Annotated in this window: 113 protein-coding genes, 3 tRNA genes, 1 other RNA gene and 1 riboswitch (2 of these 118 only partly in view); of the genes, 54 read left to right on the top strand and 63 right to left on the bottom strand. The window is 41.7% G+C overall.

From position 1 onward, the window contains the following. Window positions 1-466, top strand: partial view of a LysR family transcriptional regulator gene (locus VOI46_RS13825; RefSeq protein ID WP_004589125.1) — the 3' portion only. 425 nt of this gene lie to the left of the window's left edge; the window shows 466 of its 891 coding nt (coding positions 426-891); its start codon lies off the left edge, out of view; the stop codon is at window positions 464-466. On the opposite strand, the gene VOI46_RS13830 is transcribed toward VOI46_RS13825, so the two are convergent. Next, window positions 463-1,425 carry a YihY/virulence factor BrkB family protein gene (locus VOI46_RS13830; protein ID WP_004589124.1) on the bottom strand — a complete coding sequence of 321 codons (963 nt, stop codon included), beginning with the start codon at window positions 1,423-1,425 and terminating at the stop codon, window positions 463-465. The two genes, VOI46_RS13825 and VOI46_RS13830, sit on opposite strands and share 4 nt — an antisense overlap. 131 nt (window positions 1,426-1,556) lie before the next feature. On the opposite strand from VOI46_RS13830, the gene VOI46_RS13835 reads away from it, so the two are divergent. The 6 genes from VOI46_RS13835 to VOI46_RS13860 all read left to right on the top strand — a co-directional run bounded on the left by VOI46_RS13835 (window position 1,557) and on the right by VOI46_RS13860 (window position 9,124). Then, the gene (locus tag VOI46_RS13835; RefSeq protein WP_051063449.1) at window positions 1,557-2,627 is read left to right on the top strand and encodes a mechanosensitive ion channel domain-containing protein; all 1,071 of its coding nucleotides are present in this window, start codon (window positions 1,557-1,559) and stop codon (window positions 2,625-2,627) included. 521 nt (window positions 2,628-3,148) lie between these two features. Beyond that, complete coding sequence (locus VOI46_RS13840) at window positions 3,149-4,420, top strand: dicarboxylate/amino acid:cation symporter (protein ID WP_004589122.1); 1,272 nt, start codon at window positions 3,149-3,151, stop codon at window positions 4,418-4,420. Between the two features lie 33 nt (window positions 4,421-4,453). Then, a complete protein-coding gene (locus VOI46_RS13845; protein WP_004589121.1) occupies window positions 4,454-5,515 on the top strand; it encodes a putative porin in 1,062 nt (353 codons plus the stop codon). A 493-nt stretch (window positions 5,516-6,008) separates the two neighbouring features. Next, entirely contained in the window at window positions 6,009-6,650 is a 642-nt protein-coding gene (locus VOI46_RS13850) for a transporter substrate-binding domain-containing protein (protein WP_004589120.1), read from the top strand. Between the two features lie 204 nt (window positions 6,651-6,854). Further along, the gene (locus tag VOI46_RS13855) at window positions 6,855-7,715 is read left to right on the top strand and encodes an ATP-binding protein (RefSeq protein WP_138724993.1); all 861 of its coding nucleotides are present in this window, start codon (window positions 6,855-6,857) and stop codon (window positions 7,713-7,715) included. Next, entirely contained in the window at window positions 7,712-9,124 is a 1,413-nt protein-coding gene (locus VOI46_RS13860) for a sigma-54 dependent transcriptional regulator (RefSeq protein ID WP_004589118.1), read from the top strand. The genes VOI46_RS13855 and VOI46_RS13860 overlap by 4 nt, the downstream gene beginning before the upstream one ends. Before the next feature lie 507 nt (window positions 9,125-9,631). Here VOI46_RS13860 and VOI46_RS13865 read toward each other — a convergent pair. The 5 genes from VOI46_RS13865 to rsmI all read right to left on the bottom strand — a co-directional run bounded on the left by VOI46_RS13865 (window position 9,632) and on the right by rsmI (window position 14,006). Next, window positions 9,632-10,267: a hypothetical protein gene (locus VOI46_RS13865; protein WP_198288830.1), complete on the bottom strand. Its 636-nt coding sequence runs from the start codon at window positions 10,265-10,267 to the stop codon at window positions 9,632-9,634. A gap of 22 nt (window positions 10,268-10,289) precedes the next feature. After that, complete coding sequence (gene dgt, locus VOI46_RS13870) at window positions 10,290-11,819, bottom strand: dGTPase (protein WP_004589116.1); 1,530 nt, start codon at window positions 11,817-11,819, stop codon at window positions 10,290-10,292. Between the two features lie 91 nt (window positions 11,820-11,910). After that, window positions 11,911-12,597, bottom strand: coding sequence for an ATP-binding protein (locus tag VOI46_RS13875; protein WP_083901824.1), 687 nt, complete (start codon window positions 12,595-12,597; stop codon window positions 11,911-11,913). Between the two features lie 143 nt (window positions 12,598-12,740). Then, an RNA gene (rnpB, locus tag VOI46_RS13880) (RNase P RNA component class A) lies at window positions 12,741-13,105 on the bottom strand. Between the two features lie 43 nt (window positions 13,106-13,148). Further along, a complete protein-coding gene (gene rsmI / locus VOI46_RS13885; RefSeq protein ID WP_004589114.1) occupies window positions 13,149-14,006 on the bottom strand; it encodes a 16S rRNA (cytidine(1402)-2'-O)-methyltransferase in 858 nt (285 codons plus the stop codon). Between the two features lie 61 nt (window positions 14,007-14,067). Between rsmI and VOI46_RS13890 the strand changes: the two genes are divergently transcribed. From VOI46_RS13890 to dolP, 4 genes are all read left to right on the top strand, one after another. Beyond that, window positions 14,068-15,951, top strand: coding sequence for a penicillin-binding protein activator (locus VOI46_RS13890; RefSeq protein ID WP_324738070.1), 1,884 nt, complete (start codon window positions 14,068-14,070; stop codon window positions 15,949-15,951). 12 nt (window positions 15,952-15,963) lie between these two features. Continuing rightward, complete coding sequence (locus VOI46_RS13895; protein WP_004589112.1) at window positions 15,964-16,335, top strand: YraN family protein; 372 nt, start codon at window positions 15,964-15,966, stop codon at window positions 16,333-16,335. 68 nt (window positions 16,336-16,403) lie between these two features. Then, window positions 16,404-16,997: an SIS domain-containing protein gene (locus VOI46_RS13900; RefSeq protein WP_004589111.1), complete on the top strand. Its 594-nt coding sequence runs from the start codon at window positions 16,404-16,406 to the stop codon at window positions 16,995-16,997. Continuing rightward, window positions 16,990-17,556, top strand: a complete 567-nt coding sequence (gene dolP, locus VOI46_RS13905) for a division/outer membrane stress-associated lipid-binding lipoprotein (RefSeq protein ID WP_004589110.1) — start codon at window positions 16,990-16,992, stop codon at window positions 17,554-17,556. The genes VOI46_RS13900 and dolP overlap by 8 nt, the downstream gene beginning before the upstream one ends. 70 nt (window positions 17,557-17,626) lie before the next feature. Here the strand turns inward: dolP and VOI46_RS13910 are convergent, their stop codons facing one another. From VOI46_RS13910 to zapE (VOI46_RS13945), 8 genes are all read right to left on the bottom strand, one after another. Continuing rightward, on the bottom strand, window positions 17,627-18,064 hold the full coding sequence (locus VOI46_RS13910; protein ID WP_004589109.1) for a ClpXP protease specificity-enhancing factor: 438 nt from the start codon (window positions 18,062-18,064) through the stop codon (window positions 17,627-17,629). Continuing rightward, window positions 18,064-18,690 carry a stringent starvation protein SspA gene (gene sspA, locus VOI46_RS13915; RefSeq protein ID WP_004589108.1) on the bottom strand — a complete coding sequence of 209 codons (627 nt, stop codon included), beginning with the start codon at window positions 18,688-18,690 and terminating at the stop codon, window positions 18,064-18,066. The genes VOI46_RS13910 and sspA overlap by 1 nt, the downstream gene beginning before the upstream one ends. Window positions 18,691-18,770: 80 nt before the next feature. Then, on the bottom strand, window positions 18,771-19,520 hold the full coding sequence (locus VOI46_RS13920; protein WP_024033324.1) for a cytochrome c1: 750 nt from the start codon (window positions 19,518-19,520) through the stop codon (window positions 18,771-18,773). Further along, complete coding sequence (locus VOI46_RS13925; RefSeq protein ID WP_004589106.1) at window positions 19,517-20,782, bottom strand: cytochrome b N-terminal domain-containing protein; 1,266 nt, start codon at window positions 20,780-20,782, stop codon at window positions 19,517-19,519. The genes VOI46_RS13920 and VOI46_RS13925 overlap by 4 nt, the downstream gene beginning before the upstream one ends. Then, window positions 20,782-21,372 (bottom strand): ubiquinol-cytochrome c reductase iron-sulfur subunit, encoded by a 591-nt coding sequence (petA, locus tag VOI46_RS13930; protein WP_004589105.1) that lies wholly within the window; start codon window positions 21,370-21,372, stop codon window positions 20,782-20,784. Before petA ends, VOI46_RS13925 begins: the two co-directional genes overlap by 1 nt. A gap of 555 nt (window positions 21,373-21,927) precedes the next feature. Further along, on the bottom strand, window positions 21,928-22,320 hold the full coding sequence (gene rpsI / locus VOI46_RS13935; RefSeq protein ID WP_024600778.1) for a 30S ribosomal protein S9: 393 nt from the start codon (window positions 22,318-22,320) through the stop codon (window positions 21,928-21,930). A gap of 8 nt (window positions 22,321-22,328) precedes the next feature. Next, window positions 22,329-22,757, bottom strand: coding sequence for a 50S ribosomal protein L13 (gene rplM / locus VOI46_RS13940; protein WP_004589103.1), 429 nt, complete (start codon window positions 22,755-22,757; stop codon window positions 22,329-22,331). A 285-nt stretch (window positions 22,758-23,042) separates the two neighbouring features. After that, window positions 23,043-24,131 carry a cell division protein ZapE gene (zapE, locus tag VOI46_RS13945; protein ID WP_004589102.1) on the bottom strand — a complete coding sequence of 363 codons (1,089 nt, stop codon included), beginning with the start codon at window positions 24,129-24,131 and terminating at the stop codon, window positions 23,043-23,045. 135 nt (window positions 24,132-24,266) lie between these two features. Here zapE (VOI46_RS13945) and VOI46_RS13950 point away from each other — a divergent pair, with 135 nt between their 5' ends. The 3 genes from VOI46_RS13950 (at window position 24,267) to VOI46_RS13960 (ending at window position 27,395) form a co-directional block, all read left to right on the top strand. Then, on the top strand, window positions 24,267-24,710 hold the full coding sequence (locus VOI46_RS13950) for a YhcB family protein (RefSeq protein WP_004589101.1): 444 nt from the start codon (window positions 24,267-24,269) through the stop codon (window positions 24,708-24,710). 149 nt (window positions 24,711-24,859) lie between these two features. Then, window positions 24,860-26,212, top strand: coding sequence for a Do family serine endopeptidase (locus tag VOI46_RS13955; protein WP_004589100.1), 1,353 nt, complete (start codon window positions 24,860-24,862; stop codon window positions 26,210-26,212). A 100-nt stretch (window positions 26,213-26,312) separates the two neighbouring features. Continuing rightward, window positions 26,313-27,395 (top strand): trypsin-like peptidase domain-containing protein, encoded by a 1,083-nt coding sequence (locus VOI46_RS13960; RefSeq protein ID WP_004589099.1) that lies wholly within the window; start codon window positions 26,313-26,315, stop codon window positions 27,393-27,395. A 143-nt stretch (window positions 27,396-27,538) separates the two neighbouring features. Here VOI46_RS13960 and murA read toward each other — a convergent pair whose 3' ends face one another. Genes murA through VOI46_RS13995 form a run of 7 tightly spaced genes read right to left on the bottom strand, consistent with a single transcriptional unit; the run spans window position 27,539 to window position 32,179 of the window. Next, a complete protein-coding gene (gene murA, locus VOI46_RS13965) occupies window positions 27,539-28,798 on the bottom strand; it encodes a UDP-N-acetylglucosamine 1-carboxyvinyltransferase (RefSeq protein ID WP_004589098.1) in 1,260 nt (419 codons plus the stop codon). A 13-nt stretch (window positions 28,799-28,811) separates the two neighbouring features. Continuing rightward, window positions 28,812-29,069, bottom strand: a complete 258-nt coding sequence (locus VOI46_RS13970; protein ID WP_004589097.1) for a BolA family protein — start codon at window positions 29,067-29,069, stop codon at window positions 28,812-28,814. A gap of 5 nt (window positions 29,070-29,074) precedes the next feature. Continuing rightward, complete coding sequence (locus VOI46_RS13975) at window positions 29,075-29,368, bottom strand: STAS domain-containing protein (RefSeq protein WP_004589096.1); 294 nt, start codon at window positions 29,366-29,368, stop codon at window positions 29,075-29,077. Then, the gene (locus VOI46_RS13980; protein ID WP_004589095.1) at window positions 29,361-30,041 is read right to left on the bottom strand and encodes an ABC transporter substrate-binding protein; all 681 of its coding nucleotides are present in this window, start codon (window positions 30,039-30,041) and stop codon (window positions 29,361-29,363) included. Before VOI46_RS13980 ends, VOI46_RS13975 begins: the two co-directional genes overlap by 8 nt. Before the next feature lie 5 nt (window positions 30,042-30,046). Beyond that, on the bottom strand, window positions 30,047-30,595 hold the full coding sequence (mlaD, locus tag VOI46_RS13985; RefSeq protein ID WP_004589094.1) for an outer membrane lipid asymmetry maintenance protein MlaD: 549 nt from the start codon (window positions 30,593-30,595) through the stop codon (window positions 30,047-30,049). Window positions 30,596-30,608: 13 nt separating this feature from the next. Beyond that, complete coding sequence (gene mlaE / locus VOI46_RS13990; protein WP_004589093.1) at window positions 30,609-31,388, bottom strand: lipid asymmetry maintenance ABC transporter permease subunit MlaE; 780 nt, start codon at window positions 31,386-31,388, stop codon at window positions 30,609-30,611. After that, a complete protein-coding gene (locus tag VOI46_RS13995; RefSeq protein WP_223230609.1) occupies window positions 31,388-32,179 on the bottom strand; it encodes an ATP-binding cassette domain-containing protein in 792 nt (263 codons plus the stop codon). Before VOI46_RS13995 ends, mlaE begins: the two co-directional genes overlap by 1 nt. 266 nt (window positions 32,180-32,445) lie before the next feature. Here VOI46_RS13995 and VOI46_RS14000 point away from each other — a divergent pair, with 266 nt between their 5' ends. From VOI46_RS14000 to mgtE, 12 genes are all read left to right on the top strand, one after another. Further along, window positions 32,446-33,414, top strand: a complete 969-nt coding sequence (locus tag VOI46_RS14000) for a calcium/sodium antiporter (protein WP_004589091.1) — start codon at window positions 32,446-32,448, stop codon at window positions 33,412-33,414. 2 nt (window positions 33,415-33,416) lie between these two features. Continuing rightward, window positions 33,417-34,388 carry a KpsF/GutQ family sugar-phosphate isomerase gene (locus VOI46_RS14005; protein WP_004589090.1) on the top strand — a complete coding sequence of 324 codons (972 nt, stop codon included), beginning with the start codon at window positions 33,417-33,419 and terminating at the stop codon, window positions 34,386-34,388. After that, window positions 34,389-34,940 (top strand): 3-deoxy-manno-octulosonate-8-phosphatase KdsC, encoded by a 552-nt coding sequence (gene kdsC, locus VOI46_RS14010; protein WP_004589089.1) that lies wholly within the window; start codon window positions 34,389-34,391, stop codon window positions 34,938-34,940. Further along, window positions 34,937-35,491: an LPS export ABC transporter periplasmic protein LptC gene (gene lptC, locus VOI46_RS14015; RefSeq protein ID WP_004589088.1), complete on the top strand. Its 555-nt coding sequence runs from the start codon at window positions 34,937-34,939 to the stop codon at window positions 35,489-35,491. Before kdsC ends, lptC begins: the two co-directional genes overlap by 4 nt. Beyond that, on the top strand, window positions 35,481-36,029 hold the full coding sequence (lptA, locus tag VOI46_RS14020; protein ID WP_004589087.1) for a lipopolysaccharide transport periplasmic protein LptA: 549 nt from the start codon (window positions 35,481-35,483) through the stop codon (window positions 36,027-36,029). The genes lptC and lptA overlap by 11 nt, the downstream gene beginning before the upstream one ends. Next, window positions 36,026-36,751, top strand: coding sequence for an LPS export ABC transporter ATP-binding protein (gene lptB / locus VOI46_RS14025; RefSeq protein WP_004589086.1), 726 nt, complete (start codon window positions 36,026-36,028; stop codon window positions 36,749-36,751). Before lptA ends, lptB begins: the two co-directional genes overlap by 4 nt. A 69-nt stretch (window positions 36,752-36,820) precedes the next feature. After that, window positions 36,821-38,320, top strand: a complete 1,500-nt coding sequence (locus VOI46_RS14030; protein ID WP_004589085.1) for an RNA polymerase factor sigma-54 — start codon at window positions 36,821-36,823, stop codon at window positions 38,318-38,320. Window positions 38,321-38,347: 27 nt separating this feature from the next. Then, window positions 38,348-38,635 carry a ribosome hibernation promoting factor gene (hpf, locus tag VOI46_RS14035; RefSeq protein WP_004589084.1) on the top strand — a complete coding sequence of 96 codons (288 nt, stop codon included), beginning with the start codon at window positions 38,348-38,350 and terminating at the stop codon, window positions 38,633-38,635. Between the two features lie 4 nt (window positions 38,636-38,639). Then, window positions 38,640-39,092: a PTS sugar transporter subunit IIA gene (locus VOI46_RS14040; RefSeq protein WP_004589083.1), complete on the top strand. Its 453-nt coding sequence runs from the start codon at window positions 38,640-38,642 to the stop codon at window positions 39,090-39,092. A 19-nt stretch (window positions 39,093-39,111) separates the two neighbouring features. Beyond that, window positions 39,112-39,957 (top strand): RNase adapter RapZ, encoded by an 846-nt coding sequence (gene rapZ / locus VOI46_RS14045; protein WP_004589082.1) that lies wholly within the window; start codon window positions 39,112-39,114, stop codon window positions 39,955-39,957. Window positions 39,958-39,997: 40 nt separating this feature from the next. Next, the gene (locus tag VOI46_RS14050) at window positions 39,998-40,270 is read left to right on the top strand and encodes an HPr family phosphocarrier protein (RefSeq protein WP_004589081.1); all 273 of its coding nucleotides are present in this window, start codon (window positions 39,998-40,000) and stop codon (window positions 40,268-40,270) included. Window positions 40,271-40,528: 258 nt separating this feature from the next. Further along, window positions 40,529-41,887: a magnesium transporter gene (gene mgtE, locus VOI46_RS14055; RefSeq protein ID WP_004589080.1), complete on the top strand. Its 1,359-nt coding sequence runs from the start codon at window positions 40,529-40,531 to the stop codon at window positions 41,885-41,887. Window positions 41,888-41,933: 46 nt separating this feature from the next. Here mgtE and VOI46_RS14060 read toward each other — a convergent pair whose 3' ends face one another. Continuing rightward, window positions 41,934-44,363 carry a zinc-dependent metalloprotease gene (locus VOI46_RS14060; protein WP_004589079.1) on the bottom strand — a complete coding sequence of 810 codons (2,430 nt, stop codon included), beginning with the start codon at window positions 44,361-44,363 and terminating at the stop codon, window positions 41,934-41,936. 155 nt (window positions 44,364-44,518) lie between these two features. Here VOI46_RS14060 and VOI46_RS14065 point away from each other — a divergent pair, with 155 nt between their 5' ends. After that, window positions 44,519-45,487, top strand: coding sequence for a class 1 fructose-bisphosphatase (locus tag VOI46_RS14065; protein WP_004589078.1), 969 nt, complete (start codon window positions 44,519-44,521; stop codon window positions 45,485-45,487). 119 nt (window positions 45,488-45,606) lie between these two features. Here VOI46_RS14065 and VOI46_RS14070 read toward each other — a convergent pair whose 3' ends face one another. Further along, window positions 45,607-45,933 carry a hypothetical protein gene (locus tag VOI46_RS14070; RefSeq protein ID WP_004589077.1) on the bottom strand — a complete coding sequence of 109 codons (327 nt, stop codon included), beginning with the start codon at window positions 45,931-45,933 and terminating at the stop codon, window positions 45,607-45,609. Window positions 45,934-45,976: 43 nt separating this feature from the next. Between VOI46_RS14070 and VOI46_RS14075 the strand changes: the two genes are divergently transcribed. Continuing rightward, window positions 45,977-46,327 (top strand): cysteine-rich CWC family protein, encoded by a 351-nt coding sequence (locus VOI46_RS14075; RefSeq protein WP_004589076.1) that lies wholly within the window; start codon window positions 45,977-45,979, stop codon window positions 46,325-46,327. A gap of 29 nt (window positions 46,328-46,356) precedes the next feature. On the opposite strand, the gene VOI46_RS14080 is transcribed toward VOI46_RS14075, so the two are convergent. From VOI46_RS14080 to VOI46_RS14105, 6 genes are all read right to left on the bottom strand, one after another. Next, on the bottom strand, window positions 46,357-47,460 hold the full coding sequence (locus VOI46_RS14080) for a capsule polysaccharide biosynthesis (RefSeq protein ID WP_004589075.1): 1,104 nt from the start codon (window positions 47,458-47,460) through the stop codon (window positions 46,357-46,359). Between the two features lie 175 nt (window positions 47,461-47,635). Next, window positions 47,636-48,055: a group 1 truncated hemoglobin gene (locus tag VOI46_RS14085; protein WP_004589074.1), complete on the bottom strand. Its 420-nt coding sequence runs from the start codon at window positions 48,053-48,055 to the stop codon at window positions 47,636-47,638. After that, on the bottom strand, window positions 48,055-48,888 hold the full coding sequence (locus tag VOI46_RS14090) for a DUF3034 family protein (protein ID WP_004589073.1): 834 nt from the start codon (window positions 48,886-48,888) through the stop codon (window positions 48,055-48,057). The genes VOI46_RS14085 and VOI46_RS14090 overlap by 1 nt, the downstream gene beginning before the upstream one ends. Beyond that, window positions 48,875-51,190, bottom strand: a complete 2,316-nt coding sequence (locus VOI46_RS14095; RefSeq protein WP_004589072.1) for an EAL domain-containing protein — start codon at window positions 51,188-51,190, stop codon at window positions 48,875-48,877. The genes VOI46_RS14090 and VOI46_RS14095 overlap by 14 nt, the downstream gene beginning before the upstream one ends. Beyond that, the gene (locus VOI46_RS14100) at window positions 51,183-51,842 is read right to left on the bottom strand and encodes a methylamine utilization protein (RefSeq protein WP_004589071.1); all 660 of its coding nucleotides are present in this window, start codon (window positions 51,840-51,842) and stop codon (window positions 51,183-51,185) included. Before VOI46_RS14100 ends, VOI46_RS14095 begins: the two co-directional genes overlap by 8 nt. A gap of 121 nt (window positions 51,843-51,963) precedes the next feature. After that, on the bottom strand, window positions 51,964-53,067 hold the full coding sequence (locus VOI46_RS14105; protein WP_004589070.1) for a phosphoribosylaminoimidazolesuccinocarboxamide synthase: 1,104 nt from the start codon (window positions 53,065-53,067) through the stop codon (window positions 51,964-51,966). 377 nt (window positions 53,068-53,444) lie between these two features. Between VOI46_RS14105 and VOI46_RS14110 the strand changes: the two genes are divergently transcribed. Genes VOI46_RS14110 through VOI46_RS14125 form a run of 4 tightly spaced genes read left to right on the top strand, consistent with a single transcriptional unit; the run spans window position 53,445 to window position 56,977 of the window. Next, complete coding sequence (locus tag VOI46_RS14110) at window positions 53,445-54,515, top strand: CDP-glycerol glycerophosphotransferase family protein (RefSeq protein ID WP_004589069.1); 1,071 nt, start codon at window positions 53,445-53,447, stop codon at window positions 54,513-54,515. Window positions 54,516-54,526: 11 nt separating this feature from the next. Continuing rightward, the gene (locus tag VOI46_RS14115; protein ID WP_004589068.1) at window positions 54,527-55,225 is read left to right on the top strand and encodes an ABC transporter ATP-binding protein; all 699 of its coding nucleotides are present in this window, start codon (window positions 54,527-54,529) and stop codon (window positions 55,223-55,225) included. After that, a complete protein-coding gene (locus VOI46_RS14120; protein WP_004589067.1) occupies window positions 55,222-56,463 on the top strand; it encodes an ABC transporter permease in 1,242 nt (413 codons plus the stop codon). Before VOI46_RS14115 ends, VOI46_RS14120 begins: the two co-directional genes overlap by 4 nt. Before the next feature lie 13 nt (window positions 56,464-56,476). Continuing rightward, window positions 56,477-56,977, top strand: a complete 501-nt coding sequence (locus VOI46_RS14125; RefSeq protein WP_004589066.1) for a DUF3299 domain-containing protein — start codon at window positions 56,477-56,479, stop codon at window positions 56,975-56,977. Between the two features lie 5 nt (window positions 56,978-56,982). Here VOI46_RS14125 and mutM read toward each other — a convergent pair whose 3' ends face one another. Both mutM and VOI46_RS14135 read right to left on the bottom strand, forming a co-directional pair. Beyond that, window positions 56,983-57,792: a bifunctional DNA-formamidopyrimidine glycosylase/DNA-(apurinic or apyrimidinic site) lyase gene (gene mutM, locus VOI46_RS14130; RefSeq protein WP_004589065.1), complete on the bottom strand. Its 810-nt coding sequence runs from the start codon at window positions 57,790-57,792 to the stop codon at window positions 56,983-56,985. Beyond that, entirely contained in the window at window positions 57,792-58,307 is a 516-nt protein-coding gene (locus tag VOI46_RS14135) for a hypothetical protein (RefSeq protein ID WP_004589064.1), read from the bottom strand. The genes mutM and VOI46_RS14135 overlap by 1 nt, the downstream gene beginning before the upstream one ends. Window positions 58,308-58,425: 118 nt before the next feature. On the opposite strand from VOI46_RS14135, the gene VOI46_RS14140 reads away from it, so the two are divergent. Continuing rightward, window positions 58,426-59,352 (top strand): manganese-dependent inorganic pyrophosphatase, encoded by a 927-nt coding sequence (locus tag VOI46_RS14140; RefSeq protein ID WP_004589063.1) that lies wholly within the window; start codon window positions 58,426-58,428, stop codon window positions 59,350-59,352. 62 nt (window positions 59,353-59,414) lie between these two features. On the opposite strand, the gene VOI46_RS14145 is transcribed toward VOI46_RS14140, so the two are convergent. Beyond that, window positions 59,415-60,188, bottom strand: a complete 774-nt coding sequence (locus VOI46_RS14145; RefSeq protein ID WP_039972453.1) for a YggN family protein — start codon at window positions 60,186-60,188, stop codon at window positions 59,415-59,417. Window positions 60,189-60,286: 98 nt separating this feature from the next. After that, window positions 60,287-60,907 (bottom strand): MarC family protein, encoded by a 621-nt coding sequence (locus tag VOI46_RS14150; RefSeq protein WP_004589061.1) that lies wholly within the window; start codon window positions 60,905-60,907, stop codon window positions 60,287-60,289. A 94-nt stretch (window positions 60,908-61,001) separates the two neighbouring features. On the opposite strand from VOI46_RS14150, the gene VOI46_RS14155 reads away from it, so the two are divergent. The 3 genes from VOI46_RS14155 (at window position 61,002) to VOI46_RS14165 (ending at window position 62,401) form a co-directional block, all read left to right on the top strand. Then, window positions 61,002-61,436, top strand: a complete 435-nt coding sequence (locus tag VOI46_RS14155) for a transcriptional repressor (RefSeq protein WP_029773280.1) — start codon at window positions 61,002-61,004, stop codon at window positions 61,434-61,436. A gap of 72 nt (window positions 61,437-61,508) precedes the next feature. Beyond that, entirely contained in the window at window positions 61,509-61,976 is a 468-nt protein-coding gene (locus VOI46_RS14160) for a chemotaxis protein CheX (RefSeq protein ID WP_004589059.1), read from the top strand. After that, on the top strand, window positions 61,973-62,401 hold the full coding sequence (locus tag VOI46_RS14165; RefSeq protein ID WP_004589058.1) for a secondary thiamine-phosphate synthase enzyme YjbQ: 429 nt from the start codon (window positions 61,973-61,975) through the stop codon (window positions 62,399-62,401). The genes VOI46_RS14160 and VOI46_RS14165 overlap by 4 nt, the downstream gene beginning before the upstream one ends. A 186-nt stretch (window positions 62,402-62,587) precedes the next feature. Here the strand turns inward: VOI46_RS14165 and VOI46_RS14170 are convergent. The 4 genes from VOI46_RS14170 to orn form a co-directional block, all read right to left on the bottom strand. Beyond that, a tRNA-Gly gene (locus tag VOI46_RS14170) sits at window positions 62,588-62,663 on the bottom strand. A 273-nt stretch (window positions 62,664-62,936) separates the two neighbouring features. Further along, a tRNA-Gly gene (locus VOI46_RS14175) sits at window positions 62,937-63,012 on the bottom strand. A 42-nt stretch (window positions 63,013-63,054) separates the two neighbouring features. Next, window positions 63,055-63,130 (bottom strand) — tRNA-Gly (locus VOI46_RS14180). A gap of 336 nt (window positions 63,131-63,466) precedes the next feature. Beyond that, entirely contained in the window at window positions 63,467-64,012 is a 546-nt protein-coding gene (orn, locus tag VOI46_RS14185; RefSeq protein WP_004589057.1) for an oligoribonuclease, read from the bottom strand. A 125-nt stretch (window positions 64,013-64,137) separates the two neighbouring features. Here orn and rsgA point away from each other — a divergent pair, with 125 nt between their 5' ends. Both rsgA and asd read left to right on the top strand, forming a co-directional pair. Then, complete coding sequence (gene rsgA / locus VOI46_RS14190) at window positions 64,138-65,196, top strand: small ribosomal subunit biogenesis GTPase RsgA (RefSeq protein ID WP_004589056.1); 1,059 nt, start codon at window positions 64,138-64,140, stop codon at window positions 65,194-65,196. 15 nt (window positions 65,197-65,211) lie between these two features. Beyond that, on the top strand, window positions 65,212-66,090 hold the full coding sequence (gene asd, locus VOI46_RS14195) for an archaetidylserine decarboxylase (protein WP_004589055.1): 879 nt from the start codon (window positions 65,212-65,214) through the stop codon (window positions 66,088-66,090). A 256-nt stretch (window positions 66,091-66,346) separates the two neighbouring features. Here asd and VOI46_RS14200 read toward each other — a convergent pair whose 3' ends face one another. The 8 genes from VOI46_RS14200 to VOI46_RS14235 form a co-directional block, all read right to left on the bottom strand. Then, window positions 66,347-67,096, bottom strand: coding sequence for a HesA/MoeB/ThiF family protein (locus VOI46_RS14200; RefSeq protein ID WP_004589054.1), 750 nt, complete (start codon window positions 67,094-67,096; stop codon window positions 66,347-66,349). Continuing rightward, window positions 67,089-68,615, bottom strand: a complete 1,527-nt coding sequence (gene thiE, locus VOI46_RS14205; RefSeq protein ID WP_004589053.1) for a thiamine phosphate synthase — start codon at window positions 68,613-68,615, stop codon at window positions 67,089-67,091. The genes VOI46_RS14200 and thiE overlap by 8 nt, the downstream gene beginning before the upstream one ends. After that, window positions 68,608-69,420 (bottom strand): thiazole synthase, encoded by an 813-nt coding sequence (locus VOI46_RS14210; protein ID WP_324738071.1) that lies wholly within the window; start codon window positions 69,418-69,420, stop codon window positions 68,608-68,610. The genes thiE and VOI46_RS14210 overlap by 8 nt, the downstream gene beginning before the upstream one ends. 4 nt (window positions 69,421-69,424) lie before the next feature. Beyond that, window positions 69,425-69,619: a sulfur carrier protein ThiS gene (thiS, locus tag VOI46_RS14215; protein ID WP_004589051.1), complete on the bottom strand. Its 195-nt coding sequence runs from the start codon at window positions 69,617-69,619 to the stop codon at window positions 69,425-69,427. Window positions 69,620-69,626: 7 nt separating this feature from the next. Continuing rightward, window positions 69,627-70,628 carry an FAD-dependent oxidoreductase gene (locus VOI46_RS14220; RefSeq protein ID WP_039972451.1) on the bottom strand — a complete coding sequence of 334 codons (1,002 nt, stop codon included), beginning with the start codon at window positions 70,626-70,628 and terminating at the stop codon, window positions 69,627-69,629. A gap of 55 nt (window positions 70,629-70,683) precedes the next feature. Next, window positions 70,684-72,636, bottom strand: a complete 1,953-nt coding sequence (thiC, locus tag VOI46_RS14225; protein WP_004589049.1) for a phosphomethylpyrimidine synthase ThiC — start codon at window positions 72,634-72,636, stop codon at window positions 70,684-70,686. A gap of 143 nt (window positions 72,637-72,779) precedes the next feature. Then, window positions 72,780-72,885: riboswitch (TPP riboswitch) on the bottom strand. 94 nt (window positions 72,886-72,979) lie between these two features. Next, on the bottom strand, window positions 72,980-73,378 hold the full coding sequence (locus VOI46_RS14230; RefSeq protein WP_004589048.1) for an META domain-containing protein: 399 nt from the start codon (window positions 73,376-73,378) through the stop codon (window positions 72,980-72,982). Between the two features lie 310 nt (window positions 73,379-73,688). Further along, the gene (locus tag VOI46_RS14235; protein ID WP_004589047.1) at window positions 73,689-74,093 is read right to left on the bottom strand and encodes an acyl-CoA thioesterase; all 405 of its coding nucleotides are present in this window, start codon (window positions 74,091-74,093) and stop codon (window positions 73,689-73,691) included. Between the two features lie 83 nt (window positions 74,094-74,176). On the opposite strand from VOI46_RS14235, the gene VOI46_RS14240 reads away from it, so the two are divergent. Together VOI46_RS14240 and VOI46_RS14245 are read left to right on the top strand one after the other, a co-directional pair. Then, on the top strand, window positions 74,177-76,294 hold the full coding sequence (locus tag VOI46_RS14240; protein ID WP_004589046.1) for a TonB-dependent receptor: 2,118 nt from the start codon (window positions 74,177-74,179) through the stop codon (window positions 76,292-76,294). Window positions 76,295-76,360: 66 nt separating this feature from the next. Further along, window positions 76,361-77,529, top strand: a protein-coding gene (locus VOI46_RS14245) for an IS3 family transposase (protein WP_324738072.1) whose coding sequence is annotated in 2 segments (ribosomal slippage) — window positions 76,361-76,631 and window positions 76,631-77,529 — 1,170 coding nt in all. Because the reading frame shifts where the segments join, the coding sequence is not laid out codon by codon here. A 202-nt stretch (window positions 77,530-77,731) separates the two neighbouring features. On the opposite strand, the gene epmA is transcribed toward VOI46_RS14245, so the two are convergent. After that, window positions 77,732-78,706, bottom strand: coding sequence for an elongation factor P--(R)-beta-lysine ligase (epmA, locus tag VOI46_RS14250; protein ID WP_004587957.1), 975 nt, complete (start codon window positions 78,704-78,706; stop codon window positions 77,732-77,734). Window positions 78,707-78,762: 56 nt separating this feature from the next. After that, window positions 78,763-79,329 (bottom strand): elongation factor P, encoded by a 567-nt coding sequence (efp, locus tag VOI46_RS14255; protein ID WP_004587956.1) that lies wholly within the window; start codon window positions 79,327-79,329, stop codon window positions 78,763-78,765. A 41-nt stretch (window positions 79,330-79,370) separates the two neighbouring features. Between efp and epmB the strand changes: the two genes are divergently transcribed. After that, window positions 79,371-80,396: an EF-P beta-lysylation protein EpmB gene (gene epmB / locus VOI46_RS14260; RefSeq protein WP_004587955.1), complete on the top strand. Its 1,026-nt coding sequence runs from the start codon at window positions 79,371-79,373 to the stop codon at window positions 80,394-80,396. A 297-nt stretch (window positions 80,397-80,693) separates the two neighbouring features. Here the strand turns inward: epmB and VOI46_RS14265 are convergent, their stop codons facing one another. Continuing rightward, a complete protein-coding gene (locus VOI46_RS14265) occupies window positions 80,694-80,903 on the bottom strand; it encodes a hypothetical protein (RefSeq protein WP_024031488.1) in 210 nt (69 codons plus the stop codon). Between the two features lie 82 nt (window positions 80,904-80,985). On the opposite strand from VOI46_RS14265, the gene VOI46_RS14270 reads away from it, so the two are divergent. Beyond that, window positions 80,986-81,276 carry a hypothetical protein gene (locus VOI46_RS14270; RefSeq protein WP_004587953.1) on the top strand — a complete coding sequence of 97 codons (291 nt, stop codon included), beginning with the start codon at window positions 80,986-80,988 and terminating at the stop codon, window positions 81,274-81,276. A 97-nt stretch (window positions 81,277-81,373) separates the two neighbouring features. On the opposite strand, the gene VOI46_RS14275 is transcribed toward VOI46_RS14270, so the two are convergent. Together VOI46_RS14275 and VOI46_RS14280 are read right to left on the bottom strand one after the other, a co-directional pair. Continuing rightward, entirely contained in the window at window positions 81,374-81,772 is a 399-nt protein-coding gene (locus VOI46_RS14275; protein WP_004587952.1) for a DUF3016 domain-containing protein, read from the bottom strand. Between the two features lie 394 nt (window positions 81,773-82,166). Continuing rightward, window positions 82,167-82,658 (bottom strand): DUF3016 domain-containing protein, encoded by a 492-nt coding sequence (locus tag VOI46_RS14280; RefSeq protein WP_004587951.1) that lies wholly within the window; start codon window positions 82,656-82,658, stop codon window positions 82,167-82,169. Window positions 82,659-82,846: 188 nt separating this feature from the next. Between VOI46_RS14280 and galE the strand changes: the two genes are divergently transcribed. Then, window positions 82,847-83,863: a UDP-glucose 4-epimerase GalE gene (gene galE / locus VOI46_RS14285; RefSeq protein ID WP_004587950.1), complete on the top strand. Its 1,017-nt coding sequence runs from the start codon at window positions 82,847-82,849 to the stop codon at window positions 83,861-83,863. A 324-nt stretch (window positions 83,864-84,187) separates the two neighbouring features. Here galE and zapE (VOI46_RS14290) read toward each other — a convergent pair whose 3' ends face one another. Next, window positions 84,188-85,297, bottom strand: coding sequence for a cell division protein ZapE (gene zapE / locus VOI46_RS14290; RefSeq protein ID WP_004587949.1), 1,110 nt, complete (start codon window positions 85,295-85,297; stop codon window positions 84,188-84,190). Between the two features lie 59 nt (window positions 85,298-85,356). On the opposite strand from zapE (VOI46_RS14290), the gene rsuA reads away from it, so the two are divergent. Continuing rightward, a complete protein-coding gene (gene rsuA / locus VOI46_RS14295) occupies window positions 85,357-86,049 on the top strand; it encodes a 16S rRNA pseudouridine(516) synthase RsuA (RefSeq protein ID WP_004587948.1) in 693 nt (230 codons plus the stop codon). A 109-nt stretch (window positions 86,050-86,158) separates the two neighbouring features. Here rsuA and rpmG read toward each other — a convergent pair whose 3' ends face one another. The 3 genes from rpmG to radC form a co-directional block, all read right to left on the bottom strand. Next, window positions 86,159-86,314, bottom strand: coding sequence for a 50S ribosomal protein L33 (gene rpmG / locus VOI46_RS14300; protein WP_004587947.1), 156 nt, complete (start codon window positions 86,312-86,314; stop codon window positions 86,159-86,161). An 11-nt stretch (window positions 86,315-86,325) separates the two neighbouring features. Next, window positions 86,326-86,562 carry a 50S ribosomal protein L28 gene (gene rpmB, locus VOI46_RS14305; RefSeq protein WP_004587946.1) on the bottom strand — a complete coding sequence of 79 codons (237 nt, stop codon included), beginning with the start codon at window positions 86,560-86,562 and terminating at the stop codon, window positions 86,326-86,328. A gap of 270 nt (window positions 86,563-86,832) precedes the next feature. Then, on the bottom strand, window positions 86,833-87,507 hold the full coding sequence (gene radC, locus VOI46_RS14310) for a DNA repair protein RadC (RefSeq protein WP_324738073.1): 675 nt from the start codon (window positions 87,505-87,507) through the stop codon (window positions 86,833-86,835). 144 nt (window positions 87,508-87,651) lie between these two features. Between radC and coaBC the strand changes: the two genes are divergently transcribed. From coaBC to VOI46_RS14325, 3 genes are all read left to right on the top strand, one after another. Next, window positions 87,652-88,845, top strand: coding sequence for a bifunctional phosphopantothenoylcysteine decarboxylase/phosphopantothenate--cysteine ligase CoaBC (gene coaBC, locus VOI46_RS14315; RefSeq protein WP_004587944.1), 1,194 nt, complete (start codon window positions 87,652-87,654; stop codon window positions 88,843-88,845). A gap of 97 nt (window positions 88,846-88,942) precedes the next feature. Continuing rightward, the gene (gene slmA / locus VOI46_RS14320) at window positions 88,943-89,530 is read left to right on the top strand and encodes a nucleoid occlusion factor SlmA (RefSeq protein WP_004587943.1); all 588 of its coding nucleotides are present in this window, start codon (window positions 88,943-88,945) and stop codon (window positions 89,528-89,530) included. 158 nt (window positions 89,531-89,688) lie between these two features. Beyond that, window positions 89,689-92,448 (top strand): prolyl oligopeptidase family serine peptidase, encoded by a 2,760-nt coding sequence (locus tag VOI46_RS14325; RefSeq protein WP_004587942.1) that lies wholly within the window; start codon window positions 89,689-89,691, stop codon window positions 92,446-92,448. 105 nt (window positions 92,449-92,553) lie between these two features. Here VOI46_RS14325 and VOI46_RS14330 read toward each other — a convergent pair whose 3' ends face one another. The 4 genes from VOI46_RS14330 to VOI46_RS14345 form a co-directional block, all read right to left on the bottom strand. Next, window positions 92,554-93,711, bottom strand: coding sequence for an ROK family transcriptional regulator (locus VOI46_RS14330; RefSeq protein WP_004587941.1), 1,158 nt, complete (start codon window positions 93,709-93,711; stop codon window positions 92,554-92,556). A gap of 73 nt (window positions 93,712-93,784) precedes the next feature. Further along, window positions 93,785-95,026 (bottom strand): DUF4147 domain-containing protein, encoded by a 1,242-nt coding sequence (locus VOI46_RS14335; protein WP_004587940.1) that lies wholly within the window; start codon window positions 95,024-95,026, stop codon window positions 93,785-93,787. A gap of 10 nt (window positions 95,027-95,036) precedes the next feature. Then, window positions 95,037-96,617: a sodium:solute symporter gene (locus VOI46_RS14340; protein ID WP_004587939.1), complete on the bottom strand. Its 1,581-nt coding sequence runs from the start codon at window positions 96,615-96,617 to the stop codon at window positions 95,037-95,039. A gap of 185 nt (window positions 96,618-96,802) precedes the next feature. Beyond that, the gene (locus VOI46_RS14345) at window positions 96,803-99,289 is read right to left on the bottom strand and encodes a TonB-dependent receptor (RefSeq protein ID WP_004587938.1); all 2,487 of its coding nucleotides are present in this window, start codon (window positions 99,287-99,289) and stop codon (window positions 96,803-96,805) included. 196 nt (window positions 99,290-99,485) lie between these two features. Between VOI46_RS14345 and VOI46_RS14350 the strand changes: the two genes are divergently transcribed. The 4 genes from VOI46_RS14350 to VOI46_RS14365 all read left to right on the top strand — a co-directional run bounded on the left by VOI46_RS14350 (window position 99,486) and on the right by VOI46_RS14365 (window position 104,488). Then, the gene (locus VOI46_RS14350) at window positions 99,486-100,787 is read left to right on the top strand and encodes a trehalase family glycosidase (protein WP_004587937.1); all 1,302 of its coding nucleotides are present in this window, start codon (window positions 99,486-99,488) and stop codon (window positions 100,785-100,787) included. 16 nt (window positions 100,788-100,803) lie between these two features. Continuing rightward, window positions 100,804-101,781 (top strand): carbohydrate kinase, encoded by a 978-nt coding sequence (locus VOI46_RS14355; protein ID WP_004587936.1) that lies wholly within the window; start codon window positions 100,804-100,806, stop codon window positions 101,779-101,781. Continuing rightward, entirely contained in the window at window positions 101,778-102,977 is a 1,200-nt protein-coding gene (locus tag VOI46_RS14360) for an AGE family epimerase/isomerase (protein WP_004587935.1), read from the top strand. The genes VOI46_RS14355 and VOI46_RS14360 overlap by 4 nt, the downstream gene beginning before the upstream one ends. Before the next feature lie 236 nt (window positions 102,978-103,213). Beyond that, entirely contained in the window at window positions 103,214-104,488 is a 1,275-nt protein-coding gene (locus VOI46_RS14365; RefSeq protein ID WP_004587934.1) for a cytosine permease, read from the top strand. A gap of 55 nt (window positions 104,489-104,543) precedes the next feature. Here the strand turns inward: VOI46_RS14365 and VOI46_RS14370 are convergent, their stop codons facing one another. Then, a complete protein-coding gene (locus tag VOI46_RS14370) occupies window positions 104,544-105,062 on the bottom strand; it encodes an Lrp/AsnC family transcriptional regulator (RefSeq protein ID WP_024031376.1) in 519 nt (172 codons plus the stop codon). A 196-nt stretch (window positions 105,063-105,258) separates the two neighbouring features. Here VOI46_RS14370 and VOI46_RS14375 point away from each other — a divergent pair, with 196 nt between their 5' ends. Both VOI46_RS14375 and VOI46_RS14380 read left to right on the top strand, forming a co-directional pair. Continuing rightward, window positions 105,259-107,403, top strand: coding sequence for a TonB-dependent receptor (locus VOI46_RS14375; protein ID WP_004587932.1), 2,145 nt, complete (start codon window positions 105,259-105,261; stop codon window positions 107,401-107,403). A 112-nt stretch (window positions 107,404-107,515) separates the two neighbouring features. Beyond that, on the top strand, window positions 107,516-108,622 hold the full coding sequence (locus VOI46_RS14380) for a DUF917 domain-containing protein (protein WP_004587931.1): 1,107 nt from the start codon (window positions 107,516-107,518) through the stop codon (window positions 108,620-108,622). Here VOI46_RS14380 and VOI46_RS14385 read toward each other — a convergent pair. Both VOI46_RS14385 and VOI46_RS14390 read right to left on the bottom strand, forming a co-directional pair. Continuing rightward, window positions 108,619-109,530 carry a hypothetical protein gene (locus VOI46_RS14385; RefSeq protein ID WP_223230617.1) on the bottom strand — a complete coding sequence of 304 codons (912 nt, stop codon included), beginning with the start codon at window positions 109,528-109,530 and terminating at the stop codon, window positions 108,619-108,621. The genes VOI46_RS14380 and VOI46_RS14385 overlap by 4 nt on opposite strands. Window positions 109,531-109,607: 77 nt before the next feature. Beyond that, entirely contained in the window at window positions 109,608-110,792 is a 1,185-nt protein-coding gene (locus VOI46_RS14390; RefSeq protein WP_004587929.1) for an NAD(P)/FAD-dependent oxidoreductase, read from the bottom strand. A 329-nt stretch (window positions 110,793-111,121) separates the two neighbouring features. On the opposite strand from VOI46_RS14390, the gene VOI46_RS14395 reads away from it, so the two are divergent. Beyond that, window positions 111,122-113,248, top strand: a complete 2,127-nt coding sequence (locus VOI46_RS14395) for a S8 family peptidase (RefSeq protein ID WP_004587928.1) — start codon at window positions 111,122-111,124, stop codon at window positions 113,246-113,248. 45 nt (window positions 113,249-113,293) lie between these two features. Here VOI46_RS14395 and VOI46_RS14400 read toward each other — a convergent pair whose 3' ends face one another. After that, window positions 113,294-113,767: a peroxiredoxin gene (locus VOI46_RS14400; protein WP_004587927.1), complete on the bottom strand. Its 474-nt coding sequence runs from the start codon at window positions 113,765-113,767 to the stop codon at window positions 113,294-113,296. 70 nt (window positions 113,768-113,837) lie between these two features. Beyond that, window positions 113,838-115,343, bottom strand: partial view of a methyl-accepting chemotaxis protein gene (locus tag VOI46_RS14405; RefSeq protein WP_004587926.1) — the 3' portion only. The gene runs 420 nt beyond the window's last position; only the last 1,506 of its 1,926 coding nucleotides appear in the window; its start codon lies beyond the right edge, outside the window; the stop codon is at window positions 113,838-113,840.

Raw genomic sequence — 115,343 nt, forward strand, 5'->3', positions numbered from 1 at the left:
AGTGGTCGACTTAGCAATTACCTCTATTGCGCTTTATGGCATTAATTGCCATAGCTTGTGCGATATAGAATTTATTGCCGTTGCGCACCCTGATCACCCCTTACACCAGCGCACTGAACCACTGACCTACAGAGAGCTTAAATTACACAGGCAAATAGTTGTTCGCGATTCGGCCACCCACACCAGCCACGACGACGGCTGGCTTGGGGCTGATATGCGCTGGACAGTAAGTCACTTACGTAACTCTATTGATATGGTTAGCCAAAACTTTGGTTATGCATGGCTGCCTAGTGCACAAATTAAACCTTATCTTAAAAACAACACACTTAAGCCCCTTAATTTAGAGCAAGGTACAACCCGCTCCTTAAAGCTTTATTTAATGTGCACCGACAATGACCGTTTAGGCCCCGTTGGCCAAGCATTTACTCAGCATCTCATAAGCTTGTGCAATAATGAGCCCGGCTAAGAGTTTGTCGGCTCATCTACATCAAGGTGATCAGCAACATAGGCGCCGCGTTTACCGCGTTCTTTAGCGGGGCCTTTGGTACTATCTTTCGCTGTTTGTTGTTCGGTTGCCGCATTTATTACCGCCCCAAGCGTAATAATATAGGCACTTATATAGAGCCACATTAGCATAATCACTACCCCGCCTAACGAACCATACGTTTCGTTGTAGCTTGCAAAGTGAGAGACATAAAACGAAAAACCAATTGAGGCTAAAATCCATAATACAGTCGCAATACACGAGCCAAGTGTGATCCAGCGCCATTTAGCGGGTTTTCGGTGTGGTGCATAGCGATACAAAAGCACCAATGCAAAATTAAACATAAAGGCGAGTAATGGCCACGATATTAACTTTATTAGTAAGTCTATACTTTCTTTTAAGCCCACTAAATTAAGTACTATGGGTAAAATACCTATAATTAGCAAAGCAAAAATAGCCACTAAAATAGCCCCTACCGAAAATAAAAAACGTACTAACTGAGCATGAAAAAAAGAGCGTTTTTCGTATTCATGATAACTAATATTACAGGCAGTAATAAGCGCTTGGCTGCCTTTAGAGCTACTCCAAATAGTAAGAATAAGTGTACCAATTGCACTTAAGCTTAAACTGGCGTTAGAGGTTTGAGCCAAGCTCGAGACCTGAGATAAAATTAAATCGCTCGTGCTTTGCGGTAATAAGGTAACTATTTTACTTAAGTGTTCACTAATATCGGTGGGCGATGAAAAGTACGCATACACAGAAACCATTGCAGCAATAGCAGGAAAAATAGCAAGTAAGGCATAAAACGCAACGCCCGCTGCAACCAGCGATAAGTTATCTTGGCTCATTTGCTTAAAAATACGTTTGGCTATGTCCCACCAACCAATAACCGGAATGTGCACTGGCTGCTCGGCATGTTGTCCCCGTTTAGGTTTGCTCATTGTTTGCTCCTTTTTAGCCTATTATCGAGCAAAAAGTTTGCCAAGCTGTGCTTATGGCATTGGTATTAAACTTGCTACTTGCTAGATTATTTAAAATACCAAGGTAATACGCCATGAACAGCCTTATAACTATGCTAATTGCAGTGAACACCACGGCTGTGAATGCCTTAAACACCCCAGAAAGCGTGCTCAGTTGGCAGTATTTATACGCCCAAAGTTTGCAATTACTTCACGCAACAGCGCAAATATTACCCACTCTTTTATTAGGTTTTATACTTTTAACTATTAGCTACTTTGTCGCCAGTCCTTTGTCTAAGCTGTTAGTAAAACCGCTCATTTATATGACCGACAGTAAACTTGTGCACTTAGTGGCCAAACGCGGGATTAGCATTTTAATTTTATTGCTAGGCGTGTATTTATTTTTGCGTTTAGCAGGACTTACCGAATTTGCTATTGCTATTATGAGCGGTACCGGATTAATAGGCTTAATATTGGGCTTTGCCTTTAGAGACATAGCAGAGAACTTTATTGCTAGTTTGCTGTTGAGCGTTCAACGGCCATTTAAAATAGACGATGTAATAGAAGTCGATGGCCGCTTAGGTGTGGTTAAAAAGGTCACCGCTCGCGCAACCACCTTAGTTGATTACGATGGCAACCATATACAAATACCTAACGCCACGGTTTATAAAAATACCATTAAAAACCTAACTGCAAATCCAAAAATGCGTGCCAAGGTGGTGATTGGCATAGGTTACGATAACGATATTCGTTACTGCCAAACACTCGCCCTTGAAATTGCAAACAAGCAAACGGGTGTTATTACTGAGCCACCAGCACAAGTGCTGATCAATAATTTAGGCAGCTCAACAATTAACTTTAATCTGTTTTTTTGGGTTAACAGCGAACAACATAGTCCGTTAAAAGTGGCCTCGCAGTTAATGCGTGAGCTAGTAACCGAATTTACAGCGCAAAACATCAGTATGCCAGATGATGCCCGCGAGCGTATTTTACTCAGTGCACCTGATGAGAGTGATGCACAAAAGCCCAGCAACAAAGCTGAGCAACCTTTAACTGCTCAGCAAAGCTCTAAGCAGCTGCAGCAGCAAAATGAAACGGTTGATGATGTAAGTAGTGATACCGACGAAATTCGTGATCAAGCCGAAAAATCACGCGATCCTGAACAGGGTAAAAATATTATCTAAGCTAAACGTATAAGAAAAAATAAAACCACATACAGCCAATTTACAACTTAATAATGTTTTAAACCCTAAAAAATCAAAAGATATGATTAATTAATGCATTAAATATAACTTTTGTTATATCAATAATAAAAGTTATACACCTGTCAACTCATTGATTTTAAGTGAGTTATTTATAAACCATCATTTAAGCCGCCTTTAACCCGCCTTTCATTATTAATAATTATTCAAAAAGTTATATTAACAAACCGCCAACCAAAAACAATAAAATCAATAACATTCAATACGTTATTAACAAAACCGTGCTTGGCATTATTAATGCAATAACAATAATATAACAACTTTAGAGCTTAATTATGCACGTGTACAAACAACCCCTATCGAAAAAGGCTAACGAAAGCTTGTCCATAAAATTGCAAGTCCCTTGTGTGGCCTGTGCACGTGCCGGTGCAATATGCGCGTTAACGCCCTAAGCAAAAGTTAAATAGCTCCCACTAAATATTATAAATAATTGGAATAACACTATGACCAGTACAACAAGTATTAATAACAACGAGCCTAAAAAAATGGCGCTCTGGCTAAAAATACTCATAGGTATGATAGCGGGTATTATTGCCGGCATGCTGTTAGGCAATAATGCTGAATATATAAAACCAATTGGCCAGCTATTTATTAGCGCCATAAAAATGTTAATTGTACCGCTTATATTTTGCTCATTAATTGTTGGTGTTACCTCAATGAAAGACACCACTAAAATGGGGCGTATTGGTGTTAAGTCAATCGTATTTTATTTAGCCACCACCGCAGTAGCTATTTCGATTGGTTTGGGTCTTGGGTTGTTGTTTGAACCTGGCGCAGGCTTAAATATGGTTGCAACCACAGTGGCTGATGCTAAACCAAGCCCTACCTTAGTAGACACCATTGTAGGTTTAGTACCAAAAAACCCAGTGGGCTCATTAGCCTCAGGTAATATTTTACAAATTATTGTGTTTGCGTTGAGCTTAGGTATTGCTTTAAACCTAATTGGTGAAAAAGGCGAACCCGCTAGCAAAATGTTTGAAAGCCTAGCCGATGCAATGTACAAATTAACTGAGCTTGTAATGAAGCTGGCGCCATATGGTGTATTTGCATTAATGGCTTGGGTATCTGGCAAGTACGGACTGGATGTTTTACTGCCACTTATAAAAGTAATTGGCTTAGTGTACCTAGGCTGTATTATTCACGTTTTAGTGTTGGGTGGCGGCTTTGTAGGCTTACTAGGCAAGCTTAATCCACAGCGTTTTTATAAAGGTATTATTGAAGCGCAAATTATTGCTTTTACCACCACAAGTAGCTCAGGTACTTTACCTGCCAGCATTAAATGCGCCACCCAAAACTTAGGTGTATCGCGTACTGTATCAAGCTTTGTACTGCCAGTAGGCGCCACGATTAACATGGATGGCACCGCTTTATACCAAGGCGTATTAGCACTGTTTATCGCCCAAGCCTTTGGTATTGACCTCACCACAACAGATTACTTAACCATTATAGCTACAGCTACTTTAGCCTCTGTAGGCACCGCTGGTGTACCCGGTGCAGGCCTTATTATGCTTTCGCTAGTACTGACCACCGTTGGCCTACCACTTGAAGGCATTGCAATAGTTGCCGGTATTGACCGAATTTTAGATATGGCGCGCACTACCATAAATGTAACTGGCGATTTAATGGTTACTTTATTAATTGGCAAAAGCGAAGGCGAGCTTGACGAAACCCTTTACAACCAAGACAACACAGCGGCTCAACCCGCTAAGCAATAACCCTCGATTTAGTAATTTTATAGAGAACAAACCATGACTAGTAAACTTATATATTTACCCGTTGCATTAGGTGTTATTGCCTTAGCTAAGCCAGCCCATGCTGATATTACAATTGAAGGTTTAAATGGCCTTGAAGCCGTTAAGCTATTTGGCGATATGCGTATGCGCTTTGAGCGCACCGAAGGCGATACAATTGACTCAACAAGCCGCGCCCGTTTGCGTGCCCGATTTGGTATTAAATACGCAGCTACCGATAACTGGTCAGCGCAAATGCGCTTTAGAACAACCTCAAGCCAACACGATTCAACCCATCAAACCTTTGGTATCACCGATACCAGCGATAACGATGACTTTGGTTTAGACCGCGCCTTTATGAAGTACACAGGGATTAGTAACACCCAAGTATATATTGGTAAAGCGGCCCCCGTTTATATGCATTCATCAGAGCTGCTTTTTCGTGACGATATAGCGCTAGAAGGTGTACAAGCTAACTGGAGTAACAATACGTTTAGCGTTAATGCGGGGCATATTATTCTTGAAGAAAACGTCGATAATGGCGAAGGCAAGCGCGATGCTAGCTGGCAACAGCTACAAGGTGTTTATGCTACAAGTTTTAATAACATTAACGTTAAAGCCGGTATTGGCGGAATTTTTGTTAGCGCCTCAGATACGGCCTATGCCAGTGCTGAGTCGGGCCTTGATGATGACCAAGCAGGCAACGTAATGACCTACAACCTTGATGTACGTTATGGCGCAGTGCGCTTTGCAGCCGATTACTACACAAGCGAAGCCGATAGCGAAAATACAGCGTTTACTGTACATGCTCGTTATCAAATTAATAAGCAGTTTGGCCTGCGTTTTTACGTGCTACATACCGAAGCCTATGCATTGCCTATGAATGGCGCGTTTACGCAAACTAATACACCGGGTTCTTATACCAATATTAAAGGCACACGCGTACAGCTAGATTACAAAATTGCAGAGAACCTAAATGCCGATTTAAGATGGTTTAGCGTGGATAATATTAATAACGATATACCCACTAACAACAATGGCCGCGATCGCATTCAAGTAAACCTAAACATGAAGTTTTAGTACTAAGGCATGTTGACCAATCGTGATTAAAATTACAGTAGTGAGTTTAGTATTTAGCAAAAGCGATTATTAAGCCCACTCGCTTAAAAGCCAAGCGCCTTGCTTAAACTGCCCTAGCTTGAAAAACGTTAATCTACACAGGTCAACATTCTCTAAATAGGCCCAACCAATAAAAGCGATTTAATAGCCGATATTAAATCGCTTTTATTTTATTAAACAGCCTTAAAAAGACATAACTTCCTTACAAAAAACCTTAATTAACAATTAATTTATTCTTATTTAGTTTAAAGTATAAATAGATAAGACTTAAAACCATGATAAATTCGTTAGTACCTAATTTATATAAAATTAAAATACAGACTATAGTCCCCTGCTGCCAACTAAAAACAACCTTTTTGCGGCTGTAAAAGGAACATAAACGCCATTTTATTTGTACTGTTTAGACAATTTACTAACGCACTACCACAACTAAAAAATGCAGAGGTTTACTCACTTGTTTATTAAACAAAACGCTTGGTTTTATGTATTAAAAATAGCGCTACTAAGCCTACTGGGTATTAATAGCCTAAACTGCATTGCACAAGCTAATTTATCGCAGCCTAAACAAATTATAGTGGGCGGAGATTTTAACTACCCCCCTTATGAGTTTATTAACGAAGATGGCGAGCTTACAGGTTACAACGTAGAACTTAGCCAAGAAATAGCCGCTGTAATGGGGCTTAATATAAAAATAAAGCTAATGCCCTGGGCCGAAATAAGAGCCGAGTTTGACCGTGGAAATGTGGATATTTTACAAGGCATGGCCGCCACACCCGAGCGCACCGATCTGTATAACTTTAGCCCGCACACGTTTGTTAACCACTCTATATTTGCGCGCGACAATAGCCCTAAAATAACGCACTACAGCGAGCTTGAAAACTACCGCGTTATTGTACAAAGCAATGGCTCAGCATTTGATATGCTTAACCACTCAGGCTTAAACATTACCCTTATACCGGTTGAAACCCATGCCGATGCCCTGCGTTTGCTTGCCTCTGGCCGCTATGACTTTGCAGTGGTTTCAAACTTACCCGGTTTATATTTAAGTAAAAAATTGGGGCTATCAAACATCACTGCTATTTCTAGCCTAGAATGAAACCGGCTTTATGGCTATGCCACTAAAACCGCAGATGAAGCGCTGTTATCGCAATTTACTCAAGGCTTAGCTATTTTAAAAAACACCGGCCGCCAGCAAGAAATTTACGATAAATGGTTTGGCCCGTTAAACGTATCACCTTGGTCAAAAGCTGGCGTAATAGCGGGTATATGTGTAGTGGTGCTGCTACTAATTAGTACCGTAGTGATAATTTGGAACAAAGCCCTGCGCAAAAAAGTAGAAAGCCGCACCAAAGAGCTACAAGCCCAGCAGTTACAGCTACTTCATGCAGATAAAATGGCCTCACTGGGGGTACTGGTTTCGGGAGTAGCTCACGAAATTAATAACCCATGTAGTATTTTAACGTTAAATTTTCCGTTTATAAAAGAAGCCTTTGAAGATGCAACAGACATACTTGATGAGCATCAAGCACGCCAAGGCGACTTTCTTGTTGCCGGTGTAAGCTATCAGCGCTTTAAACATATGCTGCCAGAAATTTTAGACGATATGCACATTGCCAGTAACAAGGTAAAAGGCATAGTAGAGGATTTAAAAAGCTTTGCCGTAAAAGGTGAAGCATCGCATGAGAAAACTGAGCAGCTAGATTTAAACCTACTAACAAACCGCTCTATTCGCTTAGTCACAAATCAAATTAAAAACTCGACAAACCACTTAGAGGTTAACTTAGCCAACTCACTGCCTGCGTTTAAAGGCAGCGGCAGCCGCATCGAGCAAGTAATCGTTAATTTAATTTTAAATGCCTGCCAAGCGCTTGAAGACAAATCGCAAAAAATTATTATCACCAGCTATTTCCATACTAAACACAATCAGGTTGTGCTGAGCATTGAAGATCAAGGCGTAGGCATTGATCAACAGCACTTAATTAAGCTCACCGACCCGTTTTATACCACCAAACGACAATCTGGCGGCACCGGCTTAGGGCTTTCTGTATCAGCGGGGATCGTGGCAGATCACCAAGGCCAACTCACCTTTAAATCAACCCTCGGTAAAGGCACAAAAGTAAAGCTATCACTACCCTTATTACAACACGAGAGAGAACTATGAATACTAATTTATATCCTAGTTTTGAGGTCCTCATTTGTGATGACGACAACAGCTTTTTACGAAGCATATCGTTTGCAATAGAGCGCTACTGCGGCATTAACAACATTGTACAATGTAATGATAGCCGCGATGTAATTGCCAAACTAAACCAAGGGAATGTTCGCGTTGTATTGCTTGATTTAAACATGCCACATATCAGCGGCGATGAGCTTATAGCGCAAATTACAGAGCTTTTTCCGCACATTTCGGTGGTGATCATCAGCGGCATTAACCAAGTAGAAGCCGCTGTAAAATGCATAAAGTTAGGTGCTTATGGTTATCATGTAAAAACAGAAGATCCCGAACGCCTAAGCAATAGCATAATGCAGGTGGTGCGTTTTCAAGAGCTAAACCTAGAAAACCAAGCCATGCGCGGCTATCTGCTAGAAAACCAAACAAGCCTGCATCCTGCGTTTTCTAAAATTATCAGTGTAGATCACCAAATGCATTCGGTGTTTAATTACATTGAGTCTATATCAAATAGCCAACAACCTATTCTTATAACCGGAGAAAGCGGCGTAGGAAAGGAGCTTATAGCCAGAGCCATTCACGAAACCAGTAGCTGCAGTGGCGAACTTGTGTGTGTAAACGTAGCCGGCCTTGACGATAACTTATTTTCGGATACCTTATTTGGCCATAAAAAAGGCGCTTTTACAGGTGCTGAGCAAGCCCGCAAAGGCATGATAGAACGCGCATCAGGCGGGATACTATTTCTTGATGAAATTGGCGATTTAAACCTGGCCTCGCAAGTAAAGTTATTAAGGCTTTTGCAAGAAGGCGAATATTACCCAGTAGGCAGCGATACCCCAAAGCGCATCAACGCGCGCATTATTGCAGCCACCCACCAAAACTTACTCACTAAAAAAGAAAATGGCGAATTTAGAAACGACTTATACTACCGTTTAAAAATTCATCATGTAAATATTCCGCCGCTGAGAGAGCGCAAGCAAGATATAGCCTTATTACTCGAGCACTTTTTAACGCTTGCCGCACAAGAATTTAATAAACCGGTGGCAAGTATTCCAAAAGAATTATTAATTTTACTCGAAAACTACGCTTTCCCAGGCAATATAAGAGAGCTGCGCGCCATGGCCTTTGATGCAATGAGCACCCACCAAAGTGGCGCCCTGTCTATGAAAGCGTTTGAAAGCGTACGCAGCGCCGTGCCCAAATTAGATATGCAAGCCCAGCTTGCCAAGCCGTTATTTGAGTCAACATCAACGCTACCCACTTTAAAACAAGCCGCAGAATTACTGGTGGCAGAAGCTATGAAACGTAGCAACTCAAATCAATCAATGGCAGCGCAACTACTCGGTATATCGCAGCCAGCGCTCAGTAAGCGACTTAAAAAAGGACAGCCTGAGCCTTAAAAACAAAGTATGTAATCAAATTTTAAGCACAAAAAAAGCCCGCAGCGTTAACTGCGGGCTTTTTTGTTGAATGAGTGAGTTAGCCTATAAGTTTCAAGGCTGAAAAAAAAATTGCAAGCAAAAACAATACGTTCATTTTTAATACTTTAAAATCAAGTACCACTTTGGCACATCTTTTGGCACAGTTCCAGAAGGAAAACGCTTTTTTTTGAGCTACTCACGTATAATGTAGAAGCATTAACTGACATAAAACCAAAAGAAAAGGAGTTCTATCAGATGTATCTATTCGTAATAGACCAAAACCCACAAAATAACGGTGACCACGAAGTTCATAATAAAAGCACAGGTTGCTCATATATGCCTAACCCAGAGAATCAAGTATCTCTTGGTTATCAACAGTCCTGTTCAAGCGCTATTTCCGAAGCTAAAAGTAAATGGCCTCAAAGTAAAATAAACGGCTGCTTTTACTGCTGCAACGCATGCCACACTAGCTAGCTGTTATCGGGGCTAATACCCCCTCTTACTAATACTAGGTGGAGGTGGAAGTTTATCACCAACAAAGAAATCCGTTCCGGATACAAAACCACAGTGGGTCGGAAACTTCTTATAATGAGAGGTATTCTTACTCCACCTTAATGCAGAGTAACCTCCCATAATTCTATGCCCAACCCACCTTTCGTCTATTAACTTATAACCACTAGGTTTGTTTAATAACAATAAGCTGCCCATAAATTGCAACCACTGTTGATGATCTAGCAATTTATTTCCATAAGCATGATACGAGCGACCACTTGAGAAAATATTAAAACCCATTCCCCAATAATTACATAGCTCTTTAAGTACACCTGAGGCTGATGGTTCAGCTCCTTTAGAACCAAAATCAATCATTGGTAAGTGCATTACTGTAGAGTTTAAATATAGCTTTGAGTGAAAAGCCAGCTCACAATCGGATTCTAGGTTAATTAACTCAGCCAGCAAATAGCTTTCTGTTAGCTCTGAAGCAGAAATACTTAACTCTTGCCGTTCATCTCTAAACGATTGAGGCTCATATCTATACCTACTTAAATTTAAGTGAATCGAACAATTCAGATAGCCGTTAAGAACTTCTTTCACCCAACAAATAGGATGACGACTTAGTTTCATCCTATGAGTGATCCCATTATGGTCATTTGAGAACATTTATACCTTTCACCATTTGAAAAAACTCCATTGAGTATTGATCTGTCATTCCAGAAACAAAGTCAATTATTAAATGTAACCTTAACTGCCACTCAACACCATTCTCTAAACTGAGGAAAAGCTCTGAAAATTTATCATGAACACAATCATCAACCTTGCTGCAATCCAATTCAAACTGAGGAATAGAACAACCTAAAATGGCAGCTTTATAAGCATTTAAATGTTTTTCTGGTAATCGATTAAATAACCTTCTTTGTCTGTGTAGTGATTCATCCTTTATTCCATCAAAATCATTTTTTAACAAAAATAGGAAGTGCTCTTTTGTCAGTTTAAGAATACACTCAAACTCCTCAAGTATACCTGAAATAATTTTAAAACCGGACAGTTCCATGCACTCGGCTTCTTCTGATGTAAACAAGTAATCGCCAGTGTAAACCTTTAAAACTTTTAGTAAGTCATAACTTAAAGTTCCTTTGCAAACTAACTCTTCTCTTTCATCAAAACTACATATACGTTCATAATTAGTTACGAATTTTTCAGCTACAGAGTCAACTAAGAAGTTAGACAACAAAGTCTTGAAACTCAAAAATATCCCAATTGAGTCACCTTTAGTTCCATTTAACTTAGCCATTAGCTCTTCACAAATACTTGGGTTTTTGTGCTTTTTAGCAACTTTAGATAACCCTTTGATCACTTCTTTTTTAAAGTGATCCATATTAATGATTTTCTTTTCAATTCCGTCTTCAATATCACTTATACAATAAGAAATATCATCAGAAGCCTCCATCAAAAAACCTAATGGATGCCTACTATTAAGCGGCATTCCCAAGGCTTCCCAAGCAGATTTGATTACATCTTTTTCTGTGCTGAAATAACCTATTTTTTTACTAAACGGTGAATTTTTATTCTCTTCTTTTTCGGTTGACCCATAAGTATATTTAAGAAATGCTGCTAACTGAGTATAGGTTAAATTCAAACCATAATATCCATCATCACCTTGTAGCTTGGTAATAATCCTAAAACCTTGTGGGTTACCATCAAAATGAGTAAGGTCCAACGTTAAAGATTTTCTCAATTTCTCATCTTTAAAAAGTTCTGTAAACCAACCTTTACTGACTAAATCTCCAGCCCATTCTGATACAGCAGCCTCACCAAAGTGACCAAAAGGAGGGTTTCCTATATCATGCATTAAGCAAGCTGTTTCTACGATATTGGATATTGAAAGGCTATTCTCTTCCCAATACTTTTTTATTTCATCAGACTTATCCGAACCAGCTATTTTCTCTAGAACTTTAGCAACTATATATCTTCCAATATGTGAAACTTCAATAGAGTGGGTTAACCTTGAACGAACTGATGAGTTGCTTTCTAAAGAAAAAACTTGAGCCTTCTGCTGAAGCCTTCTAAAAGCAGCAGAGTATATTAATCTAGCACGATCACTTTGTGTTGAAGCAAGCAAAGAATCGTGCTCAGCGGTTGAAGCTCGATGTCTTGTAATTGAATTTAAGTTTTCCATTTCATCTACTTATTTAAGTTAAAATCACTTTGCAATCAATTTTACAAGCATACATAACTTAAGCTTAGATTAACATTCTTAATAGCTTAGTTTAAAAGCCAATCCTTCTTGGCGCTGAGCCTTTCACCTTTTGCTCTTCAAAAAGGTAGTTTAATACATCCGATGTTGACAGTGATTTATTGCTAAAACGCATTTTTCTGGCGATCACACTAAAGTCACCAGGGGTTAAACGATTTAACTCAGTAAGCATTTTTGTGCTATTGGGCGGGAGTGACCTTTCACCTGTTAATTTTAAAAGCATATGTTTCACTTGCTGATCGGTTAAGTAATCCAGTTCAAGCTTGAAATCACAGCGTCTTAGCAAAGCTTTATCTAACTTATCTTTAAAGTTAGTGGCAGCAAAAAATGGAAATTCAAACATCTCAAGATTACATAAAAGTTGGTTAACTGATTGAATTTCCCAGTTGCTTTTAGCGCTCTCTCGACTTGCAAACAAACTATCAGCTTCATCGATAAAAATGGCCGCTTCTTGCTCGGTTGCTTTTACAAATAGCTCCTTAATATTTTGCTCGCTTTCACCAACCCACTTACTCAAGATATCTGAAGCTTTAACACTAATTAGATCATACCCAGCCTCTTCACATACATGATTTACGAATGCAGTTTTGCCTGTTCCTGCTGGGCCAAATAGTAAAGTTCTTGCGCCATGATGGCTTTCTATAGCAGTTACAATTTCGTTCATTGATGAAAAAAGGATGGGGTCAAATCTTGACTTCATACATCATAATTTCTCACAGCCTAGTTATCACTCTTTGTTGAAATTCTAACTAATACTGCAAACAGATAACCAAAAACTAATGACTTATCTTAATTTTAAACACAAAAAGCCCGCAGCGTTAACTGCGGGCTTTTTTTTTGAATGAGTGAGTTAGCCATATAAGCCGGGTTCTGTCCTTTCCGAAGAAAGTGATAATCATTCGTCTAGGCCATAAATCGCTCTATGGCTCAAGCAACCTACCCGGTTCCAACGTGGGCCACGCCATAAGGAACCCTATTTGGTCTTGCTCCGAGTGGAGTTTACCTTGCAACCAACTATTACTAGCGGCCCGGTGCGCTCTTACCGCACCCTTTCACCCTTACCAACCCGAGGGTTGGCGGTCTTCTCTCTGCTGCACTTGTCGTGGACTCACGCCCCCCAGCCGTTAGCTGGCACTCTGCCCTGTGGAGCCCGGACTTTCCTCCCCCTGATCATTTTCGTCACAGGCAGCGATTATCTTGGCTAACTCGGCGCGCAGTATACATGAGCTGTGCCTTGTACGCAGTAAAGATTTACTCTTTTTCGTCAATAATTGTTTTATACAGGGCGTTTTTCTTCATTCCAAAGTATTCAGCAACAATGCCACAGGCTTTTTTCATCGGCATTTCGCTTTCAAGTAGCGCCAGCATTTTACGCGCCTCTGGCGGTATATCATCTACTTGCTTGGGTTTACCTGGCAACATGAGCACTATTTCGCCGCGTTGCTTGGTTGGGTCATCAGTTAAAAACTGCTTTAACTCACTTACGCTACCATTAAAAAAGGTTTCAAAGGTTTTGGTAAGCTCTTTTGCAAAAACCACTTGTTGCTCACTACCTAATGCCGCTTCTAAATCATCTAGGCTTGCCATAATACGGTGGGTGCTTTCGTACATTATGCTGGTAATGCTTGAGTTTACAGCTTCTATGAAAAAATCTTGGCGGGCTTTACTTTTAGCCGGTGTAAAGCCAATAAACTGAAAGCGATCTGTTGGCAGGCCTGAGCAACACACTGCAGTAATAGCAGCACACGCACCGGGCACGGGTGTTACATGCGCGCCCTGCTCGCGGCACAGGTTTACAACGGCATAACCTGGGTCGCTTATCAGCGGCGTGCCAGCATCTGAAACTAGCGCGATATTTTTGCCTTCGTTTAGCCAATCAATAATCTGCTGCGCTTTTTGTTTTTCGTTATGGTCATGTAGTGCAAAAGTTTTAGCCTTTATACCAAAGTGGCTTAGTAGCTTACCGGTGTGGCGCGTGTCTTCAGCAGCGATTAAGTCAACTTGCGATAATGTCGCGATGGCACGCTGGCTTAAGTCGTCAAAATTGCCAATTGGGGTGGCAACAATGTAAAGAGTGCCAATTTTATGTGAATTCTCCTCATTTAACATTGAGGTCTCCTGCGTCAGTCAGTAATATAAGCAAATCGCGTTAACGTATTGGGAAATCATTGTGCGACTTAAACTTGTTAGTCTATTAATTATATTGTCAGGGTTATCGGCCTGTAGCACAACCGAAAAACCAACTAAAAATAGCGATAGCATTAACACCAGTGCGAATGCGCTGCAAAATCAAGCAACCAGTGCCGATGCTATTTATAAATTAGCGCTTAATCGTACCGGTGCCGACAAAATTCAATTGCTTTATAGTGCGCGTGATGCGGCTATTTCTGAGCAAAGCTGGCCGTTACTTGAAAACATTTGTAATGAGCTTGAGCAAACCCCAAGTGTAGATAAAATTCAAAACCGCTTATACATTTCTTATGCACAAAAGCAGCAAAATAAAAACGACCAAGCGCTCGTTATTTTGCAATCGCTCGATGGCCAACTTAAACAGCCTGAACACTTTGCTTGGCATCAATATTTAACTGCTAGCATATATGCATCGCAAAACTTTCCTAAGCGCGCCGCACCTTATTTTTTTAGAGCCTCAGAAACTGCGAATAAAAACAATATTGAGATCCCTGCTCTGCAAAGTGCGCTGTGGGATAACTTAACAAAGCTGTCTTCTTATGCGCTAGAGCGCTTTAATCGTGGCTCTGTTATTCAACAAGGTTGGACTAACTTAGCTTTGTACCACCAGGTATATGCAAATAGCGGTGTAGAGCTTGACCAAGCCATCAATAATTGGCGCCGTCGCTACCCTGGGCACCCTGCCGTAGCTATTTTACCCGAGCAAGATGAAGCCCTAGCCGACCTAGCACCAGTTAATATAGAGCGTTTAGCTGTACTTTTACCGCAATCAGGCGCAAATGAGCGTTTAGGTGACGCCCTAAAAGCCGGCATTTTGGCAGGGCTTGATAAGCAAAGTATTAGCGACACTGTTTTTATAGATGAGAACCTTGCAACCCAAGTGCTAAGCGAGCAGCTGAGCCAATTTAATCCAGACTTTGTGATTGGGCCATTATTAAAAGCGAATATAGATAAACTTGCGCAAGCTAAAACACTTATTGATACCCCTACATTACACTTAAATACATTTGATGGTGAGCGACTCTCGCTGCAACATTACTTTTTTGCTTTAAACCCTGAGCATGAAGTGCAGCAAGCGCTGGAGCACTTTTTAGCTAAAGGTTATCAAAAGCCTATGTTATTAGCGCCTAATAATGCCAATGGTCAGCGTTTGGTTGATTACTTTAATATTCAGTGGCAGCGCTATAGCGAAACAAAACCGCAAATTGGGTTTTATAACGATAACAAAGATATGCCAAACACAATTACAAGCTTGTTAGAGGTTGATAAATCTAAGCAGCGTATTAAAACGGTTAAGTCTTTATTTAAACAAGAAGTAGAAAGTGAAACCCGCTCTCGTAGCGATATTGATGCCATATACATTTTAGGCGACGCTATAGAAACACGCCTGATAAAACCTTATTTAGATGTAAATGTAAGTACTTTTGCACAGCGGATCCCGCTTTATGCCAGCTCTAAAAGCCATAGTAAACAAATAGATCGCACCGATAAAGGCGATTTAGAAGGGCTTTACTTTACAGAGCTTCCGTGGATGCTTAATGCGACAGTTAAACAACATAATTTACGCAACCAATACAACACGCTGTGGCCTGAAAATGCCGATATAAGCCAACGCCTATTTGCTATGGCTTACGATGCCGTGTCGGTGCTAAGCGACATTAGGCAATTGAGTGTAATGCCCGGTAATAAGTTTACAGGTTTAAGTGGAAAGCTTTCGGTAAATACAAGCGGACACATAGAGCGTACGCTTGATTGGGCACAATACACAAATAGACGCATAAAAGCCGTACAGCTAGAAACAAAGCAGCCCGTGCCTTTATTTATGCAATCAGCCAACGAAAGCACTACGCTTACGTTTGATTAATCTGGAGCGGCTATGTCGTGGTTTAAAGAGCTGTGGCAAAATAGCCGAGAAAAAGGCCAGTACTATGAACGCCAAGCAGAAAAATACTTAACCCGTGAAGGGCTTACGCCTATTGAGCGTAATTATTACTGCCCCTTTGGTGAGCTTGATGTGATTATGAAACACGGCGATACGCTTGTATTTGTAGAAGTTAAGTTTCGTAAAAACAATGCGAGAGGCGGTGCAAATTATGCCCTTGGCGCACAAAAACAAGCACGACTAAAACGCACTATTTATCACTACTTGGCAGCAAAAAACTTAACTAATCAGCCTATAAGAGTCGACTATGTTGCCATTACAGGTGAAGGCTCTGGCAATATAAATTGGATCAAAAGCGTACTTTAACACCACGCAAACAGATTAGTAAAACGCCCAGCAACAAACAAAAATGACGAATAAATTATTGGTAGTCTATGCAAGATACAATTAAAGAAATTTTTACAGAAAGCATTCAAGTACAAATAGCAGCAGGCGAAGTACTGCCAAGCGCACTAGAGTCTGCGGCATTTACCATTGCACAAAGTTTAATTAATGGTAACAAACTCCTTTGCTGTGGCACGGCAAACTGCCATATGCTAGCGCAGCACATGGCCGGCGTATTAGTTAATCACTACGAAACAGAGCGCCCCTGTTTACCTGCTATTGCGCTATCTCAAGAAAACATCAATTTAGGGCAAAGTAGCCAAGTAGATGAGCATGATACCTTTGCTCGCCAAGTACGTGCCTTTGCACAACAAGGCGATTTACTGCTGGCGTTAGCAATTAATGGCAACGAAAAACATATTATTTCTGCTGTAGAAGCGGCACTTACTAAAGATATGAAGGTCATAGTGATGGTAGGTGACGATGGTGGAGAACTCGTTGGCTTATTAGGCCCTAATGATGTAGAAATTCGTACGCCTTCTAAGCGCCCTAGCCGCATTATTGAATCTCACTTAGTTAACTTACATTGCTTAAGTGAACTGGTTGATTTAACTCTTTTCCCGCAGGATGAAAATTATGTTTAAACGCTCTCTTATTGTTTTAGGTACTGTTGTTTTACTGCAAGGCTGTGCAGCCGCAGTGGTTGCAGGAACAGCTGGTGCAGTAACAGCAGCAAATGATCGCCGCACCATTGGATCGCAAATAGACGACAATAATATAGAAATTAAAGCCAGTATTGCGCTTAGTGAAGTTGAACGACTAGAAAAGTTCGCCAATGTAGACGCTATAAGCGTTAATGGCATTGTTTTACTGGTAGGTCAGGTTGCCAATCAAGAAATGAAAAACCAAGCTCAGCAGAGCATTGAGGGGCTCTCAGGTATACGTAAAATACATAACCAAATTAGAATTGGCTCAAATATTGGTATTACCACACAAACACACGATTCGTGGCTAACCTCTAAAGTAAAAGCGCAGCTTTTAACTGCTAAAGATATACCGAGTAATAATATTAAAGTAGTGACCGAAAACGCTGAAGTATTTTTAATGGGATTAGTATCTGAATCTGAGTCTAACCAAGCGGTTAACATTGCACGCAATGTATCGGGTGTAGAGCGCGTTATTAAAGTGTTTGAATATTTATAAAATACATAAAAAGCCGTTTATGAGGCACATAAAAAAACCGCTTAATTAGCGGTTTTTTTGTATTTAAGCGTTACTTGATAACGCGTAAATGTGAGCCTTTTTTCTTTTCTGGCTTTTCTGGCGGGGTTTCATCAATAATTTCATCTGATGTTTCCACACTTTCAAGGTCAGGTGCAAAATCGTCTTCGTCCTCTAAAAACTCATCTGCAGTAAAGACTGTGCCTTCGCCATTTTCACGCGCATAAATAGCAAGCACCGCACCTAAAGGCACATATACTTGCATTGGCTGTCCACCAAAGCGCGCATTAAAGCTTAGTTGTTCCATATCTAACGAAAACCCAGTAACGGCAGAAGGGCTAATATTAAGCACTATTTGGCCATCTTGTACAAACTGCGTAGGCACTTGTACTGCTGGGTACTGCGCATCAACCACTAAATGTGGTGTGCAGTCGTTATCTACGATCCAATCAAAAAAAGCACGTAGTAAATAAGGACGATTAGGCGTCATTATAAACGGATCTCACGCTCTGCTTCAGTTAAAGAAGCTTGGAATGACTCACGCTCAAATAAGCGGATCATGTACTCTTTTAGCTCTTTAGCGCCAGAGCCATTAAGCTCAATACCAAACTCTGGTAAACGCCATAATAGTGGTGCTAAATAACAATCCACTAAGCTAAACTCTTCACTCATAAAGTATGGAGCTTCGTTAAAGATTGGTGCAATTGCAAGTAACGCTTCAGTTAACTCTTTACGAGCTTGTGCAGCATCTGCTGTATTGTTAATGATTTTTTCAGCAAGGCTGTACCAATCAGTATCAATACGGTGCATCATTAAACGGCTACGACCACGCATTACCGGATACACAGGCATTAGTGGAGGATGAGGGAAACGTTCATCAAGGTATTCCATGATGATGTTTGCCTGATATAAGCCAAGCTCACGGTCAATCAGTGTGGGTACTGTACCGTAAGGGTTAATTTCGTGAAGTGCCTCTGGCAAGTTATCCTTTTCAGCCAAATGAATATCTACACTTACACCTTTTTCTGCAAGTACAATACGTACTTGGTGGCTATACATACAGTTAGCACCAGAAAAAAGGGTCATTACAGGGCGCTTATTGGCAGCTACGGCCATGCCTATACCTCCATTAAATAACTAAAACAGCAATAGGGGCTTAAGCCCCTATTGCAAAATTACCTTGTAAAATGCTCAAATTAATGAACATCTCTCCAGTATTCTTTCTTAAGCATAAATGCCAAGATAAACAGGATAACTAAAAATCCAATTACCTTAATACCTAACGCTTCTGACTCAAGGCGTGTAGGTTCACCTACATACTCTAAGAAATTCGTTAAATCACGAACCGCTTGATCGTATTCATCAACGCTTAATTCGCCCTTACCATCTGTTTCAGTACCAACAACTTTAGTCACTGTTTGACCATGTTGTTCAACTTCTTCAATGATAGGTGTTGGTAAACCTTGTAGTTCTTGAAGAACATGTGGCATACCCACCGATGGGAATAACGTATTATTTACGCCAAACGGACGAGATTCATCTTTATAAAACGATTTTAAGTAAGTGTAAATCCAATCACTGCCACGCACACGCGCCACATTGGTTAGATCCGGCGGAGCCGCACCAAACCATTTAGCAGCATCTTCTTTTGCGATAGCGTTAAGAATATGGCCACCTACTTTTGAACCATCAAAAATCAATTGCTCTTTGCCAAGCTCGGTTGGAATACCAATATCACGGAAAGTACGTTCATAACGTTGATACTGCATTTGGTGACAACCAAGACAGTAGTTCATGAACAACTTTGCGCCGCGCTGCAAAGAAGGCTGATCAGATATATCGTTACCCGCTTCCATAAGAGGAACCGAAGGACCCGCAGCCATAACCATGTTAGGCAGCAAGTTTACTGATAAAGCAAATACACCAATAAGTAGCTTTTTCATCATTTCGTTAACCTCTCAGGCAATGGCTTAGTTTTTTCATTCTTACTGTATATAAATAACAGTACGAAGAACATAAAGTAAGTCACAGTACAGATTTGAGAAATTATCGTTTTCATATCAGTTTGTGGCGTTGCACCCACCCAACCTAAAAGAACGAAAGTTACAACAAAACCTGCAATGTTCCATTTGTGGAAACCACAACGGTAACGAACCGATTTAACACGACCACGGTCAATCCACGGTAACAATGCGAGTACCACAATTGACGCACCCATTGCCGCAACACCGATAAGCTTATCAGGGATTGCACGTAAGATTGCATAGAATGGCGTAAAGTACCAAACTGGGAAAATGTGCTCTGGCGTTTTAAGTGGGTTTGCTGCTTCAAAGTTTGGCGCTTCTAGGAAGAAACCATTCATCGCAGGCATAAAGAATACAACCCAACAGAACAAGATTAAGAAACCAACCACGCCCACAATATCTTTTACTGTGTAGTACGGGTGGAACGGTATCGCATCAACAATGTCTTTTTTGTCGGTGTAATACTCATGGAATTTAAATTTAGACTTATCTTCTTCAGCCACAGTGCCTTTTTTGCGTTTTATTTCAACACCGTCTGGGTTGTTAGAGCCCACTTCGTGCAGCGCAACAATGTGTAAGAACACTAAAATTACAATAACCAATGGTAGTGCAATAACGTGTAATGCAAAGAAGCGGTTAAGCGTTGCACCCGATATTACGTAGTCACCACGGATCCAAAGTGTTAAGTCATCACCAATTACCGGAATAGCCCCGAATAACGAAATGATTACCTGCGCACCCCAGAACGACATTTGACCCCATGGTAGTAAGTAACCCATGAAGGCTTCAGCCATTAATGCTAAGAAAATAAACATACCGAACAACCACAGTAATTCACGTGGTTTTTGGTAAGAGCCGTAGATCATGCCACGGAACATATGCATATAAACAACGATGAAAAACGCAGATGCACCCGTTGAGTGTAAATAACGTAATAACCAACCGTATTCAACATCACGCATGATGTACTCTACTGATGCGAAAGCGCCTTCAGAAGAGGGAACAAAGTTCATCGTTAACCAAATACCAGTAAGTATTTGGTTTACTAGTACTAACATGGCTAGCGAGCCAAAAAAGTACCAGAAGTTAAAGTTTTTAGGTGCTGGATACTGTGCAATGTGCATGTTCCAAACACGTGTCATTGGGATACGGTCGTCAATCCAACTAACAATTTTACCAAACATTAGGCTACCCCTTTTTCTTCGCCCACTAAAATAGTGGTTTCATCAAGAAAAGTATAAGGTGGTACTTCTAAGTTCAATGGTGCAGGAACTGATTGAAATACTCGCCCAGCCATATCAAATTTAGAACCGTGACATGGACAGTAAAAACCATCATCTGTCCCTTCAACTTTTTCACTAAAGTTACCTTGGAAAAAGCCTGGAGAACACCCTAAATGCGTACAAATACCAACAGCGACAAAAATCTCTGGGCGTAATGAACGGTAATCATTTGTTGATGATTCTAGTTGTTGTGGCTCTTGCGATTGCGGATCACGAAGTTGACCTTCATGTTCTTTCATCTGCTCAAGCATTTTAGGGGTACGTGATACAACCCATACAGGTTTACCACGCCACTCGACACGTATTAATTGTCCTGGCTCAAGTTTGCTGATATCTACTTCTACAGGCGCACCCGCAGATTTAGCTCGCTCACTTGGATTCCAAGACGCAATAAAAGGAACAGCAGCCCCAGCCGCACCAACACCACCTACAACAGAGGTAGCTATGGTTAAAAAGCGACGTCGGCCATTGTCTACAGGCGCATTGCTCATCCACTTATCTCCACTATGATTCTCAACACTTGCTATATTGAGAACATCAGTTACAGCAGGTTAATTTTTCGAAATTTTTAAAATAGAAGCGATCATAATTAAAACCCTTGATTAAAACAAGGTTATTCACAGCCTCACGCTCGAATAACCCGACTTGATCAATAGTTTGATAAAGTAAGCTCGAGAATAAAGCCGAATGACTATAATAGCGCTTCTGTAAAAACAATATACTGACCAAGATCAACCCCACTACGAGGAAACAGATAAACTGTACATGGTGATGTTGAACTTGCTCATACTACTTGCCAGCCAATTGTAGCAAAAAATTCCACCAATTAACTGATGGATTTACACTAATTGCGATAATTATTTAACTTTTTTGCAGCGAAATGGGTATTTTAAAGCTTTCGTACATTAAATACGCAGTATTTATAAAATATGATCAGCGCCTAGCCTTAAAAAAGCAGGCTTGAGGTAGGTAAGTACTTAAATTTTAATGCCAAAAACAAAAAACCCAGCATAAGCTGGGTTTTTGAATTCTTGATAACGTAAAAATTAACGTTTTGAGAACTGTGGACGCTTACGCGCTTTCTTAAGACCCACTTTCTTACGTTCAACTTTACGTGCATCACGTGTAACAAAACCTGCTTTACGAAGTTGTGGACGTAATGACTCGTCAAACTCCATAAGTGCACGAGTGATACCGTGACGGATAGCACCAGCTTGACCAGTTGTACCACCACCGGCAACGGTGATGTGAAGGTCAAATTTTTCAGTCATGTCAACAAGCTCAAGAGCTTGACGAACAACCATGCGTGCTGTTTCGCGACCAAAGTACTCTTCTAAAGAGCGCTTGTTGATTACGATGTTACCAGTGCCTGGGCGTAAGAATACGCGAGCACTTGAACTTTTACGACGACCTGTACCGTAGTATTGATTTGCCATGATAGTGCTCCTTAAATGTCTAGAACCTGAGGCTGTTGTGCAGCATGGTTGTGCTCAGTACCTGCGTAAACTTTAAGTTTACGGTACATAGCGCGGCCTAAAGGACCACGTGGCAACATGCCTTTAACAGCTTTTTCGATGATCATTTCAGGCTTTGCAGCTTGAAGTTTATCAAAAGTAGTAGACTTAAGACCACCTGGGAAACCAGTATGAGCGTAGTACACTTTATCTTTGAATTTGTTACCAGTTACAGTAACTTTCTCAGCGTTGATAACGATGATGTAATCACCAGTATCTACGTGTGGAGTGTATTCAGCTTTGTGCTTACCGCGTAGGCGATGAGCGATTTCAGTAGCGATGCGACCTAAAGTTTTACCTTCAGCGTCAACTACGTACCAGTCACGTTTTACTGTTTCTGGTTTAGCAACAAACGTTTTCATTTATAAAAATCCAATGTTTTTCAATTAAAACCACAGGCAGTTATTATTAACTACCGCTCTAAGTATGCTATAACCCCTTCGAGTTTTAGACTTTAGCGCCGCTCACAAGTGGCTAAACTATATGAGGACATAGAACGCAACGTGGCAGACGCGGGAGTATACCAGCACTTAAAACACATTGCTACCGAGCGGTTGTTTTTTCCACAAGAAAATTACAAAAACTTATGCATTTATATAAAAACAACAATAAGGCCACTTTAAAGAGTCGATACAGTCGTATTAGCGCTATGCTAAATGCTCTTTTGCTAAATACTCTAAAGACTGCATTTCTTGCAGGCGGCTAATGCAGCGCTTAAATTCAAAGTTAAGATTGCCTTGGGTATAAAGCTGCGTGATCGGTTTTTCAGCCGAAATAATTAATGTTACATGGCGTTCGTAAAACTCATCCACTAAAGCGATAAAGCGCCTAGCTGCATCATCATTATTTTGTCCAAGCTGTTTAACATTAGAAATAATAACAGTGTTATATAAGCGGCTAATTTCCATGTAGTCGACTTGGCTACGTGCGGTTTCGCACAATTCGCTAAATTCAAACATCACTACACACTTGGCCACTTTGCGTGTGTTGATTAAGCGCCCTTCTATTTCTATGGGTTGATCAAGCTCCCCCGCCTCTGGCGAGAGCTTATCAAAATATTCAAATAAGTTTTTATCGGCTTGCTCATCTAACGGGCTGTGAAATATTTCGGCTTGCTCAAGTGTACGCAAGCGATAATCAATACCAGAGTCTACATTTACTATTTCTGTGTTCGCTTTTACCAGTTCAATGGCCGGAATAAAACGCGCACGCTGTAAGCCGTTTTTATATAAATCATCAGGCACTATATTAGAGGTAGCGACTAATACTATATTGCGTGCAAATAATGCCTGCATTAAGCCGCCGAGTAACATGGCATCTGTAATATCTTGAACAAAGAATTCATCAAAACAGATGATATCGGTTTGAGCTTTAAATATGTCGGCAACAATTTCCAGTGGATTGCTTTTATTATTTAGCTTTTTTAGTTCATCGTGAACTCGGTGCATAAAGCGATGAAAATGCACGCGCATTTTACGCTCACCTGGCAGCGCTTCGTAAAAGGTATCTACTAAATAGGTTTTACCACGCCCTACACCACCCCAAAAATAAAGCCCTTTAATTGACTCAGGTTCGCTTTTATTAAACAACTTTGCAAAAAAGCCTTGTTGCTGTGGTTTTTTATTTGTGAGGTCATCGTATAAACGTTGTAAATGGCGCACTGCATTTTCTTGTGCTTGGTCATGTACAAAGTCATCGCGCTTAAGATCTTGCTGGTAAGTTTGCCAAGGAGTCATATCTAATTACATTTTAAACACAGTTTAATTTGCACAACATATTAACACGCATCTTAACTCGGGGTATATTACCCACAGGATGATTTATATTTGAATCAGGCATTATTAGATATTTTTTCCCAAAGGGGTAAAGTTATGGGCACAGTTACGTGGGTAGGTTTAATTATTATTACTGCTGTAGTGGCATTTTTTGTTGGTGCATTCGTTACTAAAAAGCAATTTAAGCAAGATGAATTAAAAGAACAAGCCGAGCAAGCACAAAACGCGCTTGAGCAGTATCGCCAAGATGTGGCCGATCATTTAGCAAGCACAGGTAAGCTTGTGAATAAAATGAAAGAAAACTACGACCAACTACTCAGCCATGTTGAAGAAACCAATCAACTCTTACTTGATGATAAAAACAAAGCGCCTAGCGAGCCGTTTTTCTCTAAAGAAACAACAGAGCAATTACAAGCGTCTTTAAAAGAGCGCGAGGTTGACCGTTCATCTGCACAAGCACAACCTGCCGATTACGTCTCGGGTGAGTCTGGTTTATTTGCAGGGCAAAATGGCGATACAAAACCTGCAAAAGCCTCTTAACACACTGAGCACGCTAAAATGTTAGTGCTATCTTGAGGAACTTTTTTTTGACCCCATAGTCTTTAAATGTAACAGCTTTATATTTAAATTCGAAAAGGCTGCTTATGCAGCCTTTTTGCTTTTCCTGTGATGTGGAGTACACCCTGACTATGAAAATGAAATTATCACTTATTAGTGCTGCAATCTTATCTACAAGCTTATTACTAAGCCCAATGGCCTCTTATGCAAAACTGCCTATTGCAGTTAACGGCCAACAATTGCCCACACTTGCGCCTATGCTTGAGCAAATTACCCCTGGCGTTGTGAGCATTCAGGTTTCTGGCTCAAAAGAAGTGCGCCGCCGTGCAGACCCGCTTGAATACTTTTTTGGAAACCCTCAGCCACGTAGTCAAAAGCGCCAATTTAGTGGTTTAGGCTCAGGGGTTATTATTGATGCCGACGAAGGCTATGTAGTAACAAATAACCACGTAATTCAAGATGCCGAAAAAATGGTGGTAACGCTAGAAGACGGCCGTGAATTTGAAGCCACCAAAATTGGTACCGATAAAGAGTCTGATATTGCGCTATTACAAATAGATGCAGATGACTTAACCGAAGTTAAGCTGGCAAATTCAGATAAATTGCGTGTCGGCGACTTTGCAGTAGCAATTGGTAATCCATTTGGTTTAAGCCATACAGTAACCTCGGGCATTGTAAGTGCATTAGGGCGTAGTGGTTTAAATATTGAAGGCTACGAAGACTTTATTCAAACCGATGCAGCTATTAACCAAGGTAACTCAGGAGGCGCTTTAGTTAACCTAAATGGCGAACTCATTGGTATTAATACTGCTATTTTAGGTGCCTCGGGTGGAAATGTTGGTATTGGCTTTGCCATTCCATCAAATATGATGAAAAACTTAGTCGACCAAATTATTGAACATGGCGAAGTACGCCGTGGCTCACTGGGTATTTCTGGCCGCCCACTTGATGCAGGCCTTGCAAAAGCACAGCAACTTGACGTTAAACAAGGTGCTTACGTTATGCAAGTAATGGATGATACCGCAGCAAGCAAAGCAGGTATTAAAGCTGGCGATGTTATTATTAGTATTAATGGCAGCGATATTAGTGGCTTCCACGAGCTGCGCAGTAAAATAGCAACGTTAGGTGAAGGACGCGAAGTTAAATTAGGTATTTACCGCGATGGCAAAGTAAAAACTATTAAAGTAACGCTTGATGGTGCATCGGGTGTAACCGCCGCAGGCGATGAACTGCATCCTGCATTCCAAGGTGCAACGCTTGAAAACGTGCAAAAAAATGGCACTAAAGGTATTGAAGTCGCCACAGTAGATCCGCGTTCTCCTTCTGCACGTGTTGGTCTTGAAGAAGGTGATGTGATTGTTCAAGTTAACCGCCAACGTGTAGAAAACATTCGTCAAATGAACAAAATTATCGAAGATACCCAAGGTAATATTGTACTTGGCGTTAAGCGTGGCAGAGAGTCTATCTTTGTACTTATCCAATAAGTAACACGTTATAAATAAGCAATAAAAATAACAGCAGCACTTGGCGCTGTTATTTTTTTTGTGCCATCATAAAGAATTGCTCACTAACAATAAGAATCTCGTGCTGAAATTACTAAAATTTGTACTTCCCCCTTTGTTTGTCGGTTTAGGTATCGCTTTTTTAGTGGTTTTTTTCAGCCCTAAAATGCGCGCCTCTTTACTCCCTAATGTTCCCTTGCCCAGTGCTATGAGCTCGAATCACCTTAGTTTTGCTGACGCAGTTAAACGTGCTGCACCGTCGGTAGTAACTATTTTTTCAGAAAGCATTTCTAAAGAGCCTCGCTATAAGCAACAAAACACCGTTCAAGAGCTTGGCTCTGGCGTAATTATGGCGCAAGACGGCTACATATTAACTAACTACCACGTTATAAATAATGCAGATCAAATCTTGGTTATTTTAACCGATGGCCGACGCTTTTTTGATGTGCAGTTAATTGGCTTTGACACCATTACCGATTTAGCCTTATTAAAAATTAACGCCGACCACCTGCCGGTGATCCCCGTAAACGATAATTACACCACCAGTGTAGGTGATGTAGTGCTGGCCATTGGTAACCCACTCAATTTAGGGCAAACCATCACCCAAGGTATAATTAGTGCCACCGGTAAACAAAAAATTACCGATAGCCCTTATAACAACTTACTGCAAATGGATGCTGCTATAAATGTAGGTAACTCTGGCGGTGCTTTGGTTAATTCAAATGGTGATTTAGTGGGGATCACGTCTGCGCAGTTTAAAACTCGTGAAAATCTTAATATCCAAGGAATATTTTTTGCTGTTCCCTATTCGCTCGCTAAAGAAGTAATGGCAAAGCTAATACGCCATGGCCGTGTAGTGCGTGGCTATTTAGGCTTTGAAGGCACTGCGGTTGATAGCACGGGCAAAGAGGTAAACGACAGCCTTACTGAGGTTGCTGGTATGCGCATCACCAATTTAGACCCATTAGGTCCTGCATGGCAAGCTGGCATTGAAGAGCAAGACATCGTTATTAAAATTGCAGGGTTAAGTGTCGCCAACCCGCAAAAAGTACTCGAAAAAATAGGCAATACACAGCCCGGTAAAGAAATAGAATTTGAGCTGTACCGAAACGGTAAAGTAGAAAAAATAATGGTTAGAGTTGCAGAGCTCGAAACTAAACTCTAACCAAAATGGCAATAAAAAGGTCGGATAGCAATACGCGTATCCGACCTTTTTTATGTCTAAAGTAAACTGTGTTTAACCCAGCGCGCTTAATTAAGCGAGCATGCTCTCACCTCAAAACAAATAAATATTATTGCGAATGGGTATTAGCTACTTCTGCGCTTAATATTGGCACCTAAGCCACTGAGTTTATCTTCAATGCGTTGATAGCCTCGGTCTACGTGGTAAATACGATCGACTACCGTTTCACCTTGCGCCACAATACCGGTCAAAATTAAGCTTGCAGAGGCGCGTAAATCGGTTGCCATTACTTGTGCGCCACTTAAACTTTGCGTTTCACCACAAATAGCGGTGTGCCCTTCTAAACGGATATTAGCGCCCATGCGTTGTAACTCTGGTACGTGCATAAAGCGGTTTTCAAAAATGGTTTCGGTAATTGTTGCACTACCATTAGCCACTACATTTAACGCGGTGAACTGCGCTTGCATGTCGGTTGGAAAACCAGGGTGTGGCATGGTTTTAATATTAACGGCTTTGAGCTCACGATTACGCATATCTAAATAAATGCTGTCATCGTTTACTTCAACTAATGCATTCGCGGCACGTAATTTTTCAATAACAGGCTCAAGTGAATGAAAATCTGTTTTTTTACAAAGTACTTCGCCTGCAGCCATCGCTGCTGCAACTAAAAAAGTGCCCGTTTCAATGCGATCAGGTAAAATGCTGTGCTCACAGCCACCTAAACGCTCTACGCCGTCAATTTCTATACGGCTTGTACCTGCACCAGTAATTTTTGCACCCATAGCAATTAGGCAATTGGCAAGGTCAATAATTTCGGGCTCGCGTGCTGCGTTTTCAAGCACCGTTTTACCATCGGCAAGTGCTGCGGCCATTAGTAAGTTTTCGGTTGCGCCAACACTGACCATTTCCATGAAAATTTCAGCGCCTTTAAGGCGACCTTCTACCTTTGCATTGATATAACCGTTTTCAACGTTTATTTGTGCGCCCATGCGCTCTAAACCTTGAATATGTATATCAACCGGACGTGCACCTATAGCACAGCCACCAGGTAGCGATACCTGCGCCTCACCAAAACGCGCCACTAATGGCCCAAGTGCCAAAACAGAGGCACGCATTTGCTTAACTAAATCATAAGGAGCAAGCGTTTTATTAACGGTCGCGCCATCAATATACAGTGTATCGCCTTGCCAATTTACAGTTGCGCCTAAGGTGCTTAAAAGCGCCTCAGTGGTCACAATATCGCGAAGGCGAGGAACATTCGTAAATGTACTTTTACCATCGGCAAGCAGTGCGGCAAACAAAATTGGTAATGCGGCATTTTTAGCGCCAGAAATAGTTACTTCACCCGCAAGTGAAGTGCCACCTTGAATTACAAACTGATCCATTAAGAGGCCTTAACTATTGAGGTAAAATAAATTTTTGTTCACGCTTCCACTCAGTTGGCGTAAATGCACGAATTGATACAGCGTGAATTGTACCGTCTGAAATAGTATTCATTAATGGGCCATAAACTAGCTGTTGCTTTTTAACGCGGCTTAAACCGTCAAAGCACTCACCTACTGCAATTACTTCATAATGGCTACCATTGGCTTTTACTTTTACTTCAGATAATTGAAGTTCGTCGCGTAATAATGTTTCGACTTGGCTAGTTTCCATAACTCTCACTCAAATAAAGTTGTTACCTGACCCAACTGCATTAAATTTTGCAATTGCTCAGGTGGATTTTGCAATTCAAGGCGTGTGCCCTGTTGCTTAAATTTAGCAAAAGAGTGAATTAACCAAGCTAAGCCCGCTGTGTCAACCCTCATTACCTCACAAAGATCAAAATAGATGGTTTTATGCTTACTTAGTGACTTGGCGTTCAGAAGCTGTTCATTGCCAATTGAGCTGCGGGTAAGTTCACCACTTACCCTATAGTGCTGCTCATCTACTTGGCTAATTGCCAATTTAGTCATTGCTGTTGTTGCCTCTAAATTGCACAGGTAACTGGCTCTTTTGCTCTAGTAATTTGCTTACGTGTGCAATACCTTGCTGGCGTAAAATACCTTGTAGCTCACTTTGTTTTGCATCGAGTAAGCTAATTCCTTCTGCAATCATATCGTATGCGCGCCACTCGCCGCTGCGATCTTCACGCACTTTAAAATCAATTTTTATGTCAGGCTTGCCATCTTCTGTAATTTTAGTTTTTACTACAACTACATCTTTGCCTTTAAATGGTTGCTCTGCGCCAAATTCTACATGTTGGTCAGTGTATTGAGTAAATACCCCCGCGTAAGTAGCAACTAAATAGCCTCTAAACGCGCCAATAAATTCTTGGATATCTTTAATTGCTTTGGCTTTTTCGGCTTCATCGGTAATTGCACGCACTTTAGACACTTCACTACCCAACACACGAAGTGCTGCATATTTGTAGTCTATGTAAGGCATCAGCTCTTCTTCTACAATAACACGAAGGTGCTCTTTATCTTTAGTGATAAGCGGTTGATCTTTTTTAATGCGCTCAAATGTATGCTCTGCTACCTGACGCACCATTTTGTTAGGATCTGTCAGTTTAACTTCGGCTGCGCTAACACTTTGCACAGCTAGGGTTGCACCAAGTGCAATAACGGCTAAAAACTGTTTCAACATAATAATTACTCACTACCTTGGTTGAATAAAAACTGCCCAATTAACTCTTCTAAAACAAGTGCAGACTTAGTATCTGTGATTGAATCACCATCACCTAACGCTTTGCTCTCTACGCCAAATAACTCATCGATTGCTTGATCTTGTGCGTTTTCGGTTACTGTTTCACCTAAACAGCGCTGCTCTGCTGCATTAGGAGAAATAACAGGGTGAATACCTAAGTACTGCTCCCCTAAAATACCCGATGTTAAAATTGAGATTGAGCTAGTGTCTGAAAAACGACATAAATACTGTGCATCTATCGTCATATTTACCACAGGCAAAAACTCCTGTGGGTGTACATAAATAGATTCAACACGGCCAATCACTACACCGCCTACTTTTACCGGTGCACGCGCTTTAAGTGAGCCGATATTTTCAAACTTTGCATTTAACGTGTAGGTTTCGCCCGACCCGCTAATACCCGAATTAGCCACTTTAAGTGCTAACATTGCAAACGCTAAAATGCCTAATGCGACAAAAAAGCCAACTAAAATCTCTAATTTCCGTGAATTCATTATCTATACCCTATTAGCTGGTAAACATTACCGCTGTCAAAATAAAGTCAAACCCTAATACTGCCAGTGATGAGTGTACGACTGTTTCTGTTGTTGCTTTACTGATCCCTTCTGAGGTTGGGGTACAGTCGTAGCCCTTATAAAGCGCAATCCAGGTCACTACCATGGCAAATACAAAACTTTTTATCATGCCGTTTAATACATCTTCTTGAAACGATACTTGCGATTGCATTATCGACCAAAAGCTGCCGGTATCTACGCCTAACCAATCAACCCCAACTAAATGAGCACCGATAATAGCAACCGCAGAAAAAATAAGTGCAAGCAATGGCATACTAATAAAACCTGCCCAAAAACGCGGTGCAATAATGCGCTTGAGAGGATCAATGGCCATCATTTCTAGTGAAGAGAGTTGCTCGGTGGCTTTCATTAAGCCTATTTCTGCCGTTAGCGCACTTCCAGCGCGACCAGCAAATAATAGCGCTGTAACCACCGGGCCTAGTTCGCGTAATAAACTAAGCGCAACTAATGGGCCTAGGCTGTCTTCGGCGCCATAGCCAACCAATACAGTGTAACCTTGCAGCGCAAGCACCATACCAATAAACAAACCCGACACCATAATAATTAATAATGATTGCGAACCAACCATATAAAGTTGGCGCACTAACAGCGGTGTGCCTTTTTTAAAGTTAGGTACATTCCACAATGCATTAAAAAGCATGTTGGCAGAGCGCCCTAATGCAGCAAAACGCCCCAGCGTTTTATGACCTAACTTTTGAAATAAATCCAACATTAAGCGTTTTCTCCTAACAGCTCATCAGCATACGTTTGTGCAGGATAATGAAATGGCACAGGCCCATCCGATAACCCTTTTAAAAACTGCTGTACTAATGGAGATTCATGATTACGCATTTCATCCGGTGTCCCTGCCCCTATTACGCCTTGATCGGCAATAATAATAACGTGATCGGCAATACTCATTACCTCCGTCACATCGTGGGTTACAATAAGGGATGATAAACCTAGCACTTCATTTAACGACTTAATAAGCTTTACCAATACACCCATAGATATTGGGTCTTGGCCGGCAAAAGGCTCATCATACATAATAAGTTCTGGGTCCAGTGCAATAGCACGTGCAAGTGCTGCTCGTCTAGCCATACCACCAGAAAGCTCAGAAGGCATTAAATCTTTAGCACCGCGTAAACCCACCGCTTGCAGTTTCATTAATACGACTAGTTTAATTAACGCTTCACTTAACTTGGTGTGCTCTCGCAGAGGAAATGCAATGTTGTCAAATACCGACATATCAGTAAATAACGCACCGCTTTGAAACAGCATGCTCATTTTGGTTCGTGCCGCATATAACTCTTTGCGCGACATACTAGGAATACTGCCACCTTCGAATAAAATATCGCCGGCGTCAGGCTTAAGCTGCCCACCAATTAAGCGTAGCATTGTGGTTTTGCCAATTCCGCTTGGCCCCATAATCGCTGTTATCTTACCTTTAGGAACACTAAAACTCATATTTTTATATATGGTTCTATCGCCTCGCGAAAAGCTAACATCCTTGACTTCTACTATTGATTGCGACAAGTCGCTCTCCGTAACAATGTTCACTCGTGCTCCTATTTTAAGGGTTTTTTAGCCAAGATGGAAAAAACAATTCGTAAGATTTTGTAATACGCCTACAAAAAGCGCTCTAAGGCTGAAGTAAACTGCCTTAACCTTTGCTTAAGCGCATAAAATTCACGCACTGCAATAGTAGACCCTGCTCTTTTGCTTATACTTTCATGTTGGCTTTTGTTACTATTCGCGCCATCTGTATTTTGAACATCTGGCTTAACATAATGGTTACCTCGTTTGTTATTTTAATTCTTGGTTTTGCTGCACTTGTGTGGAGCGCCGACCGATTTGTATACGGTGCGGCAGCGCTTGCTAAAAACTTTGGAGTCCCTACTTTAATTGTTGGCTTAACGGTTGTTGCTATGGGTTCTTCGGCCCCTGAAATGATGGTATCGGCCTCGGCTGCTTTGGCAAATAAAACCGACACAGCGGTCGGTAACGCGGTAGGTTCAAATATAACAAACATCTTACTTGTGTTAGGTATTACTGCGCTGCTACGCCCTTTGAGTGTGTCATCAAGCACTTTAAAACGCGAAATGCCGCTTGTTATGCTGGTATCCTTGGCTACGTGGTATGTATTTTCAGACAACTACTTCTCACTCACCGAAGGGGTGGCATTGCTAGTTGCATTTGCTGTGTTTATTGGCGGCTTGATTGTGGTTTCTTTGCGCGCCAAAAATCAAGATGACCCTTTTGTTTCAGAAGCCTGCGATGAGGTTCCTAACGATGTACCAACTAAAAAAGCCGTTTTATGGCTAATTGTCGGCATGGTTTTATTGCCTGTTAGCTCACACTTTTTAGTTGGTTCAGCAGTCGATATTGCTAAATACTTTGGTTTAAGCGACTTAGTTATTGGCTTAACCATTATCGCCATTGGCACAAGCTTGCCTGAACTTGCAGCTTCTGTAGCGGGTGTACTTAAAAACGAAGATGATTTAGCCCTAGGTAATATTGTGGGCTCAAATATATTTAATATTTTAGCGGTATTACCACTTGCAGGTATTATTAACCCATCAGTGGTTGACCCGTCACTTGCAAACCGCGACATACTTATTATGTTAGGTGCTACGCTTGCGCTTATTATTATGTCATTGAACTTTAGAGGTTCTCAGCGTATCAATAGAGTAGAAGGTGGCCTATTACTCATCGCATTTTTGGCGTACCAAGGTTATATTTTTAGTCAAGTAGGGTAACAATGGCACAACTAAATTTTATAGAGCAAGGTTTACGCGTATTAAACATTGAACGCCAAGCGCTTGCTGATATTACACAATACGTTGACGAAAACTTTCATAGTGCGTGTCAGCTCATGTTTGATTGCCAAGGCCGCATTATTGTTATTGGCATGGGTAAATCAGGCCATATTGGTAATAAAATTGCTGCTACCCTTGCAAGTACAGGCAGCCCTGCTTTTTTTGTTCACCCAGGCGAAGCAAGCCATGGTGATTTAGGCATGATAACCAAAAATGACGTGGTTATGCTTATATCAAACTCGGGCGAAACCAGCGAAGTACTTAATATTATTCCGGTGCTTAAACGCCTTGGCGCAAAAATAATATCGATGACGGGCAACCCGCTCTCTACTATGGCAACCCTTGCCGATGTGCACGTATGCATAAAAGTAGAACAAGAAGCCTGTTTATTAGGTTTAGCGCCTACAGCAAGCACCACTGCTACTTTAGCAATGGGTGATGCAATGGCGGTTGCGCTTTTAGAAGCACGCGGCTTTACCGCCGATGACTTTGCACTCTCTCACCCTGGCGGCAGTTTAGGTAAGCGATTGTTGCTCACTTTAAAAGATGTAATGCACAGCGGCACAAACACCCCTATTATAGGTGTAACGCAAACAATTAAAGACGCGTTAATAGAAATGTCAGCCAAAGGGCTGGGCATGACCGCTATTGTAGATAACAATCAACAGCTTGCCGGCCTTTTTACCGACGGTGACTTACGCCGTATTTTAGAGCAAAGAGTTGATATACATAGCACCGCTATTAGCCAAGTTATGACCAAATCATGCACAACTGCCACGGCCGATATACTTGCAGCTGAGGCCCTAAACATAATGGAAAATAAACGTATTAATGGTTTAATTGTGGTCAATGATAAAAACCAGCCAATAGGCGCCTTAAATATGCAAGACCTCTTAAAAGCAGGAGTATTATAAATGCAATTTGAAGATCTCTATCAACCGCTAAGCGATGATGCCAAAGCACGCGCCAAAAAAGTAAAACTACTCATATGCGACATTGATGGTGTATTTTCTGATGGCCGAATTTACCTCGGTAACCAAGGCGAAGAATTAAAAGCATTTAATACAAAAGATGGTTTTGGCATTAAAGCACTGATCAATAGCGGTTTTGAAGTTGCGGTTATTACGGGGCGTCACTCAGAAATAGTGCAAACTCGCATGAGCAGCTTAACCGTGCAGCACATTTATCAAGGCCAAGAAGACAAACTTATTGCTTATCAAGAACTCAAAAACACTTTAAAGTTAACTGATGAACAAATAGCCTATATTGGCGACGATGGTCCTGACATGCCAGTAATGGAGCGCGTTGGCTTTGCCGTTGCAGTAAACGATGCGCACCCGCTTATTAAGCGCTTATCGCATTACACTACGCAAATGCCTGGTGGCTTTGGCGCCGTTAGAGAGCTCACAGATTTACTTATGCTAGAGAACGGCATAGCGCTTACAACACAAGGCACCAGTTCATGAATGCAGCACGCGTTATACTCAGTGCGTTATTCATCGGCTGTATGGTTTGGCTTTGGTACCCTTATTTTACCCAAACCAATGTAGCGCCAGAGCAAGAACCTGAAGTAATTGCAAAGCCCGATTACACCGCTATAGAGCTTAAGCAAACAGCCTATGACGAGCAAGGCAAAATAAGCCATAAAGTCACTGCGGCTAAAATGGAGCTGTACCAACAGCTTGGTTTTACATTTTTTGAAAAACCTATTTTCACCTTGTATAACGAAAAGCAAACATGGCGAATAAATGCAGACGAAGCAACGCTTTACGAAGATAAACAACTTATTTTAGAAGGCAATGTGGTTGCTAAAAATTTAGTTGATAACGCCATGATAGATAACATCAATGCCGATAACATCGAAGTCGACATTAAAGCGCTAACAATGCGCTCTGAGCAGCCAGTGGTTGTTACTGGGCCTAATTTAAAAATTGTCGGTAAAGGCCTTGAAGCCGATTTAAAAACCGAAGTAATAAAACTAATTAACCATACGCGAACAATATATTATGACCAATAAACTCACTAAAATACTTATTATCCCATCGCTAATGCTTGCATTTAGCGCCTCTGCTGCTGAGCCTGCTGCTCAACCGCCAGCAAATCAAATTTCTATTAGTGCAGACCGTCAAGAAGGCCAACTTAAAGAAAACGTAGGTATTTTTGAAAAGAACGTCGAAATTGTGCATGGTAATCGCAAAATTACAGCCGACCGACTTGAAGTACATAAACGTGAAGACTTAGGGGATAACAAACAACTCCTTATTGCCACTGGCAGCCCAGCCTACTTCGAAGAAAAACAAGACGATGGTACCGTAATGAGCGCCAGTGCAAACGAAGTACGTTACGACGTAGCAAAGCGCTTTTTAACGCTTGTTGGCGATGCTGAAGTCGCACAAGCCGGTCAAAAAATTAATGCTAAAAGTATTACCTACGATATGCAGCAGCAGCTTATTAGCGCAGAAAAAGACGAAAACTCTACGGATCGTGTCCACACAATTTTAGTGCCTGTTGAAGCAAAAATTAAAGAAAAAACAGGTAACGAAGGTCAACCATGAGCACCTTAAAAGCAGAACTATTAGCAAAAAGCTATAAAGGCCGCCAAGTTGTAAAAAATGTAGGCCTTGAGGTAGAAGCCGGCAGCATTGTTGGCTTATTGGGCCCTAATGGCGCAGGTAAAACCACCACCTTTTACATGATTGTAGGGTTAGTACCTAGCGACAAAGGTAAAATTTCTATTGATGATAACGACATTACGTTATTACCTATGCACAGCCGCGCCCGCTTAGGCATTGGCTATTTGCCGCAAGAGTCATCAATATTTAGAAAGCTGACAGTTTATCAAAACTTAATGGCTATTTTAGAAACGCGTAAAGAGCTCAATAAAGCCGCGCGAGAAGAAACGCTTAACAACTTACTTGATGAATTTAGTATTCAGCATATTCGCGATAGCCAAGGTATGGCGCTTTCTGGTGGTGAACGCCGCCGTGTAGAAATTGCCAGAGCACTGGCAGCAAACCCTAAATTTATTTTATTGGATGAGCCTTTTGCTGGTGTTGATCCGATTTCAGTGTTAGATATAAAGAAAATAATAGAACATCTTAAAAACCGTGGCATTGGCGTATTAATTACCGATCACAATGTAAGAGAAACCCTTGATGTTTGTGAAAAAGCCTACATTGTTTCTCATGGGGAGCTAATTGCATCTGGCACCCCAGAACACGTATTAAATGACAAAACTGTACGCGATGTTTATTTAGGCGAGCAATTTAGGCTGTAACATTTAAGCCATACCTACAAGCATCTGCTAATATTAATTATAACAACATAAAAGGATTGTTAGAGATACATGAGGCAATCATTACAGCTGCGCATGGGCCAGCAACTTACAATGACTCCACAATTGCAACAAGCGATTCGCTTGCTGCAGCTCAGTACATTGGATCTCCAGCAAGAAATACAAGAAGCACTTGATAGCAACCCGCTATTAGAAGTAGAAGAGCAAGATTACACGGAAGAGTCGGCTGGAAAAAATGAACAAAAAGCAGATACGGATGATGTAACCGTAAGCGCATCGGCTGACGATACAACCAGCGAGTACGAGCAAGACAGTGGCGAAGCTTTAAATAAAGACACCGTTAGCGATGATATGGCAATGGATGTAACTTGGGATGAGTACATGAGCGCAGCCCCTGCGGCATCCTCAGGCCCAATGCCGGAAGATGAGTCTATTTATCAAGGTGCCTCTACTGAAACGCTACATGAGTATTTAATGTGGCAGCTTCAGCTTACTCCTTTTAGCCCAACTGATGAAGCCATTGCTATTGCCATTGTAGAAGCTGTAGATGACTCGGGTATTTTAACGCTAAGTTGTGAAGAGATTTTAGAGAGCTTTAACCAAGAAAACGATGACGAAGTTGAAGTTGAACTTGATGAAATAGAAGCCGTTTTAAAGCGTATTCAGTTATTTGACCCTGTAGGTATAGCCGCGCGCAGTTTACAAGAGTGCTTGTGCATTCAGCTAAACCAGTTTGATAAAGACACCCCTTTTATAGAACAAACTAAAATGATCTTAACCGATCACATTGATCTATTAGCGGCACGCGACTATCGTACATTAATGAAAAAGACTAAGCTTAAAGAAGACGAGCTTAAAGAGGTCATGACCCTAATACATACCCTCAACCCAAAACCTGCAGATACAATAGTAAGGGAAGAGTCGGAGTATGTAATACCAGATGTGTCGGTTAAAAAAATAAAAGGCCGCTGGGTGGTAGAGCTAAACCCAGATAGCATGCCAAAAATACGCGTAAATAGTCAGTACGCGGCTATGTCACGTACCGTTAAATCAAGTGGTGATAGCCAATTTATTCGTTCTCACTTACAAGAAGCTAAATGGTTTATAAAAAGCCTTGAAAGCAGAAACGACACGCTGCTCAAAGTAACAAACTGTATTGTAAAACAGCAACAGGCATTTTTTGAACATGGCCCAGAAGCCATGAAGCCAATGGTTTTAAACGATGTTGCTGAAATGGTAGAAATGCATGAATCGACAATTTCGCGTGTTACTACGCAAAAATATATGCATACGCCACGTGGTATTTTTGAGCTTAAGTATTTTTTCTCAAGCCACGTAAGCACTGAAAACGGCGGCGAGTGTTCATCAACCGCAATACGTGCCCTAATTAAAAAGCTAATTGCCGCGGAAAACTCAGCTAAACCATTGAGTGATAGTAAAATTGCGGATATATTGGCAGAGCAAGGAATTAAAGTAGCTAGACGCACAATAGCAAAATACCGTGAATCGCTAGCTATTCCACCGTCAAATCAGAGAAAGAGTTTGATATAAGACGTAAAAAACAAAGAGGAAATGCTTATGCAACTAAACCTAACTGGTCGTCACGTAGAAGTAACTGATTCACTTAGAGACTATGTAAATAATAAATTTGCAAAGCTAGAAAGGCACTCAGATCATATTAGCAATGTGCATGTCATTCTCGATGTAGAAAAACTCAACCAAAAAGCAGAAGCGACTATTCATGTAAGTGGCGCAGATTTATTTGCCTCAACAGAGCACCAAGATATGTATGCCGCTATAGACTCGTTGATTGACAAGCTCGATCGTCAAGTCATAAAACATAAAGAGAAGCTTGCTAGACACTAATATTATGAAATTAAGTACATTAGTATGCCAGGACTGCAGCAAAGCTGCGGTCCTTTTTAGTAGTAAAAAAAGAATTTTAGAGTTTATCAGTGAGCTTGCTCATGAAAAGCTCCCCTACTTACCACAACAAGATATTCTTAATGCGCTGGCAAGTAGAGAAAAGCTAGGCAGTACTGGTATTGGCCGGGGTATCGCCATCCCTCATGGCAGAATGGGTGGCGTAGAAGAGCCGCTGGCTTTAGTACTTGTTAGCGACACGCCTGTTAACTTTGACGCTATTGATAACTGCCCTGTTGATATTTTTGTTGCACTCATCGTACCAGATGGCGATAACCAACAGCACCTAAAGACTCTGGCAACCATAGCTGATAAACTGAGCAACAAAGAATTTTGTAAACAGCTGCGTAGTGCTAAAACCGATGCAGAGCTGTATCAAGTAATTGTTGATCAATCGTAGTAAATACTAAGGGCTATAAATGGAGTTAATTATCATAAGCGGCCGTTCTGGTTCAGGTAAGTCGGTTGCTTTACGCGTGGTTGAAGATTTAGGCTATTATTGCGTAGATAATATTCCGGTCAACTTACTGCCCTCTTTAGTGCGAAGTGTTTCAGATAACTATGACAAAATAGCCGTTAGTATAGATGTTCGTAATATCCCCAAAGAACAAGACGAATTTAACGATATTCTCGAGTACCTTCCTGACTTTGCTAAACCCACACTGTTTTATTTAGATAGTGATGATCAAACACTGATCAAACGTTTTTCAGAAACACGCAGGTTACACCCTTTATCCATCGATTCGCTGCCGCTTGATTTAGCAATAAAAAAAGAAAAAGAACTGCTTGATGTACTCGTAACGCGCGCTGACTTTATGCTTGATACCACCGATTTAAGTGTGCACCAATTAGCAGAGTCAATTCGCGAAAAAATACTGGGTAAAAAAGATAAGCAACTTATTGTAACGTTTGAATCGTTTGGCTTTAAACACGGCATACCTAAAGAAGCTGATTATGTTTTTGATGCTCGCTTTTTGCCAAACCCCCACTGGGAGCCTGAACTCAAACCGCTTACGGGCCTTGATCAACCAGTAAAAGATTTTTTGGCAAATCACAGCATAGTGCAAAAATTCACTTGGCAAATTCAAACCTTTGTACAAACTTGGTTGCCACACTTAGAGCGCAATAACCGTAGTTACCTCACTATTGCAATTGGCTGTACTGGTGGTCAACACCGCTCGGTTTATTTAGCGCAAGCCATTGGTGAGAGCTTTGCTATGACGCATCCGAATGTAAAAATTCGTCATCGTGAGCAAGAAAAGTAACCTTAAAATAATAACCTGTTCAGTTTAGGTATAGTAATTTATGCGCTGTGAAGACACATTTTTAATAAAAAATAAATTAGGCTTACACGCCAGAGCGGCAACGGTCCTTGCGCAATTAGCTGTGCAGTTTGATGCTAAAATCACCTTACACCAAGATGATAAAGAAGCCGCAGGCGACAGCGTATTAGCTTTAATGCTACTTGAAAGCAGTAAAGGTAAAGAAGTTAAAGTAGTCTGTGAAGGCCCTGATTCAGAGCAAGCTTTGCATGCGGTTGGGCAATTAATTGCACAACGATTTAACGAACAAGAATAATTTAAAGCACCATAGCCTTATAAGTTAAAGACTTATCAGGCCAGACTATAAAGATTTAGTAAATTAGGGTATTCCGACTCGCCTAATTTAGTGCTTTAATTTAGGGTAATAAAGCCATGCCCTGCTAAATTTGGTTGCTTAATTTTAAACACTAATTTAGTCCCAGCATTGGGTTTAGCACAAAAAATAAAGAAAATGACAGTGGGCAACTCCGCTTACTAAACACCTTTCCATTACACAAAAATATTTAGGATGCCAATGCCAGAAGCGTTTGAACAAGACTATCCACTACAGCAACTAAAACAAGTGACTAAATCACTTAATAGTGGGCAATTTGTTCAAGTAAGACGCATGCTAGCAAAAACAGCACCTTGTGATACAGCACTGCTGCTTGAATCCTCTCCGCATAAAATTAGACGCATGCTTTGGCAACTGGTTGACCCAGATGTGCAAGGGGATGTGCTAGAAGAGCTCTCTGAAGATGTACGTTTAGGCATAATTGCACAAATGGAACCTGAGCATATTGCCGCGGCCACTGAGGATATGGGCCACGATGATTTAGGTGAAGTCCTGCGTAGCCTACCTGACACCGTGTACAAAGATGTGGTTAGCGCTATGGATACGCAAGACCGCGAACGCGCTACACAGGCTTTATCTTACCAAGAGCGCTCTGCAGGCGCGCTAATGAACACCGATACGGTGACCATTCGCCCAGACGTTACACTTGATGTTGTGCTGCGTTATATTAGGCTACGCGGTGAGCTGCCAGAGGGCACCGATGATTTATACGTTGTTGATAAACATAACTGTTTTTTAGGTGCATTATCACTTAGTACACTGTTAACTAATCCGCCTGAAAAAATTGTTCAAGATTTAATGGATGAAGACTGTGAGTCTATCCCTATTTCGATGGATGAAAGTGAAGTTGCTCAGCTATTTGAGCGCCACAACTGGATATCGGCCCCTGTAGTCGATGATAACGCCCACCTGCTTGGACGTGTCACCATTGATGATATTGTTGATGTTATTCGTGAAGATGCAGAGCACAGCTTATTAAGCCTTGCCGGTCTTGATGATGAAGAAGACACCTTTGCACCTGTTTTAAAAAGCTCAAAAAAACGCTCAGTATGGCTTGGCGTTAACTTACTCACAGCCTTAGCTGCCGCCTTTGTGGCCAGCTTTTTTGAAAGCACCTTAGATATATTACCTATTTTAGCTGTACTCAATGGCATTGTACCCTCAATGGGTGGTGTAGCAGGTAGCCAATCTTTAACTCTGGTTATTCGCGGTATTGCCGTGGGCCATATTAACCAAACTAACCAACGATTTTTAATGGCTAAAGAGCTGGCGATAGGCGCATTAAACGGGGTTATTTGGTCAATACTTATAGCCAGTGTAATTGCGCTTTGGCAATGGGATTTTATGCTTGGCGGCGTACTCGCATTTGCGATGTTTATGAACCTCGTAGTGGCTGGTGTTGCTGGCGCATGTATTCCTATTTTATTGAAAAAAATGAATATAGACCCTGCACTTGCCGGTAGTGTTGTACTTACAACAGTAACTGATATTGTCGGTATTTTTGCCTTTTTAGGCACCGCAACGTGGCTACTTATTTAGCAACCTGAGCTCAGGTTAAGTAGCCACTACACACTAAAACATATAATTAAATTGGTGAGCCCGGTGGCATTGGTAAACCACTGAAGTTTTCAGGCCACTTACCTACTTTTAAAAACTGTTTTATTTGCTCTGCTAAATACTGTTTAAACGCGCTTTCTCCTACACTGGTATTACTTAACATTGAGTTTTGATTGTACTCTTTACTTAATTTTACCAAGTAGAAACGTAGCTGCGCCTGCACCTCTGGGCTTACCTTGTCACTAGTGACTAAATCAGCCATATTTTTTGCAGTTAAAAACTGCACCCGCTGGGTGATTTTGCCTTTCATTGTATTAGGTGATGACACATTAAACACTTGGCTGTAAAGCTGCTCTAACAACTCATCTAAGCTGTAAAAATTATAATTACGTACTTGTTGTTGAGCTAAACGATTTAAACGCTGTGGGTTTAATAATAACGATAAACTATACTGCGCAGCTACTTCTGGCAAGGCCATCGCATCAAGTGTTATACCCGTACGCCCTGTTATGCTTTCACGCGATTTAGACTCGCCATATGCTTTTGGCGGAATAAGCGCTAACACCGACTCAGGCAAAATTAAATTAGCCGGTTTTAATGTTGTTAAAATAGCACTAAGCGCCGCTTGCTGCTGCGCTTTTGCAACCACTTGTGCGCCCTTAGCAGGTGAGTCGTTACGTGTTTCGTATTCGTAGTTAACCCCCGCAATTAGCTTAACTGCAGCCTCTACTTGATAGCGATGAAATAAATAAAGCGGCACGAGTTTTTCTTCTAACTGCGAGAGTGCATCGCCCATTTTAATGTTGTTAATACCAAATTGCGAAAGCGCTTTTTTACGTACATCAAGCACTCTAAGTAACTCTTGCGCTGGGTTAGTACCGTTATCCCATAAGTGCGCTGTAGGGTGTGCCCCGCCCTTTGCGCGTGCGTCGCTATCAGATATAAACTCAAGGCCCTTCGTTTTGTTCTCTTTTAATATTGTTGCAAGCTCAGCACTTTCATCTTGATTAGTGAAGTCGCTGTAACCATATTTAATAACTTGGGTATCCCATACTCCCATACCGCTTGCATAGCCGCGGGTTACATCAAGCTCGCCTTGCTCGTTAAAGCTAAGTAGTGGGTGCGGGTAATCCATAACTGACGCTCTATCCCCCACCGAGGCTGCAAAGTTATGTGCAATGCCCAGCGTATGGCCAATTTCGTGTGCACTTAACTGGCGAATCCTATCAAGTGCCATTGCCTGTAAGTTCTTAGCCGGCTCGTTACCTTTTAAATAAGGCGCACCAAGGGCTTCTGCAATTAAAATATCTTGGCGTACACGCAATGAGCCAAGTGTTACATGCCCTTTGAGTATTTCGCCGGTACGAGGGTCTATAACAGAGCTTCCGTAAGACCATCCACGTGTAGCACGATGCACCCACTGAATAACGTTATAGCGAATATCCATAGGATCAGCATTGCTCGGCAGTACTTTGACTATAAATGCGTTTTTATAGCCTGCTGCGCTAAAGGCATCATTCCACCACTTACCGCCTTCAAGTAACGCGCTTTTAACCGGCTCAGGCACGCCAGGGTCTAGGTAATAAGTAATGGGCTCTACGGGTTCACTAATCGGTAAACTTGGATCTTTTTTAGCTAAGCGATGACGCGGTATATAGCGCACAAACATAGATTCACCAAGGGGGGCTGCATAGTCTTTATGCTCAATGCTCCAATACCCTGATTGCGGGTCAAATTTACGTGGCGTGTATTTATCATCAGGTAATTTAATAAGTGAGTGGTGCATATGTACAGTAAGTGCGTATGCATCGGCGCTTACTTGGCGCACAAATTTACCTGGTTTAGTGCCCTTAAACGTTAATACTGCTTCAAGCTCGGTATTTTTTACAAATGCTTTTGAGCGATTCATATACACAGCGTTGCGTGATTCATCAAGGCTAAAGCTGCCTTGCTTGCGCGCTGCAAGCGTACGGCTTACCCCGTGTACATCACTTAGTAAATAAGGTGTGTAATCAATCAGGAGCGTTTTTTCGCTTTGCGCTACCACTTTAAAGCCCGCTAAAATACTGGATGCAAAGGCCTCTTTAATACTTTGCTGCTCAGCTTTGTTAGTGGTATTAGCGCGATAATATGTATTTAGCGCGCGCAACATTACTTTATCGCCAAAACGCTCAAACTGAACTAAATGCGTGTTACCAAGTTGACCTCTATCTAAGCCTATATCGTTAGAGCCAACTCCATAGGGTAAGCTTTGCTGAAGCAAAAATTGCTGCTCTAATTTATCTACTTTTAAAAACACTTTGCCGTTTTGAGTATCGTAATAAAACGAAAAGTACCCAGGAAAGTGATTCATTTGCGCAGTAAATTCATCTATAGGCTTAATTGCTGCGTGCGCTTGGGTTATCATAGAGCACAGCACAGTAAAGAATATGTAACTTATTAGTGGTATTTTTTTCATAATCTTATCTTTGTTATTGGCGTTTTAAGTACGATTAGGTGGCACCATTATTACAGTGCTATTTAAACAATACAGGTATTTAAGACGAAATTCAGCGCACTAAGTTAATCTCTCTCACATTTAGATTAGCTAGTACACGTTATCAGGAAAATAGAATGCGTAGACTCCCACCAGTATTACTAGAAGACGGTTGTCCTAGAGAACTTTTATCGTTAATTAGAACCATTTTAGCAGCATGTAAAGAAATTTCGTTTCGTGTTGGCCAAGGTGCGCTTTCTGGCGTATTAGGCTCAACGCTTGATGAAAACATTCAAGGTGAAACCCAAAAAAAGCTCGATGTATTATCTAATCAGCTTTTAAAAGATATTTTACTGGAGTCTGGGTCAGTTAAAGCCATTGCCTCAGAAGAGGAAGACTACACAGTAGCTGGCAACCAAGACGCTAAATACATTGTGGCGTTTGACCCGCTTGATGGCTCATCAAATACCGATATTAACTCGCTAGTGGGTACTATATTTTCAATTATGGAAGCCCCAGAAGGCTCAGATGCCGCCGATCAAAGTATATTTATGCAGCCAGGCCACAAACAAGTTGCTGCAGGTTACGTGCTTTACGGCCCATCAACTATGCTTGCACTTACTACAGGTAAAGGCACACGCATGTTTACGCTAGATAAAACCCAAGGTAGCTTTTTACTAACACAAGACTTTGCCACTATCCCTGCTGATACAAACGAATTTGCCATTAATGCGTCAAACCAGCGTCATTGGCAGCCAGCAATGCAAAACTATATTAATGACTTACTCGCTGGCGATACCGGCCCACGTGCTAAAAACTTTAACATGCGCTGGATTGCCGCTATGGTTGGCGATGTGCACCGTGTACTTAGCCGTGGTGGTTTATTTACCTACCCAACCGACACCAAAGATGCAAATAAACCTAATAAGCTACGTTTACTGTACGAAGCCAACCCCATGGCTATGCTAGTTGAGCAAGCAGGTGGTATCGCCTCTACGGGTACTGAGCGTATTATGGATATTCAACCCGATGCAATCCACCAGCGTGTGGCGGTAATATTAGGCTCTAAAAACGAAGTAGAAACGTGCTTGGGATATCATAAGTAAATAAGTTGTCTGTTGTAAAAAAATACTAAGCCGCATTTAATTTAAATACGGCTTTTTTATTTATTCGTTACATATAACCGCAGTAAGTTGGCATCTAAAATAAGAGTCAGCCTAAATATCTAGTCCTTCAATAATGCCAGTAATTGTTCAAGCTTTTGGCTATCAAGCTCTCCCATTTGCTCACTATTACTGAGCGCAAAAATAACCCCTTCGTGTTCGGCGCAATTTATATCATCTCGCGATTCAACCACATTTGCCCATAGCTCTAAATCATCTATTTCTATTTCGTGGTTTACACAACGTGTTAACACGTCAATCAATACCGGCTTTGTGAGTGTATAACCGGGAGCACTTTCCTCTGCTGGGGTAGAAATAATCACGCTAATAGCATCATCTCTTTGCTCACCAAAGGTAATAAATTCGGCCAATGCTTTTTGTATATTCATAATATTTGTTATTCTTGCTGCTCTACTGCTGATAAGACTTAAAATGACGAGATTAAACTGCTCACAATGCCACACTGCGCTTATTTGTAATGTAAACGATATAAACGCATGCTGGTGTAACCAATTACCTGCTATTTTACCGCTTGAAGAGTCAGCAACAAGCTGTTTATGCCCGCAATGTACGCTTAATAAAATAAACGCTTATTTAGCGCATATTTATACTCAGCCAATCAAAGCACAAATTGAGTTTGCTAAAAAGTTTAGAGGTACTGACAATTTAATTGAAGGGCTAGACTACACCATGCAAAACGGCTACATGGTGTTTAGTAAATGGTTTTTTTTAAAGCGAGGAACATGCTGTAAAAATGGCTGTAAAAATTGTCCTTACAGCTAAATCACAACATGTTGATATACAATACGCGGTTAAATAAGTTCGTTGGGCACATTGTTGCTGTATTGTGCAAATTTATCCGCCCCTTTAAAACGTAACTCAATTGCTTTGATATGCTCTTCTTCGGCGTGTTTCCAAACGCCCGGCACACTATACACATGCTTTAAATAGCAAAAAAACTTATCGCGTAGCTGCGGATTAAACTGCCATCCTTGAGCTACATCTGCTACTTGGGCAGCTAAGCCCTCACGAGTATCAGCATGCTTGACTAAGCCTTCTATATTATAACAAGCCTGCCCTACAGTAATTACGCGCTTATTTAGTAACAGTGCTTCTAAACCGACCGTAGAGTTGATAGTGATCACCGCTTCTGCGCATTCAATAAGTTCACAGGTTTTATTGCCGTTTGCAAAAAGTGCAATTGGGTCTTTATCGTATAAATGGGTGTAATGCTTGTGCCACGACGGGTGTTCTTTAAAAACGACCTTTAAACTAGGGTCGTTCAATGCTTTCACTGCGCTAACAACTTCATCGTATAGCATTTCCATTGAGTCAATCCATGGCGAAAAGCTCGCTAATTGCGTATCGTGAGGCACTTGAAAAGGCACAAATATGTAGCGTTCAGGTATATTTTCAGCTGCAAAATCACATCGTTTTTTATGGTTTTCTCGTGGGACAAGCGCCGGTGCATCAAAGTTTAAGGCATTATTTGCATTAAAATTTAAATAAAAATCAGGATCTCGACTTAGCGACGCATTAAAGTTAATCCCTTGAGGGTCTAAACTGGTGGTACCCGGAAGCAAACCATTTTCATAATAAAATTGCTTAATACCCAGTGCCTTGGCAGCCATAGCAACGGTAGTATTAGGCAGTTTATTACCATTCCATATCACCATTACATCAGGGTTAACTTCAGTTAATAAAGCTAAATATTTTGCGTAACGTAAACGCTCAAAAAAGCGCAGCCCCACTTTGTAAACCGCCGATACTAAAGCATTGTTCCAAAGGTTATTACGGGCGCGCTTACGTTTTAGTTGTGCATTAATAACATCGCTAAAATCAACTTTAAACGCTTTACTTAAATAGTGTATAGCTGAAAGCTTTGGTGCCCCCATCACATGCAGTTGGCAATCCATACTCAGCTTTTTGATTATTTTTTTATAGTACTTTGCGTGTACATTTTTGCGGGATATAAATAGGTAAGACATACAAGCTATGCGCGCCAATTATTGTTTATAGGAAATAATACTAAGTGGACACTATTACAAAAGTAAGGTTCACTGCTACGAGTAAATAATTTACAGATGTTACCTAAATACTTATTATTTTACTACGCAGCGGTGCCATCCTAGATAGGATCTCATTTTGTATGCTATGGCTAATATTTTGCTCTTCCATCGCATTTACAAGTAAGTCCACCACATGGTTAAAATCTTTCTCAGTTATGTGCATCCCAGTATGAATATCTACCATAGAGTCACCTTTATACTTGCATGGGCCATCAACTAGCATACACATATGCATAATAAAGCCTTCTCTAAAGTGGCTTATGTCGCTGTGTTCAAAATAATGCAGTACTTGTTCATCATTACCTATTTGGTAAATAAAACTGTCTACAATACGCGTAAGCCCCGCACGGCCATCAAGCTGTTGATAAAGCGATAAATTTGTTGAGCTTGCGCACCCTGCCAGGGCACTTAAACACAACCATAAAATGACAACGTTTTTCATTACCAATACCCTGTTACCGATAAGTACCACCCTGTTTGATCGCTCGCACCTGCAATGCTACCTAAATCTAAGTATGCAGCGGTGACACTCACGTGCTTGTTTGGCATCCAAGCAACAAATAAATCTTTCCAGTCTTGTTCACCCAAATTAAGGTTATTAGACTTTTGCCTATACTCTATACCTACGGCAACACTTCGGCTCAAAAACACAGCGGTGCTGCCTTCAAATAAAATTTTTGCATCATCATTTGCCCCACCATAACCAAGCAAACCGAGTTGATTAGCCTCACTGTAGCGAGTTGTGACGTTCCAAAACCAGTTAAGCCCCCCTACAGCGCCTAAGTGGAGTTTACTAGCTGCGAGGTAGTAATCAGTGCCACTAGTATCTTTTGCTCCTACTAGGGTCGCAACAGCGCCATCATCAAGAGATTTATGCTGTATACCCACACTCAATTGCGGCCAGTCACTGTAAACTATGTCGCCGTATAAACGAATTTTAGCGCCCGTGATAGATTGCTCTATTTCGGTATCAAGTGCAGGCACGTCAAAACGTTGTTGAGCGTAGCTAAGTTCTACACGATTAAATAGGTTAACTTGTGCTCCACATACATCTAAAGTGTAGTCTGTTACATCTGCACGGCTACAAAAGCCATTCACAGAGAACTCGTCTTCGCTGGCGTAACCTGCAAGTTGTGCCCAAGGCACAATACCGCCGCCCCCGCTGCCTTCTATTTGTGAAACCCCGGGGGTCGCTAATAATTTACCATCGCTTGCTAAACCAGAAAAACTCGAGCTAAGTAATAACCCAAGTAATAAACACTTAACTTTTTTCATAATATTCCTTTAGCCACTGTTCTAATAACTCTGCTTTTAAAGGCCTACTTAGGTAGTAACCCTGAGCATGGTCACAATGCATAAGTTTAAGTAAGTCTAACGAATCCCTGTTTTCAACGCCTTCTGCAACAACGCTAAAGCCTAATTGATGCCCTAAGGTAATCGACGACTGCACTATGTATTGATCCTTGCGCGACTCATCTAACTTTAAAATAAAGCACTTATCTAACTTTAGCTCATCAATAGGCAGCATTTTTAATCTCCCCAGTGATGTTTGCCCTACGCCATAATCATCCAATGAAATTTTTACACCAATGGCTTTTAAGTTTTGTAATGCTTTTATGCCTTTTTCTTCATTTTCAATCATGTCGCGCTCAGTTAATTCAACAGTAATGAGGGTTGGATCAACATTGTATTTTTTTAGAGTACGCACTAACGCTGAATGAAAACTCGGTGAGGCAATATCTTGTGCTGATACATTAATTGCTGCCTGCATTTCAATCCCTTTAGCCTGCCAATCAGCCACCTGAGAAACCACCGTGTTAACAACCCATGATGTAAGCTCAACAATAAGTCCCGATTGCTCGGCTAAATCAATAAACAGTTCTGGGTTTACCCAGCTGCCATCTTTACGTTGCCAGCGGATCAGTGATTCGACTTTATTTATTTTTTGCGTGTGTAAATGCAGTTTAGGCTGATAGGTCATAAATAATTGCCCATCATCATCGCTAATGGCTTGTTTAAGCTCATCTAACATTTTAAGACGATCTAAATGCGCTTCGTCTTCACCATTTTGGTAATAATGAATACTGTCTTGGCTATCTGTTGCATTGTCTACGGCAATAAGTACGCGTCGCATTAAATCATCGCTGGCAAGGCCTTGCATAGGATACTCGACAACCCCAGCGCTAAAGCGTAAGTTAATTTTTAACGTTTTAATGGTATAACACGCTAATAGCTGTGCCATTAAACCAACAATACCGCTTTCTCTCTCTCTGGCAGCGGCACTTGGAAACACAGTTAAAAACTCATCGCCACCAATACGCGCATGAAAGCCGCCAAGCTCGTCTGAAAAGCCACTAATTCGATTGGCAACCGCTTTTAAACATTCATCGCCTACGCGTGGACCAAGCTTATCGTTTATATGCCGTAAACCTTTTATATCAATAGCAACTAGGGTGTATTGTGTAGAGGGAGTCAGCTCATCATCGAGTACTTCAAGCATAGCCGAGCGGTTATAAAAGCCTGTAAGCGAGTCATGGCGTGCCTGAAAACTAATTTTTTGTTCACGCTCGTTAATATCGTTACCCATGTTATCAAACGCGTTAGCAAGGGTTGCTATTTCAGTACTTTGTTTAGATGCATTAAATTCAAACGCGTAATTACCTTGTGCAAACTGCCTAGCAATAACTGCAAGCTGTGAGAGTGGGGTTGTTAAGTTATTTGCCAGTAAACTACTGGTAATAACCCCCACCAGCATAGTTAAAATGGCCATAATAATTAGCGTAAACAATAAGTTTTCAAAATCGTTATAGCTTTGTGTTAAATCAGCACTGAGCAAAATTGTTACCGCATCCCCTTGTAGGGAGGGCAACATAATATCTTGGTTTTTATATACAGGATAATCACCAAACAAACGCGTTGTTGTGGTGGTGTTAAAGTAGTTTTTAGGTGAAAAAAACTCTGGGCGATTAAGCAACGAGCTTCTTACGAGGTTGTCCTGCTCAGCAATAAAGCTGACATCCATTCCTGTTAGGTTTTTAAGTTCTAGGGCGACTTCGTCATCAATTTTGAAACCCACTAAGCTGTATGCAACGGTTCTAGGCGCCCTTACAGGTAGTAAAATAACTTGATATAGCTGATTATTAAGAACAACAAAGCTCGATTGCTCTGGCGAAGTTAATAACTCATCCAGTAGCGGCTTTAAATTTTGAGGGTACAAATCTGCATTAGTATTGGCTGAAATTAATTTACCTGATAAATCAATCAGTAGCATAAGCTCTGCATCAATACGCTGGCTGTGATTAAACAACACACTACTTATGGTGCCTGCATCGCGAGTGGCAACCGCTTGCTTAAAGCCAAAGTCGGCAGTGAGTACTTTAGCAGCAGTAAGCAGTAGGCTTTCTTTTGCGCTCAGATATTGCTTATATACATTTTGCGCTACGCTAATATCTTGATTTACTTTTTCTTCTTGAAATTTACTTGTAGACCACCAAAAGCTAACAATGCTCACCATAGTGGTCAGTAACACTAAGCCTACACATAAAACAATAATGCGGTTTTTTAAACTGTTAGTCATTACCGCCCTTAAACTTACTACCAAAAGTATTTCGCGGTGCTGGGGTGGAGGTATTAACCTTAATTAGTAACTCATTGTTATTGTTTATTGTTATCATTTTTTTATTTTCCAACGGTGCAGTTTGTAGCGCATGCCACACACTCAGCGTAGTCGGTAACGGCGTTATGTCTAAGGTTAACTTACCCGTATTATTAGTTTTATAAACGTGTTCACTATTGGCTACATAAATATAGCCAACCATAGAGTCATGAATATTACAGCCTAGTACAACAACACCTTGTTGATCAAAAATTACAGGCTCTTTAGGTTGGCCTGAATAGAGTTTTAGCTGAAAGGGCTTAGCCTGAGAAAAAGAGTAAACATGATGGCGAATATTATCGCTGTTAGGAAAGTTAACCTGCTGGCCTTTTAGCACCACCAGTAAATCAGGCAAAAACGCTTTATGTACTTGGTCCATTACCGCAACGGGTAACGTAGTGCGCTCTGACTTTGTCGCCTTATAAAGCTCAACGATTGCGTCTTTTAGTGGCTGACCATGCTGATCTTGAATGACTAAATCAATATTTTCACCCAGTACGCCTTGGCTAAAAAATAAAGTAGCGGCGAGTAAATAACCTCTTTTATTAAAAACTTGCTGCACTTGCCTAAACATATCAATACCTAAAAGTTAATCTTAGGTTAAGTTAATTAGAGACCAGCACTAATTGCAAGGAATATAGCCCAGTAACTAAAAATAAAGACTGGGCTTTGTTTATTTTAATACTTTAGTTGTACTATTTTACAATAAGGTCGTAATCAGTATCTAAAATATTAATTACTTCTTGGCGAGGATCTTCTGGAATTACAATCTCTTTACCAATGATTTTACTGGCAATGCCTACATAAGTGTTAGACACCTCAAGCATGACCGATTCTGGTAAAATAAAGTCTTTAGCAAGCTGCTCACGCTCATCCATGCGGTCTTTATTTAACAGCACGTCACTTTCTGGCACAGTAGAAATTAATAACTGGCGGAACCCTTCTTTAGAGTTTTCGATTATCTTACCATCGCGGTAAGCCGCGCCATCCCATATGCGCGATGAGTCTGGGGTGCCTACTTCATCAATATAAATAAGCTGTTGGTTACCGTCTAAATCCTCTACATAACCAAACTCAAATTTTGTATCTACAAATATTTGATCAAGCTTTGCCAGCTCTTCACTAATTAGCTTAAAGCCCTCAACCAATAGCTTTTCGTATTTAGTCACATCCTCTGCCGATTTAAAATTAAATACGTCTAAATTATCAGTGATATTAGCGCGCGTAATATTAACATCATCAACAGGTGGAATATCAGCCACGCCTTCGATAATACCTTTTGTAGAAGGGGTTATTAGTACGTTTTCAAGCTTTTGGTTTGCTCTTAAGCCCTCAGGTAAATCTATGCCACAAAAGTTGCGAACCCCTTTACTGTAATCACGCCACATGCTGCCGGTTATATATTGGCGCGCTATTGCTTCTACTTTTACGGTGCTTGCTTTGCGCACAATCCATACATAAGGATGTGGAATATCAACAATGTGGTTACCCGCAAGGCCAGCTTTATCAAATAACTTAAACCAATGAGATGCAACAGAGTTAAGCGCAATACCTTTACCCGGCACGCCGTTTAAGCCATTTTCGCCTTGCCAAATACAATCAAAAGCAGAAATACGGTCTGAAATAACCATAATTGCCAGCTCAGTTCCTTGCGGAACTTTATAGTTTTTTTCTTTAATGAGGCGTGCGCTGTCTTCATCTGTTAGCCAATAAACCGAACGAACTTTACCGCTGTGTACGGCACCTTTAGTGCGAATAGGTAAGTCATCGTTTACGTCTAAAACTTTATAGCTAGTCATGCTATCTCCGGGGTTAGGGATGCTCATAGAGCAAAGTATGGTATGGGGTTATAAGCGCTATATAATAAATCAGCCTACCCTAAAGCTCAATCAGCACTGAAAACTAAATAACCTGAACTCTGGTTAAGAGACTGACTAGGGCGTGTTGTATTATGGTGATATTTAAATTTTTTTTCTCTAGCCAGAGATTTTCAATGAAAGTAAGGTGAATTTACGCGTCAATAGCAGGCCTATTGCAAGTAAGCTCAACGCAGTTAGCGCTGAAAATAGCTGCTAGAGATAGGTTTATTACCCAGAGCTCAGCTTAAATAACCACGCAATATTTATATGGCTGTAATAATGCGGTAAACTTAGCGTGCTAACTAGAGGAGTAACGCTTGGACTACCTAACTGCGACCGCAAATAAAAAATACCTAATGTATATTTCGCAAAATTATTCATACGCTATTTTAAGGCCGCTTCAGGCGCAAATTTTAGCCCATGGTGGAGAAGTTCGGTGGTTTTTAGCGGGTAATGAAGTAAACCCCGACTTTTTAGATGATGATGAGCAGCGCTTGCATACAATATCTGATGTGAGAAGCTGGCACCCTGATATAACTTATATTCCAGGCAATATTGTTCCAAGTTTTATTCCTGGTAAGAAAGTTGCTGTTTTTCATGGTTTTAATTCTGAGAAGCGCAGCTCAGAGGGCAATCATGGCCACTTTGCAATACGAGGCTGCTACGACCTATATTGTACACAGGGCCCCAATACTACCACCCGATTTAAAGAGTTGGCGCAACAACATGGTTTTTTTAAAGTAGTAGAAACCGGCTGGCCAACGCTCGACCCCCTATTTACCGATACACAAACTAACCCATACGAAAGCGACGACCCACGTCCAACACTGCTTATTTGCTCTACTTTTTCAAAAAAATTATCACTTGCTCCCAAATTATATGAGCAAATAAAGCATTTTAGCCTACAAGGGAAGTGGCGTATTTTAATGCAGTTTCATCCTAAAATGCCCCAAGAATGGGTTGAGAAATATAAAGCATTAAATAATGAAAACTTAACCTTTATAGAAACCGACAACGTACTCCCTTTGCTTAAAGCTGCAGATGTAATGCTGTGTGATACATCCTCGGTATTATTGATGTTTTTATTACTTAGAAAGCCAGTTGTTACGTTTTGCAATCAAAAACCACTCCCTCACTTACTTGATGTAACTGAAGCCGATAAAGTAGAAGCAGCAATAGAACATGCGTTAACTAAACCTAATAAATTAATGCAAAGTATTGAAGACTATTGCCTAGAGCTCCACCCATATACTGATGGTAAATCTAGCCAACGCGTGCTTAATGCTGCAAATGAATTTTTGCACAAAAAAGAAAAGCTAAAACCTAAACCGCTTAACCTATTTAGAAATCTTAAAATGCGTAAAGAATTCAACTTTTGGGGTTGGTAACACCACACTGTATGATTGAGCTTGATAATGTAACCTTTAAATGGCATAAAAACGATGCCAAGCCTACGCTAAATATCCCAACCCTTAGGATTGATAAAGGCGAGCATATTTTTTTACATGGTCCCAGCGGCGTCGGTAAATCAACCCTGCTTGCGCTATTGGCAGGTATAAACACACCAAGTAGTGGCAACATACGTATTTTAAATCGCGATTTAAATACACTTAGCAATACGCAAAGAGACGTATTTAGAGCGGAGAATATTGGCTATATTTTTCAAAACTTTAATTTATTACCGTATTTAACACCCATTGAGAATGTCACGCTTGGCTGTGAATTTTCAAAAAGCAGAAAACAAAAAGCCTTACAGCAAACAACAGAGCCCAAGCCAAGCTTACAAAAAGAAGCGATACGCTTATTAACAGCATTAGGCTTAAGTGAGCCTTATCATAGTAAAGATGTTGCCTCGCTCAGTATTGGTCAGCAACAGCGAGTTGCCGCCGCTCGCGCATTTATTGGCAGCCCAGAGCTTATAATTGCTGATGAGCCTACCTCGGCACTCGATACCGCAAATAGAGAAAGCTTTATAAAGCTGTTATTCGAACAGGCTAAGCGCGCCAACAGTACGTTAGTTTTTGTAAGCCATGACGAAACATTAAAACCGCTATTTAATCGTGCAATTAGCCTAGTTAGCTTACAGGAGCCGTTATGATCCTGACTAAGTTAGCTTATAAAAGTTTGCTAAATCGCCGAGCAAGTGTACTGCTCACATTGTTTACCATTGCCATTAGCGTGATGCTTTTACTAAGTATTGAGCGAATTCGCGTGGATGCAAAAACCAGCTTTAGTAATACCATATCTGGGACAGACCTAATTGTAGGCGCCCGCACAGGCGATATTCAATTACTGCTTTCCTCTGTATTTAGAATAGGTTATGCCAATAATGGGGTGAGCTGGCAAAGTTATCAGTACATCGCAGCTCAACGTGGTGTTAAATGGAGCATTCCTATTAGCTTAGGCGACAGCCACAAAGGCCAAGCTATACTAGGTACAAGCCGCGATTACTTTACCCACTATCGCTTTGCTAAAAAACAAACGTTAAGTTTTCAACAAGGCCACGCGTTTGAGCATTTAAACCAGGTGGTACTTGGCAGCGATGTAGCGAGCCGTTTAGGGTATACACTAGATGATAACATAGTGATCTCACACGGCATGGGTAATACGAGCTTTCATCATCATAAAGACAACCCGTTTACTGTTATCGGTATTTTAAACGCCACTGGCACGCCAGTAGATAAAACCTTACACATACCTCTAGCAGCTATTGATTTAATACATGGTGGTTCACATTCTGCAAATAATGAGCACGATGAGCATAACAACCTAATCGGTGAGCCAAGTCAAATTACTGCGTTTTTAATGGGATTCGACTCGCCTTTATACACATTGCAAATTAGGCGTAATATCAACCAATACAAAAAAGAGCCACTTCTAGCCATTATGCCCACAGTTACTCTAAAAGAGCTGTGGCAAATGCTCGCCATTGTCGAAAAAGTACTCTTACTGTTTTCAGGCGTTGTTATATTAGTCAGTTTATTGGGCATGTTGACCACACTACTGGCCAATTTAAATCAACGCCGAAGAGAACTTGCTATATTGCGCTCAGTCGGCGCACGGCCATGGCAGCTATTTACACTAATAAGCATGGAATCGTTATTTACAACATTATTAGGCTGCCTAGTTGGCTGTGGTTTGTATTATGGCATTATGCTTATCAGTAGCAGCTATTTGCAAAGCCATGCAGGCATAAGCGTTAATATTGCCATGCTCTCTTACTATGAACTCACTTTAATAGGCGTTATTATGGCCGCTGGGTTTATAATTGGCTTAATACCAGCTACCCGCGCTTACTTTTATTCGCTTAGCGATGGTATGAGTATAAAAACTTAACTTTAGGAATTTCATGATACTTTTTAAATCCGCGCTTTATTACTGCACGCTAGTAAGCTGCCTACTTATTAGCTTTGTCAGTAGTGCAAACCCGCCGAAAGAAATTTTTTGGGAAGACTTAATCCCGCAAGGGCATGTACAAATAGATACCCAAGCACAGGCTAACCACGAAGGCAGTGAACAAAACTGGGTGCAACCAGAGCTAGATGCTCCTGTGGTTGAAGCATTAAATGGCCAATCAGTGAGCTTACCGGGGTTTGTTGTCCCACTTGAGGGCGACAGTGAAGTCATTACTGAGTTTTTGCTTGTGCCATACTTTGGCGCGTGTATTCACGTACCGCCCCCGCCGCCAAATCAAATCGTTCATGTAACAGTAAAAGGCGGCGTCCCCATAGAGAGCCTGTATGATGCGATTGTTGTTACCGGCGTTATCAGTACCGAAACCTGGTCTGGTGAAATAGCCCAAGTGGGCTATAAGATGAAAGCCGTCGGTGTGGCACCGTTTGAGCTATAACACGGCTATTTTTGGCAGTGCTTACAAAACACCGTACTGCGCTGCCCTAGTCTAATTTCTTCAAGTGGCGTTTTACACGTTACGCACGCCTCTCCTTTTCGCCCGTACACTAACAACTGCTGTGCAAAATAACCTGGTTTGCCATCACTTTGGGCAAAGTCTTTAAGGGTTGTACCGCCTTGTGTTATTGCCGCTGCTAGAGTGTCTTTAATAATAGGGATCAGGGTTTGATATCGCTTTAACGATACTTTGCCTGCTTCGCGTTTTGGGTGTATCCCCGCCTTAAATAACGACTCATTGGCATAAATATTACCTACGCCCACCACCACCGCGTTATCCATAATAAATTGCTTCACGGGGACTTTTTTATTTCGCGATTGCTCGTATACACGCTTTGCAAAAAAATCATCCGTAAGCGGCTCAGGGCCTAGTTTTGAGAGTAACTTATGAACATCCCCTAGGGCTTGCCATAAACAGCAACCAAACCGGCGAGGGTCGTTTAATCGCAGCGCCTTGTCATTACTAAGAACAAACTCAACATGATCATGCTTTTTAAGCGGCTCGCGTCTATCAACAACGCGCAAATTACCCGACATACCCAAATGTAAAATAGCACTCCCTAATTCGCAGTGCAGCAATAAATACTTTGCACGGCGCTCAATTCGCTCTACCCTCAACCCTTCTAACTGATAAACATCATCGGGCACAGGCCATCGCATGCTGGCATTATAAATATTTACCTTCGTCACTACCTGGTTTTCTACATGCGGGGTGATCCCCAATCTACTTACTTCTACCTCTGGTAATTCAGGCATTAATGCAACTCACTTTTTGAAAAATCAACACTTGGAAATAACTGCTTTGCAGTCGCTAAATCAAGCCCCATCACGCGCTGGCTATTTTTTTCCAACAAATAATACTTACCGTTACCTTTGTACAGTAAATAAACCCAAGGTAAGCGCTCGCCAGCCAACTCAAAGGTGGCCACGTACAATGGTGAGTTTGGATTAAATACAACAGACTCATTTACCTGCATCAACGCAGCCGTTTGCCAATGGTTAATTAGCTCAGCTAATTGCTGCTGTGACGCATCCCACCTCACTGGCGTATTTTCTTTTAATGCGGTTGTACGCCAACTTGTACCAATACGTTCAATTTTCTGATCAACAAAGCTCAGTGTTAGCACAAAACTTTGTAATGGCAGTACCGGTTGTAATGTAGGCTCGTCTTCGCCCCCTAAAAACTGTTTATGCCAGCCATTTAAAAAGAAGATCATAATCAACATCGAAAAAATAATAACGTTGTTCCAACCTTTGCGGCCCAGTCGCATATTTATACACCCAGTAAATTCAAGATTTTAAAGTGTAACTAAAACTTAATTGCACTGTCTATATGTTAAAGGCCACAGACTTTGGTAGAATATAGGCAAATTTAAAGGAGTTCCGTCAATGTCTATGTATGTAGTGGGCCATAAAATCCCAGATTCAGATTCTATTTGTGGTGCAATTGCACTTGCTTATTTAAAAAACCAAATCGATGAGCCAGCAATTCCAACACGCCTTGGTGAAGTGTCACCAGAAACTCAATTTATCCTAGATAAATTTGGCTTCGAAGCACCTGAGCTTAAATTAAGCTACGCTGGCGAAGATGTATATATTGTTGACCACACAGAAAAAACACAAGCACCTGACGATATCGACCAAGCACGTGTTGTTGGCGTAGTCGATCACCATAAACTAGGCGATTTAACGTCATCTACACCGCTTGAGTGTTGGATCCGTCCGGTAGGCTGTTCAAACACCATTATTAAAATGATGTATGACTTCTACAACGTAGAAATCCCTAAAGATATTGCTGGCATCATGCTATGTGCAATTTTAAGCGATACCGTTATTTTTAAATCGCCGACCTGTACAACGGCTGATATTAAATGTGTAGAAGCACTAGCAGAAATTGCCGGCATTGAAGACTTTAAAGAACTAGGCATGGACATGTTCCGTGTTAAGTCAGCTGTTGAAGACACCCCTGTGCGTGACTTAGTAATGCGTGACTTTAAAGACTTCAACATGAACGGTCACCTGGTCGGCATTGGCCAGCTAGAGGTTATTGACCTTGCAGTGTTTGACGAAATTAAAGCAGACTTAGAGGCCGATATTGCTAAGCTAAAAATTGAAGGCAACCGCCACTCAGTATTTTTACTGCTTACCGACATCATGAAAGAAGGCTCACAAATGCTGATTGCTTCAGATGATGCAAACCTTGTAGAGCAAGCTTACGGTGAAAAGCCGAGCGAAGATAAAGTATGGCTAGATGGCGTACTAAGCCGTAAAAAGCAAGTAGTGCCACCACTACAAGACGTGTTTGCCAAGCTGTAGTAAAATAGAGTTTGGCCCCACCTGAACACCCATGGGGTCAAACCTCAAATAGAAAAAGTAATTTACGATTTTATTTGTACTAAATCAAAATCAGCCATGCCTGGGACAATCGCTTGCAGGCGCGATTCGGTTACATCAAGTGCATTTAAGCATTCACAGTATTCAGAGGCTTTAAGCTCAAGTTGCTGAGCCTTTTTTTGTAGTGATTTATCTATTTCTTTTGAGATAATATCCATACGTTGGCCCATGTCGTTAATGCGGTCTTCAATATTACCTTCGCGTGATTTAAACGCATCACCAAGCGACATTAAGATAGCCCCTAAGGAGCCATGTACGGCAGAGTGTATTTGCTGGCTGATTTCTTTAGTAAAAAAATCATCTATTTGCGAGAGCGACTGTGGCGCGATAAAAAAGAAGTCATCCCCACGCTTAAACTTGTCCATAAGCGCACGTTCTACATACTGGAGCTGAGTTTTTAGCACCTCAGGCTCTTTTTCAGACATACCCTCGACTACATGCTCAATGGCACTTAAACCTAAGTTAACACCATCGGTAGCCAAATTAACTAATTCTGGCACTGTATGGCGAATACCATTGCTAAATTGCTGTAGCACTTTGCTTTCTTCAGTGCTTAAATCAACCCAATAACCTCGAATAAATAGCTGGTTATTATTATTAATTTGTACGCGCGTTTGGCCTTTATCAAGAATGCGTATAACGTCATCGGTAATTATTAAGCCATGACTAAGCTCAACATCACACTGCGATTGAGCTAAAACAGCAGCGCTTGAAAGTGCTAAACACAACACCAGCATCGAACGAGAGAACACCGCCACCATATAAACCCCAAAAGACGCAAATAAGTCGTTTAAATTAACTAAAATAGCTACTTTATGCAAGTTAAACAACATTGCTAACAAAAGTTACATCAATGTTAGCTGTATATTTGTAAACCAAAATAATGCGCGATACCGTTGAGTATATTTGTAACTGCCACAGAGCTTAAAATTAACCCCATGATTCTACTTATAATACTTGCGCCACTGTCGCCTATTAATTTATGCACATGATTTGCGAGTAACAACAGCACAAGCACAACAACTAATACAACCAACATCATCGACGATGTAGTAACTTGCTCAACCCACGTGTATTCTTCGTTACGGGTCATCAGTACTGCGCCAAGCATGGCGCCTGGGCTTGCTATAGAGGGAATGGCTAGCGGAAAAATAGCGGTTTCTGTGCTGTCGCGCACACTTTTAATCTCAGACTCGGGCTTACTTTCACCAAAAATCATTGAAAGCGCAAAAATAAGCAGGACTATGCCCCCAGCTATTTGAAACGCCGACAGCGGTATTTCAATTGCATTTAATAGCTGCTCACCGGCAATAACAAAAAAGAGTAAAACCACAGCGGATACACCCACGGCTTTAAAAACAACTTTTCGTTTAAACTTTTCATCTTCCCCACGTGTCACAGCAATAAATACAGGCACTGTACCTATAGGGTCTATCACCGCAAAAAAGAAAATAAATATAGCTACCAGTTCATGCATTAATGGGGTTCCTAGATAAAAAGTGTTTAATAAAAACGCTGCAAGTACAACACAGTATGTTAGTATATCACGGTAGCGTAAGGATAAGAGAATGATGAATATAGAATCACTCGTAAGTAAAGCAAAACAAGTTTGTGACAACCGTGGTGCGCGTTTTACGCCTATCCGCGAAAAAGTATTTCGCCTATTAGCTAGCGCCCAAGGCGGCGTTGGGGCGTACGATTTACTTGAGCAATTAAAAGTAACAGAAACAGGCGCAAAACCTGCAACAATTTACCGTGCGCTAGACTTTTTATCAGAGCTGGGCTTTATTCACAAAATAGAAAGCACCAATGCATTTATGCTTTGCCATCACTTTGATCATATTCATCCTGTGCAGCTATTAATCTGTGACAGTTGTGGTTTTGTAAAAGAGCTGCACTCTACGGTTATTTCTCACGAGCTAAACAACTTAGCAGCAGAAAGCGGCTTTGTTGTATCAGGGCAAACTATTGAAGCACACGGTAAGTGTGAGTCTTGTAGAAGCTAAACCCAAAGTTTGTTTTAAAGCTATACTCATATTTAGATAGCCACTTTAGCACCAATTTTAAGAGTACCTAACATGAATGTTGAGTTCATTAATCCATTTTTATCTTCTTTGATCAATGTGTTATCTACAATGGCACAAACCGAGTTAAAACCAGGTAAGCCGCGTATAAAAACAGACGAAGTCGCCTTTGGCGATGTATCTGGTTTAATTGGCATGGTGGGCGCGCAAACTCGTGGCTCATTTTCAATTACCTTTGATGAAAACTTAGCTCTGACCATCATGGAACGCATGCTTGGTGAGCGCCCTGACAACATAGACGATGAAGTAACTGATATGGTTGGGGAAATTACTAATATGGTTACCGGTGGAGCTAAAAACTTACTCGGCGAAAAAGGCTATGACTTTGATATGGCTACGCCAATTGTAGTTGCAGGTAAAGGCCACACCATCACACATAAAAGTAAAGGCAAAAAAATAATCATGCCATTTAGCTGTGATGCAGGCGATGCAAATATAGAAGTTAGCTTTGATAAGTTATGAGCTGGCAACAAACTCAAATAACCTTAAAACCGCGTGCTCGAGGATTTCATTTAATTGATGATGAAATACTCGCGCAGCTGAGCGAGCTGGCCAATTATAAAGTTGGCCTATTACATTTGTTTATTCAGCACACATCGGCAAGTTTAACCATAAACGAAAACGCCGATCCAACAGTGCGCATGGATATGGAAAGCCACTTTAACCATTTTGTTCCCGAGCGCCAGCCTTACTATCGTCACGATTACGAAGGTGATGATGATATGCCAGCCCATATAAAAACCAGTACGTTAGGGTGTGGATTAAGTATTCCTATAAGCAATGGGCGCTTAGCGCTAGGTACATGGCAAGGTATTTACTTAGGCGAGCATCGCGACGCTGGCGGTGCAAGATGTATTATAGCGACCTTGCAAGGCGAAACCTTTTAACCTTGTATTGACCTCCCCTCCCTAGCTTTTACCCACGTCACTTCGCATTATTTAAAACCCTTTATATCGCGCGGCGGCATGCGGCCACTCGTGCGTTTAATATTTATAAATAATTTTCGTAGGTATAAATCAGATCAAAATATTGTTTTAAAGAAGTGTTTATTTTTGTGGGATATTTAGAGAGATTGGAGCGGCACACGAGGCTCGAACTCGTGACCTCGACCTTGGCAAGGTCGCGCTCTACCAACTGAGCTAGTGCCGCTTTATAGATTGTCAGTAATTTGTCCGTTGGTGCGCGACAGGTCGCGTCCTACATTCTGGCAACTGAGCTAGTGCCGCTTTATAGATTGTCAGTAATTTGTCCGTTGGTGCGCGACAGGTCGCGTCCTACATTCTGGCAACTGAACTAGTGCCGCTTTATAAATTGTCAGTAATTTGTCCGTTGGTGCGCGACGGGTCGCGTGCTACGTTCTGGCAACTGAGCTAGTGCCGCTTTATATTTTATTCGATACTTCAATTTCTTTTGGTGAGAAATTGGAGCGGCACACGAGGCTCGAACTCGTGACCTCGACCTTGGCAAGGTCGCGCTCTACCAACTGAGCTAGTGCCGCTTTATAAACTATATATTTTTACAATTTCTTTTGGTGAGAAATTGGAGCGGCACACGAGGCTCGAACTCGTGACCTCGACCTTGGCAAGGTCGCGCTCTACCAACTGAGCTAGTGCCGCTTCATATTTAGTCAGTAATTTGTCCGTTGGTGCGCGACAGGTCGCGTCCTACATTCTGGCAACTGAACTAGTGCCGCTTTAAATATTGTCAGTAATTTGTCCGTTGGTGCGCGACAGGGCGCGTCCTACATTCTGGCAACTGAGCTAGTGCCGCTTTAAAGATTGTCAGTAATTTGTCCGTTCGTGCGCGACAAGTCGCGTTAAACGTTCTGGCAACTAAGCTAGTGCCGCAGTTACTGATGGTATTTAAACCACTCAAACACACCAACCCCGCGAGGGTTATCGTCTTGAGCGGGGCAGGATTCTACAATAATCTAATGTGTTTGCAAGTGTTTTTTACAAATTAAAGAATTTTTCTCTATACACCTTTAATTCCATAATAGAATCTTTAATGTCATCGAGAGCTAAATGAGAGCCTTTTTTATTTACCTGCTCTAGTACCTCAGGCTTCCAACGTCGGGCAAGCTCTTTAATTGTGCTTACATCTAAATTTCGATAATGAAAAAAGTCTTCAAGCTCGCGCATATACTTATTCATAAAGCGTCTGTCTTGACCTATTGAGTTACCACACATAGGTGATTTACCCGCAGGTACCCACTGCTTTAAAAAATTAAGCGTTTGTTCAACCGCATAAGCTTCATCATATGTACTGGCTTTACAACGGGCCGTCAAACCTGATTTCCCATGCTGTGTAGTACACCATTCGTCCATGCCATCTAACAGCTCATCACTTTGATGAATAGCTATAGTAGGCCCTTCCGCGAGTATATTTAAATCGGCATCAGTTACTACTGTTGCAATTTCGAGTATTTTATCTGTGGCCGGCTCAAGTCCAGTCATTTCCAGATCAAGCCAAATTAAATTAGATTCATTAATAGTCATAGTAACCTTAAACAGTGCTTTTCTTTAGATCCAACGCATTTCGATATATCATATTAGCATCAACCGTCGAGCTAAAGCTTTTTTATACGCAAAGCCGACATTTAAACCAAGGTTATAGGCCAAAAGTGGCAAAACAGAAAAAATTAAGTAAAGGCCAATCTCGCAGGATCAAGGCTAATCATCAAAAGCGCTTAAATAATGCCGATACAAAATTGGCAAAAGGTGGCGCACAAGAGTGGCAAACAGATAATCTGGGCGCAACCGAAAACGCTGTCGTGATCAGCCGTTTTGGCCAACACGCCGATGTAGAAACACAAGAAGGTGACGTATTACGCTGTAATATTCGCCGTACCGTTACTAACTTAGTGTGTGGTGATGAAGTACTATTTCGCCGCGCAAAAGTAAGTGAAGGCGACTTAGCGGGTGTTATCGAAGCAACACAAGAACGCCGCTCTCAGCTTACGCGTCCCGACTTTTACGACGGCGTAAAAGTAATCGCTGCAAATATTGACCAAATTTTAATGGTCTCAGCGGTACTGCCAGAGTTTACGCCCAGTATTATCGACCGTTACTTAATTGCCTGTGAAGACATGGGTATAGAACCTATTTTAGTACTTAATAAAATCGATTTAATCGACGACGAAGGCCTAAATGAAATTCAAAAAGTACTCGATATTTATCGAGGCCTTGGTTATCAGGTACTGCTTGTAAGTAGTGTAACCGGCGAAGGCATAGATGATTTAAAAAACGTACTGGTTGATAAAAATAATATTTTTGTTGGTCAAAGTGGCGTAGGTAAATCAACCTTAGTTAACACTGTGCTTCCTGATGCCGAAATATTAACTAAAGAAGTATCAGAAAACAGTGGCTTAGGGCAACATACCACCACTGTATCGCGCTTACATCACCTACCAAGTGGTGGTAACCTAATTGACTCACCGGGAATACGTGAGTTTGGTTTATGGCACTTAGATGTTGAACGGGTAACCTGGTGCTTTAAAGAATTTAGAGAGTTTATAGGTGGATGTCGTTTTAGAGACTGTAAGCATTTAAACGACCCAGGCTGTATAATTCAACAAGCGGTAGCCGATGGCGATATTTCGCAATTGCGATTCGACAGCTACCACCGTATTTTAGAAACAATGGCCGATGGCCGTGCTGGTGCACGCGCACCTCGCGTTTAATTTAGGAAACAATCTGTGAGTTTAGACAAATTTAAAATTGCAATGCAGTATGCAATGCCAAAGCACTTTATTTCACGCGTAGTAGGTAAATTAGCAGCAGCAAAAGCAGGTGCTTTAACTACAACGCTCATTAAACTATTTATTAAACAATATAAAGTAGACATGAACGAGGCTTTGTATGAAGACCCAGCGCACTACAAAACGTTTAATGAGTTTTTTACTCGCCCATTAAAAGACGGTGTGCGTCCAATGGCGCAAGGCGAGAACGTAATTACTCACCCTGTTGATGGTGCAATTAGCCAACTGGGCGACATTGTTGATGGGCAGCTAATACAAGCAAAAGGTCATGACTACAGCCTACAAGCACTATTAGGTGGCTCTGAAGATGATACAACGCCATTTTTAGGCGGAAAATTTGCTACCATTTATCTAGCGCCAAAAGACTACCACCGTATTCATATGCCTATAGACGGTACACTAAGTAAAATGATTTACGTACCGGGCGACTTATTTTCGGTAAACCCGCTTACAGCGCGCAATGTCCCTAATTTATTTGCTCGTAACGAACGTGTAGTGGCTATTTTTGAAACCGAAATTGGCCCACTTGCTATGGTACTAGTAGGCGCAACCATTGTAGCCAGCATAGAAACTGTTTGGGCAGGCACAGTAACGCCACCCGCCGGTAGCGATGTGTTTAGCTGGAACTACCCTACTAAAGGTGAAAACGCCATCACCCTTAAAAAAGGTGAAGAAATGGGCCGCTTTAAACTAGGCTCAACAGTGGTACTAGCATGGGGTGCAGATAAAGCAGACATTTTAGACGACCAACTGCCTGAAACAGTAACGCGTTTAAACACCGCATTTGCAACAATTAAAGAAAGTGAAGAGCTGTAAGCTGTAAGTAAAAATAAATATTAAGCACCGCGTTTACCATAAACGCGGTGCTTTTTTATTGGTAGGCGTGAAGCTTGCTCACGCAAAAAAGGAAAAGCGTAAATAGATTTTATATCAACGGGCCAGCAAGAAAGGCGCCTATAGATGAATTTAACTACGATGCTAATTTTAGCTGTAGACATAGAGCTTGCTTACGTTAGAAGTGCAGCTTCTCATGGCTTAACCCCGAGTTTAGCCCCGCTAATTACCTCATACTTTATTCACCGCACTCTTTACAGTTTATATCTTTAATCATTTTAAAATGCTGTTGCTTTAAGCTCAGCGCATCAAAGCTGATAAACACACTACCTTCAACATGCCCTAACAGCATATTAAGCGTAAGCTGTGCCTGCATAGAGCCTATAATTCCTAACAGTGGGCTTATTACACCTGCATTACTACAATTTACAGCGGGAGCGGCGTCACTTTTTGCAAAAACACAGCCATAACATGGGCTATTGTTTTGCCTAAAATCAAAGCCCATAAGTTGCCCACTACTTGCAATCGCGGCACCTGCAATTAAAGGCAACTTATGAGTAAAGCAATAACGGTTAACACTGTAACGTGTGGCAAAATTATCAGAGCAATCAAGTACTATGTCGGCATTTTTTAAAAGCTCCCCTGCGTTGTTATCATCGAGCTTTTTACAATGCGTCACTATTTCTATTTGATTATTAAGACTTGTTAATACTTTGCCAGCAGCGGTGACCTTGTTTTGCCCTAAGTGATTAATTTTATATAGCACTTGGCGCTGCAAGTTAGAAAGCTCAACCGCATCATCATCTATTAAAATAAGTTTACCAATACCTGCCGCAGCTAAATACAAAAGTGCAGGGCTACCTAGCCCGCCAGCTCCCACTACTGCAACGGTGGCTGCTTTAAGTGCTAACTGCCCTTCTAGGCCCACTTCTTTTAATAATATGTGGCGACTATAACGCAGGGTTTCTTTATCGCTAAGCTTATTCATTAGGCTGATTTATAGCACTTTTTAGCGCACTAATTGCTGCAATATAATCATCCGCTTCACTAATTGCTCGTACAACCGCAACACTGCCTACTCCTGTATTTGCAACCTCGCGTGCGCGGGTTAAATCTATGCCACCAATGGCAACTGTTGGGTAGCTTTGCATTAATGGCACACACTTTTTAAGTTTATCGAGACCTTGTATTTGGCCGCTCATATCTTTGGTCGTGGTTGGATAAATAGCACCAAATGCCATATAACTTGGTCGGTAGTTGTGGGCACGTAACATTTCGTAAAAACCATGGGTAGAAAGCCCAACCCTTAAACCTGCTTCTTTAATTGCTGCTAAATTAGCGGTTTCTAAATCTTCTTGGCCTAAGTGTACGCCGTAGGCACCGTGCTTTATTGCCAACTGCCAGTAGTCGTTTATAAATACGTCAGCGTGGTACTTTTTGCCCAGCTCTACCGCCTGCTTAATTAATTCATCAAGCTCAAGGTCGGTTTTATTTTTAACGCGAAGCTGCGCCGTAGTAATACCTTGCTGCAAACATTTATCTAGCCAATCTATGCTATCGACCACAGCGTATAGGCCCAACTTTTTGCTCTCACAAGGTGCAAAATCAGCCGCCATATTAAATTCCAGCGGCACATCAAAATCAAGCTCATCACCAAGCCAGCTGCCAGGCTCTATTACTTGCGGGTAGTCATCTAACTGTGTAGGAAAAGCAGTATGTGCAACAGGGCCTATTCCTTCGCCGTATCTAACCGACTGCTTTAAGCCCTGATTTATATAAGCTTTAGCTAAAATAAAAGCATCTTTTAGTGGGTAGTCTTTTGCTAAACACGCGGCAATAACCGAGGCCATGCTACAACCTGTACCATGACTATGAGGGCTTTGAATTTTTTTATTACCAAGCCAATACTCTTCGCCGTTTTGTGTGCAGTAATCAATACAATAACCTGTTGGGTAATCCCAGTGCCCGCCTTTAATAACAACCGCTTTTGCGCCCCAGCTTAATAGCTTTTTAGCAGCGTCTTTCACGGCGCTTGGGCCAATTAAATACACCCCTGTTAATAATTGAGTTTCGTGCGTGTTAGGCGTTATTACATCCACCAGCGGCATTAAGCATTCTTTAATGGCACTTACGGTATCTTCTTCAGTTAATACATCACCACTTGAAGCAATTGCAACGGGGTCGTAAACAATCACAGGCGGTACAGGCCACTTAGCTTTGTAATGTGCTATATGCTCGCTTATTAATTGAATTTGCTGCACATTAGCCAGCATGCCAATTTTAATTACTTTGGCTTTCATGTCGCTTTCGAGTGCGAGTAATTGCGATTCAATAATATCGGTAGATACCGCGTTAATGGCCTCTACACCTAAGCTATTTTGCGCCGTAAGCGCGGTAATTGCAGTACAGCCATGCACGCCAAAACTTCGCATTGCTTTTATATCGGCTTGAATGCCTGCGCCACCACCTGAGTCTGAGCCTGCAATTGTCCACACTAAATTATTCATACTCTTTATTTCCTTCCTGCTGATGCCAAAACGGCATACCCATTGTAGGGGTTGAGGGGGCTGCTAAGTCTTTTTCAGGCATTGCTTTGGCATTATACGCAAAGCGCCCAGCCTCTACCGCGGCTTTAAATGCACGGCTCATCGTAATTGGGCAGCCAGCCCCTGCTATCGCTGAATTTAATAATACCGCATCATACCCTAATTCAAGCGCTTGGCAGGCATGCGAAGGCAAACCAAGCCCCGCATCAACAATTAATGTTGTGTTTGGTAAGCGCTCACGAATTGTTTTTAAATTATAACTATTTAAAAGCCCCTTACCGGTGCCAATAGGCGCGCCCCAAGGCATAAGCACCTCACACCCTAGCTCGTTTAAACGCTGGCAAAGAACTAAATCATCGGTGCAGTAGGGTAATACTTTAAAGCCATCATCAATTAATATTTTTGTGGCTTCTAACAATGCGAATGGGTCGGGTTGTAAGTTGTAGTCATCACCTATTAGTTCAAGCTTAATCCAATCGGTTGCAAATACTTCACGGCACATTTTAGCAAGTGTTACGGCTTCTTTTACACTGTGGCACCCTGCGGTATTAGGCAGTATTTTAAGGCCAGTGTTTTTTATAAGCTGCCAAAAGTCATCCCCTGCGGCAGCGCTTTGCTGGCGCCTTAATGACACCGTTACTATTTGCGCGCCAGAGGCTTTTATAGACTCTTCCATCACTGCTGGAGAGGGGTAAAGCGCCGAGCCTATTAATAAACGGCTATTTAGTTGCTCGCCATAAATAGTTAAGCAATCGTTACCTTGCATAATGCTACCCGCCTTGAATAGGCGATAACAATTCAATGCTATCCCCTTCGTTAATTGTGGTGCTGGCGTGCAGACTTTGTGGAATAAATTCGCCATTTAGTGCCACCGCGAATGGAGCCTTTGCACCAAAATTTTGTAATACATCAACAAGCACTGCACTTTTAATAGTTAGCAGCTCACCATTAATTGTTATAGTCATTTATTACTCACCCTATTTGAGATAACGCATCAGCCACTAAGGCGGGCCCTAACATATAGCCATGACGATACAAGCCATTAATGCTAATTACGTTACCTGTTTTTAAAACCGCAGGGCGGTTATCGCTAAATGCGGGGCGTAACCCGCTTTGAATATTTAACAGCCGCGCTTCGGCAAACCCGCTGTGCACAGTGTAAGCCGCCGAAAGTAGTTCAAGCGTGGAGCGTACTGTTGCAGGGCCGCTATCATCAGACTCTATTTCAGTTGCACCAATTACATACTCATTATTAGGTTTTGGCGCTATATAAATTGGGTAGCGCGGGTGCATTAAACGCACCGGCCGCGTTAAATTAACCTCAGGTGCATGTAATCTAGCCACTTCACCGCGTACGCCTCTGAGTGGTTTATCGCCTTTAGCACCTAAGCCACGACAGTCAATAATGTAATCAAACGCGCGGTTATTCACCTCGCCGTTTTGAATGCTGACGCGCTGGTTAAAAACAAACTTAACCTTACGTTTATTAAGCATGGTAAAGCTTGCTCTATAAAAGGCCTGGTTATCTATTTGCCCTTCGCAGGGTAAAAACACACCTTGGTTAAAACGATTAGCTAATTCGGGTTCTAACTGTGTTATTTGCTGAGCATTTAACGCCTGCGCACTGTGCCCTGCTATTGGCTTTATTCGCTGACTAAAGCTTTGTAAGTCACCTTTATCTTGCTGGTGTGCCACGACCAGCGTGCCTTTTTGTTGATAAAAAACCTCGCCTTCAAGTTCGCTCACTATCTCTGGCCAGTGCTTGAGTGAATTTAGCCCCATGATGGCTAAATCCGTTTCACATAATACCGACTCAGCAAGCGGAGCAAGCATTGCCGCAGCCACTTTACCGGCACTATTTTGTGTGTGTTCGTCACTGGCTTCAAACACGGTTACATGATGCGACTTACTAAGCTCGAGGGCAGCTAAGCGCCCTGCTAAACCAAACCCCACAACAGCAATGTTGTAAAACATAAAACCTCCTTTTAATAACAGGCTAGCAGCCATAAGCCGCTAACCTGTTATTGGCTTATATTGCTTTGTGGTAAATTTCTGAGCCCGTTTGTTTAAACTCTTCAGATTTCGCTTTCATTTGCGCTTCTACATCAACCATTTTGATCTCAATTGCATCACCAACATTGTTAGGATCGATTCCGCGTGATTCGAGATCTTTGGCGTAATCGCGTACCTCTTGGGTAATTTTCATTGAGCAAAATTTAGGGCCACACATAGAGCAAAAGTGCGCTACTTTGCCAGACTCTTGCGGTAGGGTTTCGTCGTGATATTCACGGGCACGTTCTGGGTCTAAACCAATGTTAAATTGGTCGTGCCATCTAAATTCAAAGCGCGCTTTTGATAATGCATTATCGCGCTCTTGCGCGCCGGGGTGGCCTTTGGCCAAGTCGGCCGCATGCGCTGCAATTTTGTAGGTAATTAAGCCCTCTTTTACATCTTCTTTATTGGGCAAACCTAAATGCTCTTTTGGTGTTACATAACACAGCATGGCACAGCCGTACCACGCTATTTGTGCAGCGCCTATACCCGATGTTATATGGTCGTACCCTGGTGCTATATCGGTCGTTAATGGGCCTAATGTGTAAAAAGGCGCTTCGCCACAATGCTCTAATTGCTCATCCATATTGGCTTTAATCATTTGCATTGGCACATGGCCTGGGCCTTCAATAAATACTTGTACATCGTGTTTCCACGCAATTTTTGTAAGCTCCCCTAACGTACGTAGCTCACTAAATTGCGCTTCGTCGTTGGCATCAGCAATCGAGCCCGGACGAAGGCCATCTCCAAGCGAAAAACACACATCGTATTGTTTTAAAATTTCGCAAATATCTTCAAAGTGTGTATATAAAAAGTTTTCTTTATGATGCGCTAAACACCACTTAGCCATAATTGAGCCACCACGCGATACAATGCCGGTTACACGCTTTGCCGTCATTGGCACATAACGCAGCAATACACCGGCATGAATAGTAAAGTAATCAACGCCCTGCTCGGCTTGTTCAATTAACGTATCGCGAAATATCTCCCACGTTAGGTCTTCGGCCACTCCGTTTACTTTTTCAAGCGCCTGATAAATTGGTACCGTGCCAATGGGCACCGGCGAATTACGTACTACCCATTCACGGGTTTCGTGAATGTAACGCCCGGTTGATAAATCCATTACGGTATCGGCACCCCAGCGCGTAGACCACACCATTTTTTCTACTTCTTCTTCGATTGATGAGCTTACCGATGAATTACCAATATTAGCGTTAACTTTAACTAAAAAGTTACGGCCAACTATCATGGGCTCGGTTTCGGGGTGGTTAATATTATTTGGTAAAATAGCGCGACCGCGGGCTATTTCGTCGCGTACAAATTCAGGGGTAATAAAATCGGGAATACTCGCCCCAAACGATTCGCCTTTATGCTGTGCTGCTAGCAGCTCTTCTCTAATTTGTGCACGACCCATGTTTTCGCGTATGGCTACGTATTCCATTTCTGGGGTAATAATGCCTTGGCGAGCATAATGCATTTGCGTCACGTTTTTGCCCGCTTTACCACGGCGAATTTTAGGTAAATGATCAAAGCGAATATGATCAAGGCCGTCATCGGCCATACGTTGCTGAGCAAATTGCGAAGTGACTGAGTCGAGCACTTCGGTGTCGTTGCGCTCTTTTATCCACTGCTCACGAAATTTAGGTAACCCTTTACGTACGTCTAGCTCAAAGTTAGGGTCGGTATACGGGCCTGATGTATCGTAAACACGCAGTGGATCGTTTGGCTCATACACAGGGTTTTGCTCATCGCCACCAATAAACGTATCGCTTAATGTAATTTCGCGCATACCCACGCGTACACCGCTTTGGCTGCCCTCAACATACACTTTTTGTGAACTTGGAAATGGCTGACCCGTTAAATTATAAATGTAATCTGACGCAGCAGCGCGCGTTTCTCGACGTGTAGACTTATTTGTAGTGTTTGACATGACTTACCTCATTGCTAAAGGGTTGTCTTGTCAGATATTCCATAAGGAATAGAGAAAGATCGTAAAGCAGTGGTTACGCTGCTTTGCGGCCTAAAATGGCTAGTTATTTTGTTGTGCGCATAAAAAAAGACGCACAAGCGTCCCATTTTAGGCAGCTTGTTCCCTACGCAGGTTTTAACCTGATCAGGTTCACGGATCCCGCTTTCGCGATCTCAGCCTTAATTATTTAAGGCACTCCGACAAGTAAAATTATGTTCGTTGATTTGCTATTTTGATCAAATCAGCGTTGAGTGTACGCCAGTTAAAAATTGCCTGCAAGGGGCAGTTTTAAATACTCATGCCACTACTTTGCAATAAATAAAAAAGTTTGATCGCCCTGCATAACTAACTGTGAGCCTTGCATGGTAAGCGTTGCACCTTCTCGTAGCGCTTGTAAAAACTGCTGCTCTAGCTCATCAACGTCTGCTCCGCACGACTTACGCGTCATGCCAAGTTTATTAACGCTAATACTGCTGTCTTTAAGCTCGCCTTCACCAAAAAACTTATTACATCCTGCAAACCCGTTTACTTGCAACGCTTCAATAAAGCTCATTGATGCACTGTAAGAGGCCGGCACAGCTAAACCATCAACCTTTGATAGTTGCCATTGTGTATACTTTAGCTGCTCAGTGGTCACCGTCCCTGTGGCTGTACAACCAATACATAACCCGATTAAAAGCATCGGTAGTGCTGCTAATTTCATGCTATTTCTAACTAAATATTTAATTACCGTAATAGTAACAATTTTTATGCGGTTTATCCGTTAAAAATGCATGTTTTAAATGTAAATTTTGTTCTATGATAGTTTAGAGAGTGTTGAACTTTGCAGATTAAAACATGTACACATTATGGGCGCTTTAATTGCCTTGCTTGGTTTGTAACTTAGTGGGCTCGATAACAGCACCTACGCTACCCGCTATTTACGATAAACAACCCCACTACCTAGGCGCTGCTTTAAAACAAACTACGTTAAATTTAATCCCAAAGGTCACAGCCCCTAAAAATTATACCCGCTAATCTTGGGTGTAATTTTTAAATAAATTATCTATTTCTGGAGGTAAAAAAGGGCGCCCTTTTTCATTAACCGAAGTGCCTATAACCTTGGCTTGTAGCATTACTTTGTTGTCGTGTTTACGCACTAAGGTTTGCTTAAACGCAAACTTTATACGGCTTATACGCTCAGGTTCAACTGCTATATAAAATTCATCATCTGGTACAAGCGAATGTTTATAATCAACCTCACTGCGTATCACCACTAAATTAACTTTTTGCTTTGCTAGTAGTGCAAAATCAACCCCATTTGCAAATAAAAACTCATGGCGAGCATGCTCTAAATAATTAAAGTACACACTGTTATTTACAATTCCTTGTAGGTCACATTCGTAATGGCGCACTTTAAAATCAACTTTAAAGGTCATATTAGTAATCCTGATTATTTAACGTATAATCGCTGCGTTATAACACAAGTATTAAAATAATTGCTACCATACGAGTCCCCAAAATGGAGTTAAGTAACCTAATGAACTTACGTTTGTCTTTAATTACTGCGGCGTTATTACCGCTAATTAGTACACCACTTATAGCAAACGCTGATGACAGCGACCTAGAACGAATTGTTGTTACAGGCGATTTTCAACGTGAAAGCATTCAAACATTAAGCGCTAGCGCTAGCCTATTTAGCAAAGATGAAATTAACCAACGTGGTGCAAGTTACTTAGACGAAATGCTAGGTAGTACAGCCAACGTAAACTTTACATCTGGTGCGTCTCGTGGTCGTTATATTCAAATTCGTGGAGTGGGACTTCGTTCGCAATTTGTAGATCCAATTAACCCATCGGTTGGCTTAGTTATTGACGGCATTAACTACTCGGGTTTAGGTGGCAGCTCATTATTATTTGATATAGACCAGGTAGAAATTTACCGCGGCCCACAAGGCACTCGCTTTGGTGCAGACGGCATGGCCGGTATGATCCAAATGGAATCAGCTCAGGCAACTGCCGATCCTAGCTTAAAATTACAAGTGGGTATGGGCACATACAACTCACGCGAAGCAGGCCTTGCAGCGAGTGCCGGCTTAACTGATGATACAAGCGCACGCGTAAGCTACTTTCGTAGAAAATCAGACGGCTATGTAGATAACCTGTATTTAAACGACGAAACTCAACAACAAGATGAGCAAGTAGCCCGCTTTAAATTAAACAGCCAACTTACTGAGCATTTAAACACAGAGTTAAACCTGCACTACATAGATATAAACAACGGCTACGATGCGTTCACGCTTGATAACAGCCGTAATAGTGTAGCCGACGAGCCAGGCCAAGATAATCAACAAAGCTACGCCATTGGTATTAATAATACCTACACAGGCTTTGATGCCTTTGATGTAAGTTTAAACCTTTCAGCCATTGATACAGAGCTACTTTACAGCTTTGATGAAGACTGGGTATGTAACGATGCAAGCGAGCCACAATTATGTGCAGCTGGCTTACACCCTTGGGGTTATAGCTCAACCGATGTGTACACGCGTGATCGCGATGATCAATCGGCTAATTTACAGTTTAATTCTAAAACAGGTAACTGGGTTGCCGGTGTTTACTATCAAAACCGCGACGTAGATTTAGAGCGCGAATACACTTGGCTTGCAAGTCCATTTGCATCAACCTACGAAACCAGTAACGTAGCTGTTTACGGCCAAGTAGCCACACCTATCGGCCCTAAAACCACGCTCATTACCGGTTTTCGTGTAGAGCAATACCAAGGTGATTACACCGACAGCAACGGCTTTATTGAAGAGACTGACGACGTAATGGTTGGCGGTAAAATAGCACTTGAATACCAAGTGATTGATCGTACTATGATCTACACCAGCATTACCCGTGGTTATAAAGCTGGCGGTATTAATTCAGAAGCATTAGCAAAAGCTAAGGATGAAGGCTTAAACCTAGATGCTGATTTTTTCCAGCAGCATACAAGCTTTGACCCAGAATACCTTTGGAGCGGCGAGTTTGGCGTTAAGGGGTCATCGCTTGATGATAAATTTACCCTTCGTTTAGCAGCATTTTATATGCACCGCGACAACATACAGCTAAAAGCATGGCAAGTAGAAGGTCAGCAATTTACAGGCTACGTTGATAACGCAAGCTCTGGTAGCAACTACGGGCTAGAAGTTGAAGGTAGTTACCAACTTACCGAAGATTTATTCTTAACAGGTAGTGCGGGTTACTTAAACACAGAAATTGACGACTTTGTAACGCAATCTGGCTTAAATCAAGACGGTCGTGAGCAAGCGCAATCACCTAAATACCAATACGCATTTAGCGCACGTTACAACTTTACTAATGAGCTGTACGGTATGATTGGTGTTGAAGGTAAGGACGATTACTACTTCTCCGATAGCCATAATTCAAAAGCACCCGGCAGCAATTTAGTAAACCTAAGTTTAGGCTACGAAGCCGACATGTGGGCAGTGCGCGCATGGGCACGTAACGTATTTGACGAAGAAGTACCAACCCGCGGCTTTGAGTTTGGTAACGACCCACTTGATGGCTACGCTACACACACCTACGTGCAATTAGGTGAACCAAGAGTAGCGGGTATAACATTTACGTTAGAGCTGTAAGCTGTAAGCTTTAAGCTTTATGATCTGACTCCATAAAAGTAGACACCTATTTAGGAGTCAGTTCTCATGAAAGTAAAAGCGTTTCGTAAACATACAGAGGAATTTAAAAGAAAAGTGGTGCAGGAGTCATTAGACTCACACGGTACCGTTAAAATGACCGCTAATAAATACGGTATTCATCCCGATATGCTGTCAAGTTGGAGAAGTAAAATGACCTCAAGAAAAGAGCCTAAGCCACTTAAAAACCATGGTCCAGAAAAGTCATATAAAGACCTTGAACGTCAAGTTCGTAACCTTGAAAAGCAGCTTGAGGACGTACAGTTGGAGAACGACGTACTAAAAAAGGCGAGGGCCTACTTCGACAGTCTAAAAGAATAAGGTTTCAATATATTCATAAGACCACGACGGTGAAGAAAACAGTAAGCAAGTTATGTAAGTTATTATCTGTTTCTAAGGCTGGGTATTACAAATGGTTGAAACAGTCGTCGAATCCAGTTGAAAGAAAAAATGATTTTTTACTTCAGTTTTTAATAAAAAGAAGTAATGAAGAGCACTGCATACCTGGTTACAGAAAATTGTGGCAAGCCGCCATAGCCGACGGATATGATTGCAGTAAAGGCCGAGTGCAGCGTTTATTACAAAGCGTAGGTTATCGCTCTAAATCAGGTAAGCGTCGCTACACCAGTGGTAATAAAAAGCAGGGTTTTATAACGACAGAGAATCTACTTGCTCGTCAATTTGATGTTGAAGAGCCTAATAGTGTATGGGTATCGGATATAACTCAGGTGCGCTGTAAAGAAGGCTGGCAGTACTTATGTGTCATTTTAGATTTATACTCACGCAAAGTTGTGGGCTGGGCAACAAGTCGAATTAATAATGCGGTTTTAGTGATTAAAACACTAAAGAAGGCTTGGAATGTGCGCAAGCCGAACGGGCAACGTTTACTGTTTCATTCAGATCAAGGGAGCCAGTATCGAGCTAAAGAGACTATATCGTGGTTGAACAAGCGAGGTGTAACGATTAGCATGTCGAGAAGGGGGAACTGCTGGGATAATGCCTGTTCAGAAAGTTTTTTTGCTCAGTACAAAAAAGAATGGATGAGTAATCTAAATGAACTGAGTCGTAGCGAAATGACAATACAAAGTCGTTTTTATATTGAGAATTACTACAACTCAGTGCGAATGCATGGGACGATTGGAAATGTTAGCCCCATACAATATGAATCAATGAATTAAAACCCCGTGTCTACTTTATCGGGGTCAGATCATTAAGCTGTTAGCTGTTAGCTGTTAGAAAAAATAAATATTAAGCACCGCATTTGTAACAATTGCGGTGCTTTTTTATTGGTAGGCGTGAAGCTTGCTCACGCAAAAAAGCAAAAGCGTAAATAGATTTTATATTAACGCGCCAGCAAGCAAGGCGCCTACAGGACAAGCATCACGCCCTATCTACATCAAACGCGATGACTTCTTTTATTGTATCTTTAGCGGTGGCTAGCATAACTAACCTGTCTACACCCATCGCAACACCTGCGCATTGCGGTAAGCCGTGCTCAAGTGCGGCGATTAAGCGGGTATCCATAGGCACGTGGTTTAACCCATTGGCAGCGCGATAAGCGTTATCTTCATCAAAGCGCTTTGCCTGCTCTTTAGCATTAGTTAGCTCATTAAAGCCATTCGCTAATTCCATATTTTTATAATAAAGCTCAAAGCGCCCTGCTACGCGGTTATCGTGCTCACAAATTTGTGCCAGTGCCGCTTGCGATGCCGGAAAGTGATACACAAAACACGGCTTAGTTTGCCCAATAGTTGGCTCTACTTTCATACAAAATAACAGCTGCAGTAAGGTATCTTTATTGGTTTCGTTTTCGGCTATATCGGCAAAGCCGTGATCGCTGGCAAGTGTTTGCAATTGCGTAAGCGTAGCTGTTAATGGGTCAAGCGCTAACACTTGCTCAAATGCTTGTTGGTAAGTAAGACGCTCTGCAGGCTCTACATTTAAAATGAGCTGCATTAGCTCATCCATTTCATCCATTAATGCAAACTCATCAAACCCAGGGCGATACCACTCAAGCATGGTAAATTCGGGGTTATGATGGCGCCCCGCTTCTTCGTTTCTAAATGCCTTACAAAGCTGAAATATGGGCCCTGAGCCTGCTGCTAGCAAACGCTTCATTGCAAATTCAGGCGATGTTTGTAAATAAAGCGGCAAGCCACCAGCGTGGCCTGGGCCTACAAACTGTGTATTAAAACTTGCTAAATGCACATCGGTTACACTGGCACTGCTTAAGCTCGGTGTTTCTACTTCCATTACATTACGCGTATAAAAAAACTCACGAATGGTTCGCAGTATGGCTGCACGCTGCTTAAGGGTGTTTATGCTTGCACTAGGTGCCCAAGGTGTTGCTGACATATTTTCTCCAAAAAAAATCCCAGCTTAAGCCGGGATTTTATAAACCGTACTCAAGCTTACTTAACACGGCCTACGTATTCACCGCTACGGGTGTCTACTTTAATTACTTCACCAATTTGTACGAATAATGGAACACGTACTACTGCACCGGTGCTAAGCGTTGCAGGTTTACCGCCTGTGCCCGCTGTATCGCCTTTAAGACCAGGATCAGTTTCAGTGATCTCAAGCTCAACAAAGTTAGGTGGAGTAACCGCGATTGGGCTACCGTTCCATAATGTAATAGTACATACATCGTTTTCAACTAACCATTTAACGGCATCGCCAAGTGCTTTTTCGTCAGCGGCAATTTGTTCAAATGTTTCGTTGTTCATGAAATGCCAAAACTCACCGTCTGTGTATAGGTACGCTAAGTCGGTATCCATTACATCGGCGCCTTCAACTGATTCACCCGATTTAAAGGTTTTTTCAAGCACCTTACCAGAGATAAGTTTGCGGATACGAACACGGTTAAACGCTTGGCCTTTACCAGGTTTTACCATTTCATTTTCTAAAATACTGCAAGGTTCGCCGTCCATCATAATTTTTAGGCCGCCCTTGAACTCGTTGGTGCTATAATTCGCCATCGTTTCCTCTATTTAATTTTTTTCGAGTAATCTACGTGCCAATGATACAAAGAAATGAAGCAAATTTGCATAAAAACTGGCAAAAAGAATTAGCAAATGTAGTTACCTGCCCAAAAACCTTGCTTGAAATGGTCGGTTTATCGAGCCAAGCCCATGAAAACGACCTAAAAGCCCGCAGTTTATTTCCGGTACGCGTGCCAGTCCCTTTTATAAAAAAAATACGCAAGGGCGATGCAAACGACCCCTTATTGCTACAAGTTATGCCACGCCATCAAGAGTTTTTAACCAAAACAGGTTTTAATAAAGACCCTTTACTAGAGCAAGACAACGAACAGCCTGGGCTTTTACATAAATATAAATCCCGTGTTTTAATTATGTTTAAAACTGGCTGTGCAGTAAATTGCCGTTACTGCTTTAGGCGCCACTTCCCGTATCAAGAAAACCAGCTTAATAAAAAAAGCCTGCTTGATGCGCTGAGCTATATAAAATCAGATGCCAACATAAACGAAGTGATTTTAAGCGGTGGCGACCCACTTATGGCCAAAGACGATGCCATTAGCTGGTTTTTAGATGAGCTTGAACAGTTACCTCAAATTAAACGCATGCGAATACACAGCCGTTTGCCTGTTGTTATACCTGCGCGTATTACCGATGAGCTGTGCGCGAGGCTAAAGCAATCACCGCTAAAAATTATATTTATTAACCATATAAATCATGCCAACGAAATAGACGACGAGTTTAAAGCCGCCATGCAAAAGCTAAAGCAAGCAGGCGTAACGTTATTAAACCAGGCAGTTATTTTAAAAGAGGTGAACGACACCGTTGAGGCACAAATAAATTTAAGTGAGGCGTTATTTGATGCAGACGTACTGCCTTACTATTTATATTTGCTAGATAAGGTTGAAGGCGCAAGCCACTTTGATATTAACGAAGAGCAAGCAATAGAAATAATGGCAGAACTATTAAAAGCCCTGCCTGGATTTTTAGTGCCTAAATTAGTAAGAGAAATAGGCGGTCAAAAAAGCAAAACACCTATCGACCTTAAGTTAGGGCGTGTTAACCTTTGATGGTTGAATTTGCAGCAGTATGTTTGGCTTTTAGGCAAGGCTGAGCCTGTGTAGTGTGGTTATTCCCCATAAATAGGCGATAACGCAGCATAAATGCCAAACATGCGCTGCCCTTCGGGTTCTTCCTAGGGGCGATGAACTCTTTGTTGCCTACATGGATGTAGGTAAGGGGCGTGAGCAGGACGCGGAAGCTTTACTCGGTTTTTACTTAGCCCACTAGGTTACAAACCTCGCGCCGCGATTTAATCGCCCCTAGATTGAACAAATTTCAATCCGCAAAGATCAACACGCCCTAGTTTAAACGTATATATTTACATTGTTACCCAGTGTTGCAGTGACCGACTGAGCCGGTGATTGCGCACTTGTTGGCTGGGCAGCACCTTCAATTAGTGCAAGTGCTGCTGCGCCATCTGCTAATTGCTGCTTTTTAGACAAAGCAGCGGTATATACTTCACCACCTTGGCCAGAGCTAGACATAGCGGGTAGATTTCCACCTGATATATTCATCGTTAGAAGTCTTAATCAACCTGACATTTAAATGTATTCCAAGTACTATATCGGCAATGCAGTACAAAGCTTTAGGAAATCCATGGATTCTATAATTGAACAACTCAACGCTAACTTAAAAATTGTTTATCGCCAAGCACTTGATGCCGACAAAAAACTAGATGAGCTACAGCAACAAGGCCACGGTAAATTTAAAGCCTTGTTCCCAGCTGATGCCGGATTTAGTTTTGAAGCTAAACGCTTTAAGCCATACGTACTTGATGTAGCAGCCGATGTAGAAAGCTTAAGCACAGATGGTTTTGATGAAGAAAAGCTTAAAACAACGGTTATTAAGCTACAACAGTTACTTACCCTGCTCGCTACGTTTAAGTAGCTAAAAATTAAAGTTTAATTTAGTAAACATCAAATACAAAAAATGCCGATAATGTTTAAATGTTTATCGGCATTTTTTATTTATCCTGTAGCTGTATTTAACTTATATTAGATAAAACTTTTGAATGAAACCAGTTAGTTACTAAGCGTTTTTCATAATAAAATGATCTAGAGGTTGAGCGCTTAATTTGTGGGTAATGAAATGGTTGAATTACTCTTATTTTTTTAGCGCCAGAAAACTCAATTGCACCTGCTAAATCAAGATCTGCAACCTCTACATTTAATTTATATCCACTGGGTAATTTTTCAGCTAACTTCGCAAAATGCTTTTCAAAGTTAATAGTAATTTGCTTTTCAAAAGAAGTTGGTGATTGATTTGCTGCACGCACATCGCGGTAATTGTCAAAATCTTGCCATTTAACTGCAGACTCACCAGCTTGTGCAATACCAATAGAACTTAAACCCATTACTAACGTTAGTAATTTTAAACTTTTCATAATCTTCTCCATGTGAACTATCAAAAGTCAACGCAAGTACAGCACATTCAATTTAAAACAATAAACCAGAACACTTACACTGATGACATTAGTTTAAATTAGCAGCAAAAATTTTTAATGTAAAGTTAGGTACATCCCTATATTGATAAAACACAATCAAAAAGTAATTTAATCACTTAATTGCCAGCTTGAAATGCAAAAGCTAATAACTCTTTTTGTACGCATAATCAAAATGATAAAAAGCCTACTTATATTTGAGCTCTGCTTGATAAAACTAATTTTAATAAGAAGGACTATAAATCGCTATTTTTAGTCTGCAATAGTTGCTTACTTTAGCCGCTACCTTTAAGTCATTTTGATTTTGTAACTTACCGCTTTTACTGGCAAGTTTAATTTAATCAATACTTGCTAAAATTTGCTCGCCAAACCATTCGGTAATTAAGCGTTTTTCATAAAAAAACGGCTCGTCGCGACCCATTTTTATTTTATCCATAAAGCCCATGTCTTTAAGCTCTACATCGTCCTCTTCACTCACTACACTCCCTTTATTATCGCTTAGCGAGTAATTGAGCTTAATGCGCGGAAAATAAATAGGTTTTACTACGCGTATTTCATCCATACCGCCATAGCGTACGTCCCCTGCTAAATCGATATCGGTTATTTCTAAATTTAGCTTGTAGCCTTTTGGCAATTGCTCGGCAAGTTTAGAAAAATGTTTTTCGAACTGAGTAGCAATTTGTTTGTGGTACGACGCTTTACCCTGGCTAGAAGCGCGCACATCGCGGTAGTCTTTAAAATCTTGCCACTTAACTACAGATTCTCCAGCGTGTGCAAATGCAGGTAATGTAATACACATTGCCATAGCGATTGTTTTAACTGAATTCATAGCATTCTCCAAAGGGGCAGTACTAATTATTTAGACTTAGCCCAGTAATAGACCATACAAGTTTAACACTAGTTTATTAACCATTACTTAATTAACCTATTTTAATACGCTTTTAAAATAAAGCATGTAAATAGTAAGAATATATGATGAAATTAAGATAATTGAAAAAAGGTATCCACGGAGCATTCATGGCAATTTTAGTAACAGGCGGCGCAGGCTACATAGGCTCACACACCGTTTTAGAACTTTTACAGCAAGGCAGCGAAGTTGTTGTTGTTGATAACTTAAGTAACGCATCAAAAGAGTCGCTTGCACGCGTAAAGCAAATCACAGGCAAAGAAGCCACGTTTTACCAAGGCGACATTCTTGATAAAGTTTTTTTAGATGCCATTTTTACAAGGCACACTATAGAGAGCGTTATTCATTTTGCTGGCTTAAAGTCGGTTGGTGAGTCGGTCGCTAAACCTGTTGAGTACTATCAAACAAACGTACAAGGTACGCTAACACTTGTAGATGCCATGCGTGATGCAGGCGTATTTAAATTAGTATTTAGTTCATCAGCCACAGTTTACGGCGACCCTGCAAGCTTACCGATTAAAGAAGACTTCCCGGTAGGTGGCACAACTAATCCGTACGGCACATCAAAACTGATGGTTGAGATGATGCTGCAAGATATTGCTAAATCAGATGAGCGTTTTGCATTTGCTATTTTACGCTACTTTAACCCTGTGGGCGCACATGAGTCAGGCTTAATTGGCGAAGATCCAAATGGTATTCCTAATAACTTATTACCATTTATTGCCCAAGTTGCAGTAGGTAAATTAAAGCAGCTTGCTGTATTTGGTGATGACTACGACACCGTTGATGGCACTGGTGTGCGCGACTATATTCACGTTGTAGATTTAGCGATGGGGCACTTAAAAGCGCTTGATAAAATTGCCAGCAATACCGGCGCACTTGTATATAATCTTGGCACAGGCAATGGTTACTCTGTACTGCAAATGGTTAACGCCTTTATAAAAGCCAGCGGCCAAGACGTTCCTTATCAAGTATCGCCTCGTCGCCCTGGCGATATTGCTGCATGTTACGCCGCGCCAGAAAAAGCACTTAATGAGCTAGGCTGGGAAGCGGTGCGTGGAATAGATGCCATGATGGAAGACACATGGCGTTGGCAGTCAAATAACCCTAATGGTTATAAAAGTTAATTAAAAAATACTTTATAAATTTTGCCTGTTTCACAAGCAGGCAAATCACCTATAAATAAATTTACTACCGCGCTAATTTTTTAATGGAGACGTAGAGCTTGCTCACGTAGAAGCGAAGCTTCTCATAGCTTTATCAAAGGGGTTTAACACAACGTAAAAGCGCTGTTTTTAAACGCCAGCAAGATGCGTGTCTACAAGACCCACTGCACCTGTGTTATTTCAGTCGTAGGCGTGAAGCTTGCTCACGCACAAAGTTGAAATACCAGTATTTTTATACCAACGCGCAAGCAAAGCACCTATAAATAAACTTAGCGTCAGCGCTAATTACCAATTTTGCATTTCGACAATACGCGACTGCGTTCGCGCATATTCAAAGCTTAACTTTTCCCCCTGATACAAAGACTCAACGTGCGCGTGGGCGTTAATAACTAATAACTTGTGGCAATCGTAAAACTCGTCCACCAATGCAATAAAGCGCCGCGCTTCGTCATCTAAATAATGCTCATTTAGGGTTTGTTTTTCGCGTTGATAACTGTCTTCAATACCATGCACTATTACTTTACCTGTTGCGCCTACACCCATTTTTGGCACATTTTCTATATATAAAATATCAAACTGCTTGGCTAAAAACATATAATCGTAAGCGCTACGCGCTCCTGAACAAAGCGCCATAAAATCGATCATTAATGCATTATCTGCAGTTAATAAGCACGGTAAGCTGCGGGAGTGTACCTGTAAAATTTGGTTTTCCTTTGCTTGTGGATACTGAGATAAAAACTGCTTTTTAAACTCGCTTATAGGTAAATTAATAAAATAATGGCGGCTATTTTTACCGTACCTAAAGCGATGATCATCCTGCCCAGCAACACTAATAACATGGCAATAACGGTTAATTAAATCGATTGTGGGTAAAAACCGCGCGCGTTGCAGGCCATTGCGATAAAGCTGCTCAGGTTTTGCGTTAGAAGTTGCCACCAGCACTACCCCACTATCAAACAAGGCGTTAAATAACCTTGCCATAATCATTGCATCGCCAATGTCGCTAACAAAAAACTCATCAAAACACAGCACTTTTATATCTTTCGCCCATTGTTTAGCAATTAACGTGAGAGGGTTTTTATGACCTTGCAGCTGGGCAAGTTGCGTGTGTATTTGCGCCATAAAGTGATGAAAATGCAGCCGCTGCTTAAGCTCAGTGGGTAAATTTTTATAAAATAAATCCATTAGCATGGATTTACCCCGCCCCACCGGCCCATGCAAATAAATACCTTTAATTAACGGCGCTTTTTTCCACCAAGGTGTTTTTATGTGTAACTGTATACTTAGGTTATTTAACGCATTTACCGCATTTTGCTGAGCGCTATCAACACACAGTTCACCCGCATCTATTTTTGCTTGGTAAAGCCTTAAAATTTGTGGGTAGTTTACTGACATGGGGTTTCACTATCGGCTATAATCGCCGCCATTGTAGCCGACTAAAAATGTGAACCAAAATGAAATTCCCTTGCCGCTTAGATAAATTTATTAGCCACCTAGCCGAGCTACCACGCTCAAAAGCTCGCGCGGGTATTAAACGCCAAGAAGTGCAAGTAAATGGGGAAGTTGTTAGCGCGTTCGATTTTCAAGTAACCCAGCAAGATGAAGTAACATTTGCTGGTGAGCTTATGGTATTTTTAGGCAAACGCTACTTTATGCTACACAAACCTGTAGGCTACGTGTGTGCCAATGTAGATGAACTACACCCCACCGTATTTGATTTGCTCGATGAGCCAAATATGGCCGACTTTCATGTAGCAGGTCGCCTTGATATAGACACCACCGGCTTAGTACTTATTACTAACGATGGCGATTGGTCGCACCGTATTACCTCGCCAAAGCACAACAAATTAAAAACCTACTTAGTAGAAGCACAAGAGCCTATAACCGAAGAAGCATTAGAGCAACTACGCAGCGGCGTACAACTTCACAACGAAAAAGATCTCACCCGTCCAGCTAAAGCAGAAGCACTTGCCACCTACAGCTTACGTTTATCAATCAGCGAAGGTAAATACCACCAAGTTAAACGCATGTTAGCCGCGGTAGGTAACAAAGTGGTAGAGCTACACCGCGAGCAAATAGGTAATATTATACTGGACGAAAACTTAGCAAGTGGAGAGTATAGGGAGTTAAAAGAGGGAGAGGTTTAGCTAAGTTAGCTAAGAGTGGGAAGTGAATATATGAATAACACTAAAACTTTAGCTAAAAACAAAAAACCCAGCATAAGCTGGGTTTTTACAATTCTGAAAGAAAACTAAATTACTTGATTTTAGCTTCTTTGAAAATCACATGTTTACGAGCCTTAGGATCGAACTTTTTGATTTCCATCTTTTCAGGCATGTTACGCTTGTTTTTGTCGGTAGTGTAGAAAAAACCAGTACCAGCAGTTGAAACTAAACGGATTTTATCGCGCATGATTCAGTTCCTTAAACTTTTTCGCCGCGAGCACGGATATCTGTAAGTACCGCGTCGATGCCTTTTTTATCGATAATACGCATACCTTTAGTAGTAGTGCGTAGTGTTACAAAACGTTTTTCACTTTCAACCCAAAAACGGTGTGTTTGTAGGTTAGGTAGGAAACGACGTCTAGTCGCGTTTCTCGCGTGTGAACGGTGATTACCAACCGTTGGACGCTTACCTGTAACTTGACATACTTTAGACATGTCTATATATCTCCAATAACTTCGCTCGAGCTTAATTTAACCTAAGGCCATGTATTTGTGCCCTAGATAAATCGAAGGGCGCTCTTTATACAGCTTTTACAGGCAAAGATCAAATACTGATCTATCCAACCAGCTCATATGTAAATTTGATAGCGGCTAATTATAAAGATCGAATGCCCTTAGGGAAAGTAAAAACTGCATTTAAATTAAACTAATTTACTAAAACCGTCCAAACCGCTCATTTTTAACACACTTATTCATCAAGCAACCTTAAATCAAGCCTCGCTGTGCAAAAGAAACACACGTTTCTCCTCCTACAATGATGTGATCAAGCACATTTATGTCTACTAATTGCAGTGCTTGTTGTAATTTATTAGTGATAAGTTTGTCTGCTTGGCTTGGTTCGGCAATCCCGCTTGGGTGATTGTGTGCCAAAATAATGGCCGCAGCATTATTTTTTAAGGCCGCTTTTAGAACTTCTCTGGGGTAAACGCTGGCTGAGTTTATCGTGCCATAAAATAAAATTTCGTCTTTTACTAAACGGTTTTGGCTATCGAGATAAAGCACCATAAACACTTCTTGCTGTAGCCCGCGCATTTGCAGCGTTAAATATTCATATACCGCATTTGGCGAATTAAACACCGCATCGCGCTGGCAACGCTCCTGCATGTAACGCTGACTCAGCTCAAGCACCGCTTGCAATTGCACATATTTTGCCATTCCGAACCCTTTTTGTGCGCAAAACTCATCTTGGCTGGCATTAAATAAATTATGCAATGTTTTGTTTTCGTTAAGCAGGTGCTGTGCAAGCTCAATCACATTCATACCGGGTAAGCCCGTACGCAAAAATATCGCTAATAACTCAGCATCGGACAATGCTTTAGGGCCTTTTGCAATGAGTTTTTCGCGTGGGCGAAGTGAGTTAGGTAACGATGTTAATTGCATTATTCATCCTTGATGATTAAAAAACAGTCTTATAACTGTAATGCAATTTTTAAAATTAGCCTGATTATTTAATCCTAAAAACTTAGCTCAAAGCACAAAGATTTGTTATTTTAGCCTGCATATACATTCAAGCAAAAAACACTCATGACTAACTTAACAAACAAAAAAATCGTACTTGGCATCACCGGCGGCATTGCGGCCTATAAATGTGCAGAGCTCGTTAGGCGCTTAAAAGAGGCAGGTTGCGAAGTAAAAGTAGTTATGAGCGAGTCAGCTAAGCATTTTATAACCCCATTAACCATGCAAGCGGTGAGTGGTGAAATGGTGTCTGATTCATTACTTGACCCCTCAGCAGAGGCTGCAATGGGCCACATAGAATTTGCCAAATGGGCTGATTTAATTTTAGTCGCGCCTGCAACGAGTAACACCATTGCCAAAATGGCCGCCGGCATAGCCGATGATTTACTCACCACGCTATTACTGGCAACACCAGCAAAAGTAGCAATAGCCCCAGCAATGAACCAGCAAATGTATGCACACCCTGCAACACAAGCAAATTTAGCCACTTTAAAAGCACGTGATGTACTTATTTGGGGCCCTGGCAAAGGTGAGCAAGCCTGTGGCGATGTAGGAGCTGGGCGTATGCTAGAGCCGCATGAGCTTGTGGCTTTGTGCACTGCCACAGAGCAGCCGCAATTATTAGCAGGTAAAACCATTACAATTACGGCAGGGCCAACCCGCGAGCCGCTTGACCCTGTACGTTTTATTTCTAATCACAGCTCTGGAAAAATGGGCTTTGCCCTGGCTGAGGCCGCTTTAAAGCTTGGCGCTCATGTCAATTTAATTTCAGGGCCTGTCACTATCAAAGCCCCTGTTGGCGTTAATTTAATAAACATTGAAAGCGCTGAACAGCTATTAAATGAGTCATTAACCTATGCCCCACTCTCTGATGCTTTTATTGGCTGTGCAGCCGTAGCCGATTATAGAGCGGCTAATGTAGCAACTCAAAAAATGAAAAAACAAGGCGATGAGCTTACCCTCACCCTTGTTAAAAACCCCGATGTAATAGCCGCGGTGGCAAACTTAACGCAAAACCGCCCTTACACTGTGGGTTTTGCTGCTGAAACGCAAAATGTAGAGAGCTATGCAAAGGGTAAACTTAAAAATAAAAATCTCGATATGATCTGCGCTAACGATGTATCGCAAAGTGGTTTAGGGTTTAATTCCGATCACAATGCTTTAACACTTTACTGGCAAAATGAGCAGTTAGCACTTGCGGTAAATAGTAAAACACGCATTGCTCTTGAGGTAATTAAACAACTTGCCAAGCAACTATAAAGTGCTGGAAACAAACTGAATAAAACATTAACATAAGCCACTCATTTGAACAAAAAATGATTAGCAGCTAAAAATAACAAATAAAAAAGGAAGGTTCATGCCTGCGACAAAAAGAAGTAATCGCAAAGAGCAAATACTGCAAGCCCTCGCGCAAATGTTAGAAACCAGCCCAGGACAACGGATTACAACTGCAAAGCTTGCTGCTGAAGTGGGTGTGTCTGAAGCTGCGCTTTACCGTCACTTTCCAAGTAAAGCACGTATGTTTGAAGGCCTAATAGAGTTTATCGAAGACACGCTTTTATCGCGCATTAACCTTATTTTAGAAAACGAAAAAGAAAGCCAAACACGCGTTTATAATATTTTGTTGTTGCTACTAACGTTTGCAGAAAAAAACCCAGGTATTACACGCATACTTACCGGCGACGCCCTACAAGGCGAGCAAGAGCGTTTACGCGAACGTGTACAAGGGCTATTCGAAAAGCTAGAAACGCAATTTAAACAAGTACTGCGCGAGCGAAAACTTCGTGAAGGTAAAACCTTTCAAAGTGACGAACTAACCCTTGCTAACTTTTTACTAGCCTATGTTGAAGGTAAAATGAACCAGTTTGTGCGCAGCGACTTTAAAGTAAAACCAAGTTCGCAATTTGAAAAACAATGGCCAGAACTACAAAAAATTTGGTTATAACCTTACTTTATTATTTTACCGTTAGCGCTAGTTTTTCGCGCTAACGTTAACCCTTTCGTCCCTTTTCTTATACCGCTTATCTGATCCGCTCGAAATATAAACCAAACTCGCTACAATACTTATTACATTAAAAGTACTGTGAAAAACGAGAATCAATAATGAAAACAACGCTCACCCTTTTAAGCTCAGCACTGCTTGCAAGCTTAGCGAGCCCGGCTGCTTGGGCTCAAAAGCCGTTAGAATTTAAAGACGTATTCGATTTTAAGTACGCAAAAAACACCCAACTTTCAGATGATGGTAAAATCCTCAGCTTTAGCGCTAAATCCTACCGTGGCAATGCAAATGGGCAAGTTTATGACTTAACAACAAACACCCTCATTAGCACCGTGGAGCGCGGCACCAAGCCCGTTATTAACAAAGCGGCTAATTGGGTGGCATTTACACAAGTACCCACCCTGCTTGAGCAAGAGACCAGCGAGAAAAAGTCATCACTTAAAAACAACCTCATTTTAGTCAATACCCAAACCGGCGAAAAACAGCAATTTGCCGACGTAAAAGACTATGTTTTAGGTAACAAGGGCCACTGGCTTGCTTATCGAGTTGATAAAAAAGCAGAAAAAGACACACCCACTGAAGATAACAGCGAAGAAAAAAGCGCTATCACACCAGATAAAAAAGATAAAAGCTTTGAGCTAGTAATAATAAACTTAAAAAACAGCACCACCCACAGCTTAAATAATGTATTTAGTTATGCGCTAAGCCCAAGTGGCGCTCAGCTACTTGCCAGCCAAAGCTTTAGTGATGGCAACAACAATCAGCTTGTACTGCTTGAACTTAATAATAACTTTGCGCAAAGCGTATTAATTGATGAGCCAGGCGTGGTTGCACAATCAATTAGTTGGCACCCTGATAAAGAAATAGCCGCATTTAACCTCGGTAACTACGTAAACGATGATGAGCGTCGCAGACAATACTCTCTAAAGCTTTGGCAAAATAACACCCTTAGCACTATCGACTCCCCTAATAAAGAATGGGTTATAGGTAAAACAGCATCGATTAGCTGGTCTGAAAATGGCGAGCGCTTATATTTTGAAAACCACCCCAAACTGGCCGCTAAAATAAAAGCAAAAGAGTACACCGACGAAGCATCACTGTATGACTTTGACACGATTCGTGAACATAAAGCGCTAAACGTGTGGCACAACAACGATGCCCAAATAAAACCACGAGAAGAGCAACAGTGGAACAAGGTTAATAAAAATCGCCATTACAGCGCTGTTTTTCATTTAAAAAGCCAAAAAGCAGTACAACTAAGCAATGAAAAAGTCAGCGATTTAGCGCTTAACACTAACCGTAGCCAAAGTGTATTGGGCTATTCTAACCAAGCCCACCTAGAAAAAATTATGTACGGTGGCTTTTTTGCCGACTACTACAGCATAAACATTAATACCGGTGAGCAAACTCCCATTATTAAAAACTCACCGTTTACACCAAGCCTTGCACCTAATGGGCGCTACGCAGCCTACTTTGCACAAAGCCAAGTACAACTTAAAGATTTAAAAACCAACAAAGTTACCGCCCTTAGCAAAGCTATTAATGCCACGTTTGCCGATGACAAACACGACTATCCGTCACCGCAGCCTGGTTATGGGTTTGCCGGTTGGTTAAATAACAGCAGCCAAGTATTGGTTTATAGCAAATACGATATTTGGGCGTTTGATGTCAACACTCAACGCGCTGAGCGTTTAACTAATGGTAAACCTACCAATACGCAATATCGCGTTATTAAACTTGATAAAAACCAAGTAGGCTTTGCTCAAAACGATACATTACTTGTATCAGCCGTTAACTTACAATCAAAGCAACGTGAAGTAGCCAAACTTGATTTAGCCTCACAGAAGGTTATTAACGTACTGAGTGGCAAAAAACGTATTGATGTAGTTAAAAAGGCAAAACATGCCGATAAATACCTCTTTACCGAGCAAACCTATCATCAGTTTCCTGATTACTACCAAAGCGACTTTAGCTTTACAGCGCCTAAAAAAGTTACCAACTTAAACCCACAAATGGCGGATTTTGTCTGGGGCGAAAAACCAGAGCTAATTAGCTACAAAGGCTTTGATGGCGAAGACCTACAAGGGGTATTAATTAAACCTGCAGGTTACAAAAAAGGCGATAAAGTGCCCGTTGTTGTGTATTTTTACCGCTATATGAGCCAGCGCATGTATGATTTTCCTAAAATGGAGCTAAATCATCGTCCTAACTTCCCTATGTTTACCTCAAATGGTTATGCAATCTTTTTACCTGATATTCGCTTTGAAATAGGCCACCCAGGTAAATCGTCAACGCAAACCATGATCAACGCCACGCAAAAGCTTATAGACCTAGGCATAGCCGACCCTGATAAAATAGGCCTGCAAGGGCATTCATGGGCAGGTTATCAAAGTGCGTTTATGATCACTCAAACAGATATGTTTAAAGCGGTTGTATCGGGCGCGCCGGTATCAAACATGACTAGCGCCTACAGCGGCATACGTTTAAAGTCGGGCCTTGCGCGTCAATTTCAGTACGAAACAGGGCAAAGCCGCATAGGTAAAAATTTATTTGAAGCACCCGAGCTATACATCGAAAACTCACCAGTGTTTTTTGCCGATAAAGTAAATACCCCTATTTTAATTATGTTTGGAGACAAAGACGACGCAGTGCCTTGGCACGAAGGCGTGCAATATTACTTAGCCCTGCGCCGTGCGGGTAAAGACGCCACCTTTTTACAATACGAAGGTGAACCACATCATTTGAAAAAGTTTCCTAATCAGGTCGATTTTTCAGTGCGTATGATGCAGTACTTTGACCATTACTTAAAAGGCAAGCCAGCCGCTAAGTGGATGACAGAGGGTGAACCGTTCGTTGAAGAGTAAAACCCATTCGCCATAACACTTAGTTAAGAATTTGGTTTAAATACTAAAAAGCCGATATTGTATAAATCAATATCGGCTTTTTGTTTTAAAATTTCTATTATTAAGCTACAAACACAGCTCTCTAAATGGCAAAGTGGCTGCACCAATGGAGACCGGAAAATTATTAATGTTTGAGACCACCAACTTAGGCATTGGGCGTTTAGCACCGCGTCTAAATTGTGCGTAAACTTCAGTACGCGCTATTACTTTTTCGGCCAGCTCTTTAGGTATATGGCCGCCAATAATAATCGCTTCTGCATCTAATAGCGCCGAACAACAGGTTGCTACTAAATCAAACGAATCTTGAACTTTAAATAGCCACTCTTCAACGCCTGGCCATTCGGGGTCAAAGTTATCGTGCAAGTCGTAAATTGAATCAACCGCTACACCATTTTTTTTCAAAATACGCTTTAGTAACTCTAAATTGGGATGAGCGTATAACTTTGGCGGTAGCATATCGCCAAGCTCGCCAGCATTACCGTAAGTACCACGCAGTACATCGCCGTTATTTACGATTCCGCCACCAAATGCCGCCGAGACAAACATATACACAAAGTTTTTATACTCGCGGCCTATACCTGCAACCCCTTCGCCAGCGGCGGCGCCTGTGGCGTCATTCACCACCCACGTAGGGAGTTGAAAGTGCTTAGAGACAATATCGATAATATCAACCAGCGACCACTCCTCTAGCATATGGTGGGTATTCATTTTCCCGTCCATAGAACTAAAAAATCCCGATATACCCACGCCCATACCCAGCACTTTTTCGCTCGCAATATTATGCTCTGCGCTTATATCGTCCACCAGCTTTTGCGCACTTTTAAGTACGTTATTAATACTCATGTCTGACATAAGCTGCATATGGGTGTAAATAACTTTGCCGGTAAAATCCATGACCGCTACAGAAATAGCATCAAGCAAAATAGCTAAACCAAAGGTAAAGCCGTATTCGGGGTTAAGCGCAATACCAAACCCAGGCTTACCCTTTTTATTAGGGATAAGCGTATCGGTTTGCATTATTACGCCATGCTGAGTTAACGATTTAAGTAAACGCGAGACAGTTTGCTGCGGAATTCGGGTGGCGCTCACAATATGGCTTTGTGTTACGCACTGCTCCCAAAACACCACCTTAATAATATCACGCTCTATGTCTTGAAAAAGTTTATCGCCTTTTCCAAGCTCAAATCCTGAGCGTAATAAGTTACTGTTATTTAGCGAAAACATAGCTATTAACCCTAATAAAATTGGAGCACAAGGTTACGTTAAACCACTTTAAAGAACAAGTAGGCGAGCGCGCCTACTCAATCACTATCACTCTAAAATCGTTAACGTTAGTATTGGTTGGCCCAGTAATAATTAAATCATCAATGGCTTTAAAAAACTGATGGCTATTATGGCCTTCTAACTGAGCGTGTAAGTTTTCGCCAGCATCAAGTGCGCGCGCAATCGTGCTGCTATTTATATACGCACCGGCAACGTCTTTACTGCCATCTACACCATCGGTATCACAGGCTATGGCATAAATGCCCGCCTCGGCGTTAAGTGCCTCTGCCAATGCCATTAAGTATTCTTGATTAGGGCCGCCATCACCATAAACATCGGCTACCGTTACTGTAAGCTCACCGCCAGAGAGCAACATAACGCGCTTACCTTGCGCTTTTTGCTCAAGGGCAATTTTAGCATGTGCGCGGGCAACCTCTTTTGCCTCACCTTGAATGTCGTACCCAAGTACTTGCGTATCCCAACCTTGGTGCTGTGCTACATCAATAGCACTGTCAATCGCGTGCTGGGCATTAGCTACAATAAAGTGTTTGCCTTGAGTATCAGCCGCGCGTGGTTGCTCAGGCTTTAATAAATACGCTTCAATTTCGTTAATAACCGGCCAGTTGTACTTTTGTAAAATAGCCAGCGCATCAGCTTTAGTGCTGTTATCGCTAATTGTGGGGCCTGATGCAATATCACTTGGCTTATCCCCTACTACATCCGAAATAATCAGCGTGACATAATCCGATTTAGCCGCTTGTGCTAACTTACCGCCTTTAACAAGCGAGAGCTGTTTGCGCACAACGTTAATTTCATCAACGCTTGCACCACTTTTAAGTAAAAACTGATTAAGTGCCTGCTTTTGCTCAAACGGCACATCATCTACCGGCAAACACATAAGCGACGAGCCGCCGCCTGAGATAATAAACAAAATAGGAATATCGGCCGGATTATTTTTTACAAACGCCAATAACTCTTTACCTGCTGCTAAGCTGTTATCATCTGGCGTTGGGTGATTAGCACTAAGCACTTTAATGCGCCCAGTATCGCCGACACTTTCGTAACCGTAACGTGTCACTACCGCACCAAAGCATTTATCACCATAAAAACGGTTAACCTCTGCGGCCATTTCTGCGGCGGCCTTACCGGCGCCCACCACGCATAAGCCATTACTGGCATCTATATTTTCCAAGTACTTGCTCATACACGCACTGGGTTTACAGGCATTTACCGCCGTGGTAAATAAATCGATTAAAAATGACTTTTTAGAATCCATGGGTTAACGCTCACGAAAAAATTGATGGAATAGCAAGGCAAATTAATACCATCACAACAAACATGCTAAGCAGCATAACGATATCTTTACCGGTTACAATTGAGTTTGAGATAGTCTCAGCGTTTTGCGCTTTAGCAACCTCGTTTACTTCGCGTGGAATAGCAACGCTTGTCGTAAGCGTAATCACGGCAGTGGCCACAAAGCCAATAAAGTTCCACCAAAACCAAAATACGTCTGGCGCAAATACCGACACCAACAAGTTAATTAACACACCACTAATTAAGCCTATGTTTGCATGCAGCGCAGCACTGCGCTTACTAACTACGGCAATTAAAAATACCGCCAGTATTGGGCCATAAAATAACGAGCCTACTTTGTTAATGGCTTCAATAATAGTTGGCGCTATATCACCGGCATAAAGCGATAAAATTAACGTAATTGCACCCCAAATAAGCCCTAAGTATTTAGCCAATTTTAAGTAGGTTGGTTGGTCTAGCTCTTTATTTGAAATACGGCTGTAGTCTTCAATACTTACCGCCGAAAGCGAGTTAATAGCAGAGCTAAGTGATGACATAGCCGCAGATAAAATAGCCACCACTAATAAACCAATTAAGCCATGTGGTAAGTAATCTAAAATAAAGATTGGCATCATCCAATCTGGGTTATCGGCTGGAATTTTGGCTAAAAACTCAGGATTGCTCATAGCCAGTGTGCCTACAATTAAGCCCGACACACAATATAAAATAGTAATAGGAAAACGCACAACGCCGTTGGCTAAAATCATGTAGCGTAAGTTTTTAGGATCTTTTGCACTAAGTGCACGTTGCGCTTGTGTTTGGTCACACCCATAGTAAGAGGCGTAAAGCACCACACCACCAAAAATCATAGGTAAAAAGCCAAAACCATCGCCACTAAATCCAAACGAATCAAATTTTATGGCTTCTAATCGGCTCGAATCAACATTAGCAATAAAGGTATCAACCCCACCTAAGTGATAAAGTCCAAAGCCAATACAAGCAATAGTACCCAGTACAATAATGATCATTTGAATTGCATCACCATACACCACGGCTTTCATACCGCCTTGCAGTGAATATAGCACCGTGATCACGCCGGTAAGCACAATGGCCTGCCATGCTTCTATGCCCATGGTGCCTTGGAGAATAAGCGATACCGCATAAATCATAATGCCGGTGGCAAATGCGCGGCTAAACTGAAACACCACACTAATAAGCACACGGGTAGAACGGCCAAAGCGCATTTCTAAGTAATCATAAATACTTACGATGCCGCTTTTATAAAGCTTAGGTAAAATAGTCGCTAAAATTAAAATCATCGCAAGCGGCACACCTAACTCATACGAGAGCCATTGCATACCACCGCCTTCACGCAAACCAACAAATGCAGGAGCCGAAATAAAGCTAATAGCCGAAAGCTGAGTGGCCATTACCGACAAAGCTAAAGGTTTCCACCCTAAGCTTTTGCCTCCTAAAAAGTAATCACTTTTATTGGTTTGTTCGCGTAGCATAAACCCCATTACCAATAAGGCACCAAGGTAAAGAGCAACTATTGAAAAATCTAATATATTCATAATTATTTCGCGTATTCACATTAAGAAAACACAGCGCCTTCTCAAAAATAAAAAACTAAACAGCTATATGCTTACTTCTAAAACAGTCCCTAAAAACAAGCCTATCGCTAACTTAGCTGAAAAATGCATCACAATGCAAAAAGCCTATTAACCCCAAAACAGGTTAATAGGCGTAAAGCATTTATTTAAAAGTCGTATTTGACTCTAAATGTAACGCGTCGTGGGAGAATTGGACGGCCTACAAAGTAAGGATTGTCTGACGTTTGGCTATTACCTAAACGCGGCGAGCCTTCGGTAACACCATCAGAGTCAAACAAATTAAATATCCCTACGCTTAAACGTACGGTTTGCTCTGGGGCGATTTGCCAGTTATAACCCGCATCAAATCTAAACAAGTGGAATGAATCAAGCTCTACAGAGTTTGCATCGTTAGCAAAGTTTTTACCTGTAAAGTTATGATACAAAGCAGCATCCCAATTATCTGCGGTGTAGCTTATAGAAGAGTTAAATAATACTTTTGGTTTACGACGTAACTCGTTACCAATAATAGAAGGGTCTGAGTCAAACTCAGTAAATTCGTGGTCGGTGTAGGTCATGTTGGCATCAACCGCCCACTCGTCGGTAATATCGTAGCGACCCGTAAGCTCCACACCCGTTGCTTTGGTTGATTGCATAACAGGCAGCTCTAATACCCCACCGTTGCCATCGTTAACAAAGTCTACGCTGCGTCTGTCTTTTAGGTCGGTTCTAAATAACGCAATGCTACCGCTAAAGTCGTTATCAAAAAACTTAATACCAAGCTCGCCTTGTTCAACAATTTCGGCTTCGTAGCTGGCAGGCTCACCTAAATCGTTAAACTGAATCCCTCTAATTTCTGGGAAGAAAAACCCGCGAGATGCATTCGCATATACGTTTAAGTTATCGGTTAAGCGGTATAACGCTGCACCCGATACTGCAAATTCGGAGGTGTCTACTTCGCCGTAGGTCATTACACCACTGCCTGTGGTGTTTACCTGTAAATTAGGCGCAAGTGATGGATCATCAGAAATTTGTACAACTTGGCTGCCTTCACGGCTAATTTTGCCGTCAATTTCTTCATAACGTACACCAAAGTCGATAATCCAATCATCACTTTCCATTTGGTCCGCTACATAAAGCGCACGGCGGGTAGCGCTAATTATTTGGTTGGTGTAAGAAATACCTGGGCCACTAATACCATTTTGTGTGTACTGAACAACATCACCATCGGCATTGGTGTACGTTAAATCAACCAGTTCTGGGTTATTGTTAAATTCCCCCAAGTAGGTCGTAATAACGTTATCGTCATCGGCTTCACTGTGAGAGAAAAACGTACCTACGGTAATATCGTGGCTAAAATCGCCAACAAAAATACTTTTAACAATATTAAATTCGGCAGAAAAATCCTCTGCTGGGCGGTCTCTATCTAAAATACGGTTAGCAAATAATAAGTCATCGCTTGCCAGTGCCTGCCCAGATGCAGTGTAAGTAAACGCTGCATCGCTTGCCAGTGCCTGCCCAGATGCAGTGTAAGTAAACGCTGCATCGCTTACATCACCTAAGCCACGGTTAGCTAAAAACTCTTCCTGGCTCTCAGGTACATTAATAATACCGTCGCCATCTAAAAATAGATTAAATTCGTGTTGGTACTTTGCGTATTTACTGCGCATGTTAATAGCAAAATCGTTAGCGAGCTCTTTTTCAAATACGACCGAGATAGAGCCGCCTTTAGTTACCACCCCATCGCTAATTGGCGATTCATAACGACCATTGGCAGTATCGTAGGACAGGTTAGACACATTAGCAGTTTGTAATGACTCCACTTCGCGTCCATCGTTACCAGTTAAGCGTTCGCGGCTGTCGCCATCAAGCGGAATAGGCAGGTAAAACTGTGCTTGGTCATCAATGTATTGGCCATACACAGTAAATGAGCCAGAGCCGTCATCAAATTCTTTACGAATATTACCGCGCAGCTGAGTGCCTTTAGTCTCAAGCCCTGTATCTAACGGGCCTTCATCGTAACGGTAAAAGCCCGACAGCGCATAATAAAGGCCATCTTCGTTTAGCGGCCCGCTTGTAGCAAAATCTAAACGGGTACGGCCCTGATCAGAAAGCTCCATTTGCACAGTACTTTGCGGATCATCGCTGCCCGTTTTAGAAATATAGTTAATAATACCCGCTACAGAGCCTTGGCCAAATAAGTTAGACACACCGCCACGCACAAACTCTACACGCTCAATACCTAAGTCGTTTCGGTAGTACACATCAAACGCCGATGAGTTTAAGCCAAAAACACTCAAACTAGGTGAACCGTCGTACGACAGTGGCGTAAACTGAAACTGACCCGATGAAGGTAAGCCTCTTACTTGTAGGTTTGTTCCAACCTCACCACCGCCCCCTTCTACTTTAATACCTGGGATATAACGTAATACATCTGCTTGGCTGCTTGATGAAAGCTTTATTAATTCATCTTCGCTAATAGAGGTTACTGACTGTGGGGTATCTGAAATAACGCGTCCTTTGCTGGTACCAGAGACGATAATACGTTCAACGTTATTTTCTTTTTTTGCTGTATCTGGCGCAGTCTCTTCTGCGGCAAACGCGCCTTGTGTGAGGCATAAAGATACAATAGAGGCGATCGTAGTTTTATTCACGGGTATTCTCCAATTGTGCTAGTTGTCTGTGTGTAATTACTTAGAGTGTGGCTAAGTAAGTGCGAAATAATCAAGTATACATGTTAGTTTTTTGTTACTTCGAACAGGATTTAAGCACAGAAAAAAAACATTTACAACCCATAATGAGTGCTTTAACATTATCCAAATCGAAAATAACACACAAAGAGCACCCAATATGACTACTACAATCAACGGTAAACTTGATGCAGCCACAGCGGCATCGCTTACAGAACTTGCTACTAAAACACTTATAGCAAACGATTTAGGTGGCTATACCGTCCCTACGCATGGCCTTTACCCGTTTCAGTGGAACTGGGATTCAGCGATTACAGCCCTAGGGTGGATGAAGTCTGACGAGAGCCGTGCGTGGCAAGAAATTGATGTGTTATTTTCAGGCCAGTGGGATGATGGCATGGTGCCACATATCTTATTTCATAAAGATTCAACTACCTACTTCCCTGGTCCAGATGTGTGGGGCTCTGATAAAAAAATTAAAAGTACGTCTATTTCGCAGCCACCGGTTGTGGCAACAGTAATGAAAGAAATGCTTGCCAGCGCACAAGATAAAGCCCTTGCAAAGCAAAAGGTTAAAGCATTATTTTCTCAAGTTGTTGATTACCATTTATGGTGGTACAACGACCGCGATCCTGAAAACACAGGCTTAGTGGTCACTTATCATCCGTGGGAATCGGGTATGGATAACAGCCCATCGTGGGATGATGCCCTTGAAGCTGTACCGGGTGTTGATTGGGAATACACCCGCCGCGACACCAGCCATGTTGATTCGTCGCAGCGACCGCATAAAAGCGAGTACGACCGTTTCTTATACCTAGTAGACTTTTTTAAACGTAACAATTTTGATAGCAAAGTAATTTACGAAACCTGCCCGTACAAAATGAACGACCTAGGTATTATTGCTATTTTGCACCGTGCGACAAAAGATTTACTCAAAATGGGTGAACAACTCGGTTTAAACGATGCACGTACCGATTATTTAGCACAGCGCCTAGAACTTACTCAAACAGCAATTAACACGTTATGGTGTGAGCAAAGCGAATACTTTTACTGTAAAAACGTGTTAACCAACAGCCTAGCTAAAGTTAAAACATCGGCGGCACTACTAACCGTTTATGCTGGTTTAACAACTGACGAGCAAACGCGTATTATTAATACCGCAACAGAAGACTTTATTGAGTCGAGTCAATTTAGTGTGGCATCTACCCACCCTAAAGAAGAAAAATACGAGCCACAGCGTTACTGGCGCGGCCCTATTTGGTTACACATTAACTGGATGATAGCCATCGGCCTTAAAGAAGCAGGGTTTGTAACCACGGCTGATAAAATTCAGGACGACACGCGCGATTTAGTGCTTAAATCGGGTTACTACGAATATTTTAACCCAGAAACAGGCGCTGGCTGTGGTGGTAAAGATTTCTCATGGACAGCCGCTATTGCGCTGCATTGGCTACTTGATTAAAAACTAAGGCAGCATTATGAAACACACAATATGTTTTGGTGAAGTATTGGTTGATTTACTCTCTGATAAATTAAGCCAAAACAACAGCGAGCACGAAGCGTTTACTAAGTTTGCAGGCGGTGCGCCTGCAAACGTAAGCGTAGCTATTGCAAAGCTAGGTGGTAACGCCTACTTTGCTGGCATGCTAAGCACCGACAGCTTTGGTGATTTTTTACATAACGCCTTAAAAGAGCAAGGCGTAAAAACCGACTTTATGCGCTTTACCGACCAAGCAAAAACCGCCCTTGCGTTTGTATCACTTGATAAGGACGGCGACCGTACGTTTGAGTTTTACCGTGATAACACCGCCGATCTGCACTTTACAAATAGTGACTTTAGCAGTGAGTGGTTTGAGCAATGCGATATTTTTCATATTTGCTCAAACACCTTAACCGACGAGCGCATACGTAAAACCACCGCGTATGGGGTTGAATTTGCCAAGCAAAATAACTCAATTGTCAGTTTTGATATTAACTTACGCCTCAACTTATGGCCTAGTAATGCTAACCCGCGTGAACACATTTTACCCCTGTTAAAACACTGCTCTATTATTAAAGCCTCTAAAGAAGAGCTTGAATACTTAGCGGGTGAGCAAACGGGTGAAGAATTTATAGCCGACACTCTCAATAATGGCTGTGAGTTATTTGTGGTTACCGATGCAGGCAACCCCATGCATTGGTATACCAAAAATGCCAAGCAAACGCTTCACCCTAAAAAGGTTACTATGGTTGATGCTACCGCCGCAGGAGATGCGTTTGTAGGTGGATTGCTGTATCAACTAGGCTTACAAAACCTCACACCTAGCTCTTTTAGTAAGCTTTGCAATACCCCCGAAACACTAACAACTATTTTTGAATTTGCTTCGTTATGTGGTGCTCATGCAGCATCTTACAAAGGGGCATTTACGTCTCTTCCTAACGAAAAATCGCTTAACGATTTTAGGAGCGCACTATGAGCCACACACCTGATAACTTTAAAAGCCGCGAATTTTTAACACAACATATTGCCGATACGCTGGCGTTTTACGAGCCAAACATAGACGACGAACACGGCGGTTTTTACCAAAACTTTTCGGATAATGGAGAGGTATTTGATAAGCAAACTCGCCACCTAGTAAGCTCTACTCGGTTTGTATTTAACTATGCACGTGCGTACCAAACCTTTAATGACGAAAAGTACCTAAACCGTGTTAAATCGGGTATTGAGTTTATTCGTAAGCACCATTTTGTTGAGCAAACAGGCGGTTACAATTGGTTATTGAGTGTTGAGCAAGGTAACGCCACTGTACTTGATGATACCAACCACTGCTATGGCTTTGCGTTCATGATTTTAGCCTACAGTTGGGCATACCGTGTAGGTGTTACAGAGGCACGCGAATACCTAAACGATACATTTCAAACAATGGAAACCCATTTTTGGGATGCAAAAGCGGGTTTATATAAAGATCAACATAACAGTGACTTTACTAAGTGCGATCCGTATCGCGGGCAAAACGCCAATATGCATACGTGCGAAGCACTTATTGCCGCTTATGAAGCAACTCAAGATGAGCTATTTTTAAATCGCGCGCTCACACTGGCCGATAACATGGTTAATCGCCAAGCGAATTTAATGGGTGGGCTTATTTGGGAGCACTACGATATAAATTGGCAGGTTGATTTAGAGTACAACAAAGACGATCCTAAAAATTTGTTTCGCCCGTGGGGTTTTCAGCCAGGTCACCAAACTGAGTGGTCAAAACTACTAATGTTTTTAAATAAGCATAAGCCACAAACTTGGCTTGTTGAGCGCGCTCAAGCGTTATTTGATAATTCAATAGACGTTGCGTGGGATAAACAACACGGCGGTATTTGTTACGGCTTTGCGCCAGATAAAAGCATATGCGATGACGACAAGTACTTTTGGGTGCAAGCCGAAACACTGTGCTGTGCAGCCTACCTTTATGAAACCACAGGGGATGAAAAATACCAGCAGTGGTATGGCAAAATTTGGCAGTACTCGTGGCAGCACTTAGTTGATCATCAATACGGGGCGTGGTTTAGAATTTTAACCGTAGATAACAAAAAAATAGATACCATGAAAAGCCCAATTGGTAAAACGGATTACCATACTATGGGTGCCTGCTTTGACGTGTTGGCGTTATTAAAATAACCCAATAAGGTAAAACATTTAATTGTGTTGTGTAGACCTTTAAACCGCCTTTTTGGCGGTTTTTTTTGCCTAAATGATTACGCCTTTAATACCCTAAAAATAATCACCACAAAATATAATTTTGTGCGCCCCCTACTTTTTAAACCTCATATTTTGAATAAACACCTAATAATAAAAAATTTTGCACGCCAGCGGCGTATAGTAATATAAAAGATAATAAAAAAGAGAAACAGGCAATGCCAAACGGGAACGACCCCCACACTATTAATAGCAACGAACTTGTTGTCTGGCCGCGCATTGCAGCCATAGCCGCTATGCTCAGCTTTTCGCTGCCCACTTTTATCACCGGCCTAGAAATACATCAAAGTTCAAGTGTGAGTAATACACTGTGGGCGTTAATTATTGGCTCACTTATATTAACCCTTATTGGTGGGGCTATGGGCACTATAGGTGTAAAAAGCCGCTTAAGCTCTTATTTATTGGTAAAAATAGCGTTTGGTAATGCTGGCGCGGGCATTGTTAATATTGCCTTTGCTTTATCATTAATTGGCTGGTTTGGCGTAAATATTGATTTGTTTTCTAATGCCGTGGTGCGCTTACTCAGTGCAGAATTTAATATTATTATGCCCGAATGGCCCATCGATATAATCGCAGGTTGCGCCATGCTCATAACCACACTGTATGGGTTTAAAGCCATTAATGTGCTGGCCTCTATCATGATCCCTATTTTGGCTGCGGTCACCGCTATGATGCTTTTTGGCGCACTCGATAGTATGCCACTGGTTGATTTTATTAATTTAGAAAAATCAGCAGCGCTTTCTCTTGAAGATGGTGTAGCTGCCATTGTTGGCGGCGTTATTATTGGCGCAATAATATTGCCCGACATAACCCGTTTTTCTAAGCAAAAACGTGGCGGCGTGTACACCTCATTTATTGCGTATATGGTTATTGAGCTTTTGGTTATTTTTGTGGCTGTGTTTGCCGCAGCCGCCATGCAAGAAACCGAAATATTAAGCTTAATGCTTGCGCTTAATTTGGGGTTTTCGGCGTTTTTTATTGTGATAGCAGGCAGCTGGATTTTAAATTCGTTAAACCTTTACAGTACCGCACTTAGCGTGGAGGCTACCTTCCCGCATTGGCATAAAAAGTGGGTTATTGTGTTATTAGGTTTGGTGGGAATTGGCGCCGCCTTTATAAATATTTTAGATATGTTTATAAGCTTTTTAGCGTTTTTGTCTGATATTTTTGTACCGGTAGCGGGCGTAATTATTGTTGATGCACTGTTTATTAAACCCCATGCTTATAACGCAGCGGCTTTGGCAAATAACGCTAACTTTTCACTTCCCGCGTTTAGCGCATGGTTTGTAGGCGCGGCATATGCGGTGTGTAATGGCGCTTTATTTAACGTATCAATGAGTGGTATTACCGTGATTGACGCCATTATATTAACGGCCGTTATTTATACCCTGTTTGCAAAAGCCATTGCGCCCAAACCGGTTGTTCAGCAATAACTTTAAACAATAAAAAGGCGCATAAAGCGCCTTTTTATTACTCTAAATTAGGGGGCTACTCTTCATCGTCTACTTTCATTTCGTCTCGCCATTTAAGTTTTTCCAGCGGGTAGCCTAAAAAGAACTTAGCGCGCTCAAGCACTATGCGTGTAGTCAGCTTTTTTATTGCATACTGTGAGCTGCCGGTTAGCCTGTCGCACATTGCATTAAGCGCTTGAATATCGGCAAAGCAACAAAAAGAAATATAATCAATATCGCCACTTAGTTGCATGCAATCCATTATTTCGGGGATGTTGTGTATGTCAGCTAAAAACTTACGCCGTGCTGCTAGGTTATTGTCCTCTAGGGTAAATTCCATATAGGCAAACACGTGCTCACAAATTTGCTCTAAATTTATATCAGCATGAAAGGTTCTAAAATATCCCGCCTCTTTTAATGCCTTTACTCGCTGAAAACATGCACTGGGCGACAAGTTAACTTGCTCGGCCAATTCAACGTTTGTTAAATCGGCAGTTAGGTGCAGAATTGCCAGTATTTTTTGATTATACCTGTCTATTTTTATCGTTTTTTTCATAACCGGTTTCACATTTAATAATAATGAATTTTGTAAATTTAAGGTCAACAAATACATAAAATTACGCGCTTAAGCGTTATTTTCAGCAATTTGTGTGTGCTGTATTAAGAGTTTACAAAATATTATTTTGTCTGAAAAAGCGACAATGTTTATCACTAAGTAACATCACCATGATAGTCACATTAGGACATAGAACATGAGCAGATACAACAAAATACGCTTTCGTAAAACACTATTAGCATCGGCAGTCACCCTGTCGTGCATAAACTATGTGCATGCGCAAGAACAACAACAAACAGTAACTGACACTATAGAGAAAATTTCGGTGATATCGCGCGGGCGTGTTGAGTCGATACAAAACGTGCCCGACTCTGTTACCGCATTTAGCGCCGAGAGAATCGAAAAATCACGTATTACTAACTTTCGTGATGTTGCTAATTTAACTCCCAACTTATCGCAGCTCGATAATTTTAGACCCGGCCTTGCCCGTATTACTATTCGTGGCTTAATTACACCGCAGGTGGGCGATCCGCCATTAGCGTTTGTAGTTGATGGTGTTACCGCCCCCGATTTAGAGTTTATAAACCAAGACCTAGTTGATATTGAACGTATTGAAGTTATGCGTGGCGCACAAGGGGCACTGTATGGCCGCGGCGCCATTGGTGGTGCGGTTATTGTGACAACTAAAAAACCTATTGAAGACTTTGAAGGTAAAATTAAAGGCTCTGTAGGTAATGGCAACACGTATAATTTGAATGCGGTTGTATCGGGTTCGCTTAACGATGAAAACACCGCTTATTTTAGGGCCGGTGGTTACATTAAAGATACCGACGGGCTGATTAAAAATACCTACACAGGCGATTACGCCGACCCGTTAAAAGAGCAATCGGTTTTTTCACAGTTAGAGTTTGAGCTAAGCGAAGACACCTCAATAAATCTTAAAGGTAAATACACCTCAAGCGAAGCTGGGTTTGCTTACTACCAAGGGGTGAGCGATGACACCATTGAAGACTTTTCAATTAATACCTCACAAAATATTATTAACCAAGATGAGCGTGATGTGTATGAGCTAAGCGCCAAGCTAACCCAACATTACGATTTAGGTAAATTTGAGTTTGTCACCGCGTACAGCAATTCAGAAAACGAGCACTTTTACGATGGCGACTACTCTGCCGATGCCACCTTTATTGACGAAGATGGCTTTTTTAGAGCCCCATTTGGCACAGAAGGATTATACGATATTGAATCGTTAACGCTAGAGTCGCGGTTTATATCCCAGTCGGATCAGGCTTTTAGATGGTCGGTGTCGGCGTTTTATCAACAGCGCGACCGCGATACTGCGGTATTATTTTACGATGATTTTACCGATGCCGAAATTTTAACGCGTGCAGATTTTGCTAATGACGAGCCTTACCTTTCAATTATCGATAACAACAGCAGCGATGCATGGGCACTTGCTGGGCAGTTTAACTACGATATAAACGAGCAGTTAGAGCTTACCGGTGCGATGCGTTACGATCACGATACTCGTGAGTCGTTCGACCCAACCAATAAAGACGCCACTTACGCTAAAAAATCGTTTAGCCAATTACAGCCTAAAGTTACCTTAGCGTACCAAATGAATGACGGCCTACTGCTTTACACCGGCTATTCCCGTGGCTTTAGAAGTGGGGGCTTTAACGAGCCGGCCGACGGTATTAGCCGCACCTTTGATAAAGAAATTTCTGACAGCTACGAAGTAGGCTTTAAAACCGCTTTGTTTAATAACAAAGTTACCCTTAATGGCGCCGCGTTTATTATTGAGCAAGACGATGCGCAATTTACCCAATTTAATATAGATACCTTCACCCTTGAAAACCTCTCCATTGACGAAGTACAGACCAAAGGCTTAGAGCTAGAAGCCGCCTTTGCTGCCACCAGCAATTTAAGTATTAACCTCAGTGCAGGTATTGTTGATTCAGAAATTAAACGCTTTGCACTGCGCCCAGAACTGGCTGGCAGGCCACAATTTTGGGTGCCTGAGTATAACTACGGGCTGTCGGCAAATCATAACTTAGCACTAAACGGAGAATGGTCACTGTTCTCGCGCGCTGAGCTATTAATTGAAGGCCCTAAAACATTCAGTATTGATATTCCTGATGTTGAGTCGTCGCGTTATACCTACCTAAATGCCGGTGCAGGGCTTAAATCAGAGCAGTGGAGCGTTCAAGTTTACGTAGACAACCTTACGGATGAGCGCGCTATTGAAGATATTTTTATACTGGCCGATGGGGTTACAGACTTAGTGCGCCAACCTAATAAGCCTCGTAGTTACGGTATTGAGCTCAGTTACCAATTTTAATTTTTTCACCTTTACAGCAGGTATTTTTTAATGCCTGCTGTTTTATACCAATCCGCTTAATTAAGTGATCTGTTTTGGGGATGGGTATGAGTTAACCAATAGCGATACACACATGCAAATTCTTAATCGTGACCAACTTATTGATATTTTATACGGCTGCGCCATTCTAGGCACTGGCGGCGGCGGTGAGTTAAGTGAAGGCATTGCCTATATTGACGAAGCACTCGCACAGGGTAAAACCTTTAAACTAATTAGTGCCGATGAAGTCCCCGCGGGTGAGCTTGTTTGTACGCCTTACATGTTAGGGGCTATTTCTGCTTTAAGTGAACAAGAAGAACGCGCTTATGCAAACCTACCCCGCAGCACTAAGCATGCGATTTTAGCTGCTTACCAGCGCACCCTTGAATACACAGGTAACGATGCTATTTATGGCACTATTTGTTGTGAGCTTGGCGGCTCAAACACCGCAGTATCGTTTTACTTAGCTGCAATGTTTGACGGCTACATTATTGATGCCGACCCCGCTGGGCGCGCAGTACCGGAGATCACCCATTCAACCTATTATTTAAATAACTTACCCGCAGCGCCCATTATTACCGCGAATGAATTTGGTGAGTGCTTTATTTGCGAAAATGTAATGGACGACTTACGCGCCGAAACAGTCGTGCGAGCACTGGCTAAAATTAGCCGTAACGACATAGCAGCCATTGATCATATTTTACCTATTGAGCAAATGAAAAACGCAGTTATTCACGGCACCATTAGTAAAGCCCTTAAACTCGGTAAAGCAATGCGTGACGCCAACGAGCAGCACGCTAACACCGCACACATAATTGCCGAGCACGGCGGCGGCTTTGTTGCCTTTGAAGGCGAGGTAAGCACATTTGAATTTAACACCGTAGAAGGCTTTACGTTAGGCGAAGTAACACTTAAAGGGTTAGGCGAGTTTGTAAATAACAACTACAAAATAACGGTTAAAAACGAAAACATGGCCGCGTTTTTAAATGATGAAGTGCACGTAACTATTCCTGATTTAATATGCTGTATTAACAGCCAAACAGGCACACCCATTACTAATCCTAATTACGCGGTAGGCATGAAAGTAGCCGTTGTAATTTTACCAGCGCCAAAGGAATTTACAGGCCCTAAAGGTTTAGAAATATTTGGCCCGCGTTACGCAGGCGTTAACACCCCATATAAAGCAGCGATTGCAAATTAATTATTGCTAAGGGCGTGCTGCAGCTTGCTATACAATGCAGCATGGCCTTTACCAAACTCGGTGGCGTTTCTATCAATGCGACTAAGCCATTCTTTCGCTTGTACCTTTTTACCTATTTGTAAATATACCTGCGCTAAACGTAAGCTATAAATAGCATGGTAAATGCTTGAGGGCTCAGTAAATTTGAATGCGGTTTTATAATAATTTATAGCTTCTAAATACTCTTTATTTTGCTGATAACTGTACGCTAAGTTACCGCTAGCAAGCACTATTTTAGCAGCGTGGTTGGTGTTTTTTATGGCGTTATAGGCCATTAAATTACTTTTTACTGCGTGCTCGTATTGCTGCCACTTTAAGTAAATATGCGCTTTGTTAATGTGCAGCTCTAAATGAAAAATAGGATCGTTATTTTTTGCAAAGCGCTGCTCGGCATCTCTTAGTAATCGCATCGCTGCTTTTTTACTACCAAACACATAGTGTAGGTTAGCCAACTCCACTAATCTTAAAGGGTCACCAAAAGCATTATATATCCCGTCTAACTGGGTAAACGCTTTAGCGGCATACGTTTTAGCTTCTGCTTTTTTGCCAATATAGTTAAGTGCTTTCGCGTAATAAAAATACATTTGTAGCTTAAATACATCGGGCAGCTTATCTTGCTCTAAAAAAGGAGTAATAGCGTTGAGTAAGTTTTCGAACTGTTGGTAGTCGTAGTAGTAATCAAATTGGTAGGTTTTTATTTTGTACCACTGTGCAGGGTTATCTTTGACTTCATTAAGGCGCGTTTCAATATAAGTTAAACAGTGCGTTTTGGGCTGTTGCAAGCAAAACGCTTCATGATCGCTGTAGTTTTCTGATGCTAATGCATTAAAACTTGTAGCGACAATACTTAACAGCAAAAATATACGCACCAATATTACACTCTTTAAAATCACCTTAATTAAGAGTATGATATTTTTATCTCATCTATCACAATACGCTGAAATACTTATGCATATTGCCCACATGCAAACCCACAGCTCCACGCATACTGGAAGTTGTAGCCCCCAAGCCAGCCCGTTACATCGGTTACTTCGCCTATAAAATATAAGCCTTTGGCTTTTTTAGTTTCAAAGGTTTTAGAGCTCAGCTCATCGGTATCAACGCCGCCCAAAGTTACCTCGGCGGTACGATAGCCCTCTGTGCCATTAGGTTTTATTTGCCATGCGTGAATATAGCTTGCTAACTCATCTATTTGAGCATGGGTAAGCTGATTAATATTACAATCTGGAATCGCTTTGCTGTCGTGCAGTATGTCTATAAAGCGTTTGGGTAAAATAGTCGCAAGGCTGTTTTTTAATGATTTTTGGGCTTGTGTTTCTCGCCAATCAGCCAGTTGCTGTTTTAAATCGAGATCAGGGAGCAAGTTTATGCTTACTGCCTGCCCTGCTCGCCAAAATGAGCTTATTTGCAATATGGCAGGCCCCGATAAACCTCGGTGAGTAAACAAAATATTCTCTTTAAATACGGTGCCGTCTTCGCTAGACACTTCGCACGGTATACTAATTCCTGAAAGCCCTTCAAAGCGTTCTTTATCGTGTTGATGCAAAGTAAATGGCACAAGCGCCGCCATGGTAGGTAGTACGTTTAAGCCAAACTGCTCTGCAATTTTATAGCCTATAGGAGTGGCGCCAAGCTTGGGCATTGTTAAACCGCCCGATGCGATAACTAGCGATTCACAAGTAAGTGTTTCTTGCTCAGTGGTAACACGGTAGCCAATGTCGGTTTTAGCCACATTTAACACTTCGCTGCGCAATTTAATATTAACACCCGCCCACTCGCATTCGGTAAGTAGTATATCGACTATATCTTGCGCGCTGTTATCGCAAAACAATTGGCCTAAGGTTTTATGATGGTATGCCAAGCCGTGGCGGTCCACCAGCTCGATAAAATCGTGTTGGGTATAGCGGTTTAAGCACGATTTAACAAAGTGAGGGTTACTGCATAAGTAGTTTTCTGGACTGGCATTTTCATTAGTAAAATTACAGCGCCCACCACCACTTATTAAAATTTTTCGACCAGGCTTTTTGCCCATATCAAGCACTGTAACGCTACGCCCGCGATAACCTGCTTGTGCTGCACTCATTAATCCGGCTGCACCTGCGCCAATCACAATTACATCTACTTGATTCATTACTTCGCCCTACTCAAAAATTTGCCCAATTATAGCAAAGTTTGTTTAAACACTCTGAATAGAATTTATTATTAAATTTATAACAACAAATGTAACCAAGGCTAGTTATGGGCTTTTCTAAACAGCTTAAAAATAACAATCCTTTATACTTATTTTTGTTTTATATGATAAATACTAAACAACGACAAAGGCACCGTACACCTAGGTTATAACTAAAAGAAATAGGTACATAAGCAATTGTTATTTTAAAGAAATTAACAGATCATTTACCTTTGTTTCTGTTTCGTAATTTAATATTACGAACTAACTAATAACAACTAGGGATAATTATGACAACAAGTAAATCATTTAAGCGTTGCGCTATCGCGCTCACTATTAGTACGGTATTTGCAGCATCTGCAAGTGTTGCCCAAGATGTGTCTACCTCTATGGCAGAAACCACAGCCAAACTACAAAGCCAATCGGGTTTTGAAACTCAGTTTATTATTAAGTACAAAAATAGCGCGAACGATATGCTAAGCATCTCGTCTGCTGACGCAAGCCCTGCAAATATGAAAAAGCGTGCTCAACGCTTTGTAAAAAATTTCGCTTCTAAAAAAGGTAAAGTAAAAGCGAAGTACATCCGTGCAATGGCGCTTAATAACCACCATGTTATGCGCGCAGATAAAAAACTGAGCGCTGCAGAAGCACAAGGATTTATGCAAGAAATGATTGATTCTGGCAATGTTGAATACATTGAAGTGGATCAAATGTTAAAACCATTTGCAACGCCTAACGACCCTCGTTACGGCGACCAATGGCACTACTACGAGCAAGCTGGCGGCCTAAACTTACCAACCGCATGGGATACTGCAACAGGCAGTGGCGTAGTGGTTGCGGTACTTGATACTGGCTACCGCCCTCATGTTGATTTAAATGCTAACATTTTACCGGGTTACGATATGATCTCTAACCTATCGGTAGCTAATGATGGCGGCGGTCGCGACAGTGACGCACGCGATCCGGGCGATGCTGTAGCCGCTGGCGAATGTGGAAATAACGGCGCACAAGGCTCAAGCTGGCACGGCACGCACGTAGCAGGTACGGTTGCGGCTGTTACTAATAACGGTGAAGGTGTTGCCGGTGTGGCTTATGGCGCTAAAGTTGTGCCAGTACGTGTACTTGGTAAGTGTGGTGGTTTAACGTCAGACATTGCTGATGGCATTATTTGGGCATCTGGCGGAAGTGTATCGGGCATTCCTGCCAACTCAAACCCTGCTGATGTAATTAACATGAGCTTAGGTGGCAGCGGCTCGTGTAGCTCTACCACACAAAACGCAATTAACACGGCACGCAGCAACGGTGCAGTCGTGGTTATTGCTGCCGGTAATGATAACGATAACTCAGCAAACTATAACCCAGGTAACTGTAGTGGCGTTGTCAATGTTGCCTCTGTTGGCCGTAACGGCGGACGAGCATATTATTCAAACTACGGTAGCAACATTGATGTTGCAGCGCCGGGCGGCGCACAAAGCTTTGCAAACGACTCTGAAGGCGTTTTATCAACCTATAACTCAGGCTCATCTACACCTTCAAGCGATAACTATGCGTTCTCTCAAGGTACATCAATGGCGGCGCCTCATGTTGCTGGTGTTGCAGCCCTGATAAAGCAAGCTAAACCAAATGCTACCCCAGATGAAATAGAAAGCATTTTAAAATCAACTACCCGCTCATTCCCAGCAACGTGTACAAGTTGTGGTACAGGTATTGTAGATGCAGCAGCCGCTGTAGCTGCAGCAAGTGGCGGTACAACACCTCCTACCGGTGGCGATAGCGAACTGACAGATGGCGAAGCCAAAACAGGCTTAAACGGCGCTGCCAGTTCACAAGCGTATTACACGATGACAGTACCAAGTGGCGCAACGAATGTTACATTCACAATGAGTGGCGGTAGCGGCGATGCAGATTTATACGTACGCGCAGGCAGCCAACCAACTACCTCAAGCTACGATTGTCGTCCGTACAAAGGCGGTAATAGCGAAGAGTGTTCTATTGATAACCCAACCGCTGGTACATACCATGTAATGCTTCGTGGCTACTCGGCTTATTCAGGCGTTAGTTTAGTGGGTAATATTACAGGTGGTTCTACAGGTGGCGGTTCAACTACACCAGAAGCCGGTGGCGGCACGGTGAGCGATGTAACGGCTACAACAGGTAACTGGAAACACTATACCTTAGATGTGCCAGCAGGAATGAGCACATTTACAGTCACCACCTCAGGTGGTACAGGTGATGCTGACTTATTTGTTAAGTTTGGCAGCCAACCTACCGCATCTAGCTACGATTGTCGTCCTTATAAAAACGGCAACGCAGAAACATGTACGTTTAGCAATCCGCAAGCGGGTACGTGGCATTTAAGCGTTAACGCTTACAGAACCTTTTCGGGTTTAACATTAAGTGGCCAATACCAGCCATAATTAAAAAGGCCCTAAGTGCATGCACTTAGGGCCTTAATAATGCGATTATAGTTTTTCTAACACAGACTCAGCACGGCTTACTGAAAACTCTTTGTCTTTTTCAACAAACAGTCCTGTTACTACATTATCGTCGACTATCATTGCATAGCGCGTAGAGCGTGTTCCACCAAAACTGCCGGTGTCTTTATCAAGCCCTAACGCTTTAGTAAAACTGCCATCGCCATCTGCTAACATATCGATTTGTTGGGCATTTTGAGATTCTCCCCACGCTTTCATTACAAAAGCATCGTTAACCGATACACAGTAAATTGCCGCAATACCTTTCGCTTTAATTTTATCACTATGGGTTATAAATTCAGGTAAATGCGCATTTGAACAGGTAGGCGTAAATGCACCCGGTACAGCAAAAAGCACAACCTTTTTACCATTAAAAAGCTCAGCGTTAGTGTGAGTTTGCATGCCTTCGTCTGTTAGCTGCGTTAATGTAACTGCGGGTAACGTTTGACCTTGTACAATCATGATAAATCCTTAAAGCATTTGATTAATGAGCCTACAGTATAACGCTAATTACCTTTGTGTTAGCAGGTATTTACAAGCCAAGGTTTACTTTTATGGTTTGCATTTGCAGTTGTAACTGGCTATGAATATCGTCAACAAGTAAGCTTGATTCGCTTACTTGGCCTTTCATACTTTGCATTGACTGGCTAAAGTTTTCTAGCAAATTACTTTGCTGTTTAGCCAGCTCCATGGCCTCAAAGGCCACTTTGTTGGCTTGCTGAGCGTTATCGGCCACGCCCTCTGAGTTTACTTTTAGCTCTTGCGCATTTTGTGTTTGCGACTGCGCGCCATCTGCTAAGGCCGCAATTTGTGTAGATACTGTGCCCGACTTTTCGCCCAGTAGTGTGAGCTGCTCATTAATATCGCTCAATGAGCCTTGAGTTTGGCGGGCAAGCTGGCGCACTTCATCAGCTACAACAGCAAAGCCTCGGCCATGCTCGCCAGCACGTGCTGATTCAATTGCTGCATTTAACGCTAGTAGGTTTGTTTGATCGGCGATATTGCGGATCACTTCAATAATTTGCCCAACGCCTTCAACCCCCGCGAGCAGCTCTTGTAGGTTTTGCATACTTTGCTCAACCCGTGTTTGCGTATCTGAACTGGCACTTAGCATGCTTTGTGCAAAGCCTAAACTTTGCTCCATTGCACTAAAAGTGTGTTGGGCGTTATCAGCCACTTGGGCATTAATATTATTTACCTGCTCGCCAATTTGTTGAATATCAGCAAGCAAATGTTGGTTTTGCTCCACTTGCCCATGACTTGTAGACGCTTTTTGACTAATACTTTGCAAATGCTCACTCATTTGCTGCATAAAATCATTTACCACTTTTAGCATTTGGGCACGCTCTTGTGCCTCTTTGCGCTGTCGCTCAATTAATAAATTAAAGTAACTGGCTATTTCGCCAACCTCTGTTTTTGGGTTCTTACTTTCAATGTTTTTAAGCTCGTTACTTTCAATTAAAAAGGCAAACCCGTCTCTGAGTTGCCTTAATGGGTTGAGCACTTGGTTACGCTGCACAATATAAACCCCTGCGGCTAGCATCACCAAAGCGCCAATAGCAAAGCAAAATACCCAAAATACGTTTTCTTTAAGCGCCTCTTGTGCGTGTTTTAGTTGCTGCTCTGCATTAATAACGGTTTTAGAGAGCAAGCTAATTTGCTCACGCAATTCATTGGTGCCCGCTTCACGTTGCTGGGCTTGCGCTAATGTACTGGCTAAATCACGGGGGTAGCGGTTAGGCCAGCTGGTAATTTCAGATTTTATTTCATCAGCCAAATCTTCAGCTTCTTCGTCAAAAAATAAGGCATCTTCGTCAACTTCGCTCATAACACCTAAATTAGGGAGTTGCTCTATTTTGGCTGCTAACGCATTTAAATTAGCAATACTTTGCTGCAAACTTTGTTCAGTATTGCTGTCGTAACTTACGATTAGTTGATAAGTAAATAAGGCAAGGTTGGTCACCTCGTTATAGTAATCAGCGCCAAGTGTGTAATAAGCTTGCGCATCGCTATTTTGATTAGGGGATTTTTTTGCATA

Origin of the sequence: Pseudoalteromonas sp. CuT4-3, assembly GCF_035666335.1 — a bacterium.
Lineage (GTDB): Bacteria > Pseudomonadota > Gammaproteobacteria > Enterobacterales > Alteromonadaceae > Pseudoalteromonas > Pseudoalteromonas atlantica.

Coding starts and splice junctions, on each gene's coding strand:
- dgt (WP_004589116.1), bottom strand. CDS start 11,819: ATGGAAAACTTAAATTCAATTACAAGACATCGAGCTTCAACCGCTGAG.
- VOI46_RS14340 (WP_004587939.1), bottom strand. CDS start 96,617: ATGAATATATTAGATTTTTCAATAGTTGCTCTTTACCTTGGTGCCTTA.
- VOI46_RS14060 (WP_004589079.1), bottom strand. CDS start 44,363: ATGAAAAAAATACCACTAATAAGTTACATATTCTTTACTGTGCTGTGC.
- VOI46_RS14390 (WP_004587929.1), bottom strand. CDS start 110,792: ATGAATCAAGTAGATGTAATTGTGATTGGCGCAGGTGCAGCCGGATTA.
- VOI46_RS14065 (WP_004589078.1), top strand. CDS start 44,519: ATGCGTAGACTCCCACCAGTATTACTAGAAGACGGTTGTCCTAGAGAA.
- lptA (WP_004589087.1), top strand. CDS start 35,481: ATGACCAATAAACTCACTAAAATACTTATTATCCCATCGCTAATGCTT.
- VOI46_RS13975 (WP_004589096.1), bottom strand. CDS start 29,368: ATGACTAAATTGGCAATTAGCCAAGTAGATGAGCAGCACTATAGGGTA.
- VOI46_RS14090 (WP_004589073.1), bottom strand. CDS start 48,888: ATGAAAAAAGTTAAGTGTTTATTACTTGGGTTATTACTTAGCTCGAGT.
- VOI46_RS14335 (WP_004587940.1), bottom strand. CDS start 95,026: ATGGATTCTAAAAAGTCATTTTTAATCGATTTATTTACCACGGCGGTA.
- VOI46_RS14230 (WP_004589048.1), bottom strand. CDS start 73,378: ATGAAATTAGCAGCACTACCGATGCTTTTAATCGGGTTATGTATTGGT.
- VOI46_RS13865 (WP_198288830.1), bottom strand. CDS start 10,267: ATGAAACTAAGTCGTCATCCTATTTGTTGGGTGAAAGAAGTTCTTAAC.
- VOI46_RS14165 (WP_004589058.1), top strand. CDS start 61,973: ATGAGCTGGCAACAAACTCAAATAACCTTAAAACCGCGTGCTCGAGGA.
- VOI46_RS13860 (WP_004589118.1), top strand. CDS start 7,712: ATGAATACTAATTTATATCCTAGTTTTGAGGTCCTCATTTGTGATGAC.
- VOI46_RS14365 (WP_004587934.1), top strand. CDS start 103,214: ATGCCAAACGGGAACGACCCCCACACTATTAATAGCAACGAACTTGTT.
- lptB (WP_004589086.1), top strand. CDS start 36,026: ATGAGCACCTTAAAAGCAGAACTATTAGCAAAAAGCTATAAAGGCCGC.
- VOI46_RS14105 (WP_004589070.1), bottom strand. CDS start 53,067: ATGACTAGCTATAAAGTTTTAGACGTAAACGATGACTTACCTATTCGC.
- slmA (WP_004587943.1), top strand. CDS start 88,943: ATGCCTGCGACAAAAAGAAGTAATCGCAAAGAGCAAATACTGCAAGCC.
- VOI46_RS14000 (WP_004589091.1), top strand. CDS start 32,446: ATGGTTACCTCGTTTGTTATTTTAATTCTTGGTTTTGCTGCACTTGTG.
- VOI46_RS14005 (WP_004589090.1), top strand. CDS start 33,417: ATGGCACAACTAAATTTTATAGAGCAAGGTTTACGCGTATTAAACATT.
- thiE (WP_004589053.1), bottom strand. CDS start 68,615: ATGAATAATTTAGTGTGGACAATTGCAGGCTCAGACTCAGGTGGTGGC.
- VOI46_RS13910 (WP_004589109.1), bottom strand. CDS start 18,064: ATGACGCCTAATCGTCCTTATTTACTACGTGCTTTTTTTGATTGGATC.
- mutM (WP_004589065.1), bottom strand. CDS start 57,792: ATGCCTGAATTACCAGAGGTAGAAGTAAGTAGATTGGGGATCACCCCG.
- mlaD (WP_004589094.1), bottom strand. CDS start 30,595: ATGAATTCACGGAAATTAGAGATTTTAGTTGGCTTTTTTGTCGCATTA.
- mgtE (WP_004589080.1), top strand. CDS start 40,529: ATGCCAGAAGCGTTTGAACAAGACTATCCACTACAGCAACTAAAACAA.
- orn (WP_004589057.1), bottom strand. CDS start 64,012: ATGACTATTAATGAATCTAATTTAATTTGGCTTGATCTGGAAATGACT.
- VOI46_RS14330 (WP_004587941.1), bottom strand. CDS start 93,711: ATGTTTTCGCTAAATAACAGTAACTTATTACGCTCAGGATTTGAGCTT.
- efp (WP_004587956.1), bottom strand. CDS start 79,329: ATGGCGAATTATAGCACCAACGAGTTCAAGGGCGGCCTAAAAATTATG.
- VOI46_RS13895 (WP_004589112.1), top strand. CDS start 15,964: ATGTCGTGGTTTAAAGAGCTGTGGCAAAATAGCCGAGAAAAAGGCCAG.
- VOI46_RS14085 (WP_004589074.1), bottom strand. CDS start 48,055: ATGAAAAACGTTGTCATTTTATGGTTGTGTTTAAGTGCCCTGGCAGGG.
- hpf (WP_004589084.1), top strand. CDS start 38,348: ATGCAACTAAACCTAACTGGTCGTCACGTAGAAGTAACTGATTCACTT.
- VOI46_RS14375 (WP_004587932.1), top strand. CDS start 105,259: ATGAGCAGATACAACAAAATACGCTTTCGTAAAACACTATTAGCATCG.
- VOI46_RS14125 (WP_004589066.1), top strand. CDS start 56,477: ATGATACTTTTTAAATCCGCGCTTTATTACTGCACGCTAGTAAGCTGC.
- rsmI (WP_004589114.1), bottom strand. CDS start 14,006: ATGTTAAATGAGGAGAATTCACATAAAATTGGCACTCTTTACATTGTT.
- VOI46_RS14200 (WP_004589054.1), bottom strand. CDS start 67,096: ATGAATAAGCTTAGCGATAAAGAAACCCTGCGTTATAGTCGCCACATA.
- mlaE (WP_004589093.1), bottom strand. CDS start 31,388: ATGTTGGATTTATTTCAAAAGTTAGGTCATAAAACGCTGGGGCGTTTT.
- VOI46_RS14350 (WP_004587937.1), top strand. CDS start 99,486: ATGACTACTACAATCAACGGTAAACTTGATGCAGCCACAGCGGCATCG.
- VOI46_RS13845 (WP_004589121.1), top strand. CDS start 4,454: ATGACTAGTAAACTTATATATTTACCCGTTGCATTAGGTGTTATTGCC.
- VOI46_RS14100 (WP_004589071.1), bottom strand. CDS start 51,842: ATGTTTAGGCAAGTGCAGCAAGTTTTTAATAAAAGAGGTTATTTACTC.
- thiC (WP_004589049.1), bottom strand. CDS start 72,636: ATGTCAAACACTACAAATAAGTCTACACGTCGAGAAACGCGCGCTGCT.
- VOI46_RS14400 (WP_004587927.1), bottom strand. CDS start 113,767: ATGATTGTACAAGGTCAAACGTTACCCGCAGTTACATTAACGCAGCTA.
- rsuA (WP_004587948.1), top strand. CDS start 85,357: ATGAAATTCCCTTGCCGCTTAGATAAATTTATTAGCCACCTAGCCGAG.
- VOI46_RS13840 (WP_004589122.1), top strand. CDS start 3,149: ATGACCAGTACAACAAGTATTAATAACAACGAGCCTAAAAAAATGGCG.
- VOI46_RS14070 (WP_004589077.1), bottom strand. CDS start 45,933: ATGAATATACAAAAAGCATTGGCCGAATTTATTACCTTTGGTGAGCAA.
- VOI46_RS14155 (WP_029773280.1), top strand. CDS start 61,002: ATGAATATAGAATCACTCGTAAGTAAAGCAAAACAAGTTTGTGACAAC.
- VOI46_RS14235 (WP_004589047.1), bottom strand. CDS start 74,093: ATGACCTTTAAAGTTGATTTTAAAGTGCGCCATTACGAATGTGACCTA.
- VOI46_RS14355 (WP_004587936.1), top strand. CDS start 100,804: ATGAAACACACAATATGTTTTGGTGAAGTATTGGTTGATTTACTCTCT.
- zapE (WP_004589102.1), bottom strand. CDS start 24,131: ATGACTCCTTGGCAAACTTACCAGCAAGATCTTAAGCGCGATGACTTT.
- rplM (WP_004589103.1), bottom strand. CDS start 22,757: ATGAAAACGTTTGTTGCTAAACCAGAAACAGTAAAACGTGACTGGTAC.
- lptC (WP_004589088.1), top strand. CDS start 34,937: ATGAATGCAGCACGCGTTATACTCAGTGCGTTATTCATCGGCTGTATG.
- VOI46_RS13900 (WP_004589111.1), top strand. CDS start 16,404: ATGCAAGATACAATTAAAGAAATTTTTACAGAAAGCATTCAAGTACAA.
- VOI46_RS14050 (WP_004589081.1), top strand. CDS start 39,998: ATGCGCTGTGAAGACACATTTTTAATAAAAAATAAATTAGGCTTACAC.
- VOI46_RS13980 (WP_004589095.1), bottom strand. CDS start 30,041: ATGTTGAAACAGTTTTTAGCCGTTATTGCACTTGGTGCAACCCTAGCT.
- VOI46_RS13970 (WP_004589097.1), bottom strand. CDS start 29,069: ATGGAAACTAGCCAAGTCGAAACATTATTACGCGACGAACTTCAATTA.
- rpmG (WP_004587947.1), bottom strand. CDS start 86,314: ATGCGCGATAAAATCCGTTTAGTTTCAACTGCTGGTACTGGTTTTTTC.
- VOI46_RS14270 (WP_004587953.1), top strand. CDS start 80,986: ATGGATTCTATAATTGAACAACTCAACGCTAACTTAAAAATTGTTTAT.
- VOI46_RS14220 (WP_039972451.1), bottom strand. CDS start 70,628: ATGTTTTACAACATTGCTGTTGTGGGGTTTGGTTTAGCAGGGCGCTTA.
- VOI46_RS14280 (WP_004587951.1), bottom strand. CDS start 82,658: ATGAATTCAGTTAAAACAATCGCTATGGCAATGTGTATTACATTACCT.
- VOI46_RS14370 (WP_024031376.1), bottom strand. CDS start 105,062: ATGAAAAAAACGATAAAAATAGACAGGTATAATCAAAAAATACTGGCA.
- kdsC (WP_004589089.1), top strand. CDS start 34,389: ATGCAATTTGAAGATCTCTATCAACCGCTAAGCGATGATGCCAAAGCA.
- coaBC (WP_004587944.1), top strand. CDS start 87,652: ATGACTAACTTAACAAACAAAAAAATCGTACTTGGCATCACCGGCGGC.
- VOI46_RS14210 (WP_324738071.1), bottom strand. CDS start 69,420: ATGCAAGGTAACGATTGCTTAACTATTTATGGCGAGCAACTAAATAGC.
- VOI46_RS14030 (WP_004589085.1), top strand. CDS start 36,821: ATGAGGCAATCATTACAGCTGCGCATGGGCCAGCAACTTACAATGACT.
- VOI46_RS14040 (WP_004589083.1), top strand. CDS start 38,640: ATGAAATTAAGTACATTAGTATGCCAGGACTGCAGCAAAGCTGCGGTC.
- VOI46_RS14360 (WP_004587935.1), top strand. CDS start 101,778: ATGAGCCACACACCTGATAACTTTAAAAGCCGCGAATTTTTAACACAA.
- VOI46_RS14140 (WP_004589063.1), top strand. CDS start 58,426: ATGTCTATGTATGTAGTGGGCCATAAAATCCCAGATTCAGATTCTATT.
- VOI46_RS14150 (WP_004589061.1), bottom strand. CDS start 60,907: ATGCATGAACTGGTAGCTATATTTATTTTCTTTTTTGCGGTGATAGAC.
- VOI46_RS14120 (WP_004589067.1), top strand. CDS start 55,222: ATGATCCTGACTAAGTTAGCTTATAAAAGTTTGCTAAATCGCCGAGCA.
- murA (WP_004589098.1), bottom strand. CDS start 28,798: ATGGATCAGTTTGTAATTCAAGGTGGCACTTCACTTGCGGGTGAAGTA.
- VOI46_RS13875 (WP_083901824.1), bottom strand. CDS start 12,597: ATGAAGTCAAGATTTGACCCCATCCTTTTTTCATCAATGAACGAAATT.
- VOI46_RS14275 (WP_004587952.1), bottom strand. CDS start 81,772: ATGAAAAGTTTAAAATTACTAACGTTAGTAATGGGTTTAAGTTCTATT.
- VOI46_RS14380 (WP_004587931.1), top strand. CDS start 107,516: ATGCAAATTCTTAATCGTGACCAACTTATTGATATTTTATACGGCTGC.
- rapZ (WP_004589082.1), top strand. CDS start 39,112: ATGGAGTTAATTATCATAAGCGGCCGTTCTGGTTCAGGTAAGTCGGTT.
- VOI46_RS14395 (WP_004587928.1), top strand. CDS start 111,122: ATGACAACAAGTAAATCATTTAAGCGTTGCGCTATCGCGCTCACTATT.
- VOI46_RS14115 (WP_004589068.1), top strand. CDS start 54,527: ATGATTGAGCTTGATAATGTAACCTTTAAATGGCATAAAAACGATGCC.
- VOI46_RS14095 (WP_004589072.1), bottom strand. CDS start 51,190: ATGACTAACAGTTTAAAAAACCGCATTATTGTTTTATGTGTAGGCTTA.
- galE (WP_004587950.1), top strand. CDS start 82,847: ATGGCAATTTTAGTAACAGGCGGCGCAGGCTACATAGGCTCACACACC.
- VOI46_RS13835 (WP_051063449.1), top strand. CDS start 1,557: ATGCTAATTGCAGTGAACACCACGGCTGTGAATGCCTTAAACACCCCA.
- dolP (WP_004589110.1), top strand. CDS start 16,990: ATGTTTAAACGCTCTCTTATTGTTTTAGGTACTGTTGTTTTACTGCAA.
- VOI46_RS14240 (WP_004589046.1), top strand. CDS start 74,177: ATGGAGTTAAGTAACCTAATGAACTTACGTTTGTCTTTAATTACTGCG.
- VOI46_RS13925 (WP_004589106.1), bottom strand. CDS start 20,782: ATGTTTGGTAAAATTGTTAGTTGGATTGACGACCGTATCCCAATGACA.
- VOI46_RS14160 (WP_004589059.1), top strand. CDS start 61,509: ATGAATGTTGAGTTCATTAATCCATTTTTATCTTCTTTGATCAATGTG.
- epmA (WP_004587957.1), bottom strand. CDS start 78,706: ATGTCAGCAACACCTTGGGCACCTAGTGCAAGCATAAACACCCTTAAG.
- VOI46_RS14265 (WP_024031488.1), bottom strand. CDS start 80,903: ATGAATATATCAGGTGGAAATCTACCCGCTATGTCTAGCTCTGGCCAA.
- zapE (WP_004587949.1), bottom strand. CDS start 85,297: ATGTCAGTAAACTACCCACAAATTTTAAGGCTTTACCAAGCAAAAATA.
- radC (WP_324738073.1), bottom strand. CDS start 87,507: ATGCAATTAACATCGTTACCTAACTCACTTCGCCCACGCGAAAAACTC.
- epmB (WP_004587955.1), top strand. CDS start 79,371: ATGATACAAAGAAATGAAGCAAATTTGCATAAAAACTGGCAAAAAGAA.
- VOI46_RS14080 (WP_004589075.1), bottom strand. CDS start 47,460: ATGGATTGCCAACTGCATGTGATGGGGGCACCAAAGCTTTCAGCTATA.
- petA (WP_004589105.1), bottom strand. CDS start 21,372: ATGAGCAATGCGCCTGTAGACAATGGCCGACGTCGCTTTTTAACCATA.
- sspA (WP_004589108.1), bottom strand. CDS start 18,690: ATGGCCGTAGCTGCCAATAAGCGCCCTGTAATGACCCTTTTTTCTGGT.
- rpmB (WP_004587946.1), bottom strand. CDS start 86,562: ATGTCTAAAGTATGTCAAGTTACAGGTAAGCGTCCAACGGTTGGTAAT.
- VOI46_RS13955 (WP_004589100.1), top strand. CDS start 24,860: ATGAAAATGAAATTATCACTTATTAGTGCTGCAATCTTATCTACAAGC.
- VOI46_RS14325 (WP_004587942.1), top strand. CDS start 89,689: ATGAAAACAACGCTCACCCTTTTAAGCTCAGCACTGCTTGCAAGCTTA.
- VOI46_RS14135 (WP_004589064.1), bottom strand. CDS start 58,307: ATGCGACTGGGCCGCAAAGGTTGGAACAACGTTATTATTTTTTCGATG.
- VOI46_RS13950 (WP_004589101.1), top strand. CDS start 24,267: ATGGGCACAGTTACGTGGGTAGGTTTAATTATTATTACTGCTGTAGTG.
- thiS (WP_004589051.1), bottom strand. CDS start 69,619: ATGACTATAACAATTAATGGTGAGCTGCTAACTATTAAAAGTGCAGTG.
- VOI46_RS13920 (WP_024033324.1), bottom strand. CDS start 19,520: ATGATGAAAAAGCTACTTATTGGTGTATTTGCTTTATCAGTAAACTTG.
- VOI46_RS13830 (WP_004589124.1), bottom strand. CDS start 1,425: ATGAGCAAACCTAAACGGGGACAACATGCCGAGCAGCCAGTGCACATT.
- VOI46_RS14075 (WP_004589076.1), top strand. CDS start 45,977: ATGACGAGATTAAACTGCTCACAATGCCACACTGCGCTTATTTGTAAT.